The sequence below is a fragment of the Paraprevotella clara YIT 11840 genome, assembly GCF_000233955.1.
GTDB classification, from domain to species: domain Bacteria; phylum Bacteroidota; class Bacteroidia; order Bacteroidales; family Bacteroidaceae; genus Paraprevotella; species Paraprevotella clara.
In genome coordinates this window covers 1-115343 of the sequence record NZ_JH376592.1, presented here as the reverse complement: position 1 = coordinate 115343, position 115343 = coordinate 1, and the positions used below count along the sequence as shown (strand labels likewise).

85 protein-coding genes and 1 riboswitch (1 of these 86 running past the window's edge) are annotated in these 115343 nt (G+C 50.5%); of the genes, 53 read left to right on the top strand and 32 right to left on the bottom strand.

All coding sequences use genetic code 11. The annotated features are described in order from the left end of the window. Together HMPREF9441_RS04725 and HMPREF9441_RS04720 are read right to left on the bottom strand one after the other, a co-directional pair. Positions 1–122, bottom strand: partial view of a cytidylate kinase-like family protein gene (locus HMPREF9441_RS04725; RefSeq protein WP_008618597.1) — the start only. It extends 499 nt beyond the left edge of the window; 122 of the gene's 621 nt are visible here — the first part of the coding sequence; the start codon lies at positions 120–122; the stop codon falls past the left edge of the window. Between the two features lie 4 nt (positions 123–126). Continuing rightward, positions 127–1479, bottom strand: a complete 1353-nt coding sequence (locus HMPREF9441_RS04720) for an MATE family efflux transporter (protein WP_008618596.1) — start codon at positions 1477–1479, stop codon at positions 127–129. A 195-nt stretch (positions 1480–1674) separates the two neighbouring features. Here HMPREF9441_RS04720 and HMPREF9441_RS04715 point away from each other — a divergent pair, with 195 nt between their 5' ends. From HMPREF9441_RS04715 to HMPREF9441_RS04640, 17 genes are all read left to right on the top strand, one after another. After that, complete coding sequence (locus tag HMPREF9441_RS04715) at positions 1675–3228, top strand: acyl-CoA carboxylase subunit beta (protein ID WP_008618584.1); 1554 nt, start codon at positions 1675–1677, stop codon at positions 3226–3228. 18 nt (positions 3229–3246) lie between these two features. Then, complete coding sequence (locus HMPREF9441_RS04710) at positions 3247–4206, top strand: OadG family protein (RefSeq protein WP_244949617.1); 960 nt, start codon at positions 3247–3249, stop codon at positions 4204–4206. 38 nt (positions 4207–4244) lie between these two features. Continuing rightward, positions 4245–4688, top strand: a complete 444-nt coding sequence (locus HMPREF9441_RS04705) for a biotin/lipoyl-containing protein (RefSeq protein WP_008618579.1) — start codon at positions 4245–4247, stop codon at positions 4686–4688. 4 nt (positions 4689–4692) lie between these two features. Continuing rightward, positions 4693–5847: a sodium ion-translocating decarboxylase subunit beta gene (locus HMPREF9441_RS04700; RefSeq protein WP_008618577.1), complete on the top strand. Its 1155-nt coding sequence runs from the start codon at positions 4693–4695 to the stop codon at positions 5845–5847. Positions 5848–6011: 164 nt separating this feature from the next. After that, the gene (locus HMPREF9441_RS04695) at positions 6012–6218 is read left to right on the top strand and encodes a DUF6722 family protein (RefSeq protein WP_008618573.1); all 207 of its coding nucleotides are present in this window, start codon (positions 6012–6014) and stop codon (positions 6216–6218) included. A gap of 424 nt (positions 6219–6642) precedes the next feature. Next, entirely contained in the window at positions 6643–7779 is a 1137-nt protein-coding gene (mnmA, locus tag HMPREF9441_RS04690; protein WP_008618569.1) for a tRNA 2-thiouridine(34) synthase MnmA, read from the top strand. Between the two features lies 1 nt (position 7780). Continuing rightward, positions 7781–9076, top strand: coding sequence for an exodeoxyribonuclease VII large subunit (gene xseA, locus HMPREF9441_RS04685; RefSeq protein ID WP_008618567.1), 1296 nt, complete (start codon positions 7781–7783; stop codon positions 9074–9076). Between the two features lie 10 nt (positions 9077–9086). Next, positions 9087–9293, top strand: a complete 207-nt coding sequence (gene xseB, locus HMPREF9441_RS04680; RefSeq protein ID WP_008618565.1) for an exodeoxyribonuclease VII small subunit — start codon at positions 9087–9089, stop codon at positions 9291–9293. Positions 9294–9421: 128 nt separating this feature from the next. Next, complete coding sequence (locus HMPREF9441_RS04675) at positions 9422–10444, top strand: branched-chain amino acid aminotransferase (protein WP_008618562.1); 1023 nt, start codon at positions 9422–9424, stop codon at positions 10442–10444. Between the two features lie 25 nt (positions 10445–10469). Next, positions 10470–11093 carry a DUF975 family protein gene (locus HMPREF9441_RS04670; protein ID WP_008618559.1) on the top strand — a complete coding sequence of 208 codons (624 nt, stop codon included), beginning with the start codon at positions 10470–10472 and terminating at the stop codon, positions 11091–11093. Between the two features lie 27 nt (positions 11094–11120). After that, positions 11121–11354 (top strand): DUF5053 domain-containing protein, encoded by a 234-nt coding sequence (locus HMPREF9441_RS04665; protein ID WP_008618557.1) that lies wholly within the window; start codon positions 11121–11123, stop codon positions 11352–11354. 183 nt (positions 11355–11537) lie between these two features. After that, the gene (locus HMPREF9441_RS18585) at positions 11538–11708 is read left to right on the top strand and encodes a hypothetical protein (protein ID WP_021980971.1); all 171 of its coding nucleotides are present in this window, start codon (positions 11538–11540) and stop codon (positions 11706–11708) included. Next, on the top strand, positions 11705–12136 hold the full coding sequence (locus tag HMPREF9441_RS04660) for a type II toxin-antitoxin system VapC family toxin (protein ID WP_008618555.1): 432 nt from the start codon (positions 11705–11707) through the stop codon (positions 12134–12136). Before HMPREF9441_RS18585 ends, HMPREF9441_RS04660 begins: the two co-directional genes overlap by 4 nt. Positions 12137–12177: 41 nt before the next feature. Then, positions 12178–12957 carry a tRNA (guanosine(46)-N7)-methyltransferase TrmB gene (gene trmB, locus HMPREF9441_RS04655; protein ID WP_008618554.1) on the top strand — a complete coding sequence of 260 codons (780 nt, stop codon included), beginning with the start codon at positions 12178–12180 and terminating at the stop codon, positions 12955–12957. 25 nt (positions 12958–12982) lie between these two features. Next, on the top strand, positions 12983–14083 hold the full coding sequence (locus HMPREF9441_RS04650; protein ID WP_008618553.1) for an Mrp/NBP35 family ATP-binding protein: 1101 nt from the start codon (positions 12983–12985) through the stop codon (positions 14081–14083). A 14-nt stretch (positions 14084–14097) separates the two neighbouring features. After that, complete coding sequence (locus tag HMPREF9441_RS04645) at positions 14098–15558, top strand: MFS transporter (protein WP_008618552.1); 1461 nt, start codon at positions 14098–14100, stop codon at positions 15556–15558. Positions 15559–16124: 566 nt separating this feature from the next. Further along, positions 16125–16502 carry a LytTR family DNA-binding domain-containing protein gene (locus HMPREF9441_RS04640; protein WP_008618550.1) on the top strand — a complete coding sequence of 126 codons (378 nt, stop codon included), beginning with the start codon at positions 16125–16127 and terminating at the stop codon, positions 16500–16502. Between the two features lie 572 nt (positions 16503–17074). On the opposite strand, the gene HMPREF9441_RS04635 is transcribed toward HMPREF9441_RS04640, so the two are convergent. Next, complete coding sequence (locus tag HMPREF9441_RS04635; RefSeq protein ID WP_172634916.1) at positions 17075–17989, bottom strand: Rpn family recombination-promoting nuclease/putative transposase; 915 nt, start codon at positions 17987–17989, stop codon at positions 17075–17077. A gap of 282 nt (positions 17990–18271) precedes the next feature. Here HMPREF9441_RS04635 and HMPREF9441_RS04630 point away from each other — a divergent pair, with 282 nt between their 5' ends. Beyond that, the gene (locus HMPREF9441_RS04630) at positions 18272–24787 is read left to right on the top strand and encodes a dockerin type I domain-containing protein (protein WP_008618548.1); all 6516 of its coding nucleotides are present in this window, start codon (positions 18272–18274) and stop codon (positions 24785–24787) included. Positions 24788–24887: 100 nt separating this feature from the next. Beyond that, on the top strand, positions 24888–26588 hold the full coding sequence (locus HMPREF9441_RS04625) for an AAA family ATPase (protein ID WP_244949616.1): 1701 nt from the start codon (positions 24888–24890) through the stop codon (positions 26586–26588). A 105-nt stretch (positions 26589–26693) separates the two neighbouring features. On the opposite strand, the gene HMPREF9441_RS04620 is transcribed toward HMPREF9441_RS04625, so the two are convergent. The 4 genes from HMPREF9441_RS04620 to HMPREF9441_RS04605 form a co-directional block, all read right to left on the bottom strand. After that, positions 26694–27701, bottom strand: coding sequence for an N-acetylmuramoyl-L-alanine amidase family protein (locus tag HMPREF9441_RS04620; RefSeq protein WP_008618545.1), 1008 nt, complete (start codon positions 27699–27701; stop codon positions 26694–26696). Between the two features lie 203 nt (positions 27702–27904). Then, positions 27905–28345 (bottom strand): PepSY-like domain-containing protein, encoded by a 441-nt coding sequence (locus tag HMPREF9441_RS04615; protein WP_172634915.1) that lies wholly within the window; start codon positions 28343–28345, stop codon positions 27905–27907. Positions 28346–28522: 177 nt separating this feature from the next. After that, on the bottom strand, positions 28523–29479 hold the full coding sequence (gene kduI / locus HMPREF9441_RS04610) for a 5-dehydro-4-deoxy-D-glucuronate isomerase (RefSeq protein ID WP_008618539.1): 957 nt from the start codon (positions 29477–29479) through the stop codon (positions 28523–28525). A gap of 59 nt (positions 29480–29538) precedes the next feature. Next, positions 29539–30918 (bottom strand): PTS galactitol transporter subunit IIC, encoded by a 1380-nt coding sequence (locus tag HMPREF9441_RS04605; RefSeq protein WP_008618538.1) that lies wholly within the window; start codon positions 30916–30918, stop codon positions 29539–29541. A gap of 317 nt (positions 30919–31235) precedes the next feature. Between HMPREF9441_RS04605 and HMPREF9441_RS04600 the strand changes: the two genes are divergently transcribed. Further along, positions 31236–31514, top strand: coding sequence for a hypothetical protein (locus HMPREF9441_RS04600; protein WP_009389199.1), 279 nt, complete (start codon positions 31236–31238; stop codon positions 31512–31514). 77 nt (positions 31515–31591) lie between these two features. On the opposite strand, the gene HMPREF9441_RS04595 is transcribed toward HMPREF9441_RS04600, so the two are convergent. Together HMPREF9441_RS04595 and HMPREF9441_RS04590 are read right to left on the bottom strand one after the other, a co-directional pair. Next, complete coding sequence (locus HMPREF9441_RS04595) at positions 31592–32434, bottom strand: 4Fe-4S dicluster domain-containing protein (protein WP_008618531.1); 843 nt, start codon at positions 32432–32434, stop codon at positions 31592–31594. A gap of 15 nt (positions 32435–32449) precedes the next feature. Continuing rightward, a complete protein-coding gene (locus HMPREF9441_RS04590) occupies positions 32450–34912 on the bottom strand; it encodes a heavy metal translocating P-type ATPase (protein WP_008618527.1) in 2463 nt (820 codons plus the stop codon). Positions 34913–35130: 218 nt separating this feature from the next. Here HMPREF9441_RS04590 and HMPREF9441_RS04585 point away from each other — a divergent pair, with 218 nt between their 5' ends. Both HMPREF9441_RS04585 and HMPREF9441_RS04580 read left to right on the top strand, forming a co-directional pair. Then, entirely contained in the window at positions 35131–35499 is a 369-nt protein-coding gene (locus tag HMPREF9441_RS04585; RefSeq protein ID WP_009389200.1) for a BlaI/MecI/CopY family transcriptional regulator, read from the top strand. A gap of 4 nt (positions 35500–35503) precedes the next feature. Further along, a complete protein-coding gene (locus tag HMPREF9441_RS04580; RefSeq protein WP_008618522.1) occupies positions 35504–36880 on the top strand; it encodes a M56 family metallopeptidase in 1377 nt (458 codons plus the stop codon). A gap of 65 nt (positions 36881–36945) precedes the next feature. Here HMPREF9441_RS04580 and HMPREF9441_RS04575 read toward each other — a convergent pair whose 3' ends face one another. After that, positions 36946–37518, bottom strand: a complete 573-nt coding sequence (locus tag HMPREF9441_RS04575; protein WP_244949615.1) for a helix-turn-helix domain-containing protein — start codon at positions 37516–37518, stop codon at positions 36946–36948. 93 nt (positions 37519–37611) lie between these two features. Here HMPREF9441_RS04575 and HMPREF9441_RS04570 point away from each other — a divergent pair, with 93 nt between their 5' ends. Then, positions 37612–38346 (top strand): class I SAM-dependent methyltransferase, encoded by a 735-nt coding sequence (locus tag HMPREF9441_RS04570; protein WP_008618518.1) that lies wholly within the window; start codon positions 37612–37614, stop codon positions 38344–38346. Between the two features lie 99 nt (positions 38347–38445). Here HMPREF9441_RS04570 and HMPREF9441_RS04565 read toward each other — a convergent pair whose 3' ends face one another. The 5 genes from HMPREF9441_RS04565 to HMPREF9441_RS04545 all read right to left on the bottom strand — a co-directional run bounded on the left by HMPREF9441_RS04565 (position 38446) and on the right by HMPREF9441_RS04545 (position 51138). After that, positions 38446–41523 carry a coiled-coil domain-containing protein gene (locus HMPREF9441_RS04565; protein WP_008618516.1) on the bottom strand — a complete coding sequence of 1026 codons (3078 nt, stop codon included), beginning with the start codon at positions 41521–41523 and terminating at the stop codon, positions 38446–38448. 206 nt (positions 41524–41729) lie between these two features. Continuing rightward, positions 41730–42950 carry a tyrosine-type recombinase/integrase gene (locus HMPREF9441_RS04560; RefSeq protein ID WP_008618513.1) on the bottom strand — a complete coding sequence of 407 codons (1221 nt, stop codon included), beginning with the start codon at positions 42948–42950 and terminating at the stop codon, positions 41730–41732. Between the two features lie 45 nt (positions 42951–42995). Beyond that, entirely contained in the window at positions 42996–43907 is a 912-nt protein-coding gene (locus HMPREF9441_RS04555) for a glycosyltransferase family protein (protein WP_008618512.1), read from the bottom strand. Between the two features lie 146 nt (positions 43908–44053). Then, positions 44054–46549, bottom strand: coding sequence for a translocation and assembly module lipoprotein TamL (tamL, locus tag HMPREF9441_RS04550; RefSeq protein WP_008618510.1), 2496 nt, complete (start codon positions 46547–46549; stop codon positions 44054–44056). After that, on the bottom strand, positions 46546–51138 hold the full coding sequence (locus tag HMPREF9441_RS04545; RefSeq protein ID WP_008618509.1) for a translocation/assembly module TamB domain-containing protein: 4593 nt from the start codon (positions 51136–51138) through the stop codon (positions 46546–46548). Before HMPREF9441_RS04545 ends, tamL begins: the two co-directional genes overlap by 4 nt. Before the next feature lie 130 nt (positions 51139–51268). Here HMPREF9441_RS04545 and HMPREF9441_RS04540 point away from each other — a divergent pair, with 130 nt between their 5' ends. Next, the gene (locus tag HMPREF9441_RS04540; RefSeq protein WP_008618507.1) at positions 51269–52093 is read left to right on the top strand and encodes a peptidylprolyl isomerase; all 825 of its coding nucleotides are present in this window, start codon (positions 51269–51271) and stop codon (positions 52091–52093) included. 3 nt (positions 52094–52096) lie between these two features. Here the strand turns inward: HMPREF9441_RS04540 and HMPREF9441_RS04535 are convergent, their stop codons facing one another. Continuing rightward, on the bottom strand, positions 52097–52876 hold the full coding sequence (locus HMPREF9441_RS04535; protein WP_008618505.1) for an exodeoxyribonuclease X C-terminal domain-containing protein: 780 nt from the start codon (positions 52874–52876) through the stop codon (positions 52097–52099). 305 nt (positions 52877–53181) lie between these two features. Between HMPREF9441_RS04535 and HMPREF9441_RS04530 the strand changes: the two genes are divergently transcribed. Further along, positions 53182–53424 carry a hypothetical protein gene (locus HMPREF9441_RS04530; RefSeq protein ID WP_009389202.1) on the top strand — a complete coding sequence of 81 codons (243 nt, stop codon included), beginning with the start codon at positions 53182–53184 and terminating at the stop codon, positions 53422–53424. Positions 53425–53567: 143 nt separating this feature from the next. On the opposite strand, the gene HMPREF9441_RS04525 is transcribed toward HMPREF9441_RS04530, so the two are convergent. Further along, positions 53568–55556 carry an LTA synthase family protein gene (locus tag HMPREF9441_RS04525; protein ID WP_008618499.1) on the bottom strand — a complete coding sequence of 663 codons (1989 nt, stop codon included), beginning with the start codon at positions 55554–55556 and terminating at the stop codon, positions 53568–53570. A gap of 198 nt (positions 55557–55754) precedes the next feature. Here HMPREF9441_RS04525 and HMPREF9441_RS04520 point away from each other — a divergent pair, with 198 nt between their 5' ends. The 11 genes from HMPREF9441_RS04520 to HMPREF9441_RS04470 all read left to right on the top strand — a co-directional run bounded on the left by HMPREF9441_RS04520 (position 55755) and on the right by HMPREF9441_RS04470 (position 71778). Next, positions 55755–56633 carry a hypothetical protein gene (locus HMPREF9441_RS04520; RefSeq protein WP_008618495.1) on the top strand — a complete coding sequence of 293 codons (879 nt, stop codon included), beginning with the start codon at positions 55755–55757 and terminating at the stop codon, positions 56631–56633. A 134-nt stretch (positions 56634–56767) separates the two neighbouring features. Beyond that, positions 56768–58324, top strand: coding sequence for a TolC family protein (locus HMPREF9441_RS04515; RefSeq protein ID WP_008618493.1), 1557 nt, complete (start codon positions 56768–56770; stop codon positions 58322–58324). A gap of 41 nt (positions 58325–58365) precedes the next feature. Further along, complete coding sequence (locus HMPREF9441_RS04510) at positions 58366–59352, top strand: HlyD family secretion protein (RefSeq protein ID WP_008618491.1); 987 nt, start codon at positions 58366–58368, stop codon at positions 59350–59352. 94 nt (positions 59353–59446) lie between these two features. Further along, positions 59447–60535, top strand: coding sequence for an ABC transporter permease (locus HMPREF9441_RS04505; RefSeq protein WP_008618490.1), 1089 nt, complete (start codon positions 59447–59449; stop codon positions 60533–60535). A 6-nt stretch (positions 60536–60541) separates the two neighbouring features. Beyond that, positions 60542–61822: an ABC transporter permease gene (locus HMPREF9441_RS04500; RefSeq protein ID WP_008618488.1), complete on the top strand. Its 1281-nt coding sequence runs from the start codon at positions 60542–60544 to the stop codon at positions 61820–61822. Between the two features lie 9 nt (positions 61823–61831). Beyond that, positions 61832–63739 carry a BNR repeat-containing protein gene (locus HMPREF9441_RS04495; RefSeq protein WP_008618487.1) on the top strand — a complete coding sequence of 636 codons (1908 nt, stop codon included), beginning with the start codon at positions 61832–61834 and terminating at the stop codon, positions 63737–63739. A 117-nt stretch (positions 63740–63856) separates the two neighbouring features. Then, positions 63857–65800, top strand: coding sequence for an ABC-F family ATP-binding cassette domain-containing protein (locus HMPREF9441_RS04490; RefSeq protein WP_172634914.1), 1944 nt, complete (start codon positions 63857–63859; stop codon positions 65798–65800). 35 nt (positions 65801–65835) lie between these two features. Continuing rightward, positions 65836–67866, top strand: coding sequence for a M13 family metallopeptidase (locus HMPREF9441_RS04485; RefSeq protein WP_021980943.1), 2031 nt, complete (start codon positions 65836–65838; stop codon positions 67864–67866). Positions 67867–68010: 144 nt separating this feature from the next. After that, complete coding sequence (gene metA, locus HMPREF9441_RS04480; RefSeq protein WP_008618481.1) at positions 68011–68928, top strand: homoserine O-acetyltransferase MetA; 918 nt, start codon at positions 68011–68013, stop codon at positions 68926–68928. Further along, the gene (locus HMPREF9441_RS04475; protein ID WP_008618480.1) at positions 68925–70793 is read left to right on the top strand and encodes a peptidase U32 family protein; all 1869 of its coding nucleotides are present in this window, start codon (positions 68925–68927) and stop codon (positions 70791–70793) included. The genes metA and HMPREF9441_RS04475 overlap by 4 nt, the downstream gene beginning before the upstream one ends. Further along, entirely contained in the window at positions 70780–71778 is a 999-nt protein-coding gene (locus tag HMPREF9441_RS04470) for a hypothetical protein (protein ID WP_008618479.1), read from the top strand. Before HMPREF9441_RS04475 ends, HMPREF9441_RS04470 begins: the two co-directional genes overlap by 14 nt. Positions 71779–71802: 24 nt before the next feature. Here HMPREF9441_RS04470 and HMPREF9441_RS04465 read toward each other — a convergent pair whose 3' ends face one another. After that, positions 71803–74235, bottom strand: coding sequence for a TonB-dependent receptor (locus HMPREF9441_RS04465; RefSeq protein WP_008618478.1), 2433 nt, complete (start codon positions 74233–74235; stop codon positions 71803–71805). A 1008-nt stretch (positions 74236–75243) separates the two neighbouring features. Between HMPREF9441_RS04465 and HMPREF9441_RS04460 the strand changes: the two genes are divergently transcribed. From HMPREF9441_RS04460 to HMPREF9441_RS04450, 3 genes are read left to right on the top strand one after another with little or no spacing between them, the layout of a single operon-like run. Further along, the gene (locus HMPREF9441_RS04460) at positions 75244–75972 is read left to right on the top strand and encodes a hypothetical protein (RefSeq protein ID WP_008618474.1); all 729 of its coding nucleotides are present in this window, start codon (positions 75244–75246) and stop codon (positions 75970–75972) included. Positions 75973–75977: 5 nt separating this feature from the next. Further along, positions 75978–76679, top strand: coding sequence for a hypothetical protein (locus HMPREF9441_RS04455; RefSeq protein WP_008618473.1), 702 nt, complete (start codon positions 75978–75980; stop codon positions 76677–76679). Positions 76680–76701: 22 nt separating this feature from the next. After that, positions 76702–78186, top strand: coding sequence for an O-antigen ligase family protein (locus tag HMPREF9441_RS04450; RefSeq protein WP_008618472.1), 1485 nt, complete (start codon positions 76702–76704; stop codon positions 78184–78186). A 42-nt stretch (positions 78187–78228) separates the two neighbouring features. Here HMPREF9441_RS04450 and HMPREF9441_RS04445 read toward each other — a convergent pair whose 3' ends face one another. From HMPREF9441_RS04445 to HMPREF9441_RS18580, 3 genes are all read right to left on the bottom strand, one after another. Then, a complete protein-coding gene (locus HMPREF9441_RS04445) occupies positions 78229–78846 on the bottom strand; it encodes a response regulator transcription factor (RefSeq protein ID WP_008618471.1) in 618 nt (205 codons plus the stop codon). A gap of 111 nt (positions 78847–78957) precedes the next feature. Beyond that, a complete protein-coding gene (locus HMPREF9441_RS04440) occupies positions 78958–82242 on the bottom strand; it encodes a metallopeptidase TldD-related protein (protein ID WP_244949613.1) in 3285 nt (1094 codons plus the stop codon). Between the two features lie 568 nt (positions 82243–82810). After that, positions 82811–82954: a hypothetical protein gene (locus HMPREF9441_RS18580; RefSeq protein WP_008618463.1), complete on the bottom strand. Its 144-nt coding sequence runs from the start codon at positions 82952–82954 to the stop codon at positions 82811–82813. 217 nt (positions 82955–83171) lie between these two features. Further along, a riboswitch (cobalamin riboswitch) is annotated at positions 83172–83388 on the top strand. A gap of 52 nt (positions 83389–83440) precedes the next feature. Between HMPREF9441_RS18580 and HMPREF9441_RS04435 the strand changes: the two genes are divergently transcribed. From HMPREF9441_RS04435 to HMPREF9441_RS04415, 5 genes are read left to right on the top strand one after another with little or no spacing between them, the layout of a single operon-like run. Further along, positions 83441–85450, top strand: a complete 2010-nt coding sequence (locus HMPREF9441_RS04435; protein WP_008618462.1) for a TonB-dependent receptor plug domain-containing protein — start codon at positions 83441–83443, stop codon at positions 85448–85450. Between the two features lie 18 nt (positions 85451–85468). Then, on the top strand, positions 85469–86635 hold the full coding sequence (locus HMPREF9441_RS04430) for a DUF5074 domain-containing protein (RefSeq protein ID WP_008618461.1): 1167 nt from the start codon (positions 85469–85471) through the stop codon (positions 86633–86635). 4 nt (positions 86636–86639) lie between these two features. Further along, positions 86640–87785, top strand: coding sequence for an ABC transporter substrate-binding protein (locus HMPREF9441_RS04425; RefSeq protein ID WP_008618459.1), 1146 nt, complete (start codon positions 86640–86642; stop codon positions 87783–87785). After that, positions 87782–88822 (top strand): iron ABC transporter permease, encoded by a 1041-nt coding sequence (locus HMPREF9441_RS04420; RefSeq protein WP_008618457.1) that lies wholly within the window; start codon positions 87782–87784, stop codon positions 88820–88822. Before HMPREF9441_RS04425 ends, HMPREF9441_RS04420 begins: the two co-directional genes overlap by 4 nt. After that, entirely contained in the window at positions 88822–89838 is a 1017-nt protein-coding gene (locus HMPREF9441_RS04415; protein ID WP_008618456.1) for an ABC transporter ATP-binding protein, read from the top strand. The genes HMPREF9441_RS04420 and HMPREF9441_RS04415 overlap by 1 nt, the downstream gene beginning before the upstream one ends. Positions 89839–89897: 59 nt before the next feature. On the opposite strand, the gene HMPREF9441_RS04410 is transcribed toward HMPREF9441_RS04415, so the two are convergent. After that, the gene (locus HMPREF9441_RS04410) at positions 89898–91043 is read right to left on the bottom strand and encodes a S41 family peptidase (RefSeq protein WP_008618449.1); all 1146 of its coding nucleotides are present in this window, start codon (positions 91041–91043) and stop codon (positions 89898–89900) included. A 126-nt stretch (positions 91044–91169) separates the two neighbouring features. On the opposite strand from HMPREF9441_RS04410, the gene radA reads away from it, so the two are divergent. Then, positions 91170–92594 carry a DNA repair protein RadA gene (radA, locus tag HMPREF9441_RS04405; protein ID WP_008618448.1) on the top strand — a complete coding sequence of 475 codons (1425 nt, stop codon included), beginning with the start codon at positions 91170–91172 and terminating at the stop codon, positions 92592–92594. Positions 92595–92616: 22 nt separating this feature from the next. Continuing rightward, on the top strand, positions 92617–94215 hold the full coding sequence (locus HMPREF9441_RS04400) for an NAD(P)/FAD-dependent oxidoreductase (protein ID WP_008618447.1): 1599 nt from the start codon (positions 92617–92619) through the stop codon (positions 94213–94215). On the opposite strand, the gene HMPREF9441_RS04395 is transcribed toward HMPREF9441_RS04400, so the two are convergent. Next, complete coding sequence (locus tag HMPREF9441_RS04395; RefSeq protein ID WP_008618436.1) at positions 94212–94913, bottom strand: outer membrane beta-barrel protein; 702 nt, start codon at positions 94911–94913, stop codon at positions 94212–94214. The two genes, HMPREF9441_RS04400 and HMPREF9441_RS04395, sit on opposite strands and share 4 nt — an antisense overlap. A 201-nt stretch (positions 94914–95114) precedes the next feature. On the opposite strand from HMPREF9441_RS04395, the gene thrA reads away from it, so the two are divergent. Genes thrA through thrC form a run of 3 tightly spaced genes read left to right on the top strand, consistent with a single transcriptional unit; the run spans position 95115 to position 100101 of the window. Then, on the top strand, positions 95115–97544 hold the full coding sequence (gene thrA / locus HMPREF9441_RS04390; RefSeq protein WP_008618432.1) for a bifunctional aspartate kinase/homoserine dehydrogenase I: 2430 nt from the start codon (positions 95115–95117) through the stop codon (positions 97542–97544). Positions 97545–97574: 30 nt separating this feature from the next. Further along, positions 97575–98786, top strand: a complete 1212-nt coding sequence (locus HMPREF9441_RS04385) for a cofactor-independent phosphoglycerate mutase (RefSeq protein WP_008618431.1) — start codon at positions 97575–97577, stop codon at positions 98784–98786. Positions 98787–98799: 13 nt separating this feature from the next. Further along, complete coding sequence (gene thrC, locus HMPREF9441_RS04380; protein WP_008618430.1) at positions 98800–100101, top strand: threonine synthase; 1302 nt, start codon at positions 98800–98802, stop codon at positions 100099–100101. A 101-nt stretch (positions 100102–100202) separates the two neighbouring features. On the opposite strand, the gene HMPREF9441_RS04375 is transcribed toward thrC, so the two are convergent. Genes HMPREF9441_RS04375 through HMPREF9441_RS04365 form a run of 3 tightly spaced genes read right to left on the bottom strand, consistent with a single transcriptional unit; the run spans position 100203 to position 104262 of the window. Beyond that, positions 100203–102668, bottom strand: coding sequence for a thiol protease/hemagglutinin PrtT (locus HMPREF9441_RS04375; RefSeq protein ID WP_008618429.1), 2466 nt, complete (start codon positions 102666–102668; stop codon positions 100203–100205). A gap of 27 nt (positions 102669–102695) precedes the next feature. Continuing rightward, positions 102696–103616 (bottom strand): hypothetical protein, encoded by a 921-nt coding sequence (locus HMPREF9441_RS04370; protein WP_253270809.1) that lies wholly within the window; start codon positions 103614–103616, stop codon positions 102696–102698. A gap of 49 nt (positions 103617–103665) precedes the next feature. Continuing rightward, positions 103666–104262, bottom strand: coding sequence for a hypothetical protein (locus HMPREF9441_RS04365; protein ID WP_008618421.1), 597 nt, complete (start codon positions 104260–104262; stop codon positions 103666–103668). Positions 104263–104602: 340 nt separating this feature from the next. Here HMPREF9441_RS04365 and HMPREF9441_RS04360 point away from each other — a divergent pair, with 340 nt between their 5' ends. Together HMPREF9441_RS04360 and HMPREF9441_RS04355 are read left to right on the top strand one after the other, a co-directional pair. Beyond that, the gene (locus HMPREF9441_RS04360) at positions 104603–105040 is read left to right on the top strand and encodes an Hsp20/alpha crystallin family protein (protein WP_172604782.1); all 438 of its coding nucleotides are present in this window, start codon (positions 104603–104605) and stop codon (positions 105038–105040) included. 380 nt (positions 105041–105420) lie between these two features. Beyond that, on the top strand, positions 105421–106917 hold the full coding sequence (locus HMPREF9441_RS04355) for a cobyric acid synthase (protein WP_008618415.1): 1497 nt from the start codon (positions 105421–105423) through the stop codon (positions 106915–106917). Here HMPREF9441_RS04355 and cbiB read toward each other — a convergent pair. From cbiB to HMPREF9441_RS04335, 4 genes are all read right to left on the bottom strand, one after another. Beyond that, positions 106900–107871, bottom strand: a complete 972-nt coding sequence (gene cbiB / locus HMPREF9441_RS04350) for an adenosylcobinamide-phosphate synthase CbiB (protein ID WP_008618414.1) — start codon at positions 107869–107871, stop codon at positions 106900–106902. The genes HMPREF9441_RS04355 and cbiB overlap by 18 nt on opposite strands. 8 nt (positions 107872–107879) lie before the next feature. Next, complete coding sequence (gene cobD, locus HMPREF9441_RS04345) at positions 107880–108896, bottom strand: threonine-phosphate decarboxylase CobD (RefSeq protein ID WP_172634917.1); 1017 nt, start codon at positions 108894–108896, stop codon at positions 107880–107882. 123 nt (positions 108897–109019) lie between these two features. Further along, complete coding sequence (locus tag HMPREF9441_RS04340) at positions 109020–109760, bottom strand: outer membrane beta-barrel protein (protein WP_008618412.1); 741 nt, start codon at positions 109758–109760, stop codon at positions 109020–109022. 40 nt (positions 109761–109800) lie between these two features. Beyond that, positions 109801–110787: a TolB family protein gene (locus tag HMPREF9441_RS04335; protein ID WP_008618410.1), complete on the bottom strand. Its 987-nt coding sequence runs from the start codon at positions 110785–110787 to the stop codon at positions 109801–109803. Positions 110788–111243: 456 nt separating this feature from the next. On the opposite strand from HMPREF9441_RS04335, the gene HMPREF9441_RS04330 reads away from it, so the two are divergent. Both HMPREF9441_RS04330 and HMPREF9441_RS04325 read left to right on the top strand, forming a co-directional pair. Then, positions 111244–111828 (top strand): outer membrane beta-barrel protein, encoded by a 585-nt coding sequence (locus HMPREF9441_RS04330; RefSeq protein ID WP_008618407.1) that lies wholly within the window; start codon positions 111244–111246, stop codon positions 111826–111828. A gap of 112 nt (positions 111829–111940) precedes the next feature. Beyond that, positions 111941–112606 (top strand): HAD family hydrolase, encoded by a 666-nt coding sequence (locus HMPREF9441_RS04325; protein WP_244949611.1) that lies wholly within the window; start codon positions 111941–111943, stop codon positions 112604–112606. A 161-nt stretch (positions 112607–112767) separates the two neighbouring features. On the opposite strand, the gene HMPREF9441_RS04320 is transcribed toward HMPREF9441_RS04325, so the two are convergent. Continuing rightward, positions 112768–113469, bottom strand: a complete 702-nt coding sequence (locus HMPREF9441_RS04320) for an SIMPL domain-containing protein (protein ID WP_008618405.1) — start codon at positions 113467–113469, stop codon at positions 112768–112770. Between the two features lie 241 nt (positions 113470–113710). Next, a partial coding sequence (locus tag HMPREF9441_RS04315; RefSeq protein ID WP_008618402.1) for a hypothetical protein occupies positions 113711–115343 on the bottom strand: 1633 nt, incomplete at its 5' end.

The following is a 115343-nucleotide window of genomic DNA, read 5'->3' as shown; positions in this document are numbered from 1 at the left end:
GCCAGGTCCAAAAGTTCCTTATCATAAAACTTGATGTTGAAATCTTCCGCAATGCGGTTCCCGATGATGCGTCCGCCGCTACCTAACTGGCGTCCTACATTGATAATGATATGTTTCTTCATGACGTTATACGGCTAATTTTTTAAATTTTCTGTATGCTGTAATTAACATGATTCCGGCTACTATACATGCGATGGCATCGGATATAGGCATGGCCAACCATACTCCTTTTACACCCCAGAACTGAGGCAATGTCAGAAGCAGGGGGATGAGGAACAGCAGTTGCCGTGTCAGGGACAGGAAAATGCTCTTGCTCGCTTGTCCTATGCTCTGGAAGAAGTTGGTCGTAACCATTTGCATGCCGATTAAAGGATAGAATATGACTACGATACGCATTCCTCTCACGGCAATGTCGGTCAGTTCTTCGTCGGTCGTAAAAGCACGGACGCACAATTCGGGAAGCAACTCCCCGATGAGAAAACCGGTCGTGGTAATCAACGTACCCCAAAGCAGGGTATAGCGCAGCACTTTGAGTACACGATGGTAGTCCTGCGAACCGTAATTGTATCCGGCGATGGGCTGCATGCCTTGGTTCAATCCTATGACAATCATGATGAAGATGAACAAGACGCGGTTGACGATACCATACGCACCGATGGCCAGGTCGCCGCCGTACTGTCCCAGTCCGCGGTTAATGAGGATTACGACAAGACAAGCGCAACTGTTCATCAGGAAGGGAGACATGCCGATGGCGAAAGTGTCTTTGACGATTTTCTTTTTCAGGCGGTAAATGCCGCGTTTGAACTGGATGAGCTCCTTGGGGCGGCGAAAGACGCTCACCTGCCACAACAAAGAGACGATCTGTGCCAGAATCGTGGCCGTAGCGGCACCGCGTATGCCCATGTTCATTCCGTAGATGAAAATAGGATTGAGAATGGTGTTTCCCACCACAGCCATGATGGTAGCATTCATGGCCAGTTGAGGATGCCCCGTAGAACGCAGGATGGCGTTGAAAGTGAAGAAACTGTGCGTGACGACGTTACCCAGCAAAATAATTTCCATGTACTCCCTGGCGTAGGGGAGTGTGGCGGGGCTGGCACCGAAAAAGCTCAGAATCGGATCGAGAAAGACCAGCGCCACAATGCTGAACAAGACACCCAGAATCAGGGTCAGGGTGACCACGTTGCCGAAGATGTCTTGTGCGGCTTTGTAATCCTGTTGTCCCAATCGTACGGATATTAAAGTGGATGCCCCGATTCCGACCATGGCCCCGAATGCGGCGGACAAGTTCATGAAAGGGAACGTGAGTGCCAGGCCGGAGATGGCCAAAGGTCCCACGCCGTGACCGATAAAGATACTATCCACCATGTTGTAGAGCGACGATGCCGTCATGGCGACGATGGCCGGGAAAGCATATTGTTTAAGTAGCTTGCTGACGGGAAGAGTTCCTAAATCTAATGGTGAAGTGGGATTCGACATATTAAGTTAATTTAAGTAAGACAAAGGTACGAAAAAAGCCCGTAAGGTCGGTAATCTTTTTTCGACTAATTTTTTCCGCATAAAAGGCTTGATGGAAATTCTTTTTTAGTACCTTTGTTGCAGCATGGCAATACTCAACCGCCAAAGTGAGGCGGACAGGTAGCAGATAGTATTTCTTAAATCATATTAAGTATCATGAGTAATCAGTTAGAGAGAATCAAGGAATTAGTGGAGCTCCGTGCCAAAGCGCGCATGGGAGGAGGCGAGAAGGCCATAGAAAAACAACATGCGAGAGGTAAATATACGGCTCGCGAGCGTATCGACATGTTGCTGGATGAAGGCAGTTTCGAGGAAATGGACATGTTCAAGCTTCATCGTTGCACCAACTTCGGCATGGAGAAGAAACAATATTTGGGAGACGGGGTAGTGACCGGAAGCGGCACTATCGACGGGCGTCTGGTTTATGTATTTGCCCAGGACTTCACGGTGAACGGAGGCTCTTTGTCTGAGACCATGGCCGAGAAAATCTGTAAGGTGATGGATCAGGCCATGAAAATGGGTGCGCCTTGTATCGGTATCAATGATTCGGGCGGCGCACGTATCCAGGAAGGTATCAACGCTTTGGGCGGCTATGCCAATATCTTCCAGCGTAATATCGAGGCATCCGGTGTGATTCCTCAGATTTCCGGCATTTTCGGTCCGTGTGCAGGCGGAGCGGTATATTCTCCGGCACTGACCGATTTCATCCTGATGATGGAGAACACCTCTTATATGTTCCTCACCGGGCCGAAGGTAGTCAAGACAGTGACGGGCGAGGATGTGTCGCAAGAAGATTTGGGCGGCGCGAGCGTGCACGCCACGAAATCCGGTGTGACGCACTTCACGGCCGAAACGGAAGAAGAGGCCATGCAAATGATTCGTACCCTCATCAGTTATATTCCCCAGAATAATATGGAAGAGGCTCCCCGTCTGGAATGTACCGACCCGATTAACCGTCTGGAGGATTTTCTCAATGAAATCATTCCGGACAATCCGAATCAAGCGTACGATATGTACGAAGTCATCGGGGCGATAGTGGACAACGGCGAGTTTTTTGAGGTGCAGCCCGATTATGCCAAGAATATCATCGTGGGCTTTGCCCGCTTCAACGGGCAGAGCGTGGGCGTGGTGGCCAACCAACCGAAGTGCTATGCCGGTGTGCTCGACTGCAATGCCAGCCGTAAGGGGGCGCGTTTCGTGCGTTTCTGCGATGCTTTCAATATCCCGTTGGTGACTTTGGTAGACGTGCCGGGCTTCCTGCCGGGTACGGGGCAGGAGTATAACGCTGTGATATTGCACGGGGCGAAGTTGTTGTATGCCTACGGAGAAGCCACCGTGCCTAAGGTGACGGTGACCCTGCGTAAGAGCTATGGCGGCTCCCATATCGTGATGAGTTGTAAGCAACTGCGCGGAGATATCAATTACGCATGGCCGTCGGCGGAAATCGCGGTGATGGGAGCTTCCGGGGCCGTGGCCGTATTGTACGCCAAGGATGCCAAGGAAGCCGAAGACCCGAAAGCCTTTCTGGAAGAGAAGGAAGCCGAGTATAACAAACTTTTCACTAATCCTTACCAGGCAGCCAAGTACGGTTACATCGACGATGTGATAGAGCCGCGCAACACACGTTTCCGTGTCATTCGCGCGTTGGCCCAGTTGCAGACCAAGAAATTATTGAACCCCGTGAAGAAGCATGGGAATATTCCATTGTAATCCGATAATATAAAAATGATGTTACACAGAAGATTTTTAGGAATCCTTGTTGGTTTGACGGCTGTGGTCGCTGCTTTCGGGCAGGGCGCCTTCAGTTTCAAAATCAATGAAGTGGTAGTCTCCAATACGGACGGTCTCATAGATGAGTACGGCGAACGTACGGGATGGATTGAGATTGCCAATACTTCATGGGGAACCAACAATCTCCGTAGTTGTTACCTGACTACGAATCGTGAGGCTTTGAACAAAGGACTTTCCGTGCCGGAACGCGTCAAGTTGATGTCGTTGATACCGAAAGGTGACGAACGGACGAACTTGACCGCCCAGCAGCGCATCGTGTTCTTCGCCGACGGACAAACCAACCTGGGCACATTGCACACGAACTTCACCTTGAAGGAAGGCGAGGAAAACTTCATCGCCTTGTTTGACGGAAACGGTAAGACGTTGCTCGATTCCATCACCGTACCGCCTTTGGCCGAAAACCAGTCTTACGCCCGGGTATATGATTCCGAGAGCGAGACCTACGTATGGGTAGTGCTCGATGCGAACGAAGTGACTCCGGGAGCTCCGAACGTGGGGCAGGGAAAGGTACAGGATAAGGTGGCGGAATTCAAAGAGAAAGACCCCTACGGCGTGGCCATGTCTATCATGGCGATGGGAGTCGTGTTCGGTTGTCTGCTTGCCCTTTATGTCTTTTTCCGTTTGTTCGGTTACATGGTGGCCTTATTCTCCAAGATGGCTCGCGTGAGAGCCATCCGTGCGCTCCACGACCAGGCGGACAAAGCCGCTGTCATGGCCAAGCAGGGACTGGAGACTAAGGGCGTGGACATGAAAGTGTATATGGCCGTCATAGCCATGGCGCTCCGTGATTATGAAGAAGACGTGCATGACGTGGAAAGCAATGTGCTGACCTATCACACCGAGGAGCACTCGGAATGGAATGCGAAAGGATACACCATGCGCGAGTGGCCGGAGTAAAATCATTTGTTTAAGTCTAATCAATAAAAAGAATCATCATGAAAGAATATAAATATAAGGTAAAGGGAGCCGAATATACGGTGAAGATAAACGATGTGGAAGGCAATATGGCCAAAGTGGAAGTGAACGGGATTCCGTTTGAAGTGGAGATGGAACGTCCGATGCACCTGACGCATAAACCGGTGATACGTCCGGTAGCCCATGTGCACCACGGTCCGGTCACTCCGGCTGCCGCTCCGGTTGCGCAACCCGAAGTCCCGGCAGGCAACGGTACTGCCGTCCGTGCTCCTCTGCCCGGTACGGTGAATGCTGTGGCGGTCACTGTGGGACAAGCTGTCAAGAAAGGACAGACCGTAGTGGTGCTCGAAGCCATGAAAATGGAAAACAATATCAACGCCGAGTGCGACGGTACGGTGACAGCCGTGCATGTAAACAAGGGAGACTCGGTGCGTGAAGGTGCAATGTTGGTAACAATCGGTTAGGACTATGGAAGTATTTGATTTCATTGGAACAAAATTGTCCGACTTCCTCACTTATACGGGATTTGCGAATGCCGAGATGGGGAATTGGATTATGATTCTGGTCGGTGCGTTCTTCTTATGGCTGGCCATCAAGAAGGATTTCGAGCCTTTGCTTTTGATTCCTATCGGTTTGGGTATTATTTTAGGAAATATTCCTTTTAAAGCCGTAGGGCTGGAAGTCGGGCTTTACGAGGATAATTCCGTGTTGAATTTCTTCTATCAGGGTGTGAAAGCCGGGTGGTACCCACCTTTGGTCTTCCTCGGTATCGGTGCCATGACGGATTTCTCGGCGCTGATAGCCAACCCGAAGCTTTTGCTGGTCGGTGCTGCCGCCCAATTCGGTATTTTCGGGGCTTATATGATAGCCTTGGCCTTGGGATTCGAGCCTAACCAGGCGGCGGGCATCGCCATCATCGGAGGAGCCGACGGGCCTACGGCCATCTTCTTGTCTTCCAAACTCTCGCCGAACCTGATGGGGGCCATTGCCGTGTGCGCCTATTCCTACATGGCTTTGGTGCCGGTCATTCAGCCGCCCTTGATGCGCTTGCTCACCACGAAAAAAGAGCGCGTGATACGCATGAAACCCGCCCGTCAGGTGTCGCAGACCGAAAAAATCATCTTCCCCATCGTCGGTCTGTTGCTGACCACGTTTATCGTGCCTTCAGGCTTGCCGTTGTTGGGTATGCTGTTTTTCGGTAATTTGCTGAAAGAAAGTACGAAGACCACCCGTCTGGCCAAGACGGCCGGTAGTGCGTTGAACGATGTGATCGTGATGTTGCTCGGCCTTACGGTGGGATGTTCCACGCAGGCCAGTGAGTTCCTGACGTTCGATACCATCAAGATTTTCTTCCTCGGTGCGTTGGCTTTTATCATCGCCACAGCTTCCGGCGTGTTGTTCGTCAAGTTCTTCAACCTGTTCTTGCCGAAACACAAGAAAATCAATCCGCTTATCGGTAATGCGGGCGTATCCGCCGTACCGATGGCTGCCCGTATTTCGCAAAATTTAGGATTGGAATACGATTCCAAGAATTACCTGTTGATGCATGCCATGGGGCCGAACGTGGCCGGTGTGATAGGCTCGGCCGTGGCTGCCGGTGTGCTGTTGGGCTTCTTGAGCTAACTTGGGCACGAGCCGTCAGACGATACGAAAGGCCGCTTTCCTCCAAGGGAAAGCGGCCTTTCGTATATAGAACCCCGTACCATTTTTTTAGCAAATACAAAAGAAAGATATGTTTTTTGTATGGAATCATAGTGTAGATACATTTTTTTTCGTATGTTTGCAATATGAGAAAGGAGCTTGGCAAATGGTTGATGGATATAGCCAAATATTTGGTTACGGCTGTACTTTTATCCTCTATTATTACGGATATGGGTAATTCGTGGATTCTTTATTTGTCGGTCTCTTTTTCTGTGGTGGTGACTTTGAGCGTAGGGCTTTGGCTTGTACGGGATAAAAAGAAAGGAAGTGAGTTATGGGTGCAATTATTATGAGTGCATTGGTATCTGTAATAGCCATTGTCGGTGGTGTTTATTTTTGGATTCAGGACAAGAAAGAGATGCGGAAGGGAATGTGACAGTCAGCCCTTTGACGTAGCTGTTCTCTTGAATTATATTTACGGGTAACCTTTTTGTGCCGTTTTTCTGCTTATGGGACGTAAGTGCTAATAAATGAAAGACTTATAAATCCTATTTGTTCCTCTTTTTATCTTCCGCAGATTTGAAAATCAATCTCAAGAGATTGATTTTTCGTTTGGCTGAGATTGATTTTCCGTTCTCTGCAGAATGATTCGGCTTCCTCCGGAGGTGTAAAAAATCCTCACAGCACATCGGAAGACGCAGAAATAATTCTTGGTTTTTCCTTTACTTTATTTTTTTCTTCGTACTTTTGTGTAAAAGGACTTTCACGCTAACAGATATGGAACATGAAAGAAAGAAGGTATTGGTCGGCATGTCGGGTGGCATCGACAGTTCGGCGGTGTGCCTGATGTTGTTGGACGAAGGCTACGAAGTGGTGGGCGTGACGATGCGCGTGTGGGATCTGCCGCGCCAGTTTGCCGATACGGGACAAGAGTATCCCGATTTCATACAAGATGCCCGGGCTTTGGCCGCCCGTTTGGGCATCGCCCATTATGTAGCCGACGAGCGGACGGCCTTTAAGGACATCGTGGTCCGTAATTTTGTGGATGAATATCTTGCCGGGCGTACGCCGAATCCCTGTGTGATGTGCAATCCCGCGTTCAAGTTCCGCGTGTTGGCAGAGTGGGCGGATAAGTTGGGTTGCGATTATATCGCCACGGGACACTATGTGAGGGTGAAGGAAGAAGGCGGCCGTTACGGATTGTATTGCGGTGTGGACGGGAAGAAAGACCAGTCCTATTTCCTTTGGCGACTGGGGCAGGACGTGTTGTCGCGCTGTATTTTCCCTTTGGGTGCACTGCGGAAGGAAGACGTGCGGGGCTATCTGGCACGGAAGGGATTTGAGATGAAAGCCCGCGGCGGAGAGTCGATGGAGGTCTGTTTCATAGACAAGGATTACCGTGAGTTTCTGCGGGAACAAGTGCCCGACTTGGATCGGCGCGTGGGCGAAGGCAAGTTTGTCGACGTACAGGGGCGCGTCATCGGTACACACTGCGGTTTTCCGTATTTCACGGTGGGGCAGCGTAAGGGGTTGGGCATTGCCTTGGGCAAGCCGGCCTACGTGTTGAGGCTGAATGCCCGGAAGAATACGGTGATGTTGGGCGATGCGGAAAATCTTGAGGCGTGTGCCATGTTGGTTTGCGGGGGGCGCATCTCGTCCGAGGCCGATTGGGCCGACGGGCAGCTTTCCGTGCGCATCCGTTATCGCAGCCGTCCGATACCGTGCAGTGTACGCCAAGTGAAAAACCGGTTTCCGGAAGAAGGAGGCGGCGAGAATTTGTGGTTGGTGCGTTTCAAGGAGAAGGCTTCGGCTGTGACACCCGGCCAGTCGGCCGTGTTCTACGTCGGTGACAAGATGGCAGGCGGTGCCTACATCGGTTCGCAACGGGGGCTGCAAGCTTATTTGGAAGACTGAGATGGAGGCATTGACACTATATGAATTGAATGGGCTGGTGCGCGGTACGCTGGAACGTACGTTGCAGGCCGAATATTGGTTGCAGGCCGAACTGAGCGAGGTACGCGAGGCTTACAACGGCCATTGTTATCTGGAGTTCGTGCAGAAGTCCGTGAACGGCCGTGACTTGGTGGCCAAAGCTCGCGGTGTGATTTGGGCCGGGATGTACCGTCTGCTGAAACCCATGTTCGAACGGGAGACGGGGCGGACTTTATCACCGGGACTGAAGGTTTTGGTCAAGGTCGGGGTCACCTTTCATGAACTTTATGGCTATTCGCTGACCGTGACGGACATCGATCCGGCCTATACGTTGGGCGACATGGCGCGTCTGCGCAGGGAGATTCTGGCACGCTTGGAGGCGGACGGCATTCTGAACGACAACAAGGAATTGTCTTTGCCGTTGTCGGCCAACCGTATAGCCGTCATTTCGTCGGCCACAGCCGCCGGTTACGGTGATTTCTGCAACCAGTTGCTCCGCAATGACTATCGCCTGCGTTTCACCGTCCGGCTTTTCCCTGCCGTGATGCAGGGCGAACATGTGGAATCATCGGTGTTGGCGGCGTTGGATGCCGTTATGGCCCGGCAGGACGACTGGGATGCCGTGGTGATTATCCGGGGCGGAGGGGCAACCAGTGACTTGTCCGGCTTCGACACCTATTTGCTGGCAGCGGCTTGTGCACAGTTTCCTTTACCGGTGATAACCGGCATCGGACATGAACGTGACGACACGGTGATAGACATCGTGGCCCATACGCGGGTGAAGACCCCTACGGCTGCTGCAGCTTTTCTCATCCATCACCAGTTGGAGGCGGCCTCGCGTCTGGAGGCTGTGGCACGCGAAATCCAACAGCAGGCCCAGGGGCGCATGGAGGGTGAGCGTTTGCGCGTGGAGCGTTTGTCCGCCCGATTGTCGGCGGCAGCCCTGCAGGTGCGTACCCGTGGGGAGCGCAGGTTGGAGCAGATGGCCACATGCCTGTTCCATGCCGGACGGCAACGCCTTTCCGACGAACGCCATCGCCTCGACCTGTATGCCGGGCGGATAGGGCGCGGTATTCCCGTGCGCATGGAGCGCGAGCGGTTCCGCTTGCAGCTCCTGCAACAGAAATGCGAGGCTGCCGACCCCGTCTTGTTGCTTAAAAGGGGATACAGCATGACGTTTTGCGGTGGAAAGTTGGTGCGGAAAGCTTCGGAACTGAAAGGAGGAGAAGAAATCACGACCTGTTTGGCGGAAGGTGAGATCCGCTCAGTCGTACAATAAGATAAGGTATATGAAGAAAGAAAACTTGTCATACGAGGAAGCCATGGCGCGCTTGGAAGAATTGGTGCGCCGGATAGAGGCCAACGAAACCGGCATCGACCGGTTGGCCGGGGAACTGAAGGAAGCGCAACGCTTGGTGGCATTCTGCCGCGAGAAGCTTTATGCAACGGACGAAGAAATCAAGAAAATACTGGAATCGGGCGAAAAAGAGGCCTGAGACAGTTCCGGCTTCGTCCGGCGTAGGGCGTTTTTCTTGTTAAATGATAAATTCTTTGCGGAAAACGCCTTTAAAATAATAAAATTCTGTAATTTTGTCTTTCAGAATGAAATTTAAAAACGGAAAAGATGAAAGAAATCGATTGGGCGAACCTGTCTTTCGGCTATATGAAGACAGACTATAATGTACGTTGCTATTATCGTGACGGAAAGTGGGGAGAGATTGAAGTTTGTTCGGAGGAGACCCTCAATATCCACATGGCGGCTACTTGCCTGCACTACGGGCAGGAAGCTTTCGAGGGGCTGAAGGCTTACCGTTGTCCGGACGGTAAGGTGCGCGTGTTCCGCATGGACGAGAATGCCAAGCGTTTGCAGAGCACGTGCCGCGGCATACTGATGCCCGAACTGCCTACGGAACGTTTTGAAGAAATGGTCAAGAAGGTGGTACGGCTCAACGAGCGTTTTATCCCGCCATATGAGAGCGGGGCCACGTTGTACATCCGTCCGCTGCTTATCGGTACGGGAGCCCAAGTGGGCGTGCATCCGGCCAACGAATACCTCTTCGTGATTTTCGTCACGCCGGTAGGGCCGTACTTCAAGGGAGGCTTCGCCGCCAATCCGTACGTGATTATCCGCGAGTTCGACCGCTCCGCACCGTTGGGAACGGGTATCTATAAAGTGGGCGGCAACTACGCGGCGAGCTTGAAAGCGAACAAGATGGCACACGATTTGGGGTACTCCTGCGAGTTTTACCTCGATGCGAAAGAAAAGAAATACATCGACGAATGCGGGGCTGCCAACTTCTTCGGCATCAAAAACAATACGTATGTCACGCCGAAGTCCACGTCCATCCTGCCTTCCATCACCAACAAGAGCCTGATGCAGTTGGCCGAAGACATGGGCATGACGGTGGAACGCCGCCAGATTCCGGAAGAAGAACTGGCCACTTTCGAAGAGGCCGGGGCATGCGGTACGGCTGCGGTCATCAGCCCCATCGAGCGTATCGATGATTTGGAAAACAAGAAGAGCTATATTATCAGCAAAGACGGCAAGCCGGGACCGGTTTGTACTCAATTATATCATCACCTGCGTAATATCCAGTACGGCATCGAACCCGACGTGCACAGATGGACTACGGTGGTGATGGAGTGATTCATTCATTAAAAAATCTATTATCATGATTAGAAGTGCAAGTGAAATGCGGGCTGCAGCCCGGGCGTCGCTCTCCGGAAAATGGGGCGGCGCGGTTATGGTTACGTTGGTTTATCTGGCGGTTATGGGAGTGTTGCCGGCCGGTATCGACTTAAAAGTTTATGATGGAGTAGGTTCCATTATACAGTTGGTGCTGATGCCTCTTGGTTGGAGTATGTCTGTGCTGTTCCTCGACAATTTGCGTAGTGGCGACGAGTATAAGGTCGGGCAGTTATTCGAGGGTTTTCGCGATTATACCCGTGTGGCCGGGACGATGATACTCACCGGTATCTATACGTTTCTTTGGACCTTGTTGCTTATCGTGCCGGGCATCATCAAGTCTTTTTCTTACGCCATGACGGCTTTTGTCTTGCGGGATAATCCCGAATTGAAATTCAATGGTGCCATTGAAAAAAGCATGAAGATGATGGACGGTCATAAGTTCGACCTGTTTTATTTGTACTTGACCTTCATTGGTTGGGGGTTACTTTGCATCTTGACGTTGGGCATCGGCCTCTTGTGGTTTGTCCCTTACATGCAATCAGCTTTAGCGCACTTCTATGAAGACGTGAAAGCCGAGTACGAAGCGGCTCAGGCGCAAGGGGAATAAAGAGAACCTCGAAAGATAGAAAAAGAGATGGAGAAGATAACGGACATGAAGCAACGTTTAGGCGACATCCTGTTTGCTGTATCATGGCGAGACTTGTCGCGTACATACTTTGATAAATCAGTGTCATGGCTTTATCATAAGATGGACGGTATAGATGGTAATGGCGGAACGGGTGGTTTTACTCCGCATGAAGCAGAGCAGATGAAAGGGGCTTTATGTGATTTGGCTGACCGTATACGTCGGGCGGCTGATAATATCTGAGTGTATTTAGAATTCATAATTTTGAGCTGCCGGCAAGAGGAAAAGTTTGTCGGCGGCTTTTTTATTCTTCTGATATTGCCTACCTTTGTGACGGAAACCTACGGGTAAGGATTAGATTCTGATTAGAATCGGCAAAACAAGGGTGAAGATTGAAATGGGCTTCGGCCTATAAATGATATGACTATGGAAGGAATTGGAACAATGGAAACCAACAGCCGGCAGGTATTGTCTTTGTTGGAAAAAATAAAAAGTTCAAAAGGCAGGAAACTCAATAAGCTTGGTGAATTGCTGAACAAGGGCGGTAAAACTCCGTTTTTGTTTGATGAGAAAGATTTGAAATACATTCTTAGATGAGGGTTTATCTGGATACGAACATATTGGCTTTTTTAGTTGGACAAGATAAAGGGGAGTCGATAAGTAGGGATGTGATGGAGCTTTTGCAAGATTATGAGGTCGTGCTATTGTCCAGTGCGGTGTGCTTTCAAGAGTTGGTTCATTTGGTTCAAATCGGAAAGTTACGCCGTCCTGATTGTCGTGACGTGGGTAAGGCGGCTGCTGAGGCTTTGCAGGTATTGGAGGATTATGGGATAAAGATGATGCCCGTAAGTGAAAAGCATATTAGGAGACTTGTGGAACTTCCATTGTATGAAGACCATCGTGACCCTAACGATCGTTTAATTATAGCGCAAGCTATATGCGACCGTATTCCGCTTGTAAGTTCTGACCAAAAGTTTGTCCGTTATGGGCGTTATGGGTTGGAGTTGATATTCAACAGGAGGTAATCAAAAAAGATTTGACGTATGTGGAATAAACAATATAAGGAATGGGAAAAGGAAAATTAGCAAAGTTTGCCGACATGGCCAGTTACCCTCATGTGTTTGAATACCCTTATTCGGTCGTGGATGAAGTGCCTTTCGATATGAAAGGACGTTGGCATGAAGATTTTTTCCGGAACGACCATCCTATTGTGTTGGAACTCGGGTGCGGACGGGGTGAATATACCGTGGGGCTGGCTCGTTTGTATCCCGACAAGAATTTTATTGGGGTGGACATCAAGGGCGCCCGTATGTGGACGGGAGCCACGGAGGCGTTGCGCGAAGGCTTGCCCAACGTGGCGTTCTTGCGCACGAACATAGAGATTATCGACCGTTTTTTTGCCGAAGGCGAAGTGGCCGAGATTTGGCTGACGTTCAGCGACCCGCAGATGAAGAAGGTGACCAAACGTCTGACCTCCACTTTTTTTATGACGCGTTACCGCCGTTTCCTGCAAGACCGTGGACGGATTCACTTGAAAACCGATTCCAATTTCCTTTTCACTTATACGGAATATATGGTGGAAAAGAACGGTTTGCCCTTGGAGTTTTCCACTCGTGACTTGTATCACAGTACGTGGGCTGAGCATCCGGACACCGAAGAAGCCCGTATCCTGAACATCCGGACGTATTACGAACAGCAATGGCTCGACCGCGGACTGGATATCAAATACATGCGTTTCCTCTTGCCGCAAGCCGGAGAACTGGCGGAGCCGGAAGTGGAGATAGAATTGGATGAATACCGGAGTTACAACCGCAGCAAGCGCAGCGGATTGTCGACGGCTAAATGAAAGAACGAATTAAAATACCGAACTTATGGAAATATATCCCAAATTGATTATGGACGCACTGGCTACCGTGCGTTATCCCGGTACGGGAAAGAACATCGTAGAGGCCGGGATGGTGGAAGACGATCTGCGTATCAGCGGGCTGCATGTCAGTTTTTCGTTGATTTTCGACAAGCCGACGAATCCTTTCCTCAAGTCGCTCGTGAAAGCTTCTGAGGCTGCCATCCATGCCTACGTGGGCAAGGAGGTGGAAGTGGAGATACACACCAAAACCTTGCAGGCTCCCCGTCCGGAGGTGGGGCAACTGTTGCCCGGTGTGAAGAATATTATCGCCGTGTCGTCCGGCAAAGGCGGTGTGGGGAAATCTACGGTAGCGGCCAACCTGGCTGTGGGGTTGTCCAAGTTGGGCTACAAAGTCGGCTTGTTGGATGCCGACGTGTTCGGACCGAGCATGCCCAAGATGTTCCATGTAGAGGATGCGCATCCTTATGCCGAATCGGTGGACGGCCGTGATTTGATTGTGCCGGTGGAGAGTTACGGCATCAAGATGCTGTCTATCGGTTTCTTTGTCGATCCCGACCAGGCCACTTTGTGGCGTGGGGCGATGGCCTGCAACGCGCTGAAGCAGTTGATAGGCGATGCAAACTGGGGCGACTTGGATTACTTCATCCTCGACACGCCTCCGGGTACGAGCGATATCCATCTCACGTTGGTGCAGACCTTGCCTATTACCGGTGCCGTCATTGTCAGCACGCCGCAGAAAGTGGCGTTGGCCGATGCACGCAAAGGCATCAACATGTACCAGAACGAGAAAGTGAATGTCCCCATTCTCGGGCTGGTGGAAAATATGGCATGGTTCACTCCTGCCGAATTGCCGCAAAACAAATACTACCTGTTCGGGAAAGAAGGGGTGAAGCGCCTTGCCGAAGAGATGCATGTGCCTTTGCTGGGACAGATTCCCATCGTGCAGAGCATTTGCGAGAACGGTGACAACGGTACGCCCGAAGTCTTGAACGACGGGAGCCAGACGGGACAGGCGTTCATGGCCTTTGCCCGCCGCGTGGTGGAAGAGACCGGCCGCCGGAATGCGGAACAGGCACCGACAAAAATCGTGGAAGTCAAGAAGTAATTGGACATATCGTCATGTATGAGCCGTTTTGCCATGGGCAGGACGGCTTTTTCAACACAATAAGAAAGATGGCACAGGACAGACGGGAACCTTCGGCAGTACACGTGGTGGGGAATATGGATTGGGACGGGCTTCATCGTCCGCAAATCTATTATGCCATGGTGGCTATTTTTTCGGGGTTGTTCCTTTCGGTCATCGACGGCACGATATGCAACGTGGCCTTGCCCACGATTGCGCGTCAGTTGCAAATCTCTTCCTCCGATTCCATTTGGATAGTCAATGCTTTCCAGTTGGTGGTCGTCATGACCCTGTTGCCCTGTTCCGCGTTGGGCGAGTTGTTCGGATTCAAACGTACCTATCTGTGGGGAATGGTTTTCTTTACCGTCGGTTCGCTGTGTTGTGCCTTGTCCGGTTCGTTTGTCCTGCTGGTTCTTTCACGCATGTTGCAAGGCGTGGGGGCAGCCATGGTGATGAGCGTGAATGGCTCTTTGGTGCGTCTGATTTATCCGAAACGCCATCTGGCCAAAGGTTTCGGACTGAATGCCACGGTCGTGGCTCTGGCCTCCGTGGCCGGACCTACGATATCCGGTGCGATTTTATCCGTGGCCTCTTGGCCATGGCTGTTTGCCGTGAATTTGCCGTTCGGCGTACTGACATTCTTTTTAGCCCGTAGATACTTGCCGGGGAATCCGACGCGCGTCGAAGGGCGACGATTCGATTTCCCTTCGGCAGTGCTGAACGCTCTTACGTTCGGTCTGTTCATCGGTTGTGTGGAAGCCTTTTCCCACGGGCTGTCCTTTCGTTGGATTGTGGCCGGGGTTGTCCTTTTGGCCGGGATAGGGACCGTTTTCGTGCGTCGTCAGTTGCGCCAGCCCTATCCGATGCTGCCTTTCGATTTGCTTCGCATACCCGTGTTTTCTTTGTCTGTGCTGACCAGTATCCTTTCCTTCACTTCGCAAATGTTAGGGATGGTGGCCTTACCTTTTATGTTCCATCTCACGTTCGGGATGAGCGCGGCAGAGACGGGGCTGTTGATGACCGCCTGGCCTTTGGTGATTGTGGTGGCCGGTCCTTTGGCCGGCACGTTGGCTACGAAAATCCATCCGGGGCTGTTGGGAGGTGTCGGACTACTGGTGATGAGTGTCGGGTGCTTCTTGCTGGCTGATGTGTCGCCGTCGGTGGGTTATGGCGGACTGGTGGCGCGTTTGATGCTCTGCGGTTTCGGTTTCGGACTGTTCCAATCGCCCAACAACCATTTGTTGCTGAGTTCCGCACCGTCATATCGGACCGGTGGGGCGAGCGGGATGCAGGCCACGGCACGTTTGGTAGGACAGACCACGGGAGCAGCCTTGGTAGCTTTGCTTTTTTATCTCAACGGAGACCGTGCGCCCCATGCTGCCATGTGGTTGGCCGGCGGTTTTACGCTCTGTGGAAGCCTTGTATCCTGTTCGCGTTTACGGGCACACCGTTTTTGAACGATTTTATTTTTTATGTCATGAAGCATCGGTTTGTTTCCGGATGTTTCGGGTTTTATCATATTTATTCCTATCTTTGCATTTACATTCCACGCCGAGAAGGGATTTTTCATGTGGAGACACGGAAAAAAGTTGTAAGGTAATTTAGCCGGAAAACAGCGGTGGGGGTGTGCATATATTGAGAAGGCGTTTGCTTAGGCGCTTTGTTCTTGACACACTGGAATCTCGCAAATTCGAAGTATCAGTCAGGACATGGCAGCGGCAGATGCCCATGGGGTGTGTACAGGAACGCATGCCTTTATTGCCGTTGGTGAGTGTGCCACTTTTGTGGCACACCACATACGATGCCATAAAGGTGGGTGTTGTTCATATCGGCGTGGGACTGTGCGTTGTTGTTCTACTGGTATGGGCAATGCGAGGGCCTCAGTGTGTGGAACAGCAACGGGCGGGTTTTCCACGCTTTTTTCGTATGTGTCCGGAATTATGTCGTTTAAAAAATTAACCGGTGCCTGAGAGGAAGACACGGGCACGAAGCCGCAGGATGACAGTGCGGCGGGGTTGTGCAGATGGAAAACAAACTATGCTTCAGTGTGTATGGTGAACTCTATGTCGTGGATCTCGACCGGATGTTGTATTTTGAGGCCGACGACCATTACACTCATGTCTATTACTCTTCGGGGACACATTTCATGATTCCTTTCGGCCTTGCCAAAGTAGAAGCCGCTCTCTCGAACAAGGGGAGGGCCGGTGATGCGTTCCTGCGCTTGGGACGTAAATATATCGTCAACATCCGGCGGGTCTTCCATGTCAACGCGGTGAAGCAGGTGGCGGTGTTGGCCGACGACCACGGTACGAACTACACGCTTCGCCTGCCTAAGCCTGTGCTTCGCATGTTGATGGAGGATATCAGCGGGAAACCGCAGATTACGACGACGCAAAGCTGAAACTGTTTTATAATATCGTGTCACGTTGTCGTAGTTCCAGCGGTCTATGCCGTGGCGGTGCGTTCTTCAAGGCAGATGGCGTTCAGGTCACGTTTCGTGGCAGACCGGTGTGCTTTGAGTCTATTATCTGTCCGCGAAGATGCAATATGAAAGCTCCCGTGTCAGACCCTTCACCGTAATGTATTGAAAACCAATTCGAATGCTATTTTATTAAAAACAGTTTCATGCGGACAACTCGTTTTCCGGTGAAATTCCGGTGAAGGATAGGACGGTAGAAAGTTCACCTTAAAACGTTGGTACAGAGGAGGTCTGAAGGATGCGAACCTTTTCGGGCGAAAAACAGTTTGCTATAAGGTAAGGTATGGAGAATACAAATTAGGGACGCCTCCATACCTTCTTTTTATCCGGTTTTCAGCATGGCAAAGCCCGTAAGACGGATGTCAGTACGTCCGAAAATCGTTCTCAGCAGATTGAAAAATCGTTTGCAGCAGAACGGAAAATCGTTTGGCTGACACTGCAAAAGCTAAAAATCCAAAGTCTTATGCCAACATCAAATGGAACGTAAGACTGTTCTACAAGCCTAAGATATCATCCTCAGAAAGCCCCGTCACCTGAGCAATGATGTCCGCGTCCACCCCTCTTGCCTTCAAACCTCTTGCATTCCGCAACCGTTCCTCAAGACGGCCTTTCTCCAAACCTTCCTTTAATCCCTTCTCTTCTCCTTTTTTGAAACCCCTTTCTTCTCCACGTTCTTCTCCGCGCAACTCGGCTGTCGTCATTACGCTGAACCAATCCCGGTAAGCCTTCAGGCTTTCCTCGTATTCATAACGTTCAACTCTTGAGAACTTGGCGATTTCAGCCGCCTCGAACAAATGCGTAAAGACTTTCTCCTGCAACACACGGGGACGCTCCATCAATGCAGCCAGATTGCGGATGACGTAAAGCCATTTGTCAAACAACGATTCAAGCTCATTTTCCTGCTTCGTGAACTTAGGCATCTCCAAGTAGATGAACACCAGCTTGTCATAGAAAACCTCCTTCGTGGTCGTGTCCATCAGTTTCACCTCGTGGTAATAGTTCCCCTCCCTTTCCTTGTCGAAACAAAAATTCAGGATGCCGATGGTGTACACCCCCTTCAGCTCATAGTTCCACTCGCCACGCGGAGCCTGTTCCCTGATGGCAAAGGTCGAATAATAAATGCTGCGGTCCTTGAAGAACTGCTGTTCGCCCTTCTGCATCTCCACCAAGAAAACCTCGCCCTTGTCGTTTTTGCAATACACGTCGAACACGGCACGGCGGTCATACTCCTGTGTACCGAGGTGTTCCGTATTCAGATAATTGACATCCAATACGACCTCACGCCCCTGCAACAGGGCGTTCAGGAAACTGATGAGCAAATCCTTGTTCATTTCTGTCCCGAAAAGCTTCTTAAATGCAAAATCCGTGTAGAAATTGACATACCTGTCTATTATACCTTCCGTTCCCATGGCTACAGTCATTTAATCATGTCATACCCGACAAAGATATTAAATTATTCCCATAAATCCATTTTCTATCTTATATTTCCGCCTGTTTTTGCTTTTCACGAAAAGAATGGCATGGTTCACGAATAACGTATAAAGCCTATATTTGGTTAATCAAGAATGTATTTAACTTTACCCCGAAAAATGGACGGGTGTCTCCTAATATTATTAAATAATGTGGAGCATTCCGTTGAACCAAATAGAGACTTTAAAGATTGAGTATAGAATTTTAAAAACATTAGAAGTATGAAAAAGAAGACACTGGTTTCTATTCTTGCTATGACATCCGCCTCGATGGCGGCGTATGCCGATGCAAATTTGGATCAGATTAAAGCTGACGCAGCGACGGACTGGACCGGAGCAGCCGATCTCGACTTTGAGAACGGCGTATTTACTTCACCCTCGGGATTGACCATCTCGCAGAATATTGGCAAACTGGTTAAGGGTAAATACACGTTGACCGTTTCCGAAAACGAGAATGCCAAAATAACGGTGAACGGAAATGAGCTTGTCAATAATCAATTTGAAATCACCGCTGCGGAAGCCGATGTGATTATCCGAATCGAGACTGCCACAAGCGGCTCTTTTAAGGTTGGCGGATTTAAATTGGTATTGGATCATGAATTTGCGCTCGACCAAAAAGGGTTGGTGGATGCTTTGGCTAAGGTTACGGCCAAGTTGGAAACGTTGGAGGATGCACAGGCCGATGAATTGGTGCTTAGAGCCAGTCAGCTTTCTGCGAAGATTGCGGCGATCAAGGACGATGGAGAGGATGAATACAAGGCTTACGCACTTTATAAAGATTACGAGCTTTATAAGGGGTGGGCTAATTCTACCATCATGGCTGACATTTCAGCTTTGGATGAGGAAGTGAACAAATATGTCGGAAATGCAACTCCCTATTATGTTTCTAAAGAAATAGGTGATGCAAGACAGACGGCACTTGACAATGCCAAGGCGGCTATTGAGAACATTGCAGATGAAGATGCCAGAAAATATGCAGGGACGGTAACCGCCGAGGCCTACAATACCATTAAGGGCAAAATCGACACATTTCTCAAAACAGCATTGGATGCTTATAATGCAGGTAATGCCGTAGAAGTTTGTACACAGGAATTCAATGACGAGTTTGCAGAGGAAGTTGACAAGCTGATAGCGGATTATTCTGCGGCCATTGCCGCTGCGCCGGGCGACCATGTCGCATATACTGCGGTTGCAGAAAAGATAAGCGAATTGAAGGACTTGTATAATAAGACCTTGCAAGACGTGTATGCGGCATTTGATCCGGGAGATAAGTATCCCGATGTCTATGGACCCGTTTTGGAGGAAGCCCAAGCCAAATTGAACGAACAATACGTGGACATTCTCGAAGTTGAGAAGAAGAACGGTAATGAAACCAACCATGTCGGTGCGGCAGCAAATCAGGCTACGAATGATGCTGCTCTTACTGAGGCTAAAACAAAAATCGGCGAATTAGGTGAAGAATATAAGCAGAAGGCCCAGGCTTTGAAGTTAGGCTATGATAATGCACAGAGCATGTTGGATGACTTGCAGGATCGTTTGGACGAAATTGCCGGATTTGAAGGCGTGAAAGACAACTACGGTGCTGCCGTGGACGCTATCCAGAAACTTATCGACGATCTTACGGCAAAAGTAGAGGCTGATACGAAGAACAATACGATTGACACAGCCGATTACACGGCTGACAAGGCTGCCGTAGAGGAGAAAATCGGTGAGTTGGTAGAGGAAGCCGTAGGCGGACAAGAAAACTATGACGCTTATACGGGTTTGAAGGAGAGCGTGTCTGTCATACAAAAGACGTTGAACGAGACAAATATTCGTGTGAACGCTTTGAAGTCGAAAGACGGCAAGTATGCGGTGGACGGCAAGTATGCAGCTAACGAAGCCAAGTTGCAGGAAGAGATAGATGGATATACAAGTGCCATTTCCGAGGCATTCAAGAATGAGACTTGTGTGGCATGGAAGGCTGAAAACGAAAGCAAGTTTGCGGAAACCACACAAAAGATTGCCGACTATGAAGCAAAAGCAAAAGAGGGCGTGGCTGCATACGAGGTTGTAGTGACGGCTTTGGCTGACTATGATGAGGCTATCAAAAAATTGGAAAAGAAAGTCGGAAGCGAAGGCCGCGAGGTTCCCGTTTACAATGGTGAAGACCGGACGGATGTGACTTACGGCGATCGCATCGATGCCATGCGTCTGGTTTATAACAAGATCAATAACAAGAAGAACTCGGCTGTCAATGAAAAGACGGGCGACGAGCATTATAAACTTTTGGTAGAGGCCCAAACGTTGACCACTACGGAAGGTGCAACGATTGTGACCGATGCCGGAATGCTTGTAGGTACTTTCGATGCCGATAAGGCCAAGTACGACGAAGATGTGGTGGAAATCGCTGTGGAGCGTCTGTTTAACCAGGCCAAGAAGAGTGTTGAAACTCAAGAGGCAAGGTTGAAAGATTGGGATGATGATTATAAGAATAAGCTCGGTAAGAGTGAAGCTACATTACAAGCAGAAAAAGACCGTTTGTCTGCGGCGCTTCAGGCACAGAAAGATCTTATCCCAGACGTATTGGAAGAAGGTAAAGAGGCAGAGAATATGGCGTTGTTGGCTTCCATCAATGCCGAACTGAACACTATTGGAGCCGATATTACGGATTTGTTGAATGAGGCTGAGGAAGTGGCCAAAAAAGTCAAGGCAAACACGGAAGCCAAGACCAATGCAGACAAAGTGGTTCAAGGTATCAAAGACCAACTTAACGGTAACGGAACGACCGTGCCTAAGGGTGTACTGGCCTTGAACGAAGATGCGAACAGGACAGCCGAGTTTACTGACCTCGTGGATGGTATCACGACTAAGCTCAATGAACAAGTAAAGGCCATCAACGACTCTACCGAAAAAGAAGTATTGGTGGCAGCTTGGCCTGGAATCAAAGTGAAATTGGATGCCATCAGCACGGAAGTGGCAAATGCCCGTACGGCTGCCGAAGCCTCCACAACGAACTGGAAGGCTTACGATGCGATTATGAATGCGACGACCGGAAAGATTGCTACTTTGAAGATCGGAGACAATATCGACAAGGCTCGTACGGATGTGGCTGCCGCAACCGATGGTACGAATGAAACGTATTATTTGGGAGAAATCGAGAAGTATGAAACACAATTCGATGAGATTACAGCCGATGTGGAGAAAGCATACACCGAGCGTAAATCCGCCGACCAACAGAAAGATTTTGAAACGCAATTTGAAAATCTGAATACCAACATCAATGGCTTGAAAGCCAAAGCCGAGGCTGATAAGAAGGCATATTATGAACAAATCGGCAAAGATTGGTCTAAGAGAGTTACACAAGAGTGGGAGGATGCTTATTATAAAATAAGTACCGGCGACCAGACGAGCATAGTACAAGACTATTTGAAGCAACTCACGGAAGAGCAAACGAAGTTGAACAAACTTAAACAATCCATAGAGAGCTATTATGCAAATGGACAGTCTGCTGCTAAAGATGGAGAGGTAAAGGAGGAACTCAGTAGTATCAGTAACACGATAAGCAATATTCTCCAAGCTCAAGAGGACGGCTATGACGAAGCTATAGCAGCGGATAACACGGCTCGCATTGACAGGTTTAATGAAGCCGTGAAGGACGCTCGTGATGCATTCTCAGCCGCATTGGATACGATTAGCGATTTCAGTAACTTGAAGAACACGAACTTCAATTCTATGGTGGCTGAGGCTGTCAATGAAGCTAATACTGCAATCAATGGTTATTTGGCAGAAGTTCGTGAACTCGAGACCACAGCAAATGCTGCATATCAGAATACTCCGGCCGGTGAACTGTTCGATGAAGACGAACAATACAAGCAGCAGGTAGAGGACATCATAGGGGATATTAGTACTGCTTTGAAGGTCATGAACGACAAGGTAAATGCCGAAGCTAAACCGTATTTCAAAGGCGAATACGAAGCTCATGAGCTTTTGCTTGAGGCTGCAAAGGAGGAATTGCTGAATGCAGGCTATACGGAAGATGTGAGGAAAACGGCTTTCGATGATGTCGATAAGATCCTCAAGGCAGCCAAAGCGGATTTGGATGCCGATGTCTTCTTGCCGTTGAAGGTGGATGCCCATCTCGAGAAGTTCGAAACTATTGAAGGGTTGATTGCTGCCGATAAGGAAAAAGCTGCCGGTAATGAGTGGAAAGCTGAAATCGGACGAGTTGACAATAAGATCGATACGACTCTGACGAAGTTGAATGCGTGGGAATATGCCGATGATGCAGACCAGGCGAAGAAGAAAGCTTATATCAATGAATACAAAGCATCTGAGAAGGCTTATATCATTCCGGCGAAAGAAGACTATGCCAAGGCTGTAGCCGAAGGAAAAGCCCTCTATGGTGAGGTGATTAACGGCCTGAAAGCTAAGATTAACAGCTTCGATGCGGCTGCCGATGACATTTATACTCGAGCACGTAAGGATTGGGAGGATAAAGAGGCAAGCAACAAGGCTTATGACAGAATCGTGGGTAAAGTAGACGATGTGAAAGCCGAACTGACTGCTGCGGCAGAATTCGTAGATAATTACGTCATTACAGAACTCTATGAGGACCTTGTAAGTGCAGAGAATAGTATAGAAGCCTTGTTGGAGGATGCAACTGAATGGCGTGTAGCGGGAAGCTGCGTACGTAACGAAACTTTGGCAGAAAGCAGATGTAACACGATTACTGCCACTCTTAAGAGCCTCTATGCAAGAGCGAATGGTTATGAACAGTCAAGAATCCTTAAGGAATTTGATGTCTTGAGAGGAGAGCAGAACAAAGCCGCCGCTGCTGTGGTTGGCAAACCTGAAGAGGAAGAAGTCGACGCTTACATCGCTAAGATAGATGACCTTGTGGTGAAGTTCGAAAAGGCTATTGACTCTAAGGGTGAAATCGGTAAACTTGATGATGAAAAAGCCAAACAGGCGAAATATCTCGTATATGAGGACGCTATTGCCGACATGCGTACCGAACTTGCAGCTTACTACAATTCCGATTTGTCCAATACTCTTTATACGGAACTTATGGCTAAGGTCGGTGAAGTTGAAACGAATTGGAAAGCTGAAACAGAGACGCTCAACGGTATGCACGCCAATGTACAGGCAGAGTTCAAGTCTTCCATGGCTGCTGTCGGCACATCGATAGAAGGTATCAAGGCCGATATTGACAGCTATAATGGAGAGGGTCGTATCTTGTTCTACAACGATAAGTTGACGTTCGGCATCAATGCCATAGCTGAGGAATTGGCAACTATTGCAGCCGAAGCAGCCGAAGCCCAAAAGCCTTATACTGCGAACGAAGAGGCATACGTCAGACTTACTGGCGAAATCCAGTCTCTCGAAACCAAGCTCAACGCAATGGTTGAGAAGTTGACGGCTTATCGTTTCTACGACATTGAAACCGAAACGGCTCAGGCTGAACTGAAGGTCATCCAGGATCTGATTGACAAGGATGCCAAGACGGTTGAGGACACGTATGCAATATGGAAACTCACTGCAAACAGTACGCTTGCCCACAAGCAAACCGTTGAAAGCAAGATTGCAGCAATGGATAAGTCTGCCACAATAGAGGAATTGGATGCTTCCATTCACAGCGAAGATGCTGCAAATATCGGTCTGATAGGCTTGTGGCTGAATGTAGATAATGTAATCAATGGTACGGATCCGGAGAATCTGTATATTCCTGAGGACAAAGAGTTACTGAACAAGACTTTGGATGAAATCGAAGAAAGTATTAAGGCTCTCTGTACTTATCATAACGATGCACAGTCTGGCAGAATCTTTAAGGATATCGACGGAAAAGACTTGGTTGGAGACGACGGACAGGTGGTAGCGTCTAAGGCTATCGACTACATGACAGAAGCCGTTCCGGCCGTTCAGAAGAAAATCACCCTGTTGACCGAAAAGATGGCCACGTTGGCTACCGATGCCGAAGACAAGGCTTATATCCTTGGCGACGTGGATCGTGACGGTAGCGTACTGGTGAACGACTATACGCAGATCATGAATTACGTCCTTGGCGTAGACCAAGTGGAAGAAGGTTCGATGGTGTTCTATGCAGCGGATATCAACAAAGATGGTAAGATCAACATCGGTGACGTGACGGCTGTTGCAAGTATCATTCGTGGTGAAATGAGGTACACGAATTATGCAGTACGCAATGTCCGTGCAAGAGTTGCCGTGGACCGTACGGTAGAAAGTACGGACGTGGTTGAGATGACCATGAGCGAAGAAAGCAGCGTGAAGCGTATTGCGATCCGCTTGAAGAACACGACGGCATATACCGGTTGCCAGTTGGATGTGAAACTCCCGGTCGGCGTAACCTTGCTGAACGAGTCGTTGGGCGAGCGTGCAAGCGACCATGAACTTTATTCCAACACGATGGACAACGGCACGCACCGTATCGTGGTAAGCTCGCTCCAAAACAGTGAATTGAGTGACGTGGATGACGTTTTGGTTTATTTGGAAGTATCCGGAAAAGCCGCTTCTAAGATTACCGTATCGAATGTCTTGGCAGCAGATGCTTCGGGCTCAGTCTATAGCATCGGCGGCAGTGGCGAAGGCGGAGTAACCGGTATCAACGGTGTGCAGGCCAACCCAAGCATGAAAGAGAAGATATACTCTGTGGGCGGTCAGATCATGGACAAGTTCACAAGAGGTATCAATATCATCCGCAACTCTGATGGTTCTGTCAAGAAAGTGTTGAAGAAGTAAATAAAGTCTCTATGTGATGAAAGCGTGGCCGCCACGTAAGGTTGCCGCGCTTTCTTTCTTAAAAAAACATGAATGTAGGACGCAATTAAAAATAGAACGTATGATTCAAAATACAAAAATCTTATTGAAACAGCTTGCATCGAGGCTTTCGCTCGCGTTGGTGGCGGCCGTAGGCTTTTGCATGAGTGTTTCGGCGGAGAACAAGGTCTCCATGGATAACCTCAATATCAAGTCGGGAGAAACAAAGACCGTGGCTGTTTTTTTGGACAACAGTGACGCGATATCTACTTTGCAGATGGATATAAAGCTTCCTTCAGGGCTTCTTTTTAAAAATAATTTGACCCGTAACGAGGCACGTTTGGATCGTGATTCACATACCATTTATATGGATCATTTGAAATTTGACCAGGAATCCCGGTCTAACATATACCGTTTGACGATTCTTTCATCCGATTTGTCCAATATCGTGGGTAATAGCGGCGCGGTGGTTTATTTTGATGTGGAAGCTAATAGCAGCCTTATTGAGACGCGCGACATCGTGTTGACGAATATCGTGGGCAGTAGCAGTGAGAAGGACGAAGAGACCGGATTTACGGTCAAGTACGAGTTGGAGGATTATACCGCCAGTGTCAGCCCGAACATCGGTCAGTTGTTCTTCACTGACGACTCGTTGTCTGTCAAGACCGATGGCACGTCTAAAAAGGTAGACGTAAGTTTGATCAATTATGTGAAAGTGCGTGGTTTGCAAGCTGTGGTGACTTTGCCCGAAGGTCTGTCTTTTGAAACCAAAGACAATGGAAGACCCCGTTTCGAGTACAGCGACCGATTACCGCAAAATGCCACAATCAGCTCTAATATCACCGAAGACGGTAAATTGCATTTGGCCATATCCGACCTTACGGGTGGAACCATCGAAGAAAAAGAAGATACTACTGTATTGTTCTCGTTTTATGTGAAAGCTTCGGAGGCTCTTGCCGAGATTTCCGATATTACACTCAGTGAAGTTGTGATTTCTGATAACAGTGATCATGGTATCGAAGTTCATGGTACTTCGACGGTGAAGATATATAATTCTTTCATCGCCTACTATACTCCTGCCAATGACTCCGTACAGGGCTTGCGTGCGCGCTATGAGGCTGCCGTGGAGAAAATCAATACTGAGGCTACCAACGTGAAAGACAGTGCGATTGTCGTGAATGCCGTTCAGGAAGTGGCTACCCGTATTGAGGATTTGCAGAAGTCTGTGAACGAGGCTTACGCCAATGAAACGCTCGCGACTGTTTATGATGAGGTGTTGGCTCCTGTGGTGGAAATCGACACGGCTATCGTGGATATGGTGGAAATGGTGTTGGACTATCAGCAGAAAGTTACTGCCAATGAAGAGGCTTACACTCGTTTGACTGCCGACATCGCCGCCGTTCAGGCTAAGTTGGACGCTGCGAAGACTACGATAGAAACGGATTATGCCGACGTGGCAGAGCAGTTCACGGCCGACATTGCCGCTTTGCAGGAAGACATCGATTCCATCAGTAACGAGGTGAAGGACTTGTACGATGAAGTGAAGCTGACGGCAGAAAGCCAGATCGACGCGACGGCCATCGAAGCTGGAATCGAGAAGGTATTGGCAGACGCTAAAAAAGCCCATGAGGGAAGTAGCATTGCCGGAGTGAAAGGTCCTGAAGGTGCTGAATTGCTGGGTATCTATACCGTAAGCGGCAAGCGTGTGGCTGCTCCGCTGAAAGGGCAAGTCAACATCTTCAAGTACTCCGACGGAACAGTGAAGAAGTTTTATATGAAATAATAGGTTGGTAGTTGCGTGTGCTGCGACAGCACGTGCACTAAAAAGGAGAACGCATAGGGAATGATTTCCTCTATGCGTTCTTTTTGTCTTATAGGGACTTCGGTTTTACCGTTGTCCCTTGAAATCCTTTATGATACCCTGGCAAATCCAGTCGGCTAAGGCCTGACGGTTGGACGGGATGACGAGGCGTTTCCGGTCGCGTTCGTTTTGTATGTTGCCCAGTTCCAGGAAAGCTGCCGCCGGGTTGGATTTTTTTAATACGTAGAGCGAACGTTCGCTTACCGTACCCCGGAATCCCCGGTTCGGTTGGTGTTTGTCGTATTTCCGTTCAAAGGTTTTATGAATGTTTTCCGTCAGCCGTTTTCCTAATTTGCTGCCGGGAGAGTGGTAGAAGAATACATCGACCTGGTCTTTATGTCCCCGGCTGTCCACGTGGATGAAGATGGCACGTTTGTATTTCTCTTTATCCTTATACGTCAGGCGGTTGATGGCATCGCACCGCTGCTGTAGACGGGCTATCTGGTCGAGCGGAATCGTTTGTCCGAGGCAGGTCTCACGGTCGCTGTTGGACAAATACCGGTCATCGCGGATGCCGTCTTTCTCATCCTGAATGATGATATGTACCTTGGCACCTTTTTCCATCAATGCACGTCCCAACCGCAGGATGATGTCGTAGGCATACTCGTCTTCGTGCAATTCCCGGTTTCCTACTTTTCCGATGGCTCCGGGGTCGGGACCTCCGTGCCCGCTGACCAAATACAAGCAAGCACCTTCTAACTCATGGGAACGGACGGATACGTTTTGGTATGCCGGGCCGAAAAGTGGTTCTACAACGCTGGTCTTACGACTGCCAGCCCGCGCTTTTTTCCCAGACTTCTTACCGGTGGGAAGCCGGTAACTACGTCCCAGTATCAAGCCTCCGTCGCGGGTCAGTTTTCCTTTGTTGATTTCCAGAAACTCCTTTTGGGCTGCACGGGAGGTGTAGCCAAAACGTTGAAGAAATGTCGATACGCCTTCTCCGTTTTTAGGTTTGGCGCGTTCTTGGGCGTATAAAGTCGATGTCAGACAGCAACCCGTCCAAAATGCAAAGAGGAAAAGTTTACGGATGTTCATGTTCACAAAGATAATGCAAATCGAACGCAAAATCTTAAGCTTGCTTGAATATTTTGCCGTGATACAACCTATTTTATGAAAAGATATGTTTTTGGGGATATGCGTACTGAAAAAAGCAGCCGGTAACCGGAGAGGTACGAAAAAGGCACATTCCCCCTTTTCGGGATGGAATGTGCCGGATCCGGATTTGCAGTTTTTTCTGTTCAGTCATCCATATCCATGTCGATGACATTGAATTGCTTGTCAAATTTGATTTCCCAGAAGTTGGACAGTTTCACTTCGTAGGTGTAACGGTCGCGCTCCAGTTTGAGGATGGTAGCATTGGGATGGCTTTCTTTTACGAACTTTGTGATTTGGGCGGGAACGGCTTTCGTCGGTACGCTACTGCGTTTGCAGTCCAATTCTGTCCATTCGCCGTTCTTGTCGAACTCAACCCCGTTGCCGTTGACAAACACGACATCGTAGCTCGTGTCCAAGAATCCTTTCTCCATTTTGGTGAATGCCACCTTTTCCGTGGGAAAGTTCTGTTTGATGAAAGTCTGTGCTTTAGCCGGCAGTTTGTCGAAAGTGATGGGTTTGTCGTTGTCGGCCTGCGCTACTTGTAAAGTGAATACACTCAGCAGTAAGAATAATAACTTTTTCATAATGTTCATTTTTTGAAAGTTAGACATTTGTTTCTTTTTGATGATACAAAGTAAAGGATTGATTCTGGAAAGAAATGGGAAAACAAACGTTTAGAATGTTAAACTGTGTAAAACAAAATATCCCCGTCCTTTGGAGTAGAGGACGGGGATGTGGCTATATGCGGGATTGCCCAATGCTTAGCGCATATCTTGATATTTGATTTCGTCTTTGTCGCTGTATTTCAAGTTCTCGCCGGCCATTCCCCAAATAAAGCTGTAGTTGCTGGTTCCGGCTGCGGCGTGGATGCTCCATTCAGGCGAAGTGATGGCTTGCTCGTTGTGCAACCATACGAGGCGTTCCTCTTTGGGCTCGCCCATCAAGTGGCAGATAGCGTTGCCGTCGGTTACGTTGAAATAGAAGTAAGCTTCCATCCGGCGTGTGTGTGTGTGGGCCGGCATTGTGTTCCATACGGAACCCGGAGCCAATTCGGTGAGTCCCATTTGCAGTTGGTTCGTGCCGCCGCCTTTCACTTTCTCCAAAACGTCTTTTACGATTAACTGGTTGACCACACGGTCGTTGCTTTCTTCCATCTTGCCGTAATGGTCAGAGATGCCCAAAACGTATTTCTTGGGGTTGGCCTTCTGTAACTTTGCGTCAGTCGTAATCAACTGGGTGATGAATTGCTTATATGCGGGAGCCGAGTTGATGTAGAATTTGGCGGGTTTGGCGGGATCGTTGCTCTTGAAAGTAACTTCTTTATTGCCGCAACCTACGTAGAGAGCCTCTTTGTACTTCATTTCGTATGCTTTGCCATCTACAGTTACCACACCGTCTCCACCGACATTGATTACGCCCAATTCGCGGCGTTCCAAAAAGTAGGTGATTTCCGGCCCGAGTTCATGGAACTTCTCCAATTTCAGAACCTTGTTTACCGGCATCACTCCGCCGTAAATCAGACGGTCATACAGGGTATACGTGAGGTTGATTTCATCCGGCGCCATGACTTTGTCCATCATGAAAGCACTGCGCAGGCGTTCGGTGTCGTAGTGTTTGACATCCTGCGGATGGCAGGCGGTCTGTACTTTGTAGTTCATCTGGGCGTTCGTCGCCAGTGCGCCGAGGCCGAGGCAAAGAGCCAATGCAAATCTTTTCATTTTCTTTCTGTTTTTGATTATGTGATGTTAGATTCAAATGCGTGGTATGCGTCCGCGTCTTAATACTTTTTGCGGACGATGGCGCGGCGGTTGAGGACAGCCAGTCCGAGCGTGCAGAGCACAAGGACAGCCGGACCCACATATTTCACCGTGTGTGTCAGGTGGAAGATGACCCATGCCAACGGGCTGGAGGCAAAGTCGAGCGCACCGCCCTCGAAACCTTCGGGGATGGCCACGGCCGTGTCCTTCGTGATGTTGAACACATCGTGTGCCGCACTGGTGAAGTAGGGCGCGAGGTTCGTCACGAAATACAGTCCGATGACCATCAGGATAAGGCCGATGATGAACGTCTTCACCACATTGCCGTTCGTGATGGGCAGGATGATGGGGAACACGTAGAACATGCCGGCCAGCGAAGCCAAAGGCAGGAACTGGTTGCCCGGCAGGACGACGGCGAGGAACAGCGTGACGGGGATGAGCAGCAACGATACGACGAGCGTGGTCGGGTGGCCGATGACCAAGGCCGGACTCATACCGATGTGCAGACCGGCATTCTCACCGAATTTGCGGGCAATCATCTGGCGCGTGGCGTCGGAAATGGGGCGCAGACCTTCGATGAACAGTCCCGTGATGCGGGGAATCAGCTCCATGACGGCTCCCATCTTGATACCCAGTCCGAGGATACCCGGAATGCCGTCCACCAGTTCCTGCCCGTTCTTGCAGGCCAGTGCGCCGATGCCGCATCCCACCAATACGCCGAGGAAGAGCGGTTCGCCCAGGATGCCGAATTTCTTCTTCATGCCCTCCGCGTCGATATACAGTTTGTTGAACCCCGGAATCAGGTCGAGTGCCTTGTTGATGAGGATGGCGAAAGGCATGAACCCTTGGCAGAAAGGCTGCGGGATGGAGATGCCATCCATCTTATCATAGAATTTCTGGAATTTGGGAGCCGTGTAGTCGGCGGCTATCAGCGTCAGGATATAACAGATGACGGCGGCGAAGAAACCCCATGCGATGTTGTCCATCGTGTAGTAGACCATTGCGCCGATGAAGGCGAAATGCCAATAGTTCCACAGGTCGATGTTGACGGTCTTTGTCGTTTTGGTGAGGAGCATCAGGATATTCACTCCGAGGCATACGGGAATGATGAACGCACCTACCGACGTGTTGTAAGCCACGGCGGCTGCCGCAGGCCATCCCATGTCGAACACTTCGAGGTTGAGATCGTAAATCTCCACCACTTTTGAGAGCGAGGGGCTGAGGCTGCTGGTGAGCAACGCCGTAATGACCGACAATCCCACGAAACCGACGCCCACGTAAAGGCCGCTTTGTAAGGCTTTTCCGAACTTGATTTTGATACAAACGCCCAGTATGGTAAAGATAATGGGCATCATGACTGCGGCCCCGAGGCCGATGATGTAACCGAATACAGCTTCCATATTCCTAATTTTCTTGGTATTAATTCGTAAATGATTAGGTGCGGCAAAATTAAATAAAACTATTGGTAACGCAAACAGAATTGAGAAAAAAAAGATGGGAAAGGGAAAATAAGGCGGATGAGGCAGGACGTGAAATACTGACAATATGTCAGCCTTTTACGTATAAGCACCGGGTAGTAAAAGGCTCAAATAGAGAGGATATGTTAAATCCAAACCGGTATAAGGCCCGTTTTATGTATTTATGACGCATTTCTTTTGAATCCGGGGCCTTAATCTCATGAGATTGGAATTTCGTTTGGCTGAAAGCGGAAAAAGTTTTGGAGCAGAAAAAAATGGAGTTGTCCGTTTGTCGGCCGGAAACGGTCTTCCGTGCGGTGGAAAAGGGGGCGGTAAACGGTGTAAAAGGGAGGTCAGAAGGGCTTTTTTTGATTTATCTGACGGATTTCCGTGCGCCAAATCCTCATGCTTTTTGTCACGGGAAAAGGCTGACGGATGTCGTTTGCATGCGGGGCATGCCGCATGGCGGTGTGGAGAGGGTGTCTTTTTGTAAGCGAAAACCTCGCCCGTGGTTGCGGAATGTAAAAACGTCGGCTTGAAATGCCGACGTTTTTTGTCACCTCGTCCGAATAAAGAGGCGGATAGACGATTCTCGTGAGGTTGGCCTGACATTTTGTCAGACGAAACATTCCGGTTCGCGACGTGCACTGAAGTTCTGGTGCAACATGGCGGTATAAGGGGTGTCGAAAGTGCGTCCGCCCACAGGACAGAACTTGACGCAGGCACAGCATTTGGTGCACAAGTCCACACGGGTGGCGGAACGTCCGTCGGCTATGGTGATGGCGCCGGTGGGGCACCAGTCCACGCATTCTCCGCAGCCGTAGCAGTTGTCGTTCACCACCGGGGCCTGCGGTGTGGAGGGGCCAAGGGTCTTGTAGGGTACGTTACCCTTCATCGCGGGCGCAGTCACGAGGCTTTCCAACGGGCTGTCGTAGGTCAGCGCGAAGTCACGTGCATCCGTGGCCGGAGGGTGGGGCAGGTTCAGTTGGTGCAACAGGCTGCCATAGGCTTGCGCCCCGAAAGCGGCGGCCTTCTGCAAGTCGGCGGCATCGGGACGACCTTCGGCGACGGGCATGCCCGGACGGCTGTAGGAGTGTTCGCCCACGAATGCCGCACCGCAGAGGGGCGTGAATCCTTGGGCGTGCAAGAGGTCGCGAAGCTGTACCAAGGCATCCTCGTAGTCGCGGTTGCCATAGACCACCACCGGAATGGCGATGCTGTTTTCCGCCCGCAGGCGGGCGATGCGCCGGACGGCTACCGGGGCCACAAGTCCCCCATAGACGGGGGCGGCCACGATGCAGATGGCATTGCGTACCGAAATGGGCGTGTCGGCGGGGTCGGTGGTCAGGTCGATTTCCTCACGGCGCGCGATGCGCGTGCCGTCGGCGATGGCGCGTGCGATTTTCATCGAAGTGTGCGTGGGCGAGAAACAGGCCACGCAAAGCTTGTCTAACTGCATGGTTTCCTCCTTCCTTTACATTTCCGAGATTTTGTAACCTTCTTCGGCCAGTACGGCTTGCAAGTCCTCCAAGGACTTCGCGTCTCCCGAAAACTCGATGACGGCCACGGGAGGGTCTAAGGTCACGGTGGCGTTGACGCCCTCGATACTGTTCAATGCTTTTTCCACATGCATGCGGCAATGGTTGCACATCATGCCTTCCACTTTATATTCTTTCTTCATATCTGTATAGGGTTTTGAAATGTCGGTTTCTTCGTGTCGCAGTCCGGCCCGTTTCAGCCGCAGGCTGTTCGTCACGACGCTCACGCTGCTCATGGCCATGGCCGCTCCGGCAATCATCGGGTTGAGCAGGAAGCCGCAAAGGGGGTAGAGGGCTCCGGCGGCCACGGGTACACCTATTATATTATAGATGAAAGCCCAAAACAGGTTCTGCCGGATGGTGCGTACGGTACGGGCGGACAGCCGGATGGCCTCCGGAATCCGGGTCAGGTCGGACGAGATGAGCGTCATCTGAGCCACGTCCATGGCGATGTCGCTGCCCCGTCCCATGGCGATGCTCAGGTCGGCGCGGGCCAAGGCGGCGCTGTCGTTGATGCCGTCGCCCACCATGGCCACGCGATGCCCTTTGCGCTGCAAGGTGGCCACGAAATCGGCCTTGTCTTGCGGCGACACCCCGGCGCGGTAGTGCCGGATGCCTGCGTCGTCGGCTATCCGTGCGGCAGCGGGGGCCTGGTCGCCCGTGAGCATATAGACTTCGATGCCCATGGCCTGCAGTTCGGCCACGGCTTGGCGCGAAGTCTTCTTGATGCGGTCGGATATGGCGGCCACTGCCCATGTTTTCTTCGTATCGGCAAAGTAAATCACCGTTTGTCCAGCGGCAGACATGCGTTCGGCCGTACGTGTCAGGCGTTCGTCTGTCGGGATACCGTTCCGTTCCAGCAGCTTAAGGTTCCCGGCATAATACGTCTGGCCTTGGCATACCGCCTTTGCCCCCATTCCCGTCAGGCTTTCGAAGTCCTGCACGGGGAGTTCCCGTCCTTGGATATGGCCGACGACGGCTTCGGCCAAGGGATGTTCCGACTGTTTTTCCAAACTGAAGAAAATGTCGGGCAGGCCGGCCGGGCTGTCTTCCGCCCACGTCATTTCCGTCACCGTGGGATGCCCTTCCGTGACCGTTCCCGTCTTGTCCAACAGGATACTGTCTATCTGCCGCGCGGCCTCCAAGCTTTCAGCGTCTTTGATGAGGATGCCGTGTTCGGCTCCCTTGCCGATGCCCACCATGATGGCTGTCGGCGTGGCCAGTCCGAGCGCGCAGGGGCAGGCGATGATGAGTACGGTGACCAAAGCCAACAGGCCGTGCGTGAAACCGTCCGACGGGGCGAGTGACCACCACAAGGCGAACGAAAGAAGGGCGATGCCGATGATGACCGGTACGAATATGGCCGCGATGCGGTCCACCAACCGTTGCACGGGGGCTTTGCTGCCTTGCGCGTCCTGCACCATGCGGATGATGTGGGCCAGTACGGTGTCGGTTCCCACTTTCTCGGCACGGAAACGGAAAGAGCCCCGTTGGTTGATGGTGCCGGCGAAAACGTGCGACCCTTCGCGCTTGGCTACGGGCACCGGTTCGCCGCTCAGCATGCTTTCATCGATGTACGAACTGCCCGCGACGATGGTGCCGTCCACGGCAATCCGTTCGCCGGGACGGACGGAGACGGTCTGCCCCCGTTGCAGGTCGTCGATACTGATTTCACGTGTTTCCCCACGGTCGTCCACGATGGTGACTGTACGGGGTTGCAGCCCCATGAGCTTGCGGATGGCCGTCGAGGTGCTGCCCTTGGCTCTTTCTTCCAAGAGCCGCCCCAACAGGATAAAGGCGATGATGACGCTCGCCGCTTCGAAATAGACGTGAGGTTCTACGCCCCGTGCCGTCCAGAACTCCGGAAAGAGCATGTTGAAAAAGCTGAAGACGTAGGCAATGAGCGTGCTGTTCGACACCAAAGTGTCCATGTTGGCCGTGCCGTGCCGCAGTTGCCGCCAGGCGTTGCGGTGGAAATCCCGTCCCAACCAGAGGACGATGGGGGTGGACAATGCCCATGAGATGAGGTCGGCGTATGGCATGTGCATGAAAAACATGCCGATGACGGCCACGGGCAGGGCGAGGATGATGGCCCAGACGGTGCGTTGCCGCAAGCGTCGGTACTTCTCGTCGTGCGCCTGTTCCGCCCGGTCTTCCAACTGTTTGCGGTCGTCGCCCACCAACAGGTCGTAACCCGCAGCCTGCAAGGCCGCTTTCAGTTGTTCGGGGCTGCACTGTGCCGTGTCGTATTCCACGGTAGCCGTGGCCGCCGCGTAGTTGACGGAAGCCGTGCGCACCCCCGGTTGTCCGTTGAGGGTCTTGTCCACCCGTACGGCGCAGGCGGCGCAACTCATGTCCAATACGGGGAACGTCCTTTTTTCTATGTGTCCTTGGTTCATCTTCTCTCCATGTATTACTCGTCAAGCGAAGGCAAAGTTAGTGATTTTTGTATGGACAACCTTACAGAATTATGGTTTGTTTTTATATCTTTTTGCGCCATCTCGGGTTGGGAAGACTAATTATTGTTAACTTTAGTATATCTACTAACTATTTTAGTAGCTTGTATGGAATGTTTTACCTATATTTGTATCGTACCAAACAGAGAAACAGAAACAATATGAGAAGTCTGACACAGAAAGAAAAAGAGATAATGGAAATTTTATGGGAAGGCGGCCCGATGGTCATCCGGGAGATGTTGGAGCATTACGACGCTCCCAAGCCCCATTATAATACGGTAGCCACGTTGGTGAAGTTATTGGTGGAAAAAGGTTTTGTGGAATATGACGTGGTGGGCAACATCTACTTGTACCGGGCCAAGGTGAGCCGGAAGCAGTATGTGGGTTCTGCCTTGGGCGACATCATTTCACGTTATTATAATAATTCGTACGCCCACGTGGTATCGCAGTTCATTGAGGAAGACAAGATGGACGTGGACGAGTTGAAACAACTGATAGCCCGTATCGAAAGCGGGCGCAAAGAAGAATGAAAGTATGACAGCGGCGGTATTCATGTATCTGACAAAGGCCGGCATTTGCCTGTGCGTCCTTTACGGGTTCTACAAATGGCTGTTTGCCGGTTCCACCTTGTTCGGCTTCAACCGCAGGTTATTGCTGTGGGGAGTGGCGGTTTGCCTGTGCATGCCCCTTGTGCCGTGGACGGTGGAGCGGGAGAGTCCCGTGCAACGCCCGTTGCGTGTGTGGAACGAGAAACTGGCGGAGGCGTGGCCGGAAAGCGGTTCTGACGGTGGGGCGGAAACGGCCCTTGGCCGGGAACTTCCGGCATGTGGGGATGAGGCTGCGGGATGGGCTGTCGTGCCCGTCGTGTATTGTACCGGAACCGTCTGCATGCTGATTTTCTGGCTTTTGGGGTATGTGCGCGTGTGGCGGTTGGTGAAATGCGGCACGTGCAGGAGAGAGAAGAAGTGGACGGAAGTGTGGACGGACGAACCGGTGGGGGCTTTCTGTGTGGGGCGTTGGTTGGTGATGAACCGTGCGGATTACCGGGATTTCCCTTTGATACGGCTGCACGAACTGATGCACATCCGCTACCGCCACACGTGGGACGAATGCCTGATGCAGGGGCTTGTCACCTTGTTTTGGTTTCATCCCGTGGCATGGTTGTTGCGCAAGGAATTGCGCGAGGTGCATGAATATCAGGCCGATGAAGGCGTACTTGGACAAGGCATCGATGCGAAAACATATCAAATGTTGTTGGTGCGGAAGGCTGTGGGCGCAAAGAAATATGCCATGGCGAGCGGCTTTTTGCACTGTTCACTCAAAAAACGTGTAGTTATGATGTTACGGAAAAGAACAAACCGGTGGAGACGGTTGGCCCTGTTGTGGGCCATACCCTTGGCGGGTGGTACGGCATGGCTGTTTGCCCGGCCGGAAATGAATGTGGAGTGGTTGCAGGAGAAGACGGCGGATGTGGAAACCGCAGGCGAGGCACCGACGGACACGGTGGGGCAGGAAAGGCGTTACGTCGAAGTGGAAGACGGCCCGAACGTGTACGACGTGTATATCAACCACAGAGGAAAGGTGTTTTTTGACCCGCTGGGAAACCGGTATGGGCGGAAAGGAGAAATCATGATGCCGGAACAGGTGCAAGAGATCATGTCGGCCTCTTTGGTGAAGCATTTTGCCCGGTTGCAAAACGCGTTCAAGGCAGGAAAGCGGTTCACCGTGCGGATTACCACCCGTGTGGAAACGAAAAAGGAGGACTTGCAGGCCGTGGAACACTCTGTGCAAGAGGCCGTCCGGATGGCCGTGGCGGAGTTGTCGCACTCCTATCGGCCTGAGGACGTGCAGGATTTGTTAAAACTCAACATGGCGTACAACAAGCCTCGGACTTTTAAATGGATACCGTAAGGTGCGCGGCCTGCATGATGCCGGTGTTTTCACGCCTGTCCGGGATTTCCCGGACGGGCGTTTTTTCAAATCTTGTCCAAAGGGATACGTGCCCGCTCTTTCTGTTGCCTGTATTGCCGTGGAGTATATCCGGTCTGTGCCTTGAACTGGGCACTGAGGTGGGCGGTACTTGAATAGTTCAGCCGGTCGGCTATTTCGTTGAGGGTCAGTTCACCGTAATCCAACAGTTCCTTGGCACGTTCGATTTTCTGGGCGATAAAGTATTTTTCGATGGTCGTGCCTTGCGTTTCGGAGAACAGCTTGCTGAGCGTACCGTAATCGTGGCGGCACTCCGTGGCGAGGTATTGCGACAGGTTTGTCCGCAGGCGGTTGTCCTGATGGTGCACGAGTTCGATGATGAGACGCTTGATATGCTCTACGGTACGGATGCGCGGGTCGTCTATCAGTTCGAATCCCAAGGGAGCGAGGGCCTCGCGCAGGGCCTGGCGTGCGGTCTCTGTGAGAGGGGCGGAAAGTTCGGCCCGTCCGAGTTCGACCGATAAGGGCATCAGCCCGAGACGTTCCAGTACGCTCCGTACGACCATGACGCAACGGTCGCACACCATGTTCTTGATGTATATGTTACGGTCTGTTTCCATAAAAACGTGAAGCCTATAGACTGCAAAGATAATGCAAATAAGCGTAGCGGCGAGGATATTTGTCGTATCTTTGCGCTGCCAAGACATAAAAATATGAAGAACGGATTGTTGGAAGACGGATGCGACCCGATGGGGCAGGCCATCCGTGACTATTATGAGACAGGCCGGGTCGGTCGCCTGCGGGGGTTCTCCCCACAGTTTGACGAAGACGAGATGCCGGTCGGCACGTTGTTTCGTGAAGAGGAGGATATGCCGCCATTGGAACGGAAAGCTTTGGACTTGTGTCGCGGGCGGGTGTTGGATGTCGGTGCCGGGGCGGGCTGCCACAGCCTGGCCTTGCAAAGGCGCGGGTTGGACGTGACGGCGGTGGACATCTCGCCGTTGTCGGTGGACGTGATGCGTCGGCGCGGGGTGAGGCAGGCTTGGGAGGCGGATGTCTTCGACGAGGCTTTCGCAGGATGTTACGATACGGTGCTGATGTTGATGAACGGTTCCGGCATCATCGGGCGGCTGGAACGCATGCCCTTGTTTTTCCGTCGCATGAAGCAACTGTTGGCACCCAGCGGTTGCGTGTTGGTGGATTCCAGTGACTTGCGCTATATTTATGAAGACGAAGACGGCGCGTTGGACATTGACCTGAATGCCGGTTACTACGGTGAGTTGGATTTCCGGATGCAGTACAAGCGAGTGAAAGGTGCACCTTTCCCGTGGCTCTATGTGGACTTCGACACTTTGGCCTACTATGCACAGGAAAACGGTTTCCGTGCGGAACGGTTGCAGGACGGAGAACATTATGATTATCTGGCGCGGCTGTCCGTAACGTTATAAATACAAGAGACGGCCTCCTCGCGGAGACCGTCTCTGACCAACCTTCCTTACCTCGTCCGTAGATGGAGAGAAAACGGATGGGCAAGGCTTTTTGCGGGATTACATTTCTCCTTTGTAATTGTTGCTTGCACCTTTTCCAATGGTGAACGTCACGTCTACGTAGTAGCCGCTCTCGCCCACATTCATGTTCTCGATTGCGCCCCACGGAGAATCGGCACTGATGCGGATGGTTACCGTATGAGCGGCATCGAACCCTGATTGTGTTGCATTTTCGTTGAACGTAACTACGCCGGTCTTTGAGTCAACAATGACATATTTGTCTTTGTAGTCATCAACTTTTCCAGTATGCGGATTGACGATAGCGAATGACGGTGCAGTCATGCCGTATACCATTGTTGAGAACGGATCCTTGCTGAACTTAGACTTCCAGTTGCCCTTGTCATCTTTGGTCGTCTCCACTACGGCACCGTCTTTCCATATGGTGCGTCCGGCAAAGTCAACCCACTCGGCACCTGTGGACACATTGTAGGTCTTAGACAAATCGTAGACGGTCATAGCCATTTCGGTCGGGTTCTTCCAGGTTCCACTCAGCTTTTGTACGCTGATTTCACAGTAGGTTTCAGCAATCTTCTTACCATTGTAATCCAAGTAGATTACTAGGCTTACGTTGTCACCCTCATATTGAGACTTGTCGTAAGTGAGTGTTCTATTGGCATTATTGTAAGTGACCCCCTTGATAGTTGCATTGTCTTTGATTCCGACAACAAGTTTGAAGCCAAGGTCGTTAGCTTGTTTGTTCAATTCTTCGTAGTCGGCGAACAAGTCTTTAGCATTAAAGACATTGTTCATGCTAGCCACAATGTCGGTCGTGCCTTTTTCCCATTCAATCTGCGGAGTGTATTCGATGGTCTGTCCGTCTTGGTTCCAACGTACCGGGTTCTTCTCGATTGCGGAAACAGGATACTGCATGTCGCTGACTTTCACCTTGATTACGTAAGAGTCGGTTTGCGTAGTGCTGGTACCTTCGGTAGTTTCCTCCTTCAATGTGATGTCGAGGGTCTGGGCTGTACCGGTATTCAGTTTGCCGGGAACGACAATGTACAAGGTGTTGTCGTTTTCAACATTCTCAGCTTCAGTGTCTAATGTTAAGATATCTGCACCGGTCATCAGGCACAAGCTATTCAAGTTTGTCGGTTTGTTTTCTTCGACAAGTTCATTGAAATCACCGCGAGACAATTCAGTCTCCTTGATGATGGCATCCATTTCCCCGGTACTCAAGGCGATGTACTGGTTGTTCTGGTTCCATATCAATGTCTTAGGTTCACCTGCTACGGTATGCTCTACCACACGGCGGGTCACCGTCACTTCTTTGTATGCCGGAGCTTGGAGTTCGATTGAACCTAACGTGACTGAAGCGGTGACTGTAACCGTACGTCCAATCATGGCGTTTGATGCGTCTGTCATGCTCAGTACGCCGTTTTCAACCTCGAACCACTCTGTATTATCAGCCGTACATTTGTACGTAATAGTCGTCGGAACACCGTATTCATCAATCATGTCTTCTACGATGGGGGTATTAGATGCATCGTAACCTACGACCTTGCGGCCTGCAGTGTAGTCTATCGTGCTCTCGCTGCCGTCTGGATTCTTGTAAGGCATGGTCGTTTTGTCTTGGTTGGAGTTTGTGACGGCAATGGTTTTCACTTTGTCCGTTACTCTCGTTGCCGTAAAGTAGGTCGTGGTCAGTTCGGTATTATCCTTTGCGCCCGTACTTTCTTCACCTTCTTCGGCAGTTTGTTCCACAGCCTTGATGACAGCGCAAACAGCCCATACCTCATTGTCCTTTATTTGAGTTTCTACGGTGTATTCTATAATACCTGCATCTGCATCTTTCAATCGGGCTTCTCCAACAGTAACCAATTCAGAGAAGTTTTTCTTTTCGATTTTAGTTCCGTCGAAAGTCAAGGTATATTTAGGGTTATCCCCTGTGAAGTCCTTGGCTTTGGAGGCCGGAGACACGCGGAACTGAATCGTGTTGGATTTTGTGCTTTGTGCTACTTCCTCGTATTTATCATCCTCGTTCGCGGCCGTGCTGTTTTTATTGTACACTTTCAGCACGGAAGACTTCAACAAATAGCCTCCTTCTTCGGTAGAAGTAAGGTTCGGGATGTACACCACGCTTTGAATCATGTCGAACTTGGCCATTTCGGCTTTCAGTGCGTTGAATTGTTCAACCAAGCCCGGGTCGCTCGGGTCTACGCCCGGAGTTTCGCTGCCGCTGCCCGTCAATGCTTCTTGCAGCTCTTTGATGTCTTGGCAAATGTCGGCAAAGCTGCTGTATCCCGTGCCGGTCAGTAATTCGGTCACGATAGTGTTCTTCCATTCTTCGAGGGCGGCCAGACGGTAGAGGATGCTTCCGGCTTCCGTTTCCTTACCGATTTGTTGTTGCAGGGTGGTAAGTGAACTTACCGTGGTGGGCAATGCCTTGATGGCTGCCAAGATGGCTGGGTCGGAAATAGTCGTAGCCGCTTCTTCACTGATTTTAGCTATCAGGTTGTTGATCTGGCTTACGTTTGCAGTCAGTTTGGCCAATTCCTGCCCGTTGTTCTTAATCCATTTCTCTACTTCCACCAAACGGTTTTCTACGTCTGTAAGGTTTGTTACGGCCGTATCCAATTCAGACTTGATGTTGTCCACGGTAGCTTGGTCGGCTTTGTCGGCAATGGCTTTCTCCAAATCGGTGCGCAGGCTGTTGACCTTGCCTTCCAACTCAGTCTTTTGTTGCTCAAGGTCGCTTTGGGTCTTATCCAAGTCGCCTTCTATTCCATTTACCTGTGTGATCAGTTCGCTGACCTGAGAACTCAATTCGCCGATTTTGGTGATGTCGTTCTCTGTGATGGCTGTTTGGAGTGCAGCCACGGTTTCCTGTAAGTCCTTCACGGCCTGTGTGTCGGCTTTGCCCGCTGTCAATTCGTTGATGTCCTCCTGCAATGCGGCTTGAGCTTCTTGCAGGGCTTTCAGGGCTTCTGCGGTTGAAACATCTACCGTTTGTTTCAATGCGTCTACCTGTGATTGTAGATTGGCAATGTCGTCATCGTAATCTGAGCAGCCGACCCAAACCGGGGAACTGGCAATCAATGCGCAAAACATCGCAACACTAATAAACTTCTTCTTCATAATAAAACAAATTAATTAAAAAATATATGTTCTCTACTTTCCTGTTTTTAGAATCATATTCTTTTCTCTCTCTATGCAAGAGGTGGAAAAAGGGAATGTAGGCCTGTCTATTATATGTGAGTCATAGTGCTTTAGAACCATCTTCCAAATCTGTTCTTTCGTGTTTTTTTAGTAAATCATTTGTTTTTTCGAGAAAAAAAGACCGATTATTTTGTGGGTTTAAGTATTTTATCTACATTTGCATCGGATTTATCCACCTCTTGCATAGAGATGGAATAATAATATTGAGGATATATTGCTGAATAGGAGAGCGTTGAAGTTTTTGTTGAAGACTGTCTGATTCGTTTCTTTATTTTACTTCTTCTATTTGCCTTTTCAAATATTTTTCTTGTTGCAGCATCAATATTGCGGTGGTCCAGCGAAGTGAGATAGATGGAAGTGGTCTTTTCATTGGAATGCCCCATAGACTCGCTGATGACGTGCATCGGGATATGAAGCTTTAAGGCTTCCGAGGCCCATGAATGCCTCGGGACGTAAGAGGTGAGCGTGGCTTTCTCTCCTAACAATTCGGATAGCTTTTTTAAATTGAGATTGTATGTCCGTAAGGCTGAGTCGTAAACGGACTGTCGGAATTCTGTGGTTTTCATTACAGGGAAAAGAAAGTCCGATTGGGGAGAGGCGTATTTATTGATGATGGTTCTCATGATTCTGTCTACCTTGACAGAGAGCAGGCGTCCGGTTTTACTTCGATAATAGGAAAGGCGTCCGTTTTGCAGATTTTCCTTTTTTAGTTTGGCGAAGTCTATGAAAGACATACCTTGTGCGAAAAAGCAAAATACAAATGTATCGCGACTGAATTCCATACTTTTATTGAGCTTCTTATATTGCATGAGTTTGATGATGACATCGATGTTTACAGCCCGTTTTCGGGTTTTGTCTACTCCCGTATAGACGTTGCCGAAGGGGTCTCGAAGTTTCAGATTGAGCATGGCAATTCCTTTTTTATAGGCCGCATGCAATGTGCGGATATAAAAGGAACTGCTGTTTTTGGTGATACCGCGTTCGTGTTGTAGGTAGGTTTCGTAAGATGCGATTAATTCTTCGGTGATAGATTCGAAGCTTACAGAGCGACAGTAGCCTTTGGTTTGGAGGAAATGTGTAAAGGAACGCAGGGATGATTGGTAGTTCGCAGATGTTTTGATTTTGTTGCGCATCTTTTTTTCTTGGATTTGATTTTGCATGAAAGACAAGAAGTCGGCTTTCTTGCTTTTACAGATTGTTGATTTCTTCATTTTACGATTTTTTTTGTAAGACAATACTGTGTTTTTTACTTTATCTTGCAGAAAAAAACAGACTGCCTTTAGGTGACAGTCAGATGGAGGGCGGACAATATAAAAAAAGAATCCTTCTTGCCGGATGAACTCCATGCAAGAAGGATTCTTTTTTTAGGTAAAGAAATAAAAGAGCCTTGTTTAGAACAGCTTTTCCGGGTATTCTCCTGCTGCTACCAAGGAGGCAATCTTTTCTACTGTGGCTTCACGGTCGGCAGCGTATGTTACACCGAACCATTTGCTGGTAGTGTCGAGCACTTCTACCGTAGCGGTACCTTCGTTGATGAGCTTATTCACCATCAGCGGGATGAAGAACTCGGCTTTCGGATTTTCCATGTTCTTCGGATTGCTCAGAAACTCTTTGAAATATTCTTCGCTATGCTGGAAGTAGTCGGGAGTGAAGCCCCACATGTTCATGCTGACCGGTACGTTCTCTTCCAACGGAATCCATTTACCTTCTTCGTCTTTGTAGCAGATAGGACCGTCCACACGCATGATTTCCGTACGTTCCACCACATCTTTCAAGTGATGATGGTCGTCGTACATGCAGACACCACGTGCAACGGAGCCGTTTTCGCTGAGCGTATTGCAGCAACGGAAGCCCACCATGGCGTATGTATTTTGGCAGCCTTCCGGCAATTCGCTCAGGAACTTGCCGATGGTGGCGAATGCGTCGCGGCCGTAGAAGTCATCACAGTTGATGACACAGAACGGTTCTTTGATGACATCTTTACCCATCAATACGGCATGGTTCGTACCCCATGGCTTTACGCGGCCTTCCGGGCAAGTAAAACCTTCGGGCAGTGCGTCCAGGCTTTGGAATACCAACTCAGCCGGAATCTTTCCTTCGTATTTTGAAAGGATTTGTGTGCGGAATTGTTCTTCAAAGTCTTTGCGGATGACGAAGACAATTTTGCCGAAACCGGCACGGATGGCATCATAGATAGAATAGTCCATGATGGTTTCGCCATTCGGACCCAGCCCGTCCAATTGTTTCAAACCGCCATAACGGCTACCCATACCGGCAGCCAATAAGAAAAGTGTAGGTTTCATATTCGTTCGTTTAAAAAGTTAAATATTTACGTTCTGTATTGCAAAAGTAGCTTTTTTATTTGAAAAAGTCGTGTTTTCGGCTTCTTTTTTTAAGCCCTTTGAACTGTTTGGGAAAACAGGAGGGGCCGTCCGTGCTACAGCCCGTTTTAGAACGGATAACCTACGGCAAAATGGTATCCCAGACTGTCTTTGAATTTCGGCATGTTGTAATAGCCGCTCTTTCCTGTGTCGTAAGGAGCGTGAAGTCCCACTCCGACATCGAAACGCAATACGAGGAAATCGAGGTCGCAACGAATGCCCAATCCGGTGCCTAAAGCCAAGTCTTTGCCGAACCTTGAAATGTCGAACGTTCCTCCCGGGCGGTTTACGTCTGCATCCAGAAGCCAAACGTTTCCAGCATCCAGGAATACGGCTCCGGAAAGCATAGAAACGATGGGGAAGCGATACTCGGCGTTCATTTCGATTTTGAAGTCTCCCATTTGGTCGATATAGGAATAGGCCGACGCGCCCGGAATATAGCTACCCGGCCCCACGCCGCGGACGGTGAACGCACGGATGCTGTTAGCACCACCTACGCTGAAGAGATCGTTGTAAGGAGCTGCGGTAGAGTTTCCGTAACTGAATATCACGCCGGTTCCCACTCGCGTGGCGATGCTTGTACGGGGAGTAAGGCGGAATTCTTCTCTGAACTCAGCCAGAAAACGGATATACTGTGCAAAAGGCACGTTGAAAAGTTTCTTGTCTTTTTGGTTGAACGGTTTACCGAAAGCGGCGTAAATACCGGAAGTGATGTTTCCGCTTTCTTTCACTTCAAAGATGAAAGTTCGCGGATTGCGTGCCTTGCGCGGACTGGAATAAGTGAAAGTGTATCGCATGGAAGGAACGAACTGGTCGCGCATACTTACGTAGAGTGCCTGGTTGACGTTCATGATAGAGTCGAAAGTGGCGGTTGTACTCAACAGTTCGTCGTAATCCAAGCGGAACGGGACGAATTCGTGTTTGATGGTAGGACGCGCTTGGTAAGTATAGGCCGCCCGTGCGCTCAAAGACACCATGCCGAAATAGTTGGCCCGGTTCATCCATGTAGCATCCAGTACAAACGAGGTGCTCGTTTTGGCGCGTCGGGAGAACTTACGTGCCCCGGGAAATATCAGTCGGGGATAGTCCAATGACAATGAAGTACCGTATTCGTAGGAGTTGATGACGGAACTACGTCCCTGTACGGTGGAGTTGGTTTGCCATTCGTATGATCCGTGTACTTCGAATTTCAGCTTTTCCGCTCCTCGGAAAGCATTGCGTTTGGACATGCTGAACGAGAGTCCCGGACCGATCTGCCCATTGCTTTTAGAGGTTACCTTTGTGGTGAACTCCCCGTCGTAGGGTTTGTCCAGAATACCGGTGATTTCGATGTCGAGCGTATCGTTGAGTGCTGTGGTATCACGCGGAACGTATTTCAGGTTTACCGTGCTGAACACATTCATTTCCGAGAGTTGCTGTTGTACGAAGCTCATAATGTCCTGTCGGTAGAGCATGCCTTTCCGATAGAACAGATTACGCCGGAGGGCACCGAAGCGCAAAGGAATTTTGCCTTTCTTTCCTCCGTCATAATATAAGGTGTAATCGCGAAACTGTAGCGTGTCGGTCAGTTCATAAGAATCATTATTGAACAGATTGACGGTGGTCCGTCCGAGGTAATACCTTTTGTTGGCCGATGCGGGAATGCCGTCGGCCGGTACGACTTGCAGTTGTACGAATCCCGGACGCTGTATGGTATCGGCACGATAGGTGATGTATTCCGGTTTGTAGTAGAAATAACCGGAATTACGGAACATGTTATAAATACGGGTCCTTTCGGCATCGAGATTGATTACGCTGAACGGATCACCGCTGAAAAGGGTACGTTGCCGGAACGTTTCCCGTATCAGGCTGTCGCCCACAGCCGGAAAGCGCAGGTAGGCTATGGAGTCCAGACGAAACAGATTGCGCGGTCTGACGGTATAGCTGATTTTGGCCTTTTTGGGGTTCTTTTCCGGTAGGATTTCATAATCCACGGTACCGTTGAAATAACCGTAGTTCCGGAGTGTGTTTTGTGCTACGAGTGCGCGGGTTTTCGGATTGACGGTACTGATGAAGACCGGAGTACCTGCAAACGTATCGAATAACCATTTTGCGAAGCGTGACTTCTTGCCCACTAAAGCGTTGTATATCCACAGTCCGGTGGGGAACGGAATACGGTAGGACGAACTTCCGAACAGAGCGTTGTTCGGGGCGTAAGCCAGTGCCGCATCCACTTCTTCCTTCGCCGTTTCATACGCCTCTTCTTCGATACGTTGCACGGCGGCGATGGAGTCCTTTTGCTCCTGAGTCAATTCCTCTTTCCGTTTCAGCACAGACAAATCTCTTTGTGTGAGTAAGTCGTCTACAGCTTTGTAAGCATCGGCCAGAGAGGTAATGACTCCCTCTTCTTCCTTTTGTTTAGCCTTTTTCTTGGCTTTCTTTTTCGACTTTTGGCCATAGTCTATTTCCTTGATACCGGTGTACAAAACCTCTTCTTCGGGAAGGTTCTTGGTCGTTGAGCACCCTGCCGCCAAACCGCAGCACAGGATCACACCACAATATATCTTCAGTCTTGTCTTCATCATTTCTTCTCTTTTTCGTGTTGAGGTTCATTCTTTTTTCTGTTCTTGAAGATAAACAGTTCCCCTAAACGTGTCATTTTACGCCTCAGTACGAGACCGGCTCCCATTTCGGTGATTTCGCCTTCCAACAAAGACTCATAACTCTTGTCGTAGAATAGGGTGACGTAACGTGTGGCACTCTTGTCCAAGCGATATTCTAACGATACATTATCTATCAACGACTGGCCGGTGTTTTCCACATTCTCGCCCGTAGACACTTTACCGCCCACGATGATGCTCACACGGTTGCCCCAGAAGCGTTTGGCAAAGCGGAATGAGTAATCCGTGCGCTCCGTTCCTTCGGCCGTAGTTTCTTGGTCTACGCCGAGGCTCAAGTCTATGGTTTCAAGAGCCTTGCCTGCAATGTTGGTGATTTCGCTTTGCAACAAGGCGTTCAGGGCATTGGTCGTAGAGAATCCTCCGCTTTCATTATCTCCCAACAAGTACATGCCGGTGGCCAACATGGTGACGGCCACTTTCCCGCGCTCCTCTATCGACATGGCTGCGAGTTGGTTCTGCACGGTCATGTCTTCAGGGGCTGCGATGGTAAACTCCAGCCCCATGTTTTCCAACGTACGCGTGATGGACAGCCCCACTTCGAAGGAAACAGTGCGTGGGGTATCGTTTTCCGTCACGGTGGCACGCATACGTTCGGACGCCGAGATGTTCAAAGTAGGATTCAGGATAGGCCCGTTGAAATCCACATAACTGCCCGAGGCGATGGTGAATGTCTTCAAAGGGATAACCGGAAGTGAGTATTTCATTTCTCCGTTCAGCACCGTATAACGTCCGGTGAGCGTCAGTTCTCCCTGCGGAGTATAGTTCATGGTCAGCTCGCCGCCCCCTTCCAGATCAACGTACTTGGAGCGGTCGGCACTCAGCAGGCAGTGTACCTGTGTACCCTGGTCTATGCTGATTTGCATCATCACGTTCATGTTCATGGGCTGTACTTCTTCCTGGGTAGCCACGGTCGTAGTATCGCTGAAGTCTACAAACGTGACCAGGCCGCTCAACCGGTCTTCCGATGAAAGCGGAGTGTCTTTCAGCACGTACGTCACGTCGGTGCTTCCCAATACCCCCAAACGTCCGTTGATGTTGATGTTGTTCAGATTCCCGGCCATCCGTGCATTGACATCCACGTACACTTTTCCGTAGGCCGATGCCTGTTGGGTGCGTTTGGCGTTGATGAGTTCGAAGTTGGATGCATTCATTTTCAGGTCGAGCAAGATATTATCGAAGTTGGCGAAATCCACCGTTCCGTCGAACACGAGTGGGTTCTTTCCTGTGGAATATACGTTCAACTTGTCTAAATTCAGGTGGCTTTGCCTTACCTTGATGGTATCATCCTCCAGACGCAGGTTCAAACTGTACTCGGATGACGTTATTTTCATGGCTTTGGTGGCCAGCCATCCTTCTACGACGGGTCGGTCGGTCGGGCCGCTCACCTTCATGCAGCCGTCGGCCATACCGCCTAAAGCCGCCATCTGGTCCGGGACAAAACCGTTGGCCAACGACAGCGGGAAGTCTGCCAAATCCAAGTCCGCCTCTATCGTTCCGCTTTTGCCGTTGTCTTTGTAAGCTCCTGAAAGCGTCAGGACTTCTGTTTCGTTATGCGAAATACGTGCATCTACGAAATGCGTCCCGTCGTTGTTGGGCAGGTAGACCATTCCCAGGCCGATATTGCCCAGCGGTGCATCTTCGTACGCCATGTCTTTCACCGAAACGTCGGCTACGACGGACAGGTTTTCCTCCGTTTGTATCAAGTGGGCGTCGGTTTGCATTAATCCGGAGATGCGTGGAGCGTACGGAATGACGGCGGTCAGTTCCTTTAGGTTTACATGGTTCAGGTTGACGGACAGGTCTTGCAAAGCTTCCGGATTGGGCGTCGAGTAAATCCTGGCTCCCGTTCCGTCGTCGGCGAGCATATTCACATCCGCTTCCACCCGCCTGTCGTTCCCCAGGAATATGTAGTTATCCTCGTTGATATCGAATTTTCGATAGGCGATAATCGGATGAATTTGTGAGAACACAATTTTGATGCCATTGTCTTGCACGTCGGCTCTCAGCCCCAGATCCACTCCTTTTTTACGCTTGTCGTCCAGATAAATCAGATTGATTCCCGCTCCGGTGGAGTGCAGATAAGCATTCAGCCGGGACTCGAATACGAATTGTTTGTTCTTGGGGCCGTTTCGCACCCGTCCGTCCATTTTTACGCCGGTCGTATCCTGAAAGATGTGCATCTGTATCGTATCCAGTAAGATGCCTCCTGCATTCATCGTGTAAATATGGCCGCCTCCGTTCAGGCCGATTTCGGGGTCGGCATTCAGGTTCAGCTTCAATTCGTTGAGAGAGTAGCCCATAGCCGTCAGATAGTTGGCCACGGGGTTGTTTTTTCCCGACACCATATTGAGCGTCATGCGTGGCAGGAAAATCTTGAGTGAGTCCTGATTCAGATGCCGGCGTTGCAGTTGCTGGTCGGCCACAGCCATGAATTCTTCGCTTTTTTTCATCAGCGTCTCATAGCCGTCGCGGCCGTCAAGATGCAGTTTGAAGTCACCGGCCGAAATGTCGGCATACGTAGTGTCCGGGAGAGCCAGCACATTCATGGCCAAATCTTTGGGGCGGAATACCGAATCCTGCATTATGAGAGAGATATCCGATACCGTTCCGTGTACCGTATGAGCGTTTTTCAGGTTCGTACTGCCGTCCATGTGCAGGCACATGCCGGCCTTGAACGGTTTGTCTGTCAGGCGCAGGGCATACAGGTCGATGCTGCGCATATCCATACTGAAAGTCAGGTCGGTATTATGTCGGCTCAGCAGCGCGTCGATTCTGGAGCGCATATCCAATAGCGGGTTATGGCTGTCGAGCGCGACGTGGCCGTTGCCTTTTTGCAATCCGGCATCCAGTTTGATGTCACTGAGATGCAGTTGTCCGTATTGCAGGCTTTCTAATGTCATGTCGGCCTGCATCCGGGTATGCCGGCTGAAGAAATCCGTCCCGACGCCCTTGGCAGATGCCGTGAGGGACAGGCCGTACAGGGAATCTTTGGGTAAGAAGTGATGGAGTTGCAGGTCCTTTATGGCCAGTTTCGCCTGGTAGGCCATGCGTGCCGCGTCGAATCCTCCTTTTACTTGCACGTTTCCTTTTCCTTCCCTTAAACGGAGATCGGCAGTGTATTTTTGTCCGTTCAGCCCCACATTCCCGTCCAGTCGCATCGGGGGCAGGGCTATGTCTTTCAGCGCCTCTTCTCCGGCCAATGCCCTCGCAAAATCGAGATTGCGTGTACGCAGGTCCAAATTCACGTGTCCCGACCTTCGTACGGAGTCCGCCAACCGGAACATCTTTCCGTCGGCTTTCAGTTCAAAAGCGCCGGCCAGCCGTGCTTCTGCGGTCGTGAGGTTCAGCGTATCCAGATTCCCGTCGGCCGACAACCGTAAGATGACGGGGGAGTTGGGATAAGCCTTGACAAAGGCCGGGGGCAATCCTCCGGCAAACAATAATACGTCCTGTTTGCCCAGTTCTCCCATAAGTCGGGCGGACATTTTTCCTTGGGGCTGTTCGGCTACGGCGGAAAGGTCCATGTCAGCTTGTGTCCTGATGTAAGAATCTGGGGTGCGAAGTACCAGTCCGGGTACATGCAGAGAAGTGGAATCCATATTGAAGTGCCCTGTCAGCGAACGGATTTCCAGACCGCTTTTTTCTTTCATGTGCGTTTCGCGCAAAGCCAGTGAAAGCCCCAAGGCGTTTCCGTCGAATGTGATACTGTCGATGCCCAGGCCGATGTCCCGAAGTGCGATATGGTTGACATCCAGTCCTTCTGCGGTTTTCTCGTATGGCAGGTCGTAGAATAGCGAATCGGCGTGCAAGTCGAAAGTTTCCACCGTGTACAAGGCTTGTCCTAAGTCTATGAGACCGTTCCGCAGGGCTGCCGTAAGGATTCCACCCGAAACGGTCATACTGTCGCCCGGCATGCTGAACCGTACCCGGGTGCGTGCCAGATCCACTTGCCCAAGGGAGATTTTCCAATTCACTGGCGAACTGGCGGTCGTGTCTTCCGTCGTGGAATCGGTCAGAGCGATAGCCACGTCGGCATCCGAAAGAAGGGCCGTATTCACCGTCACCATTTCCTGCGGGATTTCTATACCGTGGGAGTTTACGAAGAAACGTCCTATGCTTCCCTTGATTTCCACCCCGGCAATCATGGATTTGGTGTTGACTGCGGCACGGGTCAGTTCGATGCCTTCCACGTCAATTTCCCCGTGGAGCAGGGATGCGAAACTCAAATCCACGCTCAGACGTTCCACATCCAGCAGACTGTCGTCCTGCCCGTCTTTTATTTGCACGTCCTGCAAGTCGATATCGAAAAGGAAGGTCAACCGCAGTCGGCCTATATGCACTTTCATACCGGTGGTCTCAGACAGATAGGCCGTGGCCTTGCGTACGGCAAAATCTTGTATGGGGGGAAGATAAAGCAGTGTAGCCGATATGAAGAATAGTATGATAGGGGTGAGTAAAATGCCGATTACCCATTTCAGGATTCTTTTTTTCATAATCTCAGTTATAGTGTACTACAAAGGAACGGCTTTTTTTTGAATTCGGGAGGATTTTTTCACAAAAATAAAATAAAAACTCCATGAATTCATTATTTTTGCAGGATAATAATCGTCATCCGTCGGTTGCATGAATTTGAAAAGTATGATTTATATCGCGTGCTGCATAGCTGTAATGTCTTGCGGTCCGCAAAAGAAGAAAGCAATGGAAGAGACTGAAGTACTGATAGAAACCTCTATGGGCGACATGAAGGTGAAGTTGTATAACGATACGCCCAAGCATCGTGATAATTTCATCAAGTTAGCCCGTGCGGGGGCGTACGACAATATTTTGTTTCATCGTGTCGTACGAGGCTTTATGGTGCAGACCGGAGACCCGGCCCTCAAACCCGGGGGAATGAAACCGGCCGTGGATACTGCGGCCTACCGTTATACGATTCCGGCGGAAATCCGTTATCCGCGCCATTTCCATAAGAAAGGCGCATTGGCGGCAGCCCGTATGGGGGATGACGTGAATCCCGAAAAGGCCTCCAGCGGTACGCAGTTCTATATCGTGACGGGGAAGACCTATACGCCAAGTTCGTTGATGGAGCTTTATTCGGCCATTTACCAAAGCCGGGTGGATACGCTTTACGAGGAACTTTCGCGAGGCCATCTCAAAGAAATGTACCTGATGCGCCGTCGTGGCGAAACCGAAAAGTTGGAAAGCCTGAAAGACTCTTTGTTGCACGAGGCGGAAGCAAAGGTGGCCGCCCATCCGCCTGTGCCGTTCGACGAAACGCAGAAACAGGCCTATACCACAGTGGGCGGTGCGCCCCATCTGGACGGAGAATACACCGTGTTCGGCGAGGTCGTGGAAGGACTGCAAGTGGCTGAGGCCATAGAAAAAGTGCGTACGGCAAAAGAGCGCCCTTTGCAGGAGATTGTGGTACGTAAGGTGACGGTTTTGGAATAGCCGTCAACCGTATTTCACGTATCCTAAACGCGTATATTTCACGCCCTGACTCTCGTAATGTCCCATGACGCGGGCGGAAAGCGTGATTTCCATGCCGGGCGAAAGCTGGCGGCTGAAGCAACTCAATGCTTTGGGCGTCTGGCTTCTTCCGGCTGCTTTTTCGGTGAAAGTATAACGGTTTCCTTGGCTGTCTGCGGCCAGAATGCGTTGGTCGATATAAAAGTCCGGCTTGTAAGTGTCCACTTGCTGTTTGACATATAAGATTTTCAGTTGGAGGGCTTCCAGTTTTTTCCCTTTCTCCCCGATGTAACGGCTGGGCGAACGATAGGCAGGCCGTCGCGGGGGACTGAGTTCCGCGTGTACCACGGCAAAACATTGTGCGGTTTCTTTTAGTTTCAGGAGCTTTTTCTTTTCCGGTTCGAAGCGGTTGGCCATCCACAGCACGTAGTTCGGGTCGATGTAGTAGACTTCCGCGATGCGTTTGCCCCGGTATTTTCCGAAAGTCAGCGTGTCGTAAGTCTGTTCGTAATAAGGAATGAAAAAAGTATTGTCCACCCACTTCAGGGTTACCTTGCAGTACTTCAGCAAGTCCATGGCTTTGCCTGCGGCCATGACGAATGTATCGGCCAGCGTACGGATAAAGAGGGGAGGGCGTTCGTCTGCGAATATGCGCCACAAGGCATAATACCGCCGGTAAGGCGTAGCGATGCTGATGGCATAAAAACCGTTTTCGGATGTCCGTCCGGAGTTGAACGTCGCGACGGTAGCCGTGACGCGTGCCATGTCCGTTTCCGGAATCGGTTCGTAAAATCGTATGTTGTTCTTGATGGCTCCTTTCTACGGCATGTATCGCCGTATGCAAATATACACAAAAAAGAAATCATTTCCAAGCGATTTCGTGCGAAATGGAGGGCGGGAAGTTATCATTTTGTTACTTTTTGCATTTTATTTCGGCAATGTAGAACCTCTTTCAGCTCTCTCTTAGGCGTCTGTTTTGAATAAATATTCATATTGCGAGCCGGTTATGCAATGATATTCCGTATATATGCAATTTACCATGAGGAAGAAAATTTTTCGTTTGCAGGCGAATGAAAAATCATTTGCCGCAGAACGGTTTCACAGGATGGATAAAAACGGGGACGAATGCCTGGGAAAGGGTGGAACGGCGGGAGGAAAAGTCTGTTTTTTCCTCTATTTGGAGACCGGAAAATGTCGTCATCCGTGTGTCGTTTTGTCATGATAGCCGTACGGATGCTGACGGGTTTCCATGGAGATGCGGACGGTTGGGCATGCCGGATGTCCGAATGAAAGCCGGAACGGCTACAGGCTGACTTTTTGTTTATGGGTAAACACGCGAGAATGGCGTATTTGCACCGTTTGTCCAACAGGGCTGCAAATACGACATTCTCGTATGCTTGGATTTGACTTTTTGACAGAATGTCAAATTCAGGAAGGAGGGAGCCGGATCCGCTTTCTACCGCTTGCCCTCTTGAGGATGGTTGAGGGTTTGTTGCCGTTGCACCAGTGTCTCGGCACATTGGAGCATGGCAAAACCGTATTGCTTCATGTCGCGGAAAACAGGGTCGTCCTCAGCAGCCTGTACAGTCATACCCTCCGTGCGGTATCGGATTTCCTGTTGCGTGTCCGGAAAATAAAGGAACAGGCGTGACGAATCCCTCACGCCGATGAGGTTGTCGGCTGTGAAATACATATAAGGACGCTTCTCTTTCAGCAAATCCACACCGAAATCGTTTTGCACGTAACCGATACCCAACAGGCCCAAAAGGGTCGGGGCCAAATCCACCTGCCCGCCGTAAGCATCCACGATGCGCGGAGCTATGTCCCGCCCGTAAATCATGAGCGGGATGTGGTTATACGATTGCGGGCTTTCGCATTCGGGCGTGCCCACCAGTTTGCCGTGGTCGCCCAAGAGGACAAACAGCGTATGGTCCGCCCAAGGGCGTTTGAGGGCGTCCGTCATGAAGTTCCGGATGGACCAGTCGGCATATTCCACGCTTTGTTCTTCCGTCGTCCGGCTGCGCGGATGGAAGTAGGGCGGGATGATGTAAGGCGGATGGTTGCTGATAGTGAGCAGGACGCTGAAAAACGGTTGTTCGCTTTGGGCTTGCCGGTCGAGCACGGGCAGGGCGTATTGGAACAGGAAGTCGTCTTGTACGCCGAATCCGTTGACCACCTTGTCCGCCGGGTAGTTTTCCTGCGAATAAATGTCGTCGAAACCGTTGGTACGGAAAAAGGCATTCATGTTGTCGTATTGCGATTCGTGAGTCATGAAGAACATGTTATGGTAGCCGTTTTCTTTCAGTACAGTGGGCAGGCCGGAGTAGACCGGAATGACGGAACCTTTCATGGCGTTGCGCTTCATCATGGCCGGGAACGAATAGAGCGAGGAATACATGCCATGGTTGGTGTGGATGCCGGATGAATAGAAATGGCTGAAGCTGAGCGATTGTTGCCACAGGCTGTCGAGGAAGGGCGTAAGGCTGGTTTCGTGACCGAAAGTTTGCATCAGGTGAGCCGACATGGACTCCATGAGGATGACGACCACGTTGCGGCGTGTCGGCAGGCTGTCGGCTTCCACGCGGCGTGCGATGGGCGAGATGCCGTCCATGCCCTTCCGTCCGAGGAGGGTTTGCACGCGGGCTATGGCTTCGTCTTCCGCCATGAGGTGCAGGAGGCGGTTTTCCTTCCGGTTGTCGTCGATGGCACTGGTCATCAGGTTGAATACCGGGTTAATTCCTAATTGGTTCAGGAAGGCATCATTGCAGTAATACGCCTGGCTTACTTTTATGGGGTTATAACCCCGCCGTCCGCGGATGCCGAAAAAGCACAAGCCTATAAGGGCGGTTCCGGTCACAAACGTAAAGGCGGCGGCTTTCCATCTGTTTGCCGGGGGCGCGGCGTTTCGGCTTAAAAGGAAGAACGTGCGCGACAGCCGGAGGGTGATGTAGGCAAAAGCCGCGATGGCTGTCAGTCCCAAGGCGATGGGAAGGTAATAGGACGTTTCGCCGAATACCATTCCCGCCGTAGTGCCCGCGTAGTCGAACCAGTTGAATATGGAGGAATTGATGGGCTTGAAGAAGTAGGCGAAATAAGGGATATTGGCTGCGGAAATGATGAAACACAGCGAATAGAAAAAGATGAAGAAGAACGCAGAGGAGCGGTAAAGCCAACGGGCGGTGTAGCCGAACCATCCGGCTATCCAGAATACCGCCAACGGCAGCAGCAGGATGTAACAGGCGATGACATTGTCGAACCAGAGGCCGCGCAGGAACGCCACGCTTTGCAAGGCATAGTCTTCCGATATCTCTTTCGGGAAATCATAGTCTGTGGCGATAAAAAGCGCGACACGGAGTCCGAAGAAGAACAGCAATGCTACGAGATGTACACTTAAAAGGTAACCTATCGAGCGGATGAAACGCCCGGCAAAAAGTCTTTTCATCATGATGACGAGGATGTTAATTTTCTGTAATTGGTCGCGAATTTAGGAAAAAAGATTGTATCTATATAAAATCAGCCGCTACTTTTTTCTTTTTAAAAGTTGAAAAATGCTTTTTGCCTTGGCAGAAAAGAATTATCTTTGCGTCCGTTATTATAAATAAGTTTGGGAGCGCGTGCGAGGAACGCGAAAAACACTTCAACTATGGACAAGAAAAAGATAATCATCATTGCTTCGGTCGTAGTCTTGCTCCTTTGTGCGGGATTAGGCTACATGGTCTATTCTTACATGCAGGAGAGTGCGGAGAAAGAGGAAATGCTGAAACTGGCGGAAATGGACAAAAGGGAGATGGAAAACGAATATGCCCGCTTTGCCCAGCAGTACAGCGAAATGAAAACGCAAATCAACAATGATTCGCTGATCGCCCAGTTGGATAAGGAGCAACAACGGACGGAAGAGTTGTTGGCTGAATTGAAGCAAGTGAAAGCTACTGATGCGGCCGAAATCATGCGTCTGAAAAAAGAATTGGCCACGTTGCGCAGCATCTTGAGAAGCTATGTGCATGAAATAGATTCGTTGAACCGGGTAAACGAGCAGCTTCGTAGCGAGAACCAACAGGTGAAAGCCCAGTACACCCAGGCTACGCAGACTATCACGAACCTGTCTACGGAAAAGGAAACGCTGAGCGAGAAAGTGGCCATCGCTTCCCAACTGGATGCCACGGGCATTTCTATGGTCGGACAGAACAAGCGTGGGAAGAAGGCCCGTAAAGTCAAGGATGTGAAGAAGTTTGTCGTCAGCTTTGTCATTGCGAGGAACATTACGGCACAAGCCGGAAATCGGAGTATTTATGTGCGCATCACCAAACCAAACAACGAAGTGCTGACGAATGGAGGAACGTTTGTCTATGAGAACCGGAACTTGGAGTATTCTGCTAAAAAGGATATCGAATATAACGGAGAAGCTACGTCGGTGACGGTATATTGGGACGTCAATGAGTTTTTGAGCAAGGGCACTTATCGCGTGTCGGTTTTTGCCGATGGGCATAATATCGGAAACGCAAGCTTCAACTATGAGAAGTAGAAATGTTGAGGAATGTGCAATATGTACGAAAATAGGTTAAATCATGAGGATTTGACCTATTTTTGTTATACTTTTGCATCGTTGCCTATGCAATTTTCAGGTGACGATCAAGCGGAATATTAAAAACAGACAAGATGAAAAGACTTTTTGGCTTTTTGATTCTCGCGGCTTTTTTCAGCATGTTACACGCGCAGCGTGTGCTCAGCTTGGATAGTTGCCGGAATATGGCCATTGCAAACAACAAGAGCCTGCTGATAGCCAAAGAAAGGATGCGGAAGGCGCATTATGACCGGAAAGCGGCATTTACCAACTTCCTTCCGGATTTCTCGGCCACGGGAACGTACATGTATTTCAGTGATGAAATTTCATTGTTGAACGACGGGCAGAAATCGGCTCTGAACCACATGGGAACCTCGTTGCAGCAAGGGTTGACACAGGCGGCTACTCCTATCATCCAGCATATCGCACAGACGAATCCCCAGTTGGCGGCTTCTTTGCAGCAGGCCATACAGAGCGGAAAACTGGACGGCATGTCCACGGCTTTAAACCAGTTGGGCAATGAACTGACGGATGCCTTGCGGACGGATACCCGTAACATGTGGGCCGGAGCTGTGACACTGATGCAACCTTTGTATATGGGGGGTAAAATCAGGGCTTATCACCGTATCACGAAGTTTTCCGAAGCATTGGCGCGTACGCAGCATGATGCCCAGTTGCAGGATTTGATTCTCAACACGGACGATGCCTATTGGACGGTCGTGTCGTTGAGCTATAAGAAAAAGATGGCGGAGAGCTTCCTGGACTTGGTAAACCGTCTGGACGGCGATGTGGAGAAGATGATAAGGGAAGGAGTGGCTACCAAGGCGGACGGATTGACGGTAAAGGTGAAAGTAAACGAAGCTGAAATGTTATTGACTAAGGTTGACAATGGTTTGGCTTTGTCTAAAATGGTGCTTTGTCAGTTGTGTGGTATGGATTTGGACACGAAGTTCACGCTGACGGATGAAAATCGCGAGTTAGCGAGCGCAGAGACAAGCTCGCTTGCCTCTGCCGAGCGTGAGCGATTTATGCAAAGCCGGACGGATTTGCAAGTGTTGGAGACGGTACCCGATGATGCCGTACAACGGGCGTGGACTAATCGTCCGGAATTGAAAAGTTTGGATTGGGCTCATAAGATATACGAAGACAAAGTACGGGTGGTTCGTTCGGAAATGCTGCCTTCGTTGGCTTTGACCGGTGGGTATTTGGTTTCCAATCCTTCATTGTTGAACGGTTTCGAGAATAAGTTCCGTGGGATGTGGAACGTGGGCATCATGCTTTCCGTGCCTATTTTTCATTGGAATGAGGGTATATATAAGGTAAAGGCCGCCAAAAGTGAAGTCAATATCGCCCGTTTGCAGCAGACCGAAGCGCAGGAAAAGATAGAATTACAGGTCAATCAAAGTCTGTTTAAGAATACGGAAGCACAAAAGAGACTGGCTTTGTCGGAGAAGAACATGGAAAAAGCGGAAGAGAATCTCCGTTATGCCGATAAGGGATTCAAGGAAGGAGTGGTTCCCGTGACGAATGTCATGGAAGCCCAAACCGCCTGGCTTTCCGCCCAGTCGGATAGGATTGATGCACAGATAGACTTGAAACTGGCACAGACTTATCTGCAAAAGGCTATGGGTACGTTAGGCCCGGGATTATAATGAGAATGAAACCTTGACGATAATAAAATGTAAATGGATGTATGGAACTCAAGAAACAAAATAATAATGTGATATGGGCGTTGGTAACGCTCGTGGTGGTCATTGCGGCTGTGGCTGTGGCAGGCATGCTTCTGTTGGGGCATGACGATGAGTCGATTCAGGGACAAATGGAGGCGTCTGAATATAGGGTTTCCAGTAAGGTGCCGGGTAGGATATTGCATTTCTATGTGAAAGAGGGCGATCACGTGAGAACCGGGGATACGCTGGTCGTATTGGAGGCTCCGGATGTGGCAGCCAAACTGTCGCAGGCCGAAGCAGCCGGTCAGGCTGCTCAGGCGATTAAAGAGAAAGCCGACCGCGGGACGCGGGCAGAACAGTTGCAGGGGGCATACGAGATGTGGCAAAAGGCGAAAGCCGGTCTGGACATCGCCGAGAAGTCTTATCGTCGGGTCGACCGTTTGTTCGAAGAAGGAGTGATGAGCGCGCAGAAGCGTGACGAGGCTTATGCGAATTACCAGGCGATGAAAGCCACGGAACGCGCCGCGCGGGCACAGTACGAAATGGCGCGTAACGGGGCGCAACGTGAGGACAAGGAAGCGGCAGCCGCACAAGTCGCACGTGCGAAGGGGGCGATTGCCGAGGTGGAGTCTTACATGAAAGAGACTATATTATTGGCGCAGATGGACGGTGAAGTCTCCGAGATTTTCCCCGAAACGGGGGAATTGGTCGGTACGGGAGCGCCTATCATGAACATTACGATGCTGGACGACCGTTGGGCGACATTCAATGTGCGTGAAGATTTGTTAAGCGGTTTGGCCGTAGGAAAAGAATTCACGGCGTACGTGCCTGCTTTCGGTAAAGACATCAAACTGAAAGTGACTTACATGAAGGACCGGGGAACTTATGCGGCATGGAAAGCTACCAAAACCACCGGACAATTCGACCTGAAAACGTTTGAGGTGCGTGCGGTTCCGGTGGGAGTGAAGGAAGTGCTTCGTCCGGGCATGTCGGTCATCATCAAACGATAAGGAGGCAACGGGCATGCAGGCGTCTCATGGTATAGCAGGCATTATGGTGCGTGAGTTACGGCGGCTGGTTTCCCGGCCGTTGTACCTTTGTTGTATGGTAGCGGCTCCACTCCTTTGTTGCCTGTTCTTTACCACGCTGATGTACGAGGGGTTGCCCAAGGATATGCCCGTGGGAGTGGTGGACGAAGACAATACGTCCACTACGCGGGAAATATTGCGTAACATGGATGCTTTCAGCCAAGTGCACCTGACAGAAGATTATGCCTCGGTCAGTGAGGCGCGGCGAGCCATGCAACAAGGTAAAATTTATGCTTTCTACTATATTCCGGAGGGCACTACCGAGAAGATTCTGTCGAGCCGGCAGCCCACGGTGTCTTTTTATACCAATAACAGCCTGCTTATTGCCGGCTCATTGATATATCGTGATTTACGTACGATGTCCGTGTTGGCCAATGCTTCGGTCGGCTTGCAGACGTTGCAGGCCAAAGGAATGGACGAGCGTACGGCTATGGCTTTCTTGCAACCGATCGTCATCGACACGCACGCCTTGTCTAACCCGTGGCTGAACTATTCGGTTTATTTGAACAATACGATTCTGCCCGGCATCTTGATGATTATGATATTCATGGTCACGGTCTTTGCCATCGGGAGCGAAATCAAGGAGGGTACCGGGAAGGAGTGGTTGGCCATGGCGGACAACCGGATGTGGAATGCTCTCGTAGGCAAATTGCTTCCTCATACGGTCATCTTTTTCAGCGTAGCCGCAGCTTACGACGCTTACCTTTATGGCATATTGGGGTTCCCGTGCCATAGCGGTATCGGTCCACTGTTGTGTGCCGCTTTTTTGATGGTATTGGCGTCGCAGGCTTTCGGAGTGTTTCTCATTTCTGTCCTGCCCACGTTGCGGTTGGCTCTGAGTGCCAGTTCGTTGTGGGGCGTCGTTTCGTTCTCCATTTCGGGTTTTTCGTTTCCGGTGATGGCTATGCATCCGGCTTTGCAAGTACTGAGTAATTTATTCCCGTTGAGGCATTATTTTCTGATTTATGTCAGTCAGACGCTGAACGGCTACCCGATGGTTTATGCTTGGAAGCCTTATTTGGCTTTGTTGTTGTTCGTTTTACTTCCGTTGCTATTGCTCAAGCGGTTGCGTACGGTCATGTTGAACTATGATTATATACCTTAATCTGTCATGAGAACGATAAAAGAATTGCATATCCTATTCCGTGAGGCTGTCAGTGATACGTTTTTTATATGGCGTAAGGAAGCCGGTCGCGTGGTGCGTGACCAGGGAGTACTGATCTTTTTTATTCTGGTACCGGTACTTTATCCCTTGCTCTATGCTTTTATTTATACGGGAGAAACGGTCAGGGAAGTTCCTGCGGTCGTTGTCGACGGGGCGAATACGGCTTTCAGCCGCGACTTTGTCCGTAGGGTCGATGCTTCTCCCGATGTAAAAGTCGTGGCGCGGACGGGAAATATGGAAGAGGCGAAAGAATTGATGCGCCGCACGAAAGCGTATGGCATCATCCGTATTCCGGATGATTTCAGCCGTAAGGTCAACCGGATGCAACAGGCGTATGTCGGTTTGTACTGCGACATGAGCGGATTGCTTTACTACAAAGCGCTGCTGACGGCGTGTACGGACGTGTCTTTGGATATGAACACCGAATTGCAGATCAAACGGATGGGGAATACCACCGTGCGGCAGGATGAAGTGTCTACCGCACCTTTGTTGTACGAGAGTGTGGCTTTGTTCAATCCGACGAACGGGTTTGCCTGTTTCCTGATTCCGGCTGTGTTGATGCTGGTCATCCAGCAGACGCTGCTTCTGGGTATAGGACTGATAAACGGTTCTGCCCGCGAACGGGCTACGTTGCATACCCAACTGGTTCAAGGGACAGGGAGAGGTACGGTGCGTTTGGTGTTGGGCAAGGCACTGTGCTACCTGATGCTGTATGCTTTGGTGAGCGTGTGGGTGTTGATTGCAGTGCCGCAACTGTTCCATTTGGCTCAAATTCCTCAGGCATCCGACTTGCTGGCGTTTATGGTGCCTTATTTGTTGGCATGTATATTCTTTGCCATGACGTGTTCCATTCTGGTGTACCAGCGTGAGACTTGTATGTTGATATTTGTATTCACCTCCTTGCCCTTGTTGTTCATTTCGGGGATTTCATGGCCGGGAGTGGCTGTGCCCGATTTCTGGAAATATGTATCTTGGTTGGCCCCTTCCACGTTCGGCATCAACGGTTTCGTACGTATCAATACGATGGGGGCTTTATTGGAGGATGTGACATTCGAGTATGTCGGCCTGTGGATTCAGGCTGGAATATATTTCTTGACGGCTTGTGCGGCTTATTATTACATGATAGGCGAGAGCCGGAAAATCGCGAGTAAGCGAGCGCAGACCGAGCTTGCTCAGGCTCTGCCGAGCGAGAGCGATTTATCTAAAAAGGCGGAATCATTAAACTAATCCATATTCATGAAAAAGTTATTTCTGATGGTCATGGCCGTTTGGGCCGGACTTGCAGGGACGGCGGCTGCACAAAATCTTCTTTCTCCCGCCGAGGCTACGGTTTACGAAGGTGACAAACTGGCAGACGAAGGCGCATGGTGCTGGTTTGCCGACCCGCGTGCGTTGCATTATGAGAATGCAAGCGGTACGATAAACAGCAGTTATGTCGGTTATATTGACGTGCATGGGGCTGTGAAGGCCGTGCAGTATGATTTTTTGAAGGGAAGGAGGTCGGAAGTGCTGATACGCTCTTATTTCCAACCGGACGACCATAATAATCCGACGTTTCTGGTACTGCCGGACGAACGTGTCATGATATTCTATTCGCGGCATACCGACGAGCCCTGTTTTTATTACCGTATTTCCCAAGTCCCCGGCGACATTACGACGTTGGGCGAAGAGAAGAAAATCCTGACGAAAGACAATACGACCTATCCTTCTCCTTTTATATTGTCCGACGACCCGGAGCATATCTACTTATGCTGGCGCGGTATCCGTTGGCATCCCACCATCGCGCGGTTGTCGTTGCCGGATGAGAACGATGAAGTGCAGATAGACTGGGGGCCTTACCAGATGGTGCAGTCTACGGGGGCGCGTCCGTATGCCAAATACTATTCCAACGGGAAAGACCGTATCATGTTTACCTATACGACCGGTCATCCGGATAACGAAAATCCGAACTGGTTATACCTGAATAGTGTCAACATCAGGACTTTGCAACTGGAAGACGTGCAGGGCCAGGTATTGTCAACCATTGCCGACGGACCGTTTAAGGTGAACCGTACGGAACAATATGCCGTAGATTATCCGGTAGCGGTCGTGGATCATACACCCGGTGTGCGTGACTGGGTGTGGCAGGTGGCTACCGACAAGCAGGGGCATCCGGTGATAGCCATGGTCAAAATCAGTGGAGACAAGAAGAAACACGATTACTATTATACGTATTGGGACGGACAGGCCTGGAAGGAAATCTTCTTGGCGCATGGCGGAGGGCATTTCCACCAGACACCGGATATCGAACGTTGTTACAGCGGCGGCATGGCCATAGATCCGGCACATCCCGAGGTGGTGTATTGTTCCGTGCCCGTCAGCGGGGCGTTCGGATGTGTGTATGAGATTGTCAAGTACACGGTGGATGTCCGCAGTGGGGACGTGAAGGCAGAGCCTGTTACCCGCCATTCCCGTAAGAACAACGTGCGGCCTTACATTCTTCCGGATTCCGAAAGTTCGCTTTTGCGTCTGGCGTGGATGCATGGCGACTATTTCGATTGGATTGTCAGTTCAGCCCGTCCGGGGTATCCCACATCCGTTTACGGCGATTTCCGTTGGGAGGAAGAACCGGTGGACCTGAAAAACGGGTGGATTGCCGGAGAATGCTTTGGAAGCGGCACGGCGTGGATGTCGGGCAAAACGCAAAAGGTGGATGTGCCGCGTGAATGCCGGAAAGGCGATTTCACGTTGTTCGTGGCTGTGGAAGCAGGTGACGAGCCTTTGCACGGAACCGTTTGCCGGGGGGGGGATTGGTCGTGGGAGGCTGATTCCGCTTCGTTCAAACCTTGTTTGACGGTAGGGAAGCAAACCGTCAGGAGTTGTAACGTATTGGGTACGGCTGACAGTTGGTTGCGTTATGGGCGCGGGACGAATGGCAAGTGGTACCCGGTGGAGCCGTATTCCCGCTTTACGTTGGCCGTAGTGGCCGAAGGCGGTCGTTTGACCACGTATGTCAACGGCTTGGTAGACCAAAGTATGGAGGGCGATTGTGATTTGCGTGGCTTGCTGTTGGACGCTTGCAATGGCCGTATCGGCAGCTATACGGTGTACCATCGTGCTTTGAATCCCGCAGAAATCGCCCGTTTGGATTCTCAATGTCGCTAAGTTCCGCTACTTTAAAATAAAGCAGGATGCGGTTCGGTGTAGTCAAATTAGAAAAACTTCGTTTTTATTTGTCTCTGCGCTCACCTTTCACTACTTTTGTAGCAAAATTATAAAGCATTGGTATCAGTTGAGAAATTAAGAGTGGAGTTCGGGGCGACCCCGTTGTTTCAGGACGTTTCGTATGTCATCAATGACAAAGACCGTATCGCCCTTGTGGGAAAGAATGGGGCCGGGAAGTCCACCATGTTGAAGATTATAGCCGGACTGCAACAGCCCACTTCGGGAACGGTGGCTGTTTCCGGCGGTTCCACCATCGGCTATCTGCCGCAGGTGATGGTGTTGAGCGACGAGCATACGGTGCGTGAAGAGGCGGAACAGGCTTTTTCCCATATCAGCCAAATGCAGGAACGGCTTGACCGGATGAATCAGGAACTGGCAGACCGTACGGATTACGACAGTGAAAGCTACATGGTTCTCGTGGAAAAGTTTACGCATGAGAGCGAGCGTTTTCAGATGATGGGCGGCATGAATTATCAGGCCGAACTGGAACGCACTTTGATGGGGTTAGGGTTCGTGCGCGAGGATTTCGACCGTCCTACCCGTGAGTTCAGCGGAGGATGGCGTATGCGTATAGAGTTGGCCAAGTTGCTGTTGAGGAGACCCGACGTGTTGTTGCTCGATGAGCCGACCAACCATTTGGACATCGAGAGCATACAGTGGCTTGAAAATTTTCTGGCCACTAAGGCCAATGCCGTCGTCTTGGTGAGCCATGACCGCGCCTTTATCAATAATATAACCAACCGTACCTTGGAAATTTCCTGCGGCCGCGTGTTCGATTACAAGGTAAAGTATGACGAGTACGTGCGGCTACGCGCAGAACGTCGCGAGCAGCAGCTTCGTGCATACGAGAACCAACAGAAAGAAATAGCCGACATCAAGGAGTTTATCGAAAGGTTCCGCTATAAACCCACTAAGGCCGTACAGGTACAGAGCCGCATCAAACAGCTTGAAAAGATGGTGCCGATAGAGGTTGATGAGGTGGACAACTCGGCTTTGAGGCTGAAGTTCCCGCCTGCCTTGCGTAGTGGCGACTATCCTCTGATTTGCGAAGGCGTGAGAAAGGCATACGGGGAACATGTCGTGTTCCACGATGTGGACTTGACCATCAAACGTGGCGAGAAGGTGGCGTTTGTCGGAAAGAACGGCGAAGGAAAATCTACCTTAGTCAAATGTATCATGGGTGAGATTCCTTTCGAGGGGAATTTGAAGCTGGGGCATAACGTGCAAATAGGTTATTTTGCACAAAACCAGGCGCAACTTTTAGACGGCGAACTGACGGTATTCGACACGATAGACCGTGTGGCCAAGGGAGACATCCGCTTGAAGATACGCGACATATTAGGAGCATTCATGTTCGGCGGCGAAGCTTCCGAAAAGAAAGTCAAGGTGCTGTCGGGGGGAGAACGGAGTCGTTTGGCCATGATTAAACTCTTGCTCGAACCCGTGAACTTCCTGATTCTCGACGAACCTACGAACCATCTGGACATGCGTTCCAAAGACGTGTTGAAGGATGCCATACGGGATTTCGACGGAACGGTAGTAGTCGTAAGCCACGACCGCGAATTTCTCGACGGCCTCGTCTCCAAAGTGTATGAGTTCGGCGGGGGACTGGTCAAGGAGCATTTGGGAGGTATCTATGACTTCTTGCAGCGTAAGAATATCGAATCTTTGAACGATTTGCAGAAACCTTCACTTTCCACATCTTCGACGATGGTTTCTTCTGTGGAGGAAAAAACAGGGCCTTCCAATCGGTTGAGCTACGAACAGCAGAAAGAACAACAGAAAAAAGTCCGTAGGTTGGAGAAGGCGGTGGAACAGTGCGAAGCCCGAATCGGGGAGTTGGAGGCCGCAGTGAAAATGCTGGAAGACCAACTGGCCACTCCGGAAGGGGCTGCCGATGTTTCGATCTACGAACGTCATGGCGCGTTGAAGAAGCAATTGGACGAGGCTGTCAATGCGTGGGAAGAGGCTTCGTTGGAACTTGAAGAGGCACAATCTTGAATATTCTACAAATACTATCTTAAATGAATGATAAAATGAAACTAAAGCAATTTTTCCCTATGCTGGCCTTTGCTTCTTTGGCATTGGCAGGCTGTGGCGGATCGGTTTCCAAGACGGGAATCGAACTGAGTAATTTGGACCAGAAGGCGAAGCCGGGAGATAATTTCTATCAGTATGCCTGCGGCGGTTGGATCAAGGCTCATCCACTCACGGGCGAGTACTCGACTTACGGGAACTTTGAGGTCTTGATAGAGAACAATAACAAGCAGTTGCGCGACTTGATAGAAGCCATGGCCAAGGGACAGCACGAAGCCGGGACGTTGGAGCAGAAAATCGGTGATTTGTATAACATCGCCATGGACAGCGTGAAGCAGAACAAGGAGGGTTATGCCCCTATCCAAGCTGACTTGGAGGCTATTGCAGCCATCCAGGACCGCAAGGAAATCATAGCCCAGATGGCTAAACTCGGTAGTAAGGGGCTTCCCGGTTACTTCGGCTTCTACATTGATGCCGACATCAAGAACAGTAGCATGAACCTCCTTCAAATCGGGCAAGGCGGTTTGAGCCTCGGTGAGAAAGAGTATTATCTGGACAATGATTCGGCCACGGTGCATGTCCGTGAATCGTTCAAGGCATATATGGAGAAGATGTTCACCTTGTGCGGCTCTACTCCGGAAGAAGCCAAACGTAAGATGGAAGCCGTGATGGGCATTGAAACCCGTATTGCTGTTCCTTCTTATTCGGCCGTGCAGCAGCGTGATCCCGAAGCCAACTATCATAAGATGACGTACGAGGAACTGAAGAAGGACTATTCCGGAATTGATTGGGATGTATTCTTCAGTACGATGGGTATTCAGGGACTGAAAGAAGTCAGCGTAGGACAACCCGAGCCGATTCATGAGGTGGAAAAGATATTGGCCGAAACGCCGGTGGAAGACCAGAAAGCTTTCATGGAATGGAAGTTGATCAATTCATCGGCTCCCTATCTTAGCGACGAACTTCGGGCTTGCAGCTTCGATTTCTACGGACGGGTAATGAGCGGAAAACAGCAGGATCGTCCGCGCTGGAAGAAAGCCGTGGCTACCGTGGAAGGCGTATTGGGCGAAGGGTTAGGCGAGAAATATGTAGAGAAATACTTCCCCGCAGCAGCCAAAGAACGTATGGTGAAACTGGTGAAAAACCTGCAAGACGCTTTGGCTGAACGTATCAAAGTACAGGATTGGATGAGCGACGAGACGAAGAAAGTGGCTTTGGACAAATTGGCATCTTTCTATGTCAAGGTGGGCTATCCCGACAAATGGCGCGACTATTCGGGCTTGGAAATCAAGGACGACAGTTACTGGGCCAACATCGTGCGCAGCAATGAGTTCGATTTGGCATATGTCATAGACAAGAAGTTGAACAAGCCGGTCGACCGTGACGAATGGTACATGACTCCGCAGACGGTGAACGCTTACTATAACCCGACGACCAATGAAATCTGCTTCCCGGCCGGTATCCTTCAGCCGCCGTTCTTCGATATGGAGGCCGACGATGCTTATAACTATGGAGCCATAGGTGTGGTTATCGGCCATGAGATGACGCACGGATTCGACGACCAGGGCCGTCAGTTCGACAAGAACGGAAACCTGACCGATTGGTGGGCACCGGGCGATGCGGAACGCTTCGAAGCCCGCGCCAAAGTGATGGAGGATTTCTTCAGCAATATAGAGGTATTACCCGGTTTGAAAGGGAACGGTGCTTTGACTTTGGGCGAGAACCTGGCCGATCACGGTGGTTTGATGGTTTCATATACGGCTTTCCAAAATGCAATGAAAGAGAAGCCTTTGCAGACGGAAGACGGCTTTACGCCCGAACAGCGCTTCTTCCTGGCTTATGCAAATCTGTGGGCCGGAAATATCCGTGACGAGGAAATCCGCGTACGGACGAAGAGCGACCCCCATTCATTGGGACGTTGGCGTGTGGACGGCGCATTGCCCCATATCGACGCTTGGTATGAGGCTTTCGGTATCACTGAAAAAGATTCGATGTTTGTGCCGAAAGAAAAGCGTGTGACGATTTGGTAAGCCATTCGGCGTAGGCATATATTTTTTAGGCAAGCGGAACGATAAAGATTCTAAATCGTTCCGCTTGTTGCGTTAAAATGGTAGGCGTTTCAGTAAGATTTTGCTAATTTTGCGTGGTCATAGAAACGATAAAACCGATTATACATGCCATTAAATTTACCAGACAGGCTTCCGGCCATCGAGTTGTTGAAGAAAGAAAACATCTTTGTCATCGACAGTTCGCGAGCCTCTTCGCAGGACATCCGTCCGTTGCGCATTGTCATATTGAACCTCATGCCGTTGAAAATTACGACAGAGACCGACCTCGTCCGGCTGTTGTCCAACACGCCTTTGCAGGTCGAGGTCTCTTTCATGAAAGTGAAAGGGCACACGTCGAAGAATACGCCGGTGGAGCACATGAAAGCTTTCTACTGTGATTTCGAGCTGATGAAGGAGGAGAAGTTCGATGGTATGATTATTACCGGTGCGCCTGTAGAACATCTTGACTATGAAGAGGTGAATTATTGGGATGAAATCAAGGAAATTTTCGATTGGGCACGCACCCATGTCACTTCCACCCTTTATATCTGTTGGGCTGCCCAAGCCGGCCTGTACCATTATTACGGTGTACCCAAATACAAGTTGGACCGGAAGATGTTCGGCGTTTTCAAGCAATATCCGTTGGCTCCCATGCTACCGATATTCCGCGGTTTCGATGATGAGTTTTATATGCCGCACAGCCGCCATACGGAGATTCGCCGCGAGGACGTGCTCCGGGTGCCCGGCCTTGAGGTCATTGCCGAATCTCCTCAGTCCGGGGTGTGCATGGTCATGGCGCGTGGCGGACGGGAGATTTACGTCACGGGACATGCCGAGTACTCCCCCTATACCTTGGATACGGAATACCGTCGCGACTTGGAGAAAGGCTTGCCGATAGACATGCCGGTGAACTATTACTGTCACAATGTGCCGGAGGAAGGACCGTTGGTGACATGGCGTGCCCATGGAAACCTGTTGTTTTCCAACTGGCTGAATTATTACGTGTATCAGGAAACTCCTTACGATATTAATAGTATCCGATGATCAGACAAAGACCAGTAGAGCTTCTGGCTCCGGCCCGCAACGTGGAATGTGCCATGGCGGCAGTGGACCACGGGGCAGATGCCGTGTATATCGGTGCTTCCCGTTTCGGGGCAAGGGCATCGGCGGGCAATTCCGTGGAGGACATCGCCCGTCTGGTGGAGTATGCCCATACGTTCCGTGTCAAAGTGTACGTCACGGTCAATACGATATTGAAGGACGAGGAACTGCCTGAGACGGAAAGGTTGGTGTGGGCGTTGTATCGTGCCGGAGTGGATGCGCTCATCGTGCAGGACATGGCTTTGCTGGAACTCGACCTTCCGCCCATCCCTTTGCATGCCAGCACGCAGATGGACAACCGTACACCGGAGAAGGTGAAGTTCCTCCACGGTTTGGGGTTCAGTCAAGTGGTGTTGGCGCGTGAACTGTCTTGGGCCGAGATTCAGGCCGTGCATGAGGCTTGCGACGTGCCGTTGGAGGTCTTTGTACACGGGGCACTCTGTGTCAGTTACAGCGGGCAGTGCTACGTGTCGCAGCATTGCTTCGGGCGGAGTGCCAATCGGGGAGAGTGCGCCCAGTTCTGCCGGTTGAAGTTCGATATGGTAGATAGTGACGGGCGTATGATAGAACAAGGCCGCCACTTGCTTTCTTTGAAAGACATGAACCGAGGGGCGGATTTGGAACGTTTGTTGGATGCGGGCGTGACTTCGCTGAAAATCGAAGGACGTCTGAAGGACGTGGCATACGTGAAAAACGTGACTGCGTGGTACCGCAGCCGTTTGGACGAAATCTTCAAACGCCGTCCGGAGTACCGCCGGGCTTCATCGGGGCAGGTCTCTTTGGCGTTCACACCCTGTTTGGAGAAAAGTTTCAACCGCGGATTCACCCGTTATTTTCTGGATGGCCGTACACCTGATATTTTTTCGTTCCATACGCCCAAATCGTTGGGTGAAGAAGTGGGGACGGTGAAAGACGTCCGTGGGAAATGTATCGTCGTGTCCGGAGTCAAGCCGTTTGCCAACGGTGACGGACTGTGCTTTTTGGACGAGCAGGGTAACTTGCAGGGATTTCGCGTAAACCGTGTGGAAGCCAATAAGATTTATCCTGCGGAAATGCCGCGTGTCCGTCCTCACGCCCGTCTGTACCGCAATTTCGACAAGGCGTTCGAGGACGTGCTGTCCCGTCCGTCCGCTGTCCGCAAAATCCGGGTGGAATGGACGTTGGGCGAGTATGCCGAGGGTTTCACGTTGGAGGTGCGCGACGAGGACGAGGTGTCGGTTGCCGTGGCTTTTCCCTATCCCAAAGAGAAGGCACGCAGCTCGCAGGTTGAAAACATCAAGGTACAGTTGTCCAAGTTGGGAAATACACCGTTCGAGGCGGGCGGAGTAGAGATTCGTCTCCTTTCCGACTGGTTTATCCCTTCTTCCGTATTGGCCGATTGGCGCAGGACGTTGGTTGGGCGGTTGTTGTCGGCACGTAAGATGAATGAGCCGCGAGAGGTGCGCCTCCTTCCGACGGCCTTTACACGTAGCCGGGATGAAAAGCAAGGGAAGGCTCCGGTGCGGTGGGTTCCGGAAGAGGTGACGTATCTGGCCAATGTGATGAACCGTAAGGCAGAGGATTTCTACCATAAGCAAGGGGCTGTGCGCATCGCTCCGGCTTTTGAGGAACGGGAACCTGCCGGTGCCGTACTGATGTTTTGCCGCCATTGCCTGCGTTACAGCATGGGGTGGTGCCCGCGCTATGGAGGAGGGAAGTCCCCCTTCCGGGAACCGTATTATTTGGTCTCGTCCGACGGACGTCGTTTCCGTTTGTCTTTCGACTGTAAAGCCTGCCAAATGAAAGTCTATGCCGATGCGGAAGAGTAACTTTTTTCTGATTTGCCTGTTGTTAGGCAGTTTATTGTCGGCCGGTTGTTATTACCAGAAGCCCGATTATTCCGACGAATGGGATTTGACGGAGAAACGGAAGGATTCGCTTGATTTTGAGGCTTCCCATCATTATAACCGGAATTATAATTTCGTGGTGGTGGGAGATTCGTTGTGCCTGCAAACCGTCCATCCCGTCCATAATCCTGTGCATGCCGGTGTGCCGGAAGACACCGTGGCTGTATTTGCGGACGACCGCCTCGTCGTGGCTGAAGTCATGATTGTACCGGAGGACTCGGTGGATTCGGTTTGGGTGAAAGTAGCCCGCGACCAGTCTACCATGGGGTGGGTGCATGAGCAGGATTTACTGGCACGGGTCGTTCCGGATGATTCCATTTCGCGGTTTATCCATGCCTTCAGCAATACGCACCTGATATATTTCCTGTCCGTTTTAGGCGTGCTGTCAGTGTTATGGTTAGTACGCCGCATGCGTCGCAAGCGTTTCCATATCGTGCATTTCGACGATATCGGAAGTTGTTATCCTACCTTGCTTTGCCTGACCTTGTCCGGCGCTGCTACGCTTTATGCCAGTATGCAGAATTTTGTGCCTGATACGTGGACGGAGTTTTATTTCCACCCGACGCTCAATCCTTTCGGATTGCCGTTTATTTTGGGCTTGTTCGTGGCTTCCGTGTGGCTGATTGTCATTCTGGCCATAGCGTCGGTGGAAGACGTTTGCCGACAACTTCCCTTTCAGGAGGCCATGCTGTACTTGTTTGCCTTATTAGGCGTATGTGCAGGGTGTTATCTCTTCTTTTCGCTCACCACGTTATATTATCTCGGCTATCCTTTTTTCTTGTTTTACGTCGGTTGGGCGTTGCGGCGTTATTTCCGTTATGCCCGTTGTCCTTACGTTTGCGGACGTTGCGGGGCCAAGCTTCACGGCAAGGGGCGTTGTCCGCGCTGCGGTGCATGGAATGAATGACCGCTCTGTCCTGTCCGGGGCGGGTCAGAAATGCAGGCTGACATCTACTCCGAACTGTAACGGATTGCCCCGTTGTCCGAATTTCAGGTTGCGGGTCGTAGCGGCCGAAGTGAAAAAGAAAGCGTCGTAGTCCGTATCCGTCAGGTTTTTGCCCCAGATATCAATGCGTACGGAGCCGAAATCCAAACCGGCATGGGCGTTCAACAGCGCGTAAAACGGCTGGTGGAAAGCGTTGTCCTCGCTCCAATAGATTTTTCCGGCTCCCGTGGTATTCACGCCGAAGAAATAGCTTTTTATTTTATGGTGTTCCAAAGGTTGTTCGTATTCCACACCTGCCGCGAGCGTGTGCATGGGGACAAAAGGCACATGGTTTCCGTCATAATTCACCGCCTCTTGCGCTGTTTCCGTCCGGGCTTCCTGCGCTTCATAGCGTTTGAATACGGAGTGCGTGTAGCCGTATGACGCATGCCACGTCAGGCGGTTGTCCAACCATCCGCCGCGCAGTCCTATTTCCGTACCGCAACTCCGTCCCCGTCCGGCGTTGACCATGACACGCCCCAATCCGCTGCTTACGAATTTGGAAATCTGTTGGTCGTACACGTCCATGTAGAACACGGCGGCATCCAGTTGTATCTTGCCGTCCGAGAACGAGAAGTGTCCGCCCGCCTCATAATTATAACTGTATTCCGGTTTGAAGCGGGTTTGTGCCGGCGTTCCGGAAAACTCCTCCTGTGGAATTTGGTGGACAATCATCTGTTTCACGGCTTCCGGCATGTGGTCGTACATCGGCCCGTCCAACGTCTCCGCCGTCTTGTTCTTGACGGAGCGCATCATCCGGCTTTTCAAATCGCCTTGTACCAGGTCGCTGAACATCTGTACGTTGTACCCTCCGCTGCGATAACCCTTGCTCCAGCTTACGTACACGTTGTTTTGCGCCGAAAAATGGTATTGCAAGGCCACTTTGGGTAACCACTGCACGTAATCGTGTTTTAAACTGCCTCGGAAACGGCTGTCGTCCGACAGGCCTTCGAGGACGAGCGGCATCATGGGAGAAGTAAGCTCTACACCGTAGTCCATGCGGCCGCCGTAATCGTAGTCTAATCTCATCTTTTCATATTCCACACGCAGGCCGGCTACAAGGCTCAGCCCTTCCGCCCCGAACAAGTCGTTGAACGTGCTTTGATGGAAAGCGGCAAGGTCGGTGGTCGGGGTGTCGAAAGCCCCGTCGGCCACGTAGGGAGAGACGGGCATGTTCAATGTAAGTCCCATTCCCATCGGGCTGATGGCTGCGTTGGCCTTGTCGAACACGGTGTTCATGAACTCACGGGTCAGGGATACCGGACTTTTCGTACGTAAAGCCTGGTGCATGGCGTAGATTCCGCCGGTCCATTCCCAACGGCGGTTGTTGCGGCTTTTGAAAGTCAGTTCTTCGCTCCAGGAGTTGATGCGTTGCTTTTGGGTCAGGCTGAAATAGTCCGCGTCCGTGAAATCCTGATCGAGCGTCATGTTGTCGTTCAGGTTTTGGTAGGCCGTGACGGACGACAGGATAAACTTGTCGGCGGTATATTGTGCGTTGAGGCTGCTGTTCAGCAGGCTTCGGCGGTAGAATGAAGGACGGTTGTAGAGGATACGTCCTATACGGTCGGGACGAGACTCTTCTCCTTCGGTGACACCCAAATAGCGGTAGGGATAACCGCGATCTTCACGATACGAATAATCGGTAGAGAAGTCCAGTTTCCAAGCCTCTGCCGGAAGGTAAATGACACGTATGCGTCCGCCTCCCGTTTCGTTTCCTCCTACCGTTTCATGTCGGGTGGCGTTTTCGAAGAATCCTTCCGAATGCTTATAAAACCCGCTCAAGGCGTATGCTATTCTATGGCTTGTCTTTTGGTAATGCGATGCCGACAACTGGTAACCCTTGTCTTTTACCGAAGTCCCCATGCGGATGTCCGTGCCTTGATAATGGAACGGGTTGCGGGTAAACACGCGAAGGAGGCCGCCCATGGCATTCCGTCCGTACAGTGTGGCCTGCGGGCCGCGCAACACGTCCACGCGTTCCACGTCCAGCAATTCAATGTCGTAGGCACTTTTGTCGGCATATCCCACGTTGTCCACGTACAATCCTACGGCCGGAGTATTGATGCGCGAACCGATGCCGCGGATGTAAGCCGCCGAGGTCAGGCTGCTGCCGTAGTCCGGCATGTAGAAGTTCGGTACGAAAGCCGAAAGTTCCTTCAGCGAAGCAGTATGTTGGTCGTCTAATGCCGTCCGGTCGAAAAGGGAAACGGCGATGGGAGCCTGCCGTAACTTGCCGGTTTCTTTGGGAGAATATACGATGACCACCTCTTCGATGTCTTTTACCCGTGCGCTGTCTTCCGCCGTTTCCTCGATGGGGAGCGCGTATGAAGGTGCGCCCGAGAGGAATAATACTGCTGATATGATACTCAATCTGTCCATCCGTGGTTTTTGTTTCGGGATGCAAAGTTACGATGAATCGTCGGGTGGGGCAATCCTTATTTATTAGGATTTTCCACCAGGGCATGGTCTCTCCGTGAGAGAGAATAAAGTCATGTTTGTATGTTCTTTTCTTTACACTATGAGCCAAGATACCCCTGTTTATTCTTGTTTTTTCCTTGTTTTTTTAGTCTCAAATAGCTGTTAATAAGATTATATTTTTGTTTCCAATTTAAAACAAACTCCGCTTTGTGTGCATTTTCCTCCCTTTCTCCGATTTTTATGAAGAAGAAAATTTTTCATTCGGCTGAGAAAACATTTTTTTTCTCCGCAGAAATCCTGATTTTTCTCCGCATGAAGCGGGACGTTTGGGAGCCAAACGGGATAAAAATGTGCTGAAAACCCCGATTTTTCTTCTAATTGATGGAGAATGGGATACAAAAAACGAATGTCATTTTGTCGGCAGAACGTGCCGCAGGCTGACACATGGCAGCACGTCCTGCGGACGAAATCTGCCCGGGTCGTACAGATTGCAGGTGTGCGGAAGCGAAAGGGATGCAATGTGTTTTGCGTCCGGCGCGTGAGAATCGCGCCGGTTTCGCCGCGCCGGGTTTGGGGCGGAAATACGCGAATCTCGGGTAAGGTTGTGTGGGGACAAAGAGATGGTGACATGAAAGTTTGTTTAATGTTTTGCTTGAGTATAATACCTGTTTATGAAAAGTGGTCTTAAAGCTAAAATAAACGCCAAAAATCCGGCCTTCAAAATACGATGCAAATTCTTTTTTTGACGAGAAAATCATAACTTGTACATATCCAGTTAGATAACGAATTTTCAATATCCCAAAATGCAAACTCAAATATTTGGAATTTGCTCAAAAGCATGCTTAACTTTGCGATGTGAGAATTAAATATATGTCGAACATGAATAAAAGTATTGCCTATGGAATGATACATGAATGTAATGGTAGGGTATAGAGCAAACAGATTTTTCAAAACTAAAAAATTAAAACAATGAAAAAAGTAAAATTTAAAGTTGCCATGTCAATGATCATGGCTGTAGTGGCAGGTTTTGTCTTGGTTGTGGGTTGTATCCAAGATGAAGAAAGTGCCTTGATTGCTGAAAAAAATGATTTCCTGAATTTGGAAAAAGCCGCATCGGCTATTGAATTTATGCCGTTGAATACAGTACCCGAATGGGTTAAAGACAGAGTGTCAGGAAAAGAATATGAGGCATGGGTGCGTTTAAGTTCCCGATATGAGATTGATTATTCAATCTTGACTCAGACGCTTACAGATGAGCAAAAAAATGAGTTGTATCAATATATTGATACGTTGTGGATTCAGTCTCAAGATAGTGTGGGGCAAAGGTCTTTGGGATATTTTACGGTTGCCGCCCAATCTGTGTTTAAAAGAATAGAGACTCGGCAGAATTCTGAAACAGGTAAAGAGGTTCATGGAGAAAAGGGGCCTATTGTAATATATAAAGTAAATGGTGCGGGTGAAGCTTCGGTCAAAGCGACGGTGAGTTATACGGTGAATCAAAGTAAAACGAAAATACTGAGGGCTTCTGCCAAAGTTTATAAGGATGGACCTGCAGCAAGGGATTTGAGTTGTTCATCTTCTGTAAATATTGAAGGGCGGGGAGTGACTGTAAACTGTGCAGGTACTTTGGTTTATACTGTGGGACACGGTAACCTGTCTTCTGATTTCAATAAAAGTGTAAAGGTTCTTATATTGTAGCAGTCATGAGAAAAGTTGTATTATTATTGTTTATGCTTTGGGGGCAAATGTGTTTGGCTCAGGGTGGGGCTGTTTCAAAGTCCGGGGAGTCATTGGACAAGGAGACCGGTTCTTCTTTCTGTCCCCTTGATTCGATACCGGATTGGGTAAAAGAAAAAACAACCCAAAAAGAATACGAATTGTGGAAAAAGGCATCCCGATATTACCAAGTGGATTATTCCGTATTGCAAAAAGACTTGTCCAAAGACCAGAAACGCAGGCTTTATGAAAGTCTGGAGGAAGCCTGTGAAAAGATGGAAGTTTGCGGGAAGCAGGAAGGGGTGGATGAAATGCTCACTTTTGCGCTACCTGCACCAATAGATTCCACGATCGTGTGGAATACGTGCAGTTACGTGAAAATAGATGAAAATCTGTCTTTCAGGAAGATTGAAGGAATCGTGTTCCATTCGAAGGACTATCCCGAAGCCCAAGTGAAAGTGATTGTGTGGTGCGTGTACGACAAAGCCAAAAACAGCGTGCAGGTCATCAAAGAAGATATGCAGAAAGCAGGGCAGGCCATCGAAGTGAATGGTTCCCATACTGTCGGTTATGACTCGGCGAACGGTCGTCTGTATGGTTCTTGCGGAGGCTCTTTGGTATATTGGGATGAGCATAAGGCTTATCAGAGCGAGGATTTTTACAAGGGATATAATATCCCATTGGAATAGGGATATTGGATGAGGGCAAAGCATGGCACTATATAGATGGGTTTGTTTTGTACTTATTTTGATAGGACTTTATGAATTAGGGGTTGGATTGTTCCAGTGTATTCAGGTAATGAGGTTGGGTATGCCTTATTACACGGTTTGCGGAACATTTGAAAATCCATCCCCTTATTCTATTTTGATTGTCCTTATTTTGCCCTTGGCTTTGGACTATGCGTTGTTTGTGAGGTTTAGACATGGGCAAAAGATTACAAATATGCTTTTTTATCTTTCTGCTTTTTATCTTTTGTTTTCCGTAGTCATACTCGTTATGTGTGTAAGTCGGACAGCTTGGGTGGCATCTGTAATCAGCTTGATGTCGATGGTTTGGTTACGGATGAAGTGTTCGGTTGTGAAAAAGTGTTTTGTATTGTTGGCCATATTCGTTCTTAGTGTTCCTTTTTTGTATGGGATGTATGTTCTGAAAAAAGATTCGGCAGACGGTCGTTTGTTCATCTGGAAAATCTCTTATCCGGTGGCTAAACAACAGATGTTTTCTGGGGTGGGAATAGGCGGTTTCCCGTATGTTTATGGAGAAGCACAAGAAGCATATTTTCGGGAGAAGAAGGACGTACGGAATGAGGAAATGTTGGCTGGTGCCCCAGATTATGCTTATAATGAATATTTGCAGATATGGATAGAGCTTGGATTACCGGGAGTTTTGTCTTGTTTGTGCCTTATAGCCTATGTCTATATACGCCTTCTCTGGTGTCGGAATGTTGAGGTTGTCGGGTTATGTGGTACAATGGTGAGCTTGATGGTGGTTTCCTTTTTTTCTTATCCTCTTCGATGTTTTGTCACATGTTCATTGTCTCTGTTTATTTTATTGTGGGCTGCGTGGATGCCAATGATGCTATGTGAAAAGAAACGGTATGGAAAGGTAGGAATGGTGTGTGGTTTGTTGGTTTTGATAGGAATGGGTACGATGGTATGTATCCGATTTAATAAATCTTATCGAACGTGGGTGGCCGTGAAGCATTGGGATATGGTGCGACTATATTTTGATAGAGAAAAATATAAGGGCATAGAGAAGTGTTATAGGGCTTTGTATCCCGATTTGAGGAAAGATGCTGGTTTCCTTTTTGAGTATGGTGTGTGTTTGTCGTATAATGGTCATCACGAAGAAAGTAATATCATATTAAGTGAAGGGGCAAAACGAAGTTCTGACCCCATGTTCTTTAATTTCATGGGAAAAAACTTTCAAGCTCTTGGAAGGTTTGAGGAGGCTGAAGATATGTTTTATAAGGCTTATTATAGAGTCCCCCACCGTATTTACCCTTTATATTTGTTGATGGGGTTGTATGAAAAAGAGGGGCGGGATTTGGAAATGTTGGAGAAGGCTCATCAAATAGTAGGGAAGAAAGAAAAAGTACCTTCTTCTTTGACGGAATATCTTAAAAAAGAGGCCGTGAATAGATTAGGGAAATATGAAGGGATGAAACGGCGGGAACATCATATAAAAAAGGATTAAAGTTTTTTAAGCAGAGGAGAAAAATCCTTGGCTTCACTCCTTTCAGATACGGTCCGCCTCGATGTACCCGTTCATGACCGCATAGATGGTGAGACCCGATACGGAACGGACATTGAGTTTCTCCATGATGTTCTTGCGGTGGGAAATGACAGTTGTGGTGCTGATGCACAAGCGGTCGGCAATTTCTTTGTTGGTCAATCCGCGCACGATGAGCGTAAGTACTTCGATTTCACGGGTGGAAAGGCCGTTGGGGTCGCCCGGAGAAGTATTTGTCATATAAGGGCGGGGCATATTTTGCGGGAGGTGTCGGCCATGTGCGTGCGCGTGCTGTTGCAGTTGTAGCAAAGCACGTACCATGCTGTCTTCGCTTTGATAGATATTCAACGTATGGAAATGCGAGGTTTGAGGGGTACCGGCCGTCCCGTTAGTCAGCACGATGGTCTTTTCTTTTCGCTCAATGAAGAATGCACTATGCTCCAAAAGGGTTTGAGCCGAGATAAAATAGTGGAAATACATGTCCGGTGTGTCACGGACCAACTGCTCGAAGCTATTGAACGTACGGACGGTAGCCATGGGCATCATCCGTTCGATAAGTCCCCGCAGTCCCATGCAGGTCAGTGTATTGGCGTCTATTATGGCTATTTCGGGGGATGGTTTCATGTTTGCAGGATGTATTCCGAGGCAAAGTTACTAAAACTATTTATATAAAAAGGAAAGGAGAAGAAACAAAATTCTCCTTTCCCCTGCCGGATGTACCCTTCTTTTTGCCTGTCAGTGGCGCAGTTCATAGAGTGTCTCGTCAATGTGGCGGCCATGGTTGGGTGTGATATCCAATTCCGTGTCGACCAACAGGATGGCTTTAGGCGCAATGATGCCGCGTCCTCTTCCTTCTGTAGGGTTGAGGTTGCAGGCCATTTTTTCTTTTGACACCGCTTTCATGCGCCTGAATTGTTCGATGGAAGGCAAGTAGCATTTCCCTTCTACAAGTTCTTCCTTTCCGGTGTTCAAATCCACGCGAATCAAGGCATAGGGAGAAGTCCGTTTGTGCCTGAAAATGTAGGCGTGTTTCAAGCCCGCTTTCTTGGCCGATTTCAGGAAACGTTTGCGAAGTTGGCCAAGGGGAAGGGGGCGGTTGGACGTGACATGTAGGATGCCGGTTGTATAAGCGGTCTTCAAATCGCGGTTTAATTCATAGAAATGTTCGTTGCCCGTAGAAGTCGGACAGCCCAAGGCGGGCCGTCTGCCTGTCAGCATGTTCTTCAGTATTCCTTTTTCTATGAGGGGCAAGGTCTTTGGTCTCGTTCCGTCCGCATCCACTTGGCGGTATCCCAACAGTTTCGTGCCGTTGTAGACGGAATCATTGCCCAACTGCCATACCGACAAGTCGGAAGGAAAGACCTGCTTGCCCAGATACCGATGTTTCCTGTCTGATTTGTTTTGTCGCCAGAGCCAGTATGAATGGGTGTAGTTCGCAATCTTGCCTGCGAATAGTTCCATTGCGGACTCGTCTTCGTATAAGACCGGGCCTATGTACAAATCTTCCACAGCCTTGGCCCGGCTTTTCTGTTGCATGTATTCAGCAAATCTGTGCAGCTCGCCCATGAGCGCGTCTTCGGACGGAAGGTCGTTGATGCCACCTACGTGCAACCTGTAATACTCGGTCTTTACCTCATTGCCGTCTGTTTTTATGCTGGCACGTGCGGTAATGTGGAATACGGTGTCGGGTTGCAGTATTTTTTGCCCCTCAGACGTGAGACGGTAATAGTCCACACGCTTCTGGTAAACTTTGACACAATGGTTGAACAGTTCCGGATAGTCTGAAAACACCTTCGACAACCTGTTGGACAGTTGTTCCATATCCGTCACGGGACAGGGATTCGTGAGTGCGGAAGGCCCTATCCACACGGCAGGGGGCATTCTCTTGAACTCCGGCACAGCCGCATCGTCCGCCGGCTTGGGGTTTTGTTTCAGTTGCGTCCTCTTGTAGTCAAGCCTTTGGACGGCATCCTGATAAGCTATTTCGCTTTTTGTCCGTAAGGCGTTGCGGATGCTTCCATATCCTATCTCGTCGGGAATGCTTTGTGCGTTAAGTTCATTTCCGGTGTCGCTCGTCATAAGCGAATCGCCCAAGAAGATGTGCGCGGCAATATTGTTTTTTATGCCACTGTCTCTTTTGTTGACGCATACGCCTCCGGACGATTCCGTTCCGGATATGTGTTTTCGTTCCAAAACATAGTTGACAAACAGGGGGACGGTGTTGTGTCGGGTAGCCAGTTCATGGCATACATGTGCCATCTCGTCCTCCATGGCCTTGAAGATGAGGGAACAGTCTGCCCTGTGTCCCGTGTTTTCAGCCTCTGTCGTCTCCGGCGGGCTTATAAGGTCTTGTTTGCTTTTTATAATGGCTTTCTGTCCTTGGGTCTCGATTTGGGACACATAGACCATGGGCGATGTGCCCGAGACGGGGATGGAGCCGGATTCGGAACCGCAGAATCCGGTGAACAGCTCGCTTTCTCCTCCTGCCGCCTTGATCTGCGAGAACATGGACAAGGGGGTGCCAATCAGCGAGACACCCCGCACCAGTTGGTCGTCCCGTCCGTCGGCAAACACCCGGTAGACTTCAATCGGACTGACATTGAACGCATTGATGGCATTGGCCTTTCCTCGGGTCGTAAATCCTCCTTTTACCGTACGGAAGTAATAGCCATATTCTTTGCCTTGACGTTTTAACTCCTCTATCAGTAGGTTTCTCAGTTGTGTTTCGGAATAAGGTTCGGTCGTTTCTACGATGAGATTGGATTGGCGGGGATTCGGGTCACGGTCATTGGACGCACGACCGTGCCCGTTGCTTCCTGTGAATTCTTTTACGGGGGTCCGGCTCATCAGGTATTGCCGGAGATAACCGTCTTTCACGCAGTCCACACGCTGTCCTTTTACTCCCTCGTCGTCGTAAAGGTAATGGCCGCTCAATGCTTTTCCTTGGTATGTGGTCAACGTGGGATCCAGATACAGTTGGAAAGAAGCAGGCAAGATGCGTTGGTTCAGCATTCCGCTGATTTCGTTGTTGACCGATTCCCTGCGTTTGCCTTCCAGACGGTGCCCGAGCACTTCGTGGAAGAATACGGCACTGGCTTTGCCGGAAAGAATGGCCGGCCCGGTATAGGCTTCTGCCATGGGAGCCTTGCTCAGAGCTTCGGCACGTATGGCCAGGTCCCGTACCTTGTCTTCCAATTCGGTCGGAGTCGGCAAGTCTTTCTCTGAATAGGCAAAGATGTCTTCATATAGCGGACAGGGCGTCCCGTCGTCCGCTTCTGCAACCGCTTCCAACATCAGCCGATAGGCTTTACGGTTCTGTGCTATCACGGTTCCTTCCGTATTTACGATGGTGGTACGTTGGAGGGAATAGTCTAAAAAGACCTTGCCCGAAGTCAATTTGTAGTCTTTGAATAAGCGGCTGGCATCATTGATATATTTTTGAAACCTTTCCTTGTCTATGCCGGTTTCCGCCTCAGAGTATGGTCTTTCGTAGTAAGTTTCCACAGCCGACGGGGCAAATGTCGGCACAGAATCCAGTTCCGTGACGTTTGTCTTTTGGCTTGCCTTCATTTGTTGGTAGATTTTCACGGCTGCTTCGTAACGTTCCAATATCCCGTTCCAAACCACTTCTTTGATGACCGGTATGGCATCGCAGTCCAAAGGTAAGCTTGTTGACGGACGTTCGTATGTAAACGTGCTACTGGGCCTGTTTTGGGCCAGATAGGCAAAGTTGTCCAAGTCCGGGCTTCCTACCCTTACTTGTGGCGTGAGGATGCGCGTATGGTTCTCGTCCATTGAAGACAGCCCGAAATCACTGCTTAGGAAAAGCCGCTTATTGTCGACGACCCTGAGCGATATGAAGTATGCCGGAGTTTCCTTGTTCTTTAGTTTGTCAAAATAGAATTGTACTTCGTTGCGCAACACGTTGACGAGCGTATCGTGAGCATAGCTTTCGGCATGGGTGTTGCATACGAATGATATATAGGAGAAAACGAATAATAGCAGATGTTTCTTGTTCATGGCGAAAAGGGATAAAAGGTTAAAGACCATATTCGTCAGCAAATGTACATAACATTACTTATAATTGCAAACAAATCTTTATAGTTTTGTGGTAGAAGTTTTCTCCTACCGGATGGTTCAGGATTTTCCGCATACCCACCCCGGAGTTTTGCAAAAAGCCCCTTCATCCTTCAGGCCGTATGTCAATCCTTTCATTACCTTGTGGTTATAAGCTGAAAGATATTTTAGGCATCTTTCAGCCACGCTTCATTTCGTTTGGCGCAGAACGGAAAATCGTTCGCCTGAGATTGAAAAATCATTCGGCTGAGAACTTTTTACCGCTTTCCGCAATGAAAGAAAGCTGAAAGATGCCTGAAATATCCTTCATTCCGTAATATATTATAGCACAATATGTTATCGTATAACCTGAAGGATGAAGGCTCTTTTTTGCAAAACCTTGGGGAGTGTGTGGGGAACCGGATTTGTGGATGCCGGAGCACCTATATGAAAATAGGAGGAAAAGCATGCTTGCCTTTCCTCCTATCTTATTTTCTTTTTAAATTGGTTTTCAAACTAAGGTGCATTGCACTTAACATGCTGCACCGGCATTCAGGTTTTTGTTACCGAACAACATTGAAGTACTTGAACCCAAGAACTTACCGTTGTTCTTCTTTGAACCCATTGCAACTGCCATAGCTACTACGACCGCTGCGATAATCATTAATCCTGTCATAATCTTTTTTCCTTTCTTTTTAATCTAACAATCTTTTACCTAAACATTGCTCCTTCACGGAGCTAAATACCTAAAAACTAAATATCTTTTGTTCCTTATGACACTACAAAGGTACGGCTATTCTCCCTGCAAAACAAGTAAAAGGTCATTTGTTATCATTTAAATGCCCTTTTCTTGATATAAATCAATGAAAAGACCTTGAGATACTGATTTTTTTAATAACTTTGCAACGTTTTGTTCTGCCCGGCCTATGGGAAAGCCCTTTCAGGCCGGCGGATGAAAAGGGAATCGGGTGGAAATCCCGGACAGTCCCGCTGCTGTGAACTCATTGTGCGGTTTGTTTCAAACCTCAAGCCACTTCCTTATATATAATAAGGTGGGAAGGCCAACAAGCCGGAGTAAGTCAGAAGACCTGCAAAACGTAGTCATGCCGGAATCTCCGTGGGATGGGAGGAAGGTGTCGTGAGTGAAGAATGAAGAATATAAATGGGCGTATACAAGGAATCTCATAAAATGAGAGGATGGTTGCTTGTGTCATTTTGTATGGGGGCTGTGTTCGTGCTCGCACAAAATGGTGCAGATAGCGTGGATGTGGGGCTACAACAGATGAAAGGCCTGACGGTGACCGAGAAGGTTTTGCCTGCAGCCGTACGTTCGGGTGCTCCTGTGCAGACGCTTGATAAGGCGGAACTGGAGCGTATGGGCGTGTTAGACGTGTCGGATGCCGTACGTCATTTTTCGGGAGTGACCTTGAAGGATTATGGCGGCGTGGGAGGGTTGAAAACCGTTTCCGTACGCAGTCTGGGTGCGCAGCATACGGCCGTGCTCTACGATGGTGTAGCCATAGGGGATTGCCAGTCGGGACAGGTAGACATCTCCCGTTTCTCGTTGGATAATGTTTCTTCATTGACGTTGACTATCGGGCAAAGCGACAATATTTATCAGACAGCACGCATGTCGGCTGCTGCAAGTGCATTGAGCATCGAAACGAGCCGGCCTGATTTTGAAAAACGGGATTTCAGTCTTTCGGCGAAGGTGAAGACGGGGTCTTACGGTTTGGCCAACCCGTCATTGTTTTATGCCCATCGGTTCACATCGCGTTTGTCTTGTTCTCTTTACGGAGAATATTTGCGTGCCGACGGGAATTATCATTTTACGATGATGAACCTGACCAAGCCGATAGAAGGGAGGCGTAACAATAGCGACATCGGGGCATACCGTGCGGAGGTGAATCTTTTTGCCCGTTTGACGGAACGCCAGGATTTGGATGTGAAAGGGTATCTGTTCGATTCCCGTCGCGGATTGCCCGGCAGTGTGGTGTATGACAACCCTTATGCGGCCGAGCGGCTTTACGACCGAAACTATTTCGGACAGTTGAGGTATGAAAACCGTTTTTCGGAGAAGTGGAAGCTGAAAGCTTCGGGTAAGTTCAATTATAGTTGGAATAAAGATACAGACAAGAAGGCTGCCGGACCGACGGAAGACCGTTTCAGGCAGACGGAGACCTACCTGACCGCCACGTTGTGGGCGATGCCGGTGAAAAACCTTTCTTTTTCGTTGGCGCAGGATTTTGTCTATAATGATTTGGCCACGACATTGGAGGAGTGCCAATACCCGGAACGTTATACCAGCCTGACGGCCTTTTCTGCACAATATCGTCATCCGCTTTTTCAGGTGACGGCTTCCTTGCTGAATACGTTCATTACCGAACGGGTGGCTTTAGGGCGGGCGGCCGACGACCGTAAGCGGCTTTCCCCGGCGGTGAGCCTGACGTGGCGGCCTGTGAAAAAAGCAAGTTGGCGTTTGCGTGCTTCTTATAAAGACATATTCCGTGTCCCGACTTTCAACGATTTGTATTACTTGCTTATCGGGAACAGTCGTTTGCGTCCGGAAAAGACGCGACAATGGAACGTAGGGACAACTTGGGCCGGACGTATGGGGCGTGTGGCGGATTACGTGAGTCTTTCCGTGGACGGCTATTATAATGAGGTCGACGACAAGATAGTGGCGGTGCCTACGATGTTCGTGTGGAAGATGTCCAATGTCGGCAAAGTGGAGACGTATGGCGTGGATGCCAACCTTGCTGCGGAATGGACTTTGGCGAAAGCCTGGAATCTGGGGATGACCGCTGCTTATAGCTTCATGCAGGCGGAAGACGTGACGAAACGCAGTAGCAAGTTGTGGCGTCATCAGATAGCCTACACTCCGAAGCATTCAGGGGCTGGCGGTTTGGTGCTTGAGACCCCTTGGGTGAACGCGGCCTACAATGTGGCGTGGTCTGGCGAGCGTTACCGCTTGCCCCAAAACAAGGAAAGCAACTTGATTGACGCGTATGCCGATCATAGCGTCTCTTTGTACCGGGTGTTCCGGTTCAAGGGGCATAAGTTGCGTTTGCAGGTCGATGCGGCGAATCTGGGGGGGAAGAACTATGAGGTGGTACGTTACTACCCCATGCCCGGACGGAATTTCAAAATAGCGATAACATATTCATTATAAACTTTTAAAAACGAGAAAATGAAATTGAATTGGTGTAAATTGGCCATTATGGCTTTGGCGTTGGGTGTTTTCACTGCTTGTAGCGAAGATGACGAACCAAACGGTGAAGGTCCGGGTACGGAAACCGGAGGAGGTGACGATACTACCGGTGGTAGTGGAGACAATACAGGTGGAGAGCCGGTTGTTAGTTTAGGTGCTTATGTGTTGAATACCGGAAATTGGGGTGGAAACGATGCCGGTATCCAGTTCTTGGATTTCCAAACCGGAGAGTTGAGTGAAGACCTTTATGCGGCTGCCAATGGTGAAGGGCTTGGCGACTTGGGGCAAGACCTTTGTGTGTATGGTTCGAAAATATACGTGACGGTGAGCGGTTCTTCCAAAGTTGTCATCATGGACCGTAAGTGCAAGGTTCTGAAATCCATTCCGGTGGCTACCGAAGACGGTACTCCGGTTGAACCTCGCTACATGGCAGCGTGTGAGGGGAAGGTTTATTTTACAGCATACGACGGGACGGTTTCCCGTATCGACACGACTTCCATGGCCATCGATGGTAAACTGAATCTTATAGATGCAGGGGCACAAACAGGTTATGACCATCCCGAGGCTATAACTTCTGCCAACGGCAAACTGTATGTCAATATTTCGGGGTATTCAAAAGGAAAGTGGTTGGCAGTGGTTGATGCAGCCTCTTTCACCAAGCTGAAGGATATTGAAGTAATGCTCAATCCGTATACCCAGTGCATCACGGCAGAAGACGGGTATGTATACTTCGTGTCCAATGGCAACTATGCAGGAAGCCCGTCCTTGACTCCGGACCAGTATATTTACGGTACGATGCAACGTCTCGATCCGGAAACAGACCAAGTGGAACAGGTGTGCCACGCCACTTATATCGCCAATGCCGGAGACAAGATGTACATCCTTTATTCAGAGTATTACTTGCCCGAGGTAGCTCGTGCGTATGTCCGTGATTTAAAGACCGGAGCGGATAGCGAGTTTATCGATATGGCAGACTTACAGAGTGCCAACGGTTTGGCTGTTGATCCAGCATCTGGCGATGTGTATGTGTTTGACGCACCTTACGGTGCTGCTTCCGACGTTCATGTTTACGGTGCGGACGGAACGTTGAAGCGTACGTTCGAGGCTGGCATGTCTACGTCCAAGATGGTGTTTGTCACAAAGTAAAGTGATGAAAGGAAAATACTTTTTTCACTGGTTGTTGGCCGTCCTGCTTTTTTCCGCTTGCGGAAGAGGAAGCAAGACGGCTTCCTTTTTGGGCGAGGGCGGCGACACGTTGGATTTGAAGTATGCGGAGAACCTGAAGATTGTGTCTTACGACGATTACCGGGTGGCTACGCTGAGAAATCCGTGGGATACGTTGGAAATACTGCACACGTATGTGCTGGTCGGGCGCGACGAGCCTTTGCCCGACAGTCTGCCGCAGGGGACGGTCGTGCGCGTGCCGTTGCAGAAAGCCGTCATTTATTCGTCTGTGCATTGCGGGTTGATGGAAGAGTTGGGAGCACTGTCTGCCGTGGGTGGAGTGTGCGACCTCCGGTATATCGACTTGCCTTACGTCAAGGAAGGATGCCGCACGGGGCGTATCGCGGATTTGGGCAGTGGGATGAACCCGGACATCGAGAAGCTTATGGCGTTGCATCCTGATGCCGTGATGCTTTCTCCGTTTGAAAACAGCGGAGGATATGGTCGGTTGGGCAAGTTGGACATTCCCATCATCGAATGTGCCGATTATATGGAAACCTCTTCGTTGGGGCGTGCCGAATGGATGCGTTTCTACGGCCTGTTGTTCGGTAAGGCTGCCGAGTCCGATTCTTTGTTTGCCCGGGTGGAGGCCGATTACCTCCGGTGGGCCGGTAAGGTGGCCGACATAGAAGACAAGCCTGCCGTGTTTGCCGATTTGAAGTCCGGCGCCACGTGGTATGTACCGGGAGGGCGCAGTACGGTCGGACGGACGTTTGCCGATGCCGGTGCCGACTATGTTTTCAGTGATTTGAAGAACAGCGGATCGTCTCCCCTGAGCTTCGAGACGGTGTATGAGAAAGCGAAGGATGCCGACATTTGGCTGATTAAGTACAACATGCCGGAGGATAAGACCTATCGGGACCTGAAAAACGATTATGCGCCATACGCCGGATTCCGGGCTTTCCGTGAACGGCGGGTGTACGGCTGCAATACCGGGAGGGTGCCTTACTATGAAGAAACGCCCTTCCACCCCGAATGGTTGCTGGAAGATTTGATAAAAATATTCCATCCGGACGTGGCAAAGGCGGAAGGTGGCAGATATTTTCGTAAATTAGCAGTTAGAAAAAGATGATTCCGGTGGAGCGTAAAGGATATGTGTGCGGAGGAATATTGGTCGTCGTCATTTTAGGGTTGGCGGCGGCTAACTTGCTGCTCGGTTCGGTGGACATTCCGGCCGGAGCGGTCTGGGGCGCGTTGACGGGCGGGACGGTGGAAAACGAAGCCTGGTCGTTCATCGTGTGGGAATCCCGCGTGCCTTTGTGCGTGACGGCCTGGTGCTGTGGGGCCGCCTTGGCCGCCTCGGGCCTGATGTTACAGACAGTGTTCAACAACCCGTTGGCCGACCCGTCGATTTTGGGTATCAGTTCGGGGGCAAGTCTCGGGGTGGCCTTGGTCATGTTGGCCGGAGGTGGAATGGTGTCGGCCGGCACTTTTTCTTTTTCCGGTTTTCTGGCAGTGGTGGCTGGTGCTTTCGCCGGTGCCGTGTTGGTCATGGGAGTGATTCTTTTTCTTTCCACGCTGATACGTAGCAGCGTCATGCTGTTGATTGCCGGCATCATGATGGGCTACGTGGCCTCGTCGGCCATCTCCTTGCTGAATTTCTTCGCCACGGCCGAAGGTGTGCACTCTTACATGGTTTGGGGGATGGGCAACTTCGGGGGCGTTTCGTTGGAACAACTGCCGTGGTTTGCGGCTTTCACCTCACTCGGGTTGCTGATGTCCATCCTGTTGATTAAGCCGTTGAACGCCTTGTTGTTGGGAGAACGTTACGCGGAGAACTTGGGGGTGAACGTGCGCCGTACGCGCAGCATGTTGTTGTTGGTCACGGGAATCCTGACGGCTGTGGTCACGGCTTTTTGCGGCCCGGTGTCGTTCATCGGGTTGGCCGTGCCGCACGTGGCCCGGTTGTTGCTGGGCACGTCGAACCATAATTCCTTGTTGCCGGTGACGTTGTTGAGTGGCGGGGCGGTGGCCTTGCTTTGTAATTTGATTTGCATCCTGCCCGGCGAGGCGGGACTTCTCCCCCTGAATGCCGTGACACCCGTGTTGGGTGCGCCGGTGATTATTTATGTCATTGTGAACCAACGTAGAATACAGTATTTCAATTAATGGGAAAGCAGATAGTGTTCGAAGGGGAACGGATTGCTACGGGATACCGCCAGGGAAAGCAGTTGACGGAAGTGCATCATGGGTTGGATTTCAGTCTGTCGGGTGGCGAACTGACCTGTTTGTTAGGATGCAATGGAGCCGGGAAATCCACTTTGTTGCGTACGTTGGCCGGTATGCAGCCCCCTTTGTCCGGCCGTCTGGAACTCATGGGGCGGCCTTTGGAGGCTTACAGTGCGCATGAGCGTTCCAAAACCATAGGCGTGGTGCTGACCGACCGCATGCAGGCAGGTGGGCTGACCGTTTACGAACTGGTGGCTTTGGGGCGTCAACCGTACACCGGTTTTTTCGGTCGTTTGACTTCTGCCGACAAAGCCTTGGTATGGCGGGCGTTGGAAGAGGTCGGCATGGGCGGAAAGGCACGTCGTTATGTGGCCGAACTGTCCGACGGAGAGCGTCAGAAAGCCATGATTGCCAAGGTGTTGGTACAAGAATGTCCGTTGATTCTCTTGGACGAGCCTACGGCTTTTCTGGATGTGGAGAGCCGTATGGAAGTGATGCGCCTGCTTCGTAAGTTGGCGGTGGAAGAACACAAGGCCGTTTTGCTTTCCACGCACGATGTGGATCAGGCTTTGGCCATGTCCGACCGCTTATGGCTGATGACGCAGGAACGCGAGATGCTGTGCGGGACGACCGAGGACTTGGTACTGTCGGGGGCGATGGACCGGCTGTTTGGCAGCACGTCCATCCGTTTCGATGCGGTTCGCGGCATTTACGCCCCGGAGAACCGTAACAGTCGGGTGGTTCGTCTGGAAGTTGCCGATGAGGCTTTGCGTTATTGGGCACAGAACCTTTTGGTGCGGCACGGTTTCCGCCCCGTTGCGCCGGACGAGGGCGGAGAAGGGGCAGCGAGTCTTGCAGTCATCAGTCCGCATGACATGGTATGGACACAAAACGGAACTTCTTCCCGCTTTTGTTCGTTTGCCGGACTGGTCGAAATGCTAGAGGGCCTGAAGTAGTTTTTTATTCGGGAACTTTTTTTGTATCCGGACGGATACGGTTTCAAATCGCAAGTCTTTTATTTTCCGGTGGATTCATTTGCCGGGGCACGGCATGGGATTCCTCGCAGTACCCGTTCGATGTACAGGATTTCTTCTCCTATATGGTCTCTTTCTTGCATGGAGTCCGGATAAGGCACGGGAATTTGGGGAGCGATGCCTTTCCCGTCGATGACGATGTCCGGCCAACGGCAACTACGGGTGGTGGGGACACCCAACCGGAACCACCCGAGGGGAGACGTGAATGAGTAAACGTTGGATAAGTCGATGGCTCCTAAGGTCGGCTCGTTGCCGAATAGCGTCACTTTTTCACTGTTCTTCGCCTCCAGTATGAACTGTTCCGCTGATGAGGCGTTACGACCATGAATGAGGATGCCTACCTTGCGCGGATAAGGATACACGGAATCCCGTTTCATAAGCCGGATGCGCTGTAGTCCCGGTCGCAGTACGTATCCGCCCAAATGTTGTGCTACGCTGTCGGCCATGTCTTGGCAAAACCTCGCCCATGTTTCTTCAGGATTTTCTGTGACAAGCCTCCGATAAAGGGAAAGGAAATCGGGGGTGGCGTAGAGTTCCACGCCATGGGTGAGGTACGGTTGGCTGTAAACCAGTGCCATCAGGGTTTGGAAATTCATGTCGTTGCCCCCTCCGTTTCCTCTTAAGTCCACAATCAAGTAGGGGCGTGAAGTGATTTCTTTCAGGTTTTTTTCCACGATTTCGTTGGATTCGGAATCAGCAAAGGACGGGATGCGCAGAAAAAAGGTGCTGTCGTTCATGGCCTTGGCGGTGTAGTACATGTTGAAGGATTCCGGACGGTGGCTTTTTGCCCGTCGGGCAAGTTCCCTTTGTATGATGGACTGAAATTTGGCGTTTCCCTCCGGGGTGGTGTTCACCCATAAGTGGCCGTCGTTGAAGTTCCGGACGTATTGGTCCATGGCCAAAGGCAGTGTGTCCGGCCTTTGGATGATGATATTCCTCAGGGCGGCGGTACGTTGGTTCCATTCGTCTTCCTTTCCTTGCGTCTTTATCTCGTATCCCGGATAGTTACGTTGGATGAAGCCCGTGAGCCAATCGAACTCGGATAGCGCCTCCTCCCGGGTTTGTGCATCAATGGGATGTATGGACAGGAGGGTGAAGACGTAGAACAATATTTTTCTGTGTATCATATAGGTATAGGATTATATGAAGCAAATTTACGATTAAAATTCAGGAAAAGGAATTTTCTCCCACATTTTTATGGTCACTCCGGAAAAACTCTGTACTTTTATCCTTTCAAAGAACAGGGAAAGGCTATGGCAAAGGATAAGACCGTCTATGTGTGTGCGAATTGCGGACAGGAATCACCGAAGTGGGTGGGGCGTTGCCCTGCGTGCGGGGAATGGAATACTTTTAAGGAATTCACTGTACGCAAGGAGAGTGTGTCGGCTGCCGTGCCGGGAGGATTCCGTCAGGCGTTGCCGGGGGAACCGTTGCGTAGGAGGCCTATTCCCGTGGGACAGATTGTGACCGATGAAGAACCGAGGTTGGACATGCACGACGAGGAACTGAACCGCGTATTGGGCGGCGGACTGGTGCCCGGCTCATTGGTGCTTCTGGGTGGGGAACCCGGCATCGGGAAGTCCACGTTAGTCTTGCAGACCGTACTGAAGATGACGGACAAGCGGGTGCTTTATGTCAGTGGAGAGGAGAGTGCGCGGCAGTTGAAGTTGCGTGCCGACCGTTTGGTGCCAAGGGCAGGAGGAAAGGCGGACGGACGGGAAGGGTTCTTGTCCCGTTCGTCTTGTATGGTCGTGTGCGAGACTTCGCTTGACCAGATTTTCCTGCACGTCCGTAACGAGCAGCCGCAGTTGGTGGTCATCGATTCCATACAGACCATTATGACAGAGGCCGTGGACAGTTCGCCCGGCAGCATCTCGCAGGTGCGCGAGTGCGCCGCGCTGTTGTTGAAATTCGCCAAGGAGAGCAATATTCCCGTGATATTGATCGGCCATATCAATAAGGAGGGGACACTGGCCGGCCCCAAGGTGTTGGAACATATCGTGGATGCCGTGTTGCAGTTCGAGGGCGATCAACATTATATGTACCGCATCCTGCGCAGCATCAAGAACCGTTTCGGCAGCACGGCCGAGTTGGGCATCTACGAGATGCGGCAAGACGGTTTGCGGCAGGTGAGCAATCCTTCGGAACTGTTGCTCACCGAGAATCACGAAGGACTGAGCGGCGTGGCCATTTCTTCGGCCATCGAGGGCGTGCGCCCCTTCCTCATCGAGACGCAAGCCTTGGTTAGCACGGCGGCTTACGGCACGCCGCAACGTTCGGCCACCGGTTTCGACCTGCGCCGGTTGAATATGTTGCTGGCCGTGTTGGAAAAGCGAGTGGGCTTCAAACTGGCGCAGAAAGACGTGTTCCTGAACATTGCCGGAGGATTGAAAGTGACCGATCCGGCCATCGACTTGTCCGTCGTTGCCGCCGTGTTGAGCAGCAATGTGGACACGGGTATCGAAAGCGGCGTCTGCATGGCCGGGGAAGTCGGCTTGAGCGGCGAGATACGTCCGGTAAACCGTATCGAACAGCGCGTGGCGGAAGCTGCCAAGCTCGGTTTCCGGCAAATGATAGTCCCGCGCCACAATTTGCAGGGATTCGACACGTCGAAACTGAAGATAGAACTTGTCCCAGTGCGGAAAGTGGAAGAGGCGCTCCGTGCGCTTTTCGGTTAAACGAACAGATAACGATAAGGATATGATAGAAGAATACCAACTCAGGGTCTTGCCGGAAACGGCAGCCAATGAGCAGGCCTTGCGCCGTTACATTGCCCGCGAGAAAGGAAAGGACGAACGGACGCTGACGGCTATACGGGTGTTGAAACGCAGTTTCGACGCCCGCCAACGCACGATATTCGTCAACTTGAAGGTACGGGTGTACGTCAATGAACAGCCGGAGGACGATGAATTTGTCCGTACGGCATACCGGAATGTGGAGGGACGTCCGCAGGTGGTTGTGGTCGGTGCCGGTCCCGGCGGACTGTTTGCCGCCTTGCGCCTGATTGAAGCGGGGTATCGTCCCGTCATCGTGGAACGAGGTAAGAACGTCCGCGACCGTAAGTTGGACTTGGCCAAAATATCGCGTGAGCATAAAGTGGACAGCGAGAGCAATTACAGTTTCGGGGAAGGCGGCGCAGGAGCTTATTCCGACGGAAAGCTGTACACCCGGAGCAAGAAACGCGGGAACGTGGAGAAAATCCTGAATGTATTCTGTCAGCACGGGGCCAGTGTGTCCATCCTGCAAGATGCCCATCCTCACATCGGGACGGACAAACTTCCGAGAGTCATCGAGAATATGCGCAAGACGATTCTGGACTGCGGGGGAGAAGTGCATTTCGAGACCCGTATGGATGCTTTGCTCATCGAGAAAGACACGGTGGTGGGGATAGAGACGAACACGGGGAAGACCTTCCGCGGGCCGGTTATTCTGGCCACGGGGCATTCGGCGCGTGATGTCTATCGCTGGTTGCATGCCCATGGCGTGGAAATCGAAAGCAAGGGCTTGGCGGTCGGTGTGCGTTTGGAACATCCGTCGCTCCTCATCGACCAGATACAATATCACAACCGGAACGGAAGGGGAAAGTATCTTCCGGCTGCGGAGTATAGCTTTGTGCAGCAAGTGGAAGGCCGCGGGGTGTACAGTTTCTGTATGTGTCCGGGCGGGTTCGTCGTCCCGGCAGCCAGTGGCCCCCGGCAGACGGTGGTCAACGGGATGTCGCCCAGCAACCGTGGGTCGAAATGGAGCAATTCAGGCATGGTGGTGGAATTGCATCCGGAAGATTTGGAAGAGAAATCACTGGCCGGTTTTATGGCTGTTTCCGGTTTGCAGCCGGACGTGCGGAATCCGTTGGCCATGATGTGCTTCCAGGAAGCCTTGGAAGAACAGAACTGGCAGCAGGGAAATTGTCGGCAGACGGCTCCCGCGCAACGGATGGCCGATTTCGTGAACGGGCGTTTGAGTTACGACCTGCCCGCGAGTTCGTATGTTCCCGGACTGGTGTCCTCGTCTTTGCATTTTTGGATGCCGAAGTTCGTCACGGCACGGCTGGCAGAGGGCTTCCGCCGTTTCGGCAAAGCCTCCCGTGGTTTCCTGACCAACGAGGCCGTGATGATAGGAGTGGAGAGCCGCACGTCGGCACCCGTACGTATCGTGCGCGACGGGGAAACCTTACAACACGTGCGGTTGAAGGGATTGTTCCCGTGCGGCGAAGGTGCCGGATATGCCGGAGGCATCGTGTCGGCCGCGATGGACGGGGAACGTTGTGCGGAAGCTGCGGCTGCTTACCTCGGGAGTTAGAAATCCACTCCCAAGGTCATGGTGAGATTGCCCGTGCGGATGTGCCCGTCGAAGTCGTCGTAATGGTATTCGCTGTAGTTACGTCCGGCAATGTTGAACAAGCCGATGTCGTATCCCATCTCAAAGTAGAAGTTTTGGAAAGCCATGCCGCAACCAACCCGTATTCCGGCATCGAAGCGTTTATAGCGGTCGGCTCCGAATGGGTCAATCTTGGTACGGGAATCGTAAAGTTTGGTCGTTCCGCCTACGCCAACGGCCATGAAACCTCCGAAAAACGGTTGCACGGTGAAATCGTCGGCGTTGGTGTTGAGTTTGTATTTCAGTACAATGGGAATTTCCAGATACCTCATGTAACATTTCTTAAACTCGACTTCCTCCGTGGCTTCTATTTCCGTACCCTTTTCCGTGTAAATCAATCCGCTCTCCAAGAAGAAGGGTAGTCCGTCGCCCAGCTTGTTTCCGTAAACCAATCCGATATGATAACGCGGCAACGGATTGGTCTGTGCTTCTCCTCCTGTCCCTTTGTATCGCACCGTAGGGACGTTCAGACCGAAACGCAGACCGAAGTAAGAGCTTCGCCTGTAATCCCGCCAACGGCTCGCATATACGGGTTCTCCTTCATAGAAATCCTTTCCGGCGCTTACCGGCATGGCGGTCAACAGTAATAAGACATATAGAAGAAAAGTTTTTTTTGTCATGTGAGTGTATGCTTAATATCGATGATTTATTAGGCAAAAATACAAATTAATTTTATTTCATAAGCCTTTTTAGATAAATAATTGCTATTTTTGCGGATGTTATACAACGATAGAACAACTTTGAAATATTAAGGTCTCGGAGCGGTCGAGACAGGTGTTGTGGGCCTGCATGCAAAGAGATCCAATTCTGAAAACGTAGATATGAAAGTATTAAAATTTGGGGGAACATCCGTAGGTTCCGTAGAAAGCATTCTGAGTGTTAAAAAGATTGTTGAGGCTGAAAAGGAGCCTGTGGTTGTCGTAGTATCTGCATTGGGCGGAATTACCGACAAGTTGATTAAGACATCCAAGTTGGCTTTGGCCGGAGACTTGTCTTACCAGTCCGAGTTTGATGAGATTGCCGTGCGTCACCATCAGATGATAGAAGCCGTAATTCCTTCCGGAGAAAATAAGGAACGTTTATTGGAGACCATCGACGCCTTGCTGGATGAGTTGAAAAGCATTTATCAAGGCGTCTATCTTATCCGTGATCTTTCGCCTAAGACGTCTGCTGCCATAGTCAGTTATGGGGAGCGGCTGTCGTCCAATATAGTAGCCGTGTTGATAGACGGAGCCAAATGGTTCGACTCACGTACCTTTATTAAGACTGAGATTAAGTCGGGACGTCAGTTGCTGGCATCCGATTTGACGCACGAATTGGTCAAACAGGCTTTTGTCGACTTGCCGAAAGTTTCTTTGGTTCCGGGATTCATTTCCACGGATGCCGACTCCGGAGAGGTGACGAACTTAGGTCGTGGAGGGTCGGACTATACGGCCTCCATCATTGCAGCGGCATTGGATGCTTCTTTTTTGGAAATATGGACGGATGTGGACGGTTTCATGACGGCCGACCCGAAGGTGATTTCCACCGCTTATACCATCAATGAGTTAAGTTATGTAGAGGCTATGGAGCTTTGCAACTTCGGTGCGAAGGTGGTTTATCCCCCTACCATCTATCCGGTTTGCGTAAAGAATATTCCGATTCTCATCAAGAATACGTTTAATCCTTCGGGAAAAGGCACGGTGATTAAGAGCGACATCGCCGAAGACCAGAAGCCTATCAAGGGTATTTCCAGTATAAACGGAACGACATTGATTACGGTTTCCGGTTTGTCTATGGTGGGAGTCATCGGCGTGAACCGTCGTATCTTCTCGGCGTTGGCCAATAACGGCATCAGTGTGTTCCTCGTGTCGCAGGCTTCTTCGGAGAACAGTACGTCCATCGGTGTACGCGATGCGGATGCCGATGCGGCTTGCGAGGTTTTAAATGCGGAGTTCTCCAAGGAAATAGAGACGGGAGCTATGTACCGGATGACGGCGGAAAGCGGTTTGGCTACAGTGGCCATCGTAGGCGAGAACATGAAGCACACACCCGGCATCGCCGGTAAGTTGTTCGGAACGTTGGGGCGTAGCGGCATCAATGTGATTGCTTGTGCACAGGGCGCTTCGGAGACGAATATCTCTTTTGTGGTGGACGGGCTGTTCTTACGCAAGACACTTAATGTCATCCATGATAGTTTTTTTCTTTCGGAATACCAAGTCCTCAATCTTTTTCTGTGCGGAGTAGGGACGGTGGGTAGTAGCTTGATTGCGCAGTTGGCGCAGCAGAGTGAGAAATTGAAGAAAGAACGGGGTTTGAAGCTTAAGGTCGTGGGTATTGCCAGCGGGCACAATGCGATGTTCGACCGCGAAGGTATCAGTTTGGAGAACTGCCGTGAACAGTTGGCGCATAGTGCGCCGAGCGATTTGAACCGCTTGCGTGACGAAGTGATAGGAATGAACATCTTCAATTCCGTGTTTGTCGACTGTACGGCCAGTTCCGATGTGGCCGGACTGTATCAGGAATTTCTGGAGCATAACATCTCCGTGGTGGCGGCCAATAAGGCTGCGGCCTCTTCCGATTACGCCACTTATCAGAAACTGAAATCCACAGCCCGTCAGCGCGGGGTTAAGTTCCTGTTCGAGACGAATGTGGGAGCCGGCCTGCCCATTATCCGTACCATGAACGATTTGCTGAACAGCGGGGATAAGATTTTGAAGATAGAAGCCGTATTGAGCGGTACTTTGAATTTCATATTCAACAAGATTTCGGCCGACGTTCCGTTTAGCGAGACTGTACGGTTAGCCAAGGAAGAAGGATATAGCGAGCCCGATCCCCGTGTGGATTTGAGCGGAAAAGATGTCATCCGCAAGTTGGTGATTTTGGCGCGTGAAGCCGGTTACCGTATCGAACAGTCCGACGTGGAGAAGCACCTGTTCGTGCCCGATTCGTTTTTCCGGGGTACGTTGGATGAATTTTGGAAGAACCTGCCTTCCCTGGATGCCGATTTCGAGCGGCGGCGTAAGGTATTGGAGAGCGAAGGAAAACGTTGGCGTTTTGTTTCCCGTTACGAGAACGGCAAAGCCAGTGTGGAACTGTGTGAGGTAGGACGTGAACATCCGTTCTACACCCTCGAAGGTTCCAATAACATTATCTTGCTGACGACTGAACGCTATAAGGAGTATCCCATGCAGATTCAGGGATACGGAGCCGGGGCCGGAGTGACGGCGGCCGGTGTTTTTGCCGACATCATGAGTATTGCCAACGTATGACATATATATAATTAAGGTAAGGAGATAAAGATGAAGCATATTATTATACTGGGCGACGGCATGGCCGATTGGAAAGTTCCGGCCTTGGGCGACAAGACGTTGTTGCAATATGCCCATACGCCTAATATGGATTGGATAGCCCGCATGGGACGCAACGGATTGTTGCAGACCGTGCCGGAGGGATTTCATCCCGGTAGCGAAGTGGCCAATTCTTCCATTTTGGGTTACGATCAGCACAAGGTGTATGAAGGGCGCGGGCCGCTCGAAGCAGCCAGTATCGGAGTCGAACTGGCCGATGATGATTTGGCGTTGCGTTGTAATCTGATTTGCATTGAAGAAGGTAAGATAAAAAACCATTCTTGCGGACGGTTGGAGACGGAAGAGGCGGATGTGCTGATTCGTTTCTTGCAAGAGAAGTTAGGTAACGAGCGTATACATTTCTATACGGGTGTGCAGTACCGCCATTTATTGGTCATCAAAGGCGGAAACAAGCATCTGCATTGTACTCCTCCGCACGACGTGCCGGGTACGCCTTTCCGCGACTGTATGGTGAAGGCCGAGGTGCCTGAAGCGCAGGAAACCGCAGACTTGCTGAATCGCCTGATTCTGGAGTCTCAGAGGTTGTTGACCGACCACCCGTTGAATCTCCGCCGGATGAAGGAAGGCCGCGATGCGGCCAACAGTATTTGGCCATGGGGCGGTGGCAACCGTCCGGCCATGGTTCCGTTGACGGAGACTTATCCTCAAATCAAAAAGGGTGCGGTCATTACCGCCGTAGACCTCATACGGGGTATCGGACGTTATGCCGGTTTGCAGGTCATAGATGTGGAAGGGGCTACCGGTTTGTACGATACGAATTACGAAGGCAAGGCGCAAGTGGCGATAGAAGCCTTGAAAGACGGTGATTTCGTGTATCTGCATGTGGAGGCGAGCGACGAAGCCGGTCATGACGGAAACGTGGAATTGAAGTTGCAGACGATAGAGAATCTGGACCGCCGTGCCATCGGACCGATTTTGGAAGCCGTGAAAGATTGGGAAGAACCGGTGGCCATCGCCGTGTTGCCCGACCATCCTACGCCCTGTGCCCACCGTACGCATACGTCCGACCCTATACCGTTTGCCATTTACTACCCTGGCATAGAGCCGGACAGCGTACAGACGTTCGATGAGGACGCAGCTAAAGCCGGAAGCTACGGGTTGCTTCGAGGCGATGAGTTTATTCGTGAATTTATGAAACATTAATCGACCATACTTTATGAAATATTATAGTACGAACGGTAAGGCCGACCGCGCTACGCTTCACGAAGCCGTAGTGAAAGGCCTGGCGAGCGACAAAGGTTTGTTTATGCCCGAGGTCATCCGGCATCTTCCGGAGTCGTTCTTCGACGAGATACAGGACCTTTCTTTTCAAGAAGTGGCCTACCGCGTGGCGGACGCTTTCTTCGGAGAGGATGTGCCGGCCGATACGTTGAAACAAATCGTGTACGACACGTTGAGTTTCGATTGTCCGGTGGTGAAAGTTACGGAGAACATTTATTCCTTGGAACTTTTCCACGGTCCCACGTTGGCCTTTAAAGACGTGGGGGCGCGTTTCATGGCCCGCCTTTTGGGATACTTCATCAAACAAGAAGGGTGTAATCAGGTGAATGTGTTGGTGGCTACTTCCGGCGATACGGGGAGTGCCGTGGCCAACGGTTTTCTGGGTGTGGAAGGTATTCACGTGTATGTACTTTATCCGAAAGGCAAGGTGAGTGCCATTCAGGAATGCCAGTTTACGACGTTGGGGCAGAACATTACCGCCCTCGAAGTGGACGGCGTGTTCGACGATTGCCAGGCTTTGGTGAAAAACGCTTTCATGGACGAGGAACTGAACCGCCACATGAAACTGACGTCCGCCAATTCCATCAACGTGGCCCGTTTCCTGCCGCAGGCATTTTACTATTTCTACGCTTACGCCCAGATGAAGAAGTTCGGTAAGGCCGACCAACTGGTGGTATGCGTGCCGAGCGGAAATTTCGGCAACATCACGGCCGGACTGTTCGGCAAGGTGATGGGTTTGCCGGTGAAGCGTTTCATTGCAGCCAACAATGCCAACGACATCTTCTACAATTATTTGCAGACGGGAGAATACCATCCCCGTGCGTCGGTGCAGACCATCGCCAATGCCATGGATGTGGGCGATCCCAGTAATTTTGCCCGTATTTACGATTTATACAAGGGAAGCCACGCGGCCATTACGGCTGAAATCAGCGGGGCGACTTATACCGACGCGCAGATTGCCGAGACCGTGAAGGCTTGTTATGAAACGAACGGTTACTTGCTCGATCCGCATGGAGCTTGCGGCTTCCGTGCTTTAAGCGAGGGGCTGCGTGAGGGCGAATGCGGTGTGTTCCTCGAAACGGCACATCCGGCCAAGTTCCAGGCCACGGTGGAGAATATCATCGGCGGTTCGGTGGATATACCTGAAAAGTTGGCAGCCTTCATGAAAGGGGAGAAGAAGAGCATCCCGATGGGCAAGGACTTTGCCGGATTCAAGGCATACTTGATGAAACAATAGTTTTATCGTTTGTTGAAAACATCGCGCCCCTGTATGGCCTGACGTTTCCCCGAAAACGTGCAATGGCATACAGGGACGCGATGCTTTATGTTTGCACTATGTTACCGCACGAATTTCAGTGTGTGGGTAGTACCGGAGGCCGTTACGATACGCAACAGGTAGATTCCATTGTGCAACTGTCCGGCGGTAATACGGTAGTTTCCGTCCGCGCTTTCAGGCTTGTCGGAAGAGAGAAGCCGTTGTCCTCGGCTGTCGTAAAGGTCGGCACGTGCCACCTTTCCGCCATAGCGGAAGCGGATGTCCGTTTCTCCCGGGGCGGAGCAATAGACAGGAGTGTCAGCCGTTTGTGCGGCCATGCCTTGTATCGCCGAAGGTTCGGTAATCTCGAAATAGGTAGTTTGTGCTATTTCGGTGCCGTTGTGATTCGCCACGATGAAACGGTAGTCGCCCGGCTGGAGGGTAGCCTTGAATTGCAATTCAAAGTGCATGGGTTTTTCTTTTGTTGCCGTGACTTGCAAGATTTGGTATTGCAAGGGGTCGCCCAGTTCTTTCGGATAAATGCCGATTACGAACAGGTCTGTATACATATCGCCGCTGTGGCCTTCGATGTCGATGCTTCCCTTGTAGGTCATGGTCTCTCCTTGTTCGTACGATGCCTTGTCGAGTCCGCCTGTCAGGTTGAAGCCTTCGGCCAAGTCGGCTTCCTCGATGTCTATCGTCGTGAGGGGGCCTATGTAGTGAAACTCGTAGCCTATGAGGATGGCCGCCTGCAACCCGTACCGTCCTTCTTCCACTGCGGGCAATGTCCGTGTGGCGGTGAACGTGGTGTCATCGAGAGCGGGCAGGCAGAAACTTCCTACGGGAAAATAATCCATTAGCTCGTTCCTTTCAATGTCTATTAGCAGGGCATATACGTCATTGTGAAACTCGCTGTCTTTTTCCTCGTTCCGTATCTCCACCTTGAAATCCGCATTGTAGCCGCTGTAAAGCTTGCCGGAGGGAGTGATGTTCACTACGGTTTCCCGGCCGGAGGCGTGCCATTCGGAAGAGCCGTCCTGGAATACTTCGAGGTAAAATTCTTTTGTGGCATTGGGATTTTTCCGTATTTCTTTCCATTCTTCTTGTCCGGCTTGGCGCGCGGCCGGGTATATCCGGTATGTTCCCGGTGCCAACGTTGCCGGGTCGAAGCCGCTGAAAGTTAAAAACTCTATGGATGCCTCGGTAGGAATTTCGTTTTCTGTCCGGTAAGATTTGGAGAACGGTTGTGCCGTACCGTCCTTTTCGGCCATAAGGGTGATTTCCCCGTCGAATATGTAGCCGGAGTTTGTGATATTACCCAAGCGGAAGGTTCCGTTTTCATATTCGGCCTCGCCCATGTATAAATGGCAGGAAGGCACCGGTGTGCCGGTTCGGGGCATCAGGTGGACTATCATGCGTTGGAGAAACTTAAAGCCTCCTCCTCCGCCACCTCCGATGCCAAGACTTTCTGGATTAAGGGAATATAACTCAAAATACCCGTTGTTGATTCCTCCCCATCCCCAATTCACGTGCACGAGGTCGTCGCTGTCGTAGCCGTCGATGATAAAAGCATGGCCGCCATTTACGGCATCTTGTCCGTTATATTGGACAGGGCGCTTGGCCGAAAGCTCCGTTTTGATGAGGTTCATCCATTCTTCGGAAGAATAGAAAGACCTGAATGTGACATAGGCCGACGGGTCATAACCCAAATATTCCACCATGCCTTGCATGAGCTCCTCACAGGAGGTGTTCGATGTCGAGGCATAGTCCATTTGTGCGGCCACGCCACAGGCTTTCATCAGTGTGGCCACAGCATCGGCTTGTGCCTCGTCGTATTCGCCATAGTTGTAGGCAGGCAGCATGTTGTCCCAGTCGAAAGGCGTGTTGCCGAAATCGAATTCCACGGGGAATTGGTGAGTCTCCGTGGTGTAGGAATAGCTGCCTGTGCCGCGCTCCGGATATTTATAGTAGCGCATGATCATTGCGGCGGCCGTTGCAGCACAGCCCGTCACCATCTGTTCACCGTTGAGTTCGGGACAGAATTTGTTGTAGGGTGTGCCTTGGTCGTAGTTGATGTCGCCGAGCAAGGGAGCGACGGCTTCGGGGAACGACGTGTCTTCCTGTTTCAGGTTGAACGTCCGTCGCCCGTCGGGTGCTTCTCCTGTTTGGCGGATATGTCCGGCTTGCGCGGCGTATGCGTCGAGCAAAGCTTTGAGTCCGGCGGGCATGTCTCCGGTGCGGAATGCGCCTTCGGTGGAGTAACCGAGAATGTCGGCCATGCGGTCGTCCCCGGAAACGATAACGAAAGCTTCCGAGCCTTGGTTATAGGCGTACCATGCCGGTTGTGCCGTGCCGAGGCTGCGTTTCAAGGGGGAGGTCTCGGACGTGGCTGCCAAGGTAAGCGGTGCGGCGGCACGTGTGGCGGTCACACGTTTGGCGGCGAGGAACTCCTCTGCTATTTGCCGTGCCTGCGCTTCTTTGCGGGGCTCGGCTGAGGCTTGTGTACCGATAAGGGCGACCGCAAGCCAAAGGAGGTAACGATGTTTCATTGTATATAAATTGTTATGGTTTGTGATTTATCTGACGGTATTCGCCGTGTAGTCGCGGACGAGGTAGATGCCGCTGCCGTCACCGGTGTCGAATGCACTCAGCCAGAGTTGGGTGTGTTCGTCCTGTAATTTGCAGTAGAGGCGGAGGGTACCTGCTTGGAGTTTTTGCCCCATCTCGTTCTTCCAATTCTCATCGTTCCAGTCTTCTTCGGCTATCGGGGTATGGAGGTCGGGAGTCGATGCGTCGTCATAATACTCGGTCTCTACTTCCATATTGAATCTTCTTTGGGCATAGGTGCGCACGACGTAGAATTTTCTGGCATAGGTACTTACGTTCGTATTGGTGTAGATTTCATATTCCGTGATTTTCGACAGGATGTTGTCGTTGAATGTGAAGGCGCGGTTGATGGTGGAGAAGGAACTGGAGGACAACTTATCCGCAAATGTACCCAAATAAGTGCCGGGTTGCGACGTGCTTTCCGTGAGCCGGGGATAGACCTTCAGTGTAGTGGCGAGGTCGTCATCCCAAAAACTGCTGAAGATGTCGCAGGAGATGACTGTGTAGTCCAGTGTGCTGCTCATGTCTTTGTAAAAGTTGCCTTCCGCATCAGGGCCGAGGAACGAGTAACGGGCGTTGAACGATAAACTGTATTGTCCCGGTTCTTCGGGTGCGGTGAAGCTGAAATAGGCCGTTCCGTTTTCTTCCTTTTCCGAAGGATAGTTCAGTGACCCCCATGTGTAAGTCGCTTCGCTGATGTTCTGCCCGCCTGTGGGGAGGGCGATGGAGGCTGTCAGGGGTTGGCCGGGACGCACTTGATCTTTGCCGGTGTTCAGGCTGATGGTGCCGATCTTTGCCGGTGCCACGCCGTGCCGGGTAGCATCTTCTTCACTGCAGGCACTGAAGGCCACTGCGGCGCAACAGGCCGCCATGTAAATTTTGAAAGTCATTTTCTTCATCTTTTGTTTCTGTTATATTAATAATGTGTATGGCGGCGGATTATTTCCATCCTTCGCGCCGTATTTTTTCGTTCAGTTCCGTCACGATATCCTTGTAGTCGGCACGGCGGCCGCAGGCGCGTATCTTTGTGAGTGGGTATTTGTCCACGATGCGTTCCATCATCTCCTCGCGACTGGGAGGTGCGGCCAGCCGGATATATTCCTCGTAGGTATAAGAGAGGAAAGCCACAGTGGGGCCAATCCCCCGGTTGTCTAACCAATAGTTTCCTTCAAGCGGAGTAGGCAAGGCGGGCTTGCCGCCCCGTTGCAGGTCTACGGGATCGGGATAGGACACAATACGGGTGCGTTCTTCGTTCATCAGTACGGGCACTAACTTGGAGTAGTCCTTTTTCATTTTATAGATGTACACCACAGGTGACGACACGCCCGCTTGGCTCGTGGCGGTGACGTTTATGGTGCCCGTCGGCCTGTGAGTGGTGGAAGCCGCGTCAACCCGTCCCGTTTCATGCCGGCTTTCCGAGGAGGAATGACAGGCTGCGAGCAAGGCCGTTCCGGCCATCAAGGCGCAGATGCCGCTGTGTCTTTTGGGAAATTTCTGTTTCATCAGGTGTTTTGGGATTGAAAGTAGAATAATCATGCCGCAAATATAAGGATTTATCCTTGCGAAGTAAAATATAATGAAATAAAAGACAGGAAAAGAAAACAATAAACTGCTGATTACTGACATTTTGTCGTTTTCTGCGCCAATAATGTCAGTTGAAAAAAAGAGTGGGTGCTAAAAAGGATTGCACAATTTTAAAATCAGTCCGTATGGGCTTAAAAAGGTTTTCAAAAGTTTAATCCCGGACGGTCCGATGAAGTTATGGAGTTTCCGGGTACGGGGTTTGTATTTTATTCAGGCGGACGGGGCAACCGACAGGAAGGCCGTCCGGAAAGAAAAAATGAATGTATAACTTAAAAGATAGGAGATGAAGATTATGTCACCGATTAGAAAGTACAATGGTCAGAATTGGTTACCGAGTTTGTTTAACGACTTTTTCGACAATGAATGGATGGGCAAGGTGAACGCCACAGCACCGGCTATCAACGTGATAGAAAGTGATGCAGACTATAAAGTGGAAGTAGCCGCCCCGGGTATGACGAAAGAAGATTTTACCATCCATTTGGGCGAAGACGGAGAACTGGTTATCTCGATGGAGAAAAAGAACGAGGTGAAAGAGGAAGACAAGAAGAACAAACGCTATTTGCGTCGTGAGTTTTCTTACGCCAAGTTCCAGCAGGCTCTGGTTTTGCCGGATGACGTGGAGAAAGACAAGATCAGTGCAAACGTGAGTGACGGAGTATTGAACATCACGCTTCCGAAACGCACTCCGGAAGAGAAAGCAAAAGTGAACCGTGTGATTGAAATACAGTAAGTAGTTCTTTTCGCGTCCGTAAGCGTTTGATGATATGGAGGTTGTCCTTGGTAAGACAAGGGCAACCTTTTTTTGTGTTTCCGAGACAGGCAAATGGCGCTCCACGTCTATGTTTGTCAGACTTCCGGAAGGCGGACACGTATGGGCGGAAGGGGTGATTTCGTTCGGCTGAGAACGGAAAATCGTTTGGCTGAGAATGAAAAATCGTTTGCAGCAGATTGAAAAATCAGTCTCAGTAGATTGATTTTGTATTTGCAAGACGTTGATTTATAGTGTGGTGTGTTTTTTGCAAGAAAATGCGGATTGTCAGATAAAAAGATTCATTTTTATTATCACGGATTTCGCCTTAACTTTGCGGCATAATCATCCATGATTTGTCCATGAGAAAATTACATCCTTTCATGTTGGCCGGTACGGGGAGCGACGTGGGCAAGAGCGTATTGGCAGCGGCTTTGTGCCGCATTCTCCGGCAAGACGGTTACCGCCCGGCTCCGTTCAAGGCACAGAACATGTCGCTCAATTCGTACGCCACTCCCGAAGGGTTTGAGATAGGGCGGGCGCAGGCCGTGCAGGCCGAAGCGGCCGGCATACCGTGCCACACGGACATGAATCCCGTGCTGCTCAAACCGAATTCCGACCATACGTCGCAAGTGGTGCTCAACGGGCGGCCCGTGGGCAACAGTTCGGCTTACGACTACTTCCGCCGGGGCGGACGCGAGGAGCTGCGGGCGGCGGTGTGTGCGGCGTTCGACCGGCTCGCCGTCCGTTACAACCCCATCGTGATGGAGGGGGCCGGCAGCATCGCCGAAATCAACCTGAGGGACCGCGACATCGTGAATATGCCCATGGCCCGCCATGCCGGGGCCGACGTGTTTTTGGTGGCGGACATCGACCGGGGCGGGGTTTTCGCTTCGGCTTACGGTTCCATCATGTTGCAGATGCCTGAAGACCGTCGACGGATAAAAGGCATCATCGTCAACAAATTCAGGGGCGACCGCCGATTGTTCGACGATGGCGTGCGGATGATGGAGGAAGTGTGCAGCGTGCCGGTACTCGGGGTGATACCTTATTTCCACGACATACAGATTGAGGAGGAGGATTCCGTGGAACTGGAGCAGAAGAACGACCGTGCTGCAGCGGGACGGGTGAACGTGGCCGTGGTGAAGTTGCTCCACCTGTCGAACTTCACGGATTTCGACCGCTTGGACCGCGACGACAGGGTGCACCTGTATTACACCGACCGGGCGGATGAGTTGCAGAAAGCGGACGTCATCGTGTTGCCCGGCAGCAAGAGCACGTTGGACGACCTGCGCGAACTGAAACGCAACGGCTTGGCCGAGGCTGTGGTACAAGCCGCCCGGAGCGGCAAGACCGTCATGGGGATTTGCGGAGGCTATCAGATGATGGGCACGGAGGTAGCCGACCCCGACGGGGTGGAAGGCACACCGGCACGCTTGTCTGGTCTGGGGCTATTGCCCGTGCATACGGTCATCGGCCGGGAGAAAGTGACCCGTCAGGTGGAGTTCCGTTTTCGCGGTTCCGGAGCGCTGTGCCGGGGCTATGAAATCCACATGGGCAGGACGGTGGCCGACGAGGCAGGGCAAGCCTTCGTCCCCTTGAACCGGTTGGCGGACGGGACAGCCGACGGGTGTTACGTCCACGACCGTTGCATGGGGACTTACATCCATGGTATTCTGGACAACCCTTCTGTCTTGGATTTCCTTTTGGCTCCCTATACGGAGGGGGCGGCTTGCGGAACCACGGAGGACTATGCAGACTACAAAGAAAGGCAATACGACCTTTTGGCTGCCCATGTGCGGCGGCATCTGGATATGGAGAGGTTCTATCGTATCTTGTCGTCAGAGGAGGTAGAGTAAGACGCCCGTCAGGATCATCAGGATTTCCGCACGCCGGTTGACGGCCACGGCCTGTTGCATGTCGATCGTGGTGAGCGGGCTCAGGCGGTTTCCGATGTACGGTTTGAAACAATACTCGCCGAAGTAGTGGTGCGGCCCGCCGAAGCGGCAGTCCAGTATGCCGGCCAGTGCCGCCTCGGGGTAGCCGGAGTTGGGACTGGCGTGCATCCGTCCGTAGCGGCGGATGAAGCGCAGTTCTTCTTTCAGGTTGCGGGCGCTTTTGCCTTGCCGGAAGGGGATGCACGCGGCCAACGCCATCAACAGGGCAGTGAGACGGGCGGGGAGGTAGTTGGCGGCATCGTCTATCCGGGCGGCTGCGCGGCCGAAGTCCTTGAACCGTTCGGTGCGGTAGCCGAGCATGGAATCCATGGTGTTGATCATTTTATAAGTCAGCATCCCCGGAATACCCAACACGTAGAGCCAGAATAACGGGGCAATGACACCGTCACTCAGGTTTTCCGCCAAAGTTTCCAGAGCGGCGGTGCGTATTTCCTGGTCGCTGAGGCGGCTTGTATCCCGTCCCACGATGCGGCTTACTTGCCGCCTTCCTTCTTCCAAAGAACGGTCGGCGGCGCAGAATACCATGCGCACTTCCCGAATGAGCGTCGTGCCAGCCAGACAGTAAAAGATAAGTATGCCCGTCGCGAGATAATACAAGTAAGTTCCCCCGGCCTCCCATTGCAGGCAAGCTGTCCATAAGGCGGCCAAGGCGAGATGGGCGGATAGGAAGAGGGTGCAGAGCGTGGCGACGGTCCAGAAAGTCCCTTTGGCACGCCGGTGGTCTCCGTGGTTGGCTTTCCGTTCAAAAAAACTGATCCAGCGGCCGAAAGCCACTATGGGGTGCGGCAGCCGGGTGGGGTCTCCGGCGCAGAGGTCCAACCCCCATCCGATAAGTAAAGGAATAATGCTGTGCATGGGCGTGGTTATATGGAAAACATCCACTCTCCGATGGCGGCCAACAGGCGGTCGTCTTCTTCGGGAGATTGTACGGCTATGCGGAAGTACCGTTCGTCTAATCCTTCAAAATTGCCGGCATCGCGGATGAGCATGCCGTGCGTTTCGGCCAAGTAGTCTTTCAGTGCCGAGGCCTTTCCCATCCGCAGCCGGGCCAACAGGAAGTGGGTTTCTCCCGGCCAAACTTCGGCTATGCGCAGGGCTTCCAACTGTCCGGCCACGCGCGCCCTCTCTTCCAACAGGGCTTGCAAGTCGATGCGGAAGTCTTTTTCGTGCTCCGTCAGGAAGAGGGCGGCTTCCAATGCCAACGTGTTGACCGACCACGGCATTTTGTTCTGCCGGATACGTGCCGTCCATTCCTGCCGGGCGGTCAGGTAGCCGACGCGCAATCCCGGGATGCCGAAACGTTTCGTCAGGGAATGGAGCAATATGACGTTGGACAGTGCGCCGGCTTCATGCGGAGAGAACAACATGCGTGTGGTGAAATCCTCATAACTTTGGTCGATGACGAACAGGACGTCCGGATGCCGTGCGGCCAGCCGTTTCATCTCATCGTGGGGAAGGACGGCTCCGGTTGGGTTGTTCGGATTGCAGATCCACACGATGTCCGCATCCTCCGGCAGATGGTCGGTGGTATAGATGGACCGTACCTGATGGCCGTGCAGGCGGCAGGCATCCGCGTATTCCGAAAACGTGGGGGACAGGATGCAGGAACGTCTTCCGGAAAAAGTTTGCGCAATCAGATAGATGGCTTCCGTGGCTCCGCTCGTCAGGCAGACCGATTCCGCGCTTATCCCCATCGCCTGAGCCAGTTGGCTTTCTACGGCATGCGGTGACGGTTCGGGATAGGAACGTACTTGTTCCCAACAGTTTTCCAGATGCCGGAATAAGGGAGCAAGCGACGTATGGTGATATACATTGCTGCTGAAGTTCAGGGTTATCTTGCGGTCGTACCGGTATGAGTCGTCTCCGTGTCCGTTGAGCATGGTGATATAGGGTTGGTTTGATGCCGCAAAGTTATAAAAAAGGTACTGATTTACTTTTATAAAAAACGGAAACATGCCGTTTGTGGCGTGTTTCCGTTGATATTCTTCTCGTAAGATGTCTGTTTAGAAATTGAAACCTAAGCGAGCGGAGAAGATACCGCATTTTGTCTTTTCTGCAATTTCGTTGAAATCGAGAGCATATCCGATTCCTACATTAAACTTGTTGATGTCGAGAGTGGCACCGATTTGCCAACCGAACTGTACGCGGTTCCATGTACCGTCCTCGCCTACGTCGTCTTTATCGAAGTTATTGTAATCTTCGTCCCATTCGTAATCGCTGGCATCTACATATTGAGAAAATTCCGACGGGATGCTGACTTCCATTTTGTCATTTGATTTAGACATCAGGTTTACTCTCAAATAAAAACCGGTGTAGGGTTTCAATGCCAATTTATCGTTGATATTGATTTTGTAAACAACGTTGAGAGGGATAGTTAAACCTAACGTTGTGGTAGACCATTTGTTTTCGGCGCTGATGGTATAACCGTAAATCGTTTCGCTGTCACTTTCGCTGTCGCTGTAACGTGCGAAGTTGATGCCGGCACCGGTTTCGAAGAACAACGGCAGTTTCTTTGCGATACTGAAAGACTGTACATACCCCAATGAAAAACCGTTCATGTCTTGCGATGGAGCGTCGTCAATGTCGATGTTAACGAACGTACGGTCGTAAGAGAAACGTAAGCCTTTCCAGGGGGTGTTGTCCGAGGATGATGACGATGAACCGCCACCGTTCATGAACTGTGCGAAAGACATTGTAGAGCAACCTAACAACATCGCGGTCAATAAACACTTAAACTTTTTCATAATCTCTAAATTTTGAAATGAATAAATCTATGATTTAACACTAATAATTGAACGTCATACGCCAAATGTTGGCTTTGGCCTCTTTGTTGCCGCGCTGGGATACGAAGTAGATGTAGCGTCCGTCTTTGCTCCACACGGGGCTGAGGTCGTCTGCGGCATGGTAGGTGAGTTGGGCGAATCCGGTTCCGTCTAAGCGCGATACGAACAAGTCGGTATTGTAATAAGAAAAAGAGCCGGTTTCTATTTTACTGCTTCCCACGAACAACAACCATTGTCCGTCCGGTGAGATGGAAGGAGAGGTGAAGTCGCGATCGGGTTGCGAGACGATACACTCTTCCACGCCCGTTTCGTAGTTGACCTTCCATATCTCGCTGTGTCCCGCAGCATTGGGGCGCACGCAGATGAATGCCGGTTCGCCTTTGACGGGGTAAGGGTTCAGTCCTTGGGAGTAGTTGGCTAAAAAGTTGTTCTGCATGTCGTGGCTCCAAATGCTGATGCTTTTGTTTTCCTGTCGGGCAAAGAATATCAATTTCATGTCTGCCGAATAAATCGGAGAATAGTCCATGTTGCCGGACGTGATTTGCCTGCATACGAAACCCTTGTCGGCAGACGTTTGGAATATCTGGTTGGTTTTCCCGCGAGCCTCGGAGAACACGATTTGCTTACCGTCGGGTGAATAAGAAAAGTCCAATACAGCAGTACGGTTGGTCTTCTGGATGGAAGAGCCTTGTTTACTCAAATCTTTAATGAAGATATTGGTCGTGTTGTTGCGGAAAGACAGATAGGCAATTTGGCTTCCGTCTGTGGAAATATCCAAGATGCGGTTGGAGAACCAACCGATGCCTCGGTTGCTTCGTTTGACTTCCGGCATACACACGTAATCCGTGGTTTGGGAGATTTGGGTGAAGTCGGTTCCCGATTCTTCCGGAACGGACACTACCGAGTAGTCTACGCTTTGAGCCATAGTCGATTCACAAGCTAAAGCGAGTAGAAAAACCATACTATAAGGTTGTATTCCGAATCTCATATCTGTGTTTTTTCTTTAGTTTAAAAGCATTGAACCTTATTATCAGGTCCTGTTTCTTCTTCTCAAAAATGTATATCTCTTCATAAGAGAGCAACTCCGGAACGTTTTATCTTCTTTTACAGCATGATATATTCCTCTGAAAAAAGGTATTTCTTAACTTTCTCAACATTTTACGCACATAATTTGTATTTTATTGAAGTATAATTTTGTATTATACAATCTTTTGAATATTTTTGCATTAAATAGTTGCTCTCTTATGAAGAGATAAACCGTGTTCCTGTGTAGTCTTTCTTTTCAATCATTGTTATTTTTTGGTCATTAGGGATTTATTTGTTTCCTTTTTGTAGGATTGAGCAGTTTTTTTCTCTGAAATCTGTTCGGGATAGATTTTATTTTACTATATTTGTATAAGGTACAGCGAATGTACCGATATTGTTCAATTTAAAAACTTAAATTATGAAAAAAATCTTTTTAATGTTGGTAGCGGCTCTCGTGGTGGGAACGGCTACAGTGAATGCACAGATTTGGGGTGGTCAGTTGATACTCCGTGGTGGTTTTGCCGCTAACAATTTCAAGGGTGACAATACGAGAGGAATCGACATGTTGCCGGGGTATAATTTCAGCCTTGATTTTAATAAGAACTTCTATAAAGGAGCATATTGGAATACAGGCGTAATGTTTGGAACACGCGGGTTCGACGTAAACCATAGCGATGCCAAATTCCGTGCCCACAACTTCAATATTCCTCTTACGGTGGGTTATAAGTATAATCTGACGGATAACCTTGCGGTGGACGGCCGTTTCGGAGCTTTCTTCGGCGTGGATATGGCTGGAAAGATAGATGATGGGAACGGCGATGACGTGAAGATTGGAGATATTGAGGATTACAAGCGTTGCGACGGAGGTCTTATTATAGGAATGGGCGTGTGGTACAAACGAATTAATATAGACTACACCTTTAAGCGTGGGTTTGGAGAAGTATGGGAAGACGGTCCTGCAGGAGCCGTAAACCACATGATTCGTCTGGGTTACGCATTCTGATTTAGAATTAAAGAATATAGATGTTTTTGTTCTTTCTGCGGCTTGCGCTTGTGCGCAGGCCGCTTTTTTGTACCTTTGCGGAAAGTTTGGTTTAATGGAGGAGAGCGAAAGGATGACGAAAATTACTACGATCGTTTTTGATTTGGACGGTACGTTGCTTAATACGTTGGATGATTTGGCAGACAGTACGAATTATGCCCTGGCACAGTTCGGATTTCCTACGCGCAGTGTGGAGGAGGTGCGTCGTTTCGTGGGTAACGGAGTGCGCAAATTGATGGAACGCGCCGTACCTGCCGGTACGGATAGTGAAAGGTTTGAGGCTGTGTTCGACTGTTTTAAACGCTATTATGTGGAACATTGCATGGTGAAGACTGATTTATATCCGGGTGTTGCAGATTTGTTGCATGAACTGAAAACAGCCGGTTATAAGATTGCCATTGTGTCGAATAAACTGCAAGGCGGGGTGGATGAACTTTATCGTCATTATTTTCAGGATACGGTACAAGTGGCTGTAGGAGAACGTGCCGGTGTACGTCGCAAACCGGCTCCCGACATGGTGGAAATCGCATTGCAGGAACTGGGGGTGGAAAAGGACGAAGCCGTTTACGTAGGAGACTCGGATGTAGATGTGGCTACGGCTGCCCATGCGGGGCTTCCGTGTATTTCTGTATTATGGGGTTTCCGCGACCGGGATTTCTTGGAACGAAACGGGGCCGTCCGTTTTGCGGACAGCCCTGCTGATATACTTGGTCTGTTGGAATCCATTTCCCGACTGTGAATCCTCCGGAAGTTGCCAAAGGAAACGGTATTCGTGGCAATATACCCTTCTGGTCTTTTGTTCTTCTGTCTGAAAGATGCCTCCTGAGGTAGTATGTCTTTCTGCTCTTTTGGCTAAAACGTAACTCCTCGGTAATATGTTTCCCTGTCTGAGCTCCCGGGTCAGTCCTCGAGCGAGTAGTCGATCGTTGTTACGACACGTACCTGTTTGATATAAGGTGTGTTCGGATCTCGGTTCTCGATGGAGAACTGTCCTTGGTAGGCGCGTTGTATGCTTCCCAAACTGCTTTCCGAGTCTTTGGCAAACTTTTCGGCAGCCGTACGTGCATTTTTGGTGGCCTCCTCTATCATCTTCGGTTTGATATCGTTGAGGCTCGTGTAATCGTATGTCACGTTGTAGCGGTAATCCCCGGAAACGATGGCTACTCCTTGTTTGAGCAGTTCGCTTTGTTCGTTGATGAGACCTCTCACCAAATCTACCTGTTTAGAGGTGACCGTGACGACCGTGGTTACATTGTAGCGGTAGGGTTGTACGGTCGTATTATAGCGTTCGGCTTTGGTGTCGATGATTTCTGGGGCGTTTACGTTGATTTCATTCTCCTTGACCCCTTTGCTTTTCAGGAATGCGATGATTTTTGCATTGGATTCCTCTATCTCATTATAAAGGGATACCATATCGTTTCCCAAGACTTTATAAGTCAGCGGCCACGTAACCTTATCGGCTTTTACTTCCATTTCGGCCAGTCCTTTGACGGTTACTACACGGCTGCGGGATGAAAACTCACTGAGGCCATTGCGTACAAATACGCCGGCCAATGACAGTCCTACGGCCAAGATAATGGCCTCTATTCTCCAATTCTTCATACGTTAAAGTTTTAATGAATACAATCGTAAGAAGCAAATATAGCTGATATGTGATGAATATGGCAAGAAGAAGTATGAAAAATCCTAAATACGCCCGAAACTTTATTTTCTTTCACTTTTGTTTGTGAGAAGATACGTTTATCCGTCAACTGTCTTTTTATGGTATGAAATATCCCATCTGTATTCCGACCTTGTTAGAAAGCCGGATACAGATGGGATTATGGTGCATTGCGGAAGGTGTTTAATAGAGGTCTTCACCGAGTCCTCCGGCTCCACAGATATCTATCGGAACCAATTCCATGAAGTCGAGGGTAAAGTCAGAGGTTTCACTACTGGTCAATACGGAGCGCAAGCGTACGGTGTGGTGGGTATTGGCTTTTACTTCCACAGTACATATCTTACGGCGCAGTAAGTTGCATGAATTATAATAAAGGGTACAATTACTTGCATTATATCTCGGAATATCGTTGCCGTCGTTACCGAAGAACACGCTCTTAGGCGCGCTATAGTAGCCGTTGTTTTTCATGATGCGCGCGTTTTCTTCCAGCTCTTCCGTTGTGTAAATACCGCTTGAGTTTTCATCTTTGTTTCTCCAGCCAGCCCACCCGTTGTAGAGACCGCCGATTCTTCCGTCGTTACCGAAGATGCGCATGTCCATGGGGAGGCCTTGGGGGATACCGTCTACGTAGACTTGTCCGATGCCGCGAGATTCCAAGGCTGTATAGCCCAAGCGTAGCTCGTACGTGCCGGGTGGGACGTTTGGTAGCCGGAACGTTACGTCGTAACTTGTTCCTAAAATACCTACTACGTCTCCTCCCATATTGGACCATTGGATGATAGGGCGCTCTAAGAAAAATATGGTATTTTCACCAAATGTTACGTTGTCCAAATATCCGGGTGGAAGATACCAGTTGTGTCCTCCGCCTTCTGTTCCTTCTTCGCTATTGTCTCCGGCATTGTATCCTTGTGTGGGATTGCCGCAAAGGCGGATGTTGTTGGTGGTGAGTTCGGGCCAAAGAGTCAGTACATCTATGCGTATACGCGTGTTCATCACTTGGTTGCGCATAGTCTGGTCGTAAGCCAGAACATCGTCCACGTAATAATACGCTACGTTTAGTGAGAAATTGTCGGCATTTTCAGGGATTGTCAGATGTGCCCCTCTGATACGTTCGTAATTGTTGTAAACACACGCTTCGCTGTGGTTGATGTAGAAGTCGCGTTCGTATTCCACTGCCGGATCGATTGTACGATATACTTTTTCCAGTTTGATGGTGGAAAAATCGAGTAGCGTGCTAATCCATTCCGTGGGGTCAGCGTAGGCTGTGTAGATTTGCCAGCAGTTGATGAGTTTGGCCGTACTGGTGAACAATCGGTCTAGGATATGATAGGAGAGGAACATGTTTAGCGGGTTATGTCTGCTTTTCAGAGAGGTTTTGTTCCAATACAGTTCTTTGTATGTTTTACCGGTAGCGGGATCTGTCTTATCCAGTCCGAAGATGCTGGCGGAAGTGTAGTCTGCGTACTTTTCTGCGGCCAGGTCGTATAGAGCATCTATCTTTTGGTCCATGGTCATACCTTCATTGAAACGCTCCCCATATTTTTCGTAAAGGACTTTATCGGGTACGATAAGGAGGGTAAAACCTGTGTATCGGTGGTCCGGTCGTTTGCCTATGTAATCTTCATTACCGATACGCATACTTTGGGTGAAAGGGGCATAGTTGTTCTTCCATACTTCGTAGTCATCGTCACGGTAACGTGACAGGGAATCGAGCAATGCAGTCCGCTTGAGGGCTTCGTAGAAGATTGTGAAATCTTTGTGGTTCTCGTCTAAGAGGCTGGATCCCAGGCTCGTGTTGGGTACTATCACTTTGTCC

Coding starts and splice junctions, on each gene's coding strand:
- HMPREF9441_RS04415 (WP_008618456.1), top strand. CDS start 88,822: ATGGGAAAGCAGATAGTGTTCGAAGGGGAACGGATTGCTACGGGATAC.
- cbiB (WP_008618414.1), bottom strand. CDS start 107,871: ATGCACAGCATTATTCCTTTACTTATCGGATGGGGGTTGGACCTCTGC.
- HMPREF9441_RS04450 (WP_008618472.1), top strand. CDS start 76,702: ATGGCACTATATAGATGGGTTTGTTTTGTACTTATTTTGATAGGACTT.
- thrA (WP_008618432.1), top strand. CDS start 95,115: ATGAAAGTATTAAAATTTGGGGGAACATCCGTAGGTTCCGTAGAAAGC.
- HMPREF9441_RS04640 (WP_008618550.1), top strand. CDS start 16,125: ATGGAAAACAAACTATGCTTCAGTGTGTATGGTGAACTCTATGTCGTG.
- HMPREF9441_RS04465 (WP_008618478.1), bottom strand. CDS start 74,235: ATGGACAGATTGAGTATCATATCAGCAGTATTATTCCTCTCGGGCGCA.
- xseB (WP_008618565.1), top strand. CDS start 9,087: ATGAAGAAAGAAAACTTGTCATACGAGGAAGCCATGGCGCGCTTGGAA.
- HMPREF9441_RS04505 (WP_008618490.1), top strand. CDS start 59,447: ATGGTAGCGGCTCCACTCCTTTGTTGCCTGTTCTTTACCACGCTGATG.
- HMPREF9441_RS04625 (WP_244949616.1), top strand. CDS start 24,888: ATGATTCAAAATACAAAAATCTTATTGAAACAGCTTGCATCGAGGCTT.
- HMPREF9441_RS04580 (WP_008618522.1), top strand. CDS start 35,504: ATGACAGCGGCGGTATTCATGTATCTGACAAAGGCCGGCATTTGCCTG.
- HMPREF9441_RS04365 (WP_008618421.1), bottom strand. CDS start 104,262: ATGATTATTCTACTTTCAATCCCAAAACACCTGATGAAACAGAAATTT.
- HMPREF9441_RS04605 (WP_008618538.1), bottom strand. CDS start 30,918: ATGGAAGCTGTATTCGGTTACATCATCGGCCTCGGGGCCGCAGTCATG.
- HMPREF9441_RS04385 (WP_008618431.1), top strand. CDS start 97,575: ATGAAGCATATTATTATACTGGGCGACGGCATGGCCGATTGGAAAGTT.
- HMPREF9441_RS04470 (WP_008618479.1), top strand. CDS start 70,780: ATGCGGAAGAGTAACTTTTTTCTGATTTGCCTGTTGTTAGGCAGTTTA.
- HMPREF9441_RS04615 (WP_172634915.1), bottom strand. CDS start 28,345: ATGAAAAAGTTATTATTCTTACTGCTGAGTGTATTCACTTTACAAGTA.
- HMPREF9441_RS04670 (WP_008618559.1), top strand. CDS start 10,470: ATGATTAGAAGTGCAAGTGAAATGCGGGCTGCAGCCCGGGCGTCGCTC.
- HMPREF9441_RS04445 (WP_008618471.1), bottom strand. CDS start 78,846: ATGAAACCATCCCCCGAAATAGCCATAATAGACGCCAATACACTGACC.
- HMPREF9441_RS04330 (WP_008618407.1), top strand. CDS start 111,244: ATGAAAAAAATCTTTTTAATGTTGGTAGCGGCTCTCGTGGTGGGAACG.
- HMPREF9441_RS04695 (WP_008618573.1), top strand. CDS start 6,012: ATGAGAAAGGAGCTTGGCAAATGGTTGATGGATATAGCCAAATATTTG.
- mnmA (WP_008618569.1), top strand. CDS start 6,643: ATGGAACATGAAAGAAAGAAGGTATTGGTCGGCATGTCGGGTGGCATC.
- HMPREF9441_RS04500 (WP_008618488.1), top strand. CDS start 60,542: ATGAGAACGATAAAAGAATTGCATATCCTATTCCGTGAGGCTGTCAGT.
- HMPREF9441_RS04360 (WP_172604782.1), top strand. CDS start 104,603: ATGTCACCGATTAGAAAGTACAATGGTCAGAATTGGTTACCGAGTTTG.
- HMPREF9441_RS04705 (WP_008618579.1), top strand. CDS start 4,245: ATGAAAGAATATAAATATAAGGTAAAGGGAGCCGAATATACGGTGAAG.
- HMPREF9441_RS04420 (WP_008618457.1), top strand. CDS start 87,782: ATGATTCCGGTGGAGCGTAAAGGATATGTGTGCGGAGGAATATTGGTC.
- HMPREF9441_RS04715 (WP_008618584.1), top strand. CDS start 1,675: ATGAGTAATCAGTTAGAGAGAATCAAGGAATTAGTGGAGCTCCGTGCC.
- HMPREF9441_RS04485 (WP_021980943.1), top strand. CDS start 65,836: ATGAAACTAAAGCAATTTTTCCCTATGCTGGCCTTTGCTTCTTTGGCA.
- HMPREF9441_RS04620 (WP_008618545.1), bottom strand. CDS start 27,701: ATGAACATCCGTAAACTTTTCCTCTTTGCATTTTGGACGGGTTGCTGT.
- HMPREF9441_RS04510 (WP_008618491.1), top strand. CDS start 58,366: ATGGAACTCAAGAAACAAAATAATAATGTGATATGGGCGTTGGTAACG.
- HMPREF9441_RS04555 (WP_008618512.1), bottom strand. CDS start 43,907: ATGAAACCTACACTTTTCTTATTGGCTGCCGGTATGGGTAGCCGTTAT.
- HMPREF9441_RS04675 (WP_008618562.1), top strand. CDS start 9,422: ATGAAAGAAATCGATTGGGCGAACCTGTCTTTCGGCTATATGAAGACA.
- trmB (WP_008618554.1), top strand. CDS start 12,178: ATGGGAAAAGGAAAATTAGCAAAGTTTGCCGACATGGCCAGTTACCCT.
- radA (WP_008618448.1), top strand. CDS start 91,170: ATGGCAAAGGATAAGACCGTCTATGTGTGTGCGAATTGCGGACAGGAA.
- HMPREF9441_RS18580 (WP_008618463.1), bottom strand. CDS start 82,954: ATGACAGGATTAATGATTATCGCAGCGGTCGTAGTAGCTATGGCAGTT.
- HMPREF9441_RS04650 (WP_008618553.1), top strand. CDS start 12,983: ATGGAAATATATCCCAAATTGATTATGGACGCACTGGCTACCGTGCGT.
- HMPREF9441_RS04400 (WP_008618447.1), top strand. CDS start 92,617: ATGATAGAAGAATACCAACTCAGGGTCTTGCCGGAAACGGCAGCCAAT.
- HMPREF9441_RS04495 (WP_008618487.1), top strand. CDS start 61,832: ATGAAAAAGTTATTTCTGATGGTCATGGCCGTTTGGGCCGGACTTGCA.
- HMPREF9441_RS04660 (WP_008618555.1), top strand. CDS start 11,705: ATGAGGGTTTATCTGGATACGAACATATTGGCTTTTTTAGTTGGACAA.
- HMPREF9441_RS04530 (WP_009389202.1), top strand. CDS start 53,182: ATGAAAAATCATTTGCCGCAGAACGGTTTCACAGGATGGATAAAAACG.
- HMPREF9441_RS04515 (WP_008618493.1), top strand. CDS start 56,768: ATGAAAAGACTTTTTGGCTTTTTGATTCTCGCGGCTTTTTTCAGCATG.
- metA (WP_008618481.1), top strand. CDS start 68,011: ATGCCATTAAATTTACCAGACAGGCTTCCGGCCATCGAGTTGTTGAAG.
- HMPREF9441_RS04710 (WP_244949617.1), top strand. CDS start 3,247: ATGTTACACAGAAGATTTTTAGGAATCCTTGTTGGTTTGACGGCTGTG.
- HMPREF9441_RS04395 (WP_008618436.1), bottom strand. CDS start 94,913: ATGACAAAAAAAACTTTTCTTCTATATGTCTTATTACTGTTGACCGCC.
- tamL (WP_008618510.1), bottom strand. CDS start 46,549: ATGATGAAGACAAGACTGAAGATATATTGTGGTGTGATCCTGTGCTGC.
- HMPREF9441_RS04410 (WP_008618449.1), bottom strand. CDS start 91,043: ATGATACACAGAAAAATATTGTTCTACGTCTTCACCCTCCTGTCCATA.
- HMPREF9441_RS04720 (WP_008618596.1), bottom strand. CDS start 1,479: ATGTCGAATCCCACTTCACCATTAGATTTAGGAACTCTTCCCGTCAGC.
- HMPREF9441_RS04590 (WP_008618527.1), bottom strand. CDS start 34,912: ATGAACCAAGGACACATAGAAAAAAGGACGTTCCCCGTATTGGACATG.
- HMPREF9441_RS04440 (WP_244949613.1), bottom strand. CDS start 82,242: ATGAACAAGAAACATCTGCTATTATTCGTTTTCTCCTATATATCATTC.
- HMPREF9441_RS04585 (WP_009389200.1), top strand. CDS start 35,131: ATGAGAAGTCTGACACAGAAAGAAAAAGAGATAATGGAAATTTTATGG.
- HMPREF9441_RS04455 (WP_008618473.1), top strand. CDS start 75,978: ATGAGAAAAGTTGTATTATTATTGTTTATGCTTTGGGGGCAAATGTGT.
- HMPREF9441_RS04535 (WP_008618505.1), bottom strand. CDS start 52,876: ATGGCACGCGTCACGGCTACCGTCGCGACGTTCAACTCCGGACGGACA.
- HMPREF9441_RS04545 (WP_008618509.1), bottom strand. CDS start 51,138: ATGAAAAAAAGAATCCTGAAATGGGTAATCGGCATTTTACTCACCCCT.
- HMPREF9441_RS04325 (WP_244949611.1), top strand. CDS start 111,941: ATGACGAAAATTACTACGATCGTTTTTGATTTGGACGGTACGTTGCTT.
- HMPREF9441_RS04630 (WP_008618548.1), top strand. CDS start 18,272: ATGAAAAAGAAGACACTGGTTTCTATTCTTGCTATGACATCCGCCTCG.
- HMPREF9441_RS04335 (WP_008618410.1), bottom strand. CDS start 110,787: ATGAGATTCGGAATACAACCTTATAGTATGGTTTTTCTACTCGCTTTA.
- HMPREF9441_RS18585 (WP_021980971.1), top strand. CDS start 11,538: ATGGAAGGAATTGGAACAATGGAAACCAACAGCCGGCAGGTATTGTCT.
- HMPREF9441_RS04340 (WP_008618412.1), bottom strand. CDS start 109,760: ATGAAAAAGTTTAAGTGTTTATTGACCGCGATGTTGTTAGGTTGCTCT.
- HMPREF9441_RS04570 (WP_008618518.1), top strand. CDS start 37,612: ATGAAGAACGGATTGTTGGAAGACGGATGCGACCCGATGGGGCAGGCC.
- HMPREF9441_RS04375 (WP_008618429.1), bottom strand. CDS start 102,668: ATGAAACATCGTTACCTCCTTTGGCTTGCGGTCGCCCTTATCGGTACA.
- HMPREF9441_RS04520 (WP_008618495.1), top strand. CDS start 55,755: ATGGACAAGAAAAAGATAATCATCATTGCTTCGGTCGTAGTCTTGCTC.
- HMPREF9441_RS04320 (WP_008618405.1), bottom strand. CDS start 113,469: ATGAAGAATTGGAGAATAGAGGCCATTATCTTGGCCGTAGGACTGTCA.
- HMPREF9441_RS04565 (WP_008618516.1), bottom strand. CDS start 41,523: ATGAAGAAGAAGTTTATTAGTGTTGCGATGTTTTGCGCATTGATTGCC.
- HMPREF9441_RS04435 (WP_008618462.1), top strand. CDS start 83,441: ATGGGCGTATACAAGGAATCTCATAAAATGAGAGGATGGTTGCTTGTG.
- kduI (WP_008618539.1), bottom strand. CDS start 29,479: ATGAAAAGATTTGCATTGGCTCTTTGCCTCGGCCTCGGCGCACTGGCG.
- HMPREF9441_RS04560 (WP_008618513.1), bottom strand. CDS start 42,950: ATGGAGTTCATCCGGCAAGAAGGATTCTTTTTTTATATTGTCCGCCCT.
- HMPREF9441_RS04370 (WP_253270809.1), bottom strand. CDS start 103,616: ATGACTTTCAAAATTTACATGGCGGCCTGTTGCGCCGCAGTGGCCTTC.
- xseA (WP_008618567.1), top strand. CDS start 7,781: ATGGAGGCATTGACACTATATGAATTGAATGGGCTGGTGCGCGGTACG.
- HMPREF9441_RS04635 (WP_172634916.1), bottom strand. CDS start 17,989: ATGGGAACGGAAGGTATAATAGACAGGTATGTCAATTTCTACACGGAT.
- HMPREF9441_RS04430 (WP_008618461.1), top strand. CDS start 85,469: ATGAAATTGAATTGGTGTAAATTGGCCATTATGGCTTTGGCGTTGGGT.
- HMPREF9441_RS04460 (WP_008618474.1), top strand. CDS start 75,244: ATGAAAAAAGTAAAATTTAAAGTTGCCATGTCAATGATCATGGCTGTA.
- HMPREF9441_RS04665 (WP_008618557.1), top strand. CDS start 11,121: ATGGAGAAGATAACGGACATGAAGCAACGTTTAGGCGACATCCTGTTT.
- HMPREF9441_RS04525 (WP_008618499.1), bottom strand. CDS start 55,556: ATGATGAAAAGACTTTTTGCCGGGCGTTTCATCCGCTCGATAGGTTAC.
- HMPREF9441_RS04575 (WP_244949615.1), bottom strand. CDS start 37,518: ATGGAAACAGACCGTAACATATACATCAAGAACATGGTGTGCGACCGT.
- cobD (WP_172634917.1), bottom strand. CDS start 108,896: ATGCTCAACGGACACGGAGACGACTCATACCGGTACGACCGCAAGATA.
- HMPREF9441_RS04540 (WP_008618507.1), top strand. CDS start 51,269: ATGAATTTGAAAAGTATGATTTATATCGCGTGCTGCATAGCTGTAATG.
- HMPREF9441_RS04700 (WP_008618577.1), top strand. CDS start 4,693: ATGGAAGTATTTGATTTCATTGGAACAAAATTGTCCGACTTCCTCACT.
- HMPREF9441_RS04595 (WP_008618531.1), bottom strand. CDS start 32,434: ATGCAGTTAGACAAGCTTTGCGTGGCCTGTTTCTCGCCCACGCACACT.
- thrC (WP_008618430.1), top strand. CDS start 98,800: ATGAAATATTATAGTACGAACGGTAAGGCCGACCGCGCTACGCTTCAC.
- HMPREF9441_RS04475 (WP_008618480.1), top strand. CDS start 68,925: ATGATCAGACAAAGACCAGTAGAGCTTCTGGCTCCGGCCCGCAACGTG.
- HMPREF9441_RS04645 (WP_008618552.1), top strand. CDS start 14,098: ATGTATGAGCCGTTTTGCCATGGGCAGGACGGCTTTTTCAACACAATA.
- HMPREF9441_RS04355 (WP_008618415.1), top strand. CDS start 105,421: ATGAGAAAATTACATCCTTTCATGTTGGCCGGTACGGGGAGCGACGTG.
- HMPREF9441_RS04425 (WP_008618459.1), top strand. CDS start 86,640: ATGAAAGGAAAATACTTTTTTCACTGGTTGTTGGCCGTCCTGCTTTTT.